The organism is Pseudomonas lundensis, assembly GCF_015377145.2.
Lineage (GTDB): Bacteria > Pseudomonadota > Gammaproteobacteria > Pseudomonadales > Pseudomonadaceae > Aquipseudomonas > Aquipseudomonas lundensis.
The window spans coordinates 626,020-738,403 of sequence record NZ_CP062158.2 but is presented as its reverse complement, the minus strand read 5'-3'; the positions used below and the strand labels follow the sequence as shown (position 1 = coordinate 738,403).

Genomic DNA, 112,384 nt, shown 5'->3' with positions numbered 1-112,384 from the left:
TCCTTCAAGAGAACGGCGACAAGTACAACATCAAGGATCTGCTGCGTCCGGCGACGTTCGTTCCCGAGTCCAAGCGCCTTAACGTGTTGCTGCGTGAGTTCCGTGCCAACCATAACCACATGGCCATCGTCATTGACGAGTACGGCGGCGTGGCCGGTCTGGTGACGATTGAGGACGTGCTCGAACAGATCGTCGGCGACATCGAAGACGAACACGATGTCGAAGAAGACAGCTACATCAAGCCGCTGCCAAGCGGTGACTTCCTGATCAAGGCCCTGACCCCGATCGAAAACTTCAACGAGTTTTTCGACAGCGACTTCTCCGACGACGAGTTCGACACGGTGGGCGGCCTGGTCATGAGTGCGTTCGGGCACTTGCCAAAACGCAATGAAACCACTGAAATCGGCCCGTACCGCTTCCGCATCCTCAATGCAGACAGCCGCCGTATTCACTTGATTCGCCTGACGCCTATCGCCCGCTAAACCTCCAACACCAAGGATTGAAATGCGCTGGATAACCTCCCCCGGCTGGCCCGGTAACTTGCTGGCTGTGGTCGCCGGCGCACTCACCACCCTGGCGTTGGCACCGTACGACATCTGGCCGCTGGCGCTGGTCGCCCTGGCCCTGTTCTACCTCGGCTTACGCGACCTGTCGCCACGTCAGGCGCTGGGCCGGGGCTGGTGCTTCGGTTTCGGCCTGTTTGGCGCGGGCACCAGCTGGATCTACTACAGCATTCACAACTTCGGAGGCGCGTCAGTCCTGCTGGCGGGCCTGCTGATGCTGGCATTCACTGCCGCCATTGCCTGGTTCTTTGCCCTGCCCGCGTGGCTATGGGCGCGCTGGATTCGCCGCAATGAAGCCCCGCTGGCGGACGCCTTGGCCTTTGCGGCCCTGTGGGTCATGCAAGAAGCCTTTCGCGGCTGGTTCCTCACCGGGTTCCCGTGGCTTTATTCCGGTTACAGCCAACTCGACGGTCCACTGGCCGGGCTCGCGCCGCTGGGCGGCATGTGGCTGATTTCCTTCACCTTGGCGCTCACTGCCGCCCTGCTGTGCAACCTCCCCCGGTTGATCCGGGCCAAACGCAAGGCTTTCATCGCCGCCGGAGCCGTGCTGCTGGTCGGCCCGTGGATCATCGGTAGCGCCCTCAAACACCACGCTTGGACCAGTCCTTCGGGCGATCCGCTGAGCGTGGCGGCGATTCAGGGCAATATCGAACAAAGCATGAAATGGGACCCGGCGCAGTTGAATGCGCAACTGGCCCTGTACCGCGACATGACGTTCAGTTCCAAGCGGGTCGACCTGATCGTCTGGCCTGAAACCGCGATCCCGGTACTCAAGGAAAACGCCGAAGGCTACCTGTCAATGATGGGGCGCTTTGCTGCCGACCGGCATTCTGCCCTGATCACCGGTGTGCCGATCCGCCAGGAAGTGCGTCACGAACCGCGCTTCTTCAACGGCATTACGGCCGTGGGCGAGGCGGATGGCACCTACCTGAAACAAAAGCTGGTGCCGTTTGGCGAATACGTGCCGTTACAGGATGTGCTGCGCGGGCTGATTGCGTTCTTCGACCTGCCGATGTCCGACTTCGCTCGCGGGCCTGCGGAACAAGCGCTGCTACAAGCCAAGGGCTATCAGATCGCACCGTTCATTTGCTACGAAGTGGTGTACCCGGAATTCGCTGCCAGCTTGGCGGCCAAGAGCGATGTGCTGCTGACCATCAGCAACGACACCTGGTTCGGCACCTCGATTGGCCCGCTGCAGCATTTGCAGATGGCCCAGATGCGCGCGCTTGAAGCTGGCCGCTGGATGATCCGGGCAACCAACAACGGCGTCACCGGGCTGATTAACCCTTACGGGCAGATCACGGCGCAAATCCCGCAGTTCGAACAGGGGATTCTCTACGGCGAAGTGGTGCCGATGCACAACCTCACGCCGTACCTGCAATGGCGTTCGTGGCCGTTGATTATCCTGTGTGTGGTGCTGATCGGCTGGGCCCTGATAACCAGCCGCATTGCCAAGACCGTGTGAGACGCCGCGTGTCGCAGCCAACGCTTGAGGCTGCGACACGCACAGGGTAGCTACCTTCCAGCGCGTGCTCCGGCTCAGCGGTAAAACAACGGGTAAGCCACTTGCCCCACCGCCTCGTTCAGCAACTGCCCGGACTGCCAGATCGATTTGAATTCTGGCATCCATCCACCCAGAGGCCGGGCGTTGTCTCGGCCCAAAAAGCCCACCGGCGCTGCCACCACTTCAAACCCGGCCTTTTCGAAACTCCAGACGGCACGCGGCATGTGCCACGCTTGCGTGACCACCACCACGCGCTTGATGCCCTGAGGCAGCAAGAGATCGGCCGTCATTTGCGCGTTTTCCCACGTCGTGCGGCTGCGCTCTTCTTTCCAGCGCACTTGCACACCAAAGTCATCGCGCAAGGAGTCTGCCATCAACTGCGCCTCACTCGGCGGCGTGCCGTAATGCAGGCCGCCCGTGGTCACCAGCGGCAGCCCGGAAGCCTTGGCCAGTCGGGCCGAGTAACGCTGACGTTCTAGCCCGGTGCCCGTCGGCTGATCGCTGCCCCACGCCGGATCGCCCCGCTCACGCCCGGACCCCAGCACCACAATCGCATCGGCACGCGTGGCCAAAGTCGCCCAGTCACTTTGCGCCAGTGCCGGTTCACGCTCCAGCGCGCGGGCGCTCCATTCCACCACCACGGGCAGGCTCATCAACCAGAAGCCACCCACCCCCACGACGAACAACGCCCCGGCCAGCCGCGGGCGCGAACGGCGCAGCCACCAGGCGAGCACAAGGATCAGTAAAAGAATGCCGGGCGGCAGAAGCAGTTGTTTAACGAAATATCGAATAGGCATCGAGCATCTCCAAAGATGCCCGAAGCCTAAGGGGGTTGATCCGATGCAACAACAGGCACGTGAGTGACTTGGATATAAACGCCTGCTTTATCAACCCTGGGACACGTAGGTGACGCCACTCGCTGTATCACGGACTCACGACGTAAAAAGTCGCCCTAGCCCTTGGCTTGCTTGACCCGGTCCTTCAGCCAGATGACATTGGCTGCCGACGGGGTTTCCTGCACATGACTGCTGCCATGCGAACGTCTATCCACCTCGCGTTCGCTCCGGTTTAAATACGCGTTAATCAACTCCAGTTCAGCATGACTCAAACCTCGCAATTCCACTTCGGCAGGGTGTTCGTTACGTAATTGCACTGCCGTTTGCGCTGAATCGAGAGCCACGTCCAAACGATTGATCAGACGCTCATACACCTGTGACGTTGTCGCTTTGCGTTGCGTTCTTGCCATCCGCTCACCTCATTGAAGGATATCGATCTCCCCTTTGAGCAAGCTTAGTCGCGTGCACAAAACCGGTGAGGTGCAGCGACCAACGGAAGGACGAGGCAATCAGGGTTTCCCTCGATAGAGTGGGGTCATGTATGCTACGGGGCTTCCTGTAACCCCTACTCCAACTTGACCGGGCAACACAATAGCCGGCCGTATGTTGAAGAGGATTAGGCCACCCTTTATCAGTACAAGTAGCCATGCACGAACAATATCAGCCCCGTGAAATAGAAGCCGCCGCCCAATCATTCTGGGACAACCAAAAGTCCTTCGAAGTCAGCGAAGATCCAGGCAAGGAAACCTACTACTGCCTGTCGATGTTCCCGTACCCGAGCGGCAAGCTACACATGGGGCACGTGCGTAACTACACCATCGGCGACGTGATCTCCCGTTACCAGCGCATGCTCGGCAAGAACGTACTGCAACCTATGGGGTGGGATGCCTTCGGCATGCCGGCTGAAAACGCCGCGATGAAGAACAACGTCGCACCGGCCAAGTGGACGTACGAAAACATCGAATACATGAAGACCCAGTTGCGCAGCCTAGGCCTGGCGGTTGACTGGTCGCGTGAAATCACCACCTGCAAGCCGGACTACTACCGCTGGGAACAATGGCTGTTCACGCGCCTGTTCGAAAAAGGCGTGATCTACCGCAAAAACGGGACCGTGAACTGGGACCCGCTGGACCAGACCGTTCTGGCCAACGAGCAAGTGATCGACGGCCGCGGCTGGCGTTCGGGCGCGCTGATCGAAAAACGCGAAATCCCGATGTACTACTTCAAGATCACGGCCTATGCCGATGAGCTGCTTGAAAGCCTCGACGAGCTGACGGGCTGGCCTGAGCAGGTCAAGACCATGCAGCGCAACTGGATCGGCAAATCCCGCGGCATGGAAGTCCAGTTCCCTTACGACGTCGACTCCATCGGCGAGCAGGGCACCCTCAAGGTCTTCACCACCCGCCCCGACACCCTGATGGGCGCCACCTATGTGGCCGTGGCAGCCGAGCACCCGCTGGCCACCCAGGCGGCACAGTCCAACCCCGAGCTGCAAGCGTTTATCGCTGAATGCAAAGGCGGCAGCGTGGCTGAAGCCGACATGGCTACCCAAGAGAAAAAGGGCCTGCCGACCTCGCTGTTCGTCCTGCACCCGCTGACCGGTGAAAAGCTCCCGGTGTGGGTCGCCAACTATGTGTTGATGCACTACGGCGACGGCGCAGTCATGGCCGTTCCTGCTCACGACGAGCGCGATTTCGAATTCGCCACCAAATACGACCTGCCGATCAAGTCGGTCGTGCGCACCAGTGCGGGCGACGCCTCCCCTGCGCCTTGGCAGGACGCTTACAACGAACACGGCCCACTGATCAATTCCGGCGAATTTGACGGCCTGGATTTCGACGCAGCCTTTGCGGCAATGGAAGCAGCCCTGACCGCCAAAGGTCTGGGCCAGTCGCGCACCCAGTTCCGCCTGCGCGACTGGGGCATCAGCCGTCAGCGCTATTGGGGTTGCCCGATCCCGATCGTTCACTGCGACAGCTGTGGCGACGTTCCGGTGCCAGAAGACCAATTGCCGGTTGTATTGCCTGAAGACGTCGTACCCGATGGCGCCGGCTCGCCATTGGCCCGCATGCCTGAGTTCTACGAATGCAGCTGCCCGAAATGCGGCGCCCCGGCCAAGCGTGAAACCGACACCATGGACACCTTTGTCGAGTCGTCGTGGTACTACGCGCGCTACGCCTCGCCTCACTACGAAGGCGGTCTGGTCGAAAAATCCGCCGCCGATCACTGGCTGCCGGTTGACCAATACATCGGCGGTATCGAACACGCGATCTTGCACCTGCTGTATGCGCGCTTCTTCCACAAACTGATGCGCGATGAAGGCTTGGTCAGCTCCAACGAGCCGTTCAAGAACCTGCTGACCCAGGGCATGGTGATTGCCGAAACGTATTACCGTCGCGAAGCCAACGGCGCCCTGACCTGGTTCAACCCGGCAGACGTCGAGCTGGAGCGTGACAGCAAGGCCAAAATCATTGGCGCCAAGCTGATCAGCGACGGCCTGCCGGTTGAGATTGGCGGCACTGAAAAAATGGCCAAGTCCAAGAACAACGGCGTTGACCCGCAATACATGATCGAGCAATACGGCGCCGATACCTGCCGCCTGTTCATGATGTTCGCGTCGCCACCTGACGCCAGCCTCGAATGGTCGGACTCCGGCGTTGAAGGCTCGCACCGCTTCCTCAAGCGCGTCTGGCGCCTGGCGCATGCGCACGTTAGCCAGGGCCTGCCCGGCGCACTGGACATCGGCACGCTGAATGACGAGCAAAAAGTCATTCGTCGCGCCATTCACCAGGCCATCAAGCAAGCCAGCCAGGACGTGGGCCAGCACCACAAATTCAACACCGCCGTCGCGCAAGTGATGACCGTGATGAACGTGCTGGAAAAAGCGCCGCAGGCCACCGAACAAGACCGCGCCCTGTTGCAAGAAGGTCTGGAAACCGTGGCCTTGTTGCTGGCCCCGATCACCCCGCACATCAGCCACGAGCTGTGGAATCAGCTGGGTCACATCGGCGCCATCATCGACGCACCGTGGCCGACGCTCGACGAAAGCGCGCTGATTCAGGACACGCTGCAACTGGTGATTCAGGTTAACGGTAAACTGCGCGGCCAGATCGAAATGCCTGCCGGCGCCAGCCGTGAAGACATCGAAGCGGCGGCCCGGATCAACGAAAACGTGCTGCGTTTCACCGAAGGCCTGACCATCCGCAAAGTGATCGTCGTGCCGGGCAAACTGGTTAATATCGTCGCCAGCTAAATTGGAACAGGCGCCCGCCTCGTGCGCGGGCGCCCAACAAAACCTTCCGGGCCGCTTCGTCGGTCCATCTGGTTTCAAGGGGAGCAACACATGATCAAACGCAACTTGCTGGTGATGGGCCTCGCAGTCTTGCTGAGCGCCTGCGGCTTTCAGCTGCGCGGCACCGGCACCAATCAGCTGTCGATTACCGAACTCGACGTCACAGCCCGTAATGCTTACGGCGATACCGTGCGTGAGTTGCGACAAGTGCTGGAAAACAGCGGCGTGAAAATCACCGCTGCTGCGCCTTACCACCTGATCCTCACCAACGAGCAAGACAGCCAGCGCGCTGCCAGCTATGCGGGCAATGGCGGTTCGGTCGAATACGAATTGACCAAAGTGCTGAACTACGAGATCCGTGGCGAGCACAACTTGCCGTTGCTCAACAACAAGATCGAAGTGCACAAGGTCTACCTGCAAGACAGCAGCAACATCACCGGTTCTGGCCAGGAAGCGTCCATGATCAGCACCGAGCTGCGCCGTGAACTGGTGCAACAAATGGTGCTGCGCCTGGAGCAGCTGACTCCGGAACAACTGGCCAAGCTGCAACAAGTGGCTGACGAGAAAGCTCGGGCTGAAGCCCAGGCCATCGAAGCTGCGCGTCAGGCACAAGATGCGATTCCTCAGCAGTCGCCCCTCGAAGTTCCTGAGCAATAAGGTATACGGGGCGCTCAGGCGCCCCGTCATCTATCAAGTCCTATGAAACTCGCCCCCGCCCAACTCGCCAAACACCTGCAAGGCAGCCTGTCGCCCGTCTACATCATCAGCGGCGACGACCCGCTGTTGTGTCAGGAAGCCGCAGACGCCATCCGCAGCACCGCTCGCCAACAAGGTTTTGATGAACGCCAAGTGTTCAGTGCTGACGCCAGTTTTGACTGGGGTTCATTGCTGCAGGCTGGCGCAAGCATGTCGTTGTTTGCCGAAAAACGCTTGCTGGAGCTGCGATTGCCCTCCGGCAAACCCGGCGACAAAGGCGCGGCAGCCCTCATCGAATATTGCTCGCGACCCGCAGACGACACCCTGCTGCTGATCAGCCTGCCAAAACTCGATGGCAGTGCGCAGAAAACCAAATGGGGCAAGGCGCTGGTGGAGGGGGCGCACACACAGTTCGTACAGATCTGGCCGGTGGACGCCAATCAATTGCCGCAATGGATTCGCCAGCGGCTGTCGCAAGCGGGGCTGGCGGCGACCCATGATGCTGTGGAATTGATCGCCGCACGGGTAGAAGGCAACTTGCTGGCAGCCGCTCAGGAAATCGAAAAGCTCAAACTGATGGCTGAAGAAGGCCAGATCACGGTCGAGACCGTGCAGGCCGCGGTCGCCGACAGTGCGCGTTTCGATGTGTTCGGGCTGGTGGATGCGGTGCTTAATGGTGAGGCTGCCCATGCATTGCGCATGCTCGAAGGCTTGCGCGGTGAAGGCGTCGAGCCGCCCGTGATCCTCTGGGCGCTGGCTCGCGAGCTGCGGGTCTTGGCCAACATTGCGTTGCAATACAGCCAGGGCATTCCGCTGGACAAGGCGTTCAGCCAGGCACGCCCGCCGGTGTGGGACAAACGCAAACCGCTGATGAGCAAAGCCTTGCAACGTTATTCAGCTCAGCGCTGGGCGCAGCTCTTAATGGACGCGCAACGCATCGACGCACAGATCAAGGGTCAGGCGGCAGGTTCGGCCTGGAGCAGCCTCAGCCGATTGACGCTGCTGATGTGTGGGCAACGTCTGAACTTGCCAGCGGAATAACCAACCAGCCTGAGTGGCCGCTGTAAAAGCACGAAACAGCCAGTCAACGCCTGCACGTAACGACGCTGGACAGATCAAACAATCTGGCCGATGATTTGCGCCTGTTCAACCCAGCGAGAGTCATTGCCATGAGCAAACGCCCCAACAAGGCCAAATCCATCGTCACCCAACCCTTGTTCCGCAGCCGCCAGGAACGCCCCGCCAAAGGCAAAGGCAGCTACCGCCGCGAAGCCTTCCAGTCGAGAGACCGGGAGGCTTTTTACTTTCTGGCTGCCTGACGGCGGGAATGTTAAGGTCTGCATCTGATTCGCATTACCTGGACCTGCGCATGCCCTTAAGTCATAAACGCCGTTGGCCGATGCGCCAACTGATTGCTGCTTCCAGCGTCATCCTTTTAGTCGCCTGCGCAGAGAAACCCACCGCAGCCGATGCTCAACCCCTGCCTGTGACGCCTCCCTCGCCCGCGGTGACCACCAGCGCTCCCGTTGCAGACACCCTTGAAATCCAGCCCGCCCAAAGCTTCAGCGAATGGCAAGCCAACTTCCGTGCGCAAGCCCTGAAGGCCGGGATCAACCCGCTGGTTTTCGATAACGCCTTCAAAGACATCACCCCCGACATGGGCGTCATCAAGGCTGATCGCAGCCAGCCCGAGTTCAGCCGCCCAGTGTGGGAATACCTCGAAGGCGCCCTTTCGCCGCTGCGCGTGCGCAATGGCCAGCGATTGCTTGAGCAAAATGCCGACCTGCTAAGTCGTATCGAAGAGCGCTACGGCGTGGACCGCAAGGCACTGGTGTCGGTGTGGGGCATGGAAAGCAACTTCGGCACTTTTCAAGGCAACAAATCGGTGATCCGCTCCCTGGCCACCCTGGCGTATGAAGGCCGCCGCCCGGAATTCGCCCAGAGCCAACTGATCGCTGCCCTTAAGATCATCCAGGAAGGCGATATTTCGCCCGAGAAAATGCTCGGTTCATGGGCAGGCGCGATGGGCCAGACCCAGTTCATCCCCACCACCTATGAAACCCACGCGGTGGATTTCGACGGCGATGGCCGTCGGGACATCTGGAACAGTTCGGCTGACGCGCTGGCTTCCACGGCTCACTACCTGCAAAGCTCCGGTTGGAAGCAAGGCCAGCCCTGGGGATTTGAAGTGAACCTGCCGAGCGGGTTTGACTACGCGCTGGCTGACGGAACCGTTCGTAAAAGTGTCAGCGAGTGGCAAGCGCTTGGGGTTCGGGTGCCTGAGACCGACAGCGGTTCAGAACAACTGAGCGCCACGTTGTTGCTGCCCGCCGGATACCGGGGACCGGCATTTTTAGTGCTGGATAACTTCAGGGCCATCCTGCGCTACAACAACTCTTCGTCGTATGCGCTGGCGGTGGGCCTGCTGTCTGAGCGCTTCAACGGTGGTGGCATCATCAAAGGGGACTGGCCCAAGGATGACCGCCCGTTGAGTCGCAGCGAACGTGTCGAGCTGCAAACCCTGCTGAGCAACCGCAACTACGACGCGGGCAAGGCTGATGGCATCATCGGGGCAAACACCCGCAAGGCGATTCGCAGCGCGCAGCAAGCGCTCGGCTGGCCCGCGGATGGCTACCCTTCGCATAAGTTGCTGGAAAGTTTGCGCCAACAATAAACGGCCTGCGCCACCCCTCTCCCGCCGGGAGAGGGTCAAGGCGCGAACGAAACGACGTCCTGCTCTAACACCAACTGCTGGTTATCTGCATCCAGACGCACGAGCGCGCCCATTGGCAAGGTCAGGTTGGGGTCGCAATGCCCGCTGCGCCATCCCGCGAGTACAGGCACCCCTAGCGGCCCAAGCTCCTGCCCGATCAGCCGCATCAACGCCTGAGTGTCCACTCCGGCCACATCCCCCACCAACACACCCCGAACCCGCGCCAACTTGCCCGCTAACCGCAGTTGGGTCAGCAGACGGTCAATCCGGTACAGCGGTTCGTTGACGTCTTCAATGAACAAAATGATGCCGTCTGCGTCCAGCTCGAATGCGGTGCCAAGCGTGCCGCAGATCATGGCCAGGTTGCCGCCCAGCAACCGTCCGCTGGCCACGCCCGGCGCCACGGTGGTCAACGCAAACGCGGCGGGATGGGTCAGAACGGCGCCTTGCCGGCCACTGATCATGTCCAGCAGGGAGGATTCAGTGGGCGCCTGCTTATTGCCCAGCAGGTCGGCGTTCAGCATCGGCCCGTGAAAGGTCACGAAGCCTGCATAACGGGTGATGGCCAGATGCAGCGCCGTGATGTCGCTGTAGCCAATAAAAGGTTTGGGATGGCGCTTCAGGAGTTCGAAGTCGATGCCATCGAGCAAACGCGGGCTGCCATAGCCGCCGCGCATGCACAAAATCGCGTCGATGCTGTCGTCGGCAAAGGCGTCGTGCAAATCGTGCAAACGGATAGCATCAGCGCCGGCCAGGTAGCCGTCTTTTTCCCATACCCCCGGAAAAACCCGCAGTTGATAACCGCGTGCCTGTATCCATTGGGTGGCAAGGTGAAGATCGAGTTCGGCGGGGCCAGCCGGGGCGATCAGGCCGATCACCCCGCCAGCACGCAGCGCGGGCACCGCGCCGTGGGCCTTGTCAGACACCTGCGCGGTGAACCGGCTGTTCATGGTTTTACTCACTGACCAGCATGTTCTTGACCAGCTTGGCCTGCTCATCCGCGTGGTACGAGGAACGAACCAACGGCCCGGAAGCAACGTTTTTGAAGCCCATTTTGTAACCTTCCTCGGCGAACCAGGCGAAGGTGTCCGGGTGCACAAAACGCTGAACCGGCAAGTGGCTGCGCGACGGTTGCAGGTACTGGCCAAGGGTCAGCATGTCGATGTCGTGCTCGCGCATGCGCTTCATCACTTCGATGACTTCTTCATCGGTTTCGCCAAGGCCCAGCATCAGGCCGGATTTGGTCGGGATGTGCGGCATCATTTGCTTGAAGCGCTGCAGCAACGTCAACGACCACTGGTAATCGGAACCCGGACGCGCCGCCTTGTACAGACGCGGGACGGTTTCAAGGTTGTGGTTGAACACGTCAGGCGGCTCGGCGGCCGTGATGTCCAGCGCTACGTCCATGCGGCCACGGTAGTCGGGCACCAGGGTTTCAAGCAGCACGTTGGGTGACAGCTTGCGGATCTCGCGGATGCAATCGGCAAAGTGCTGGGCACCGCCGTCACGCAGGTCATCACGGTCCACCGAGGTGATGACCACGTACTTCAAGCCCAGGTCAGCAATGGCGATGGCCAGGCTTTGTGGCTCATTGACGTCCAGAGGCTTGGGTCGACCATGGCCGACGTCGCAGAACGGGCAGCGACGGGTGCAGATGTCGCCCATGATCATGAAGGTGGCAGTACCGCCCGAGAAGCACTCACCCAGGTTCGGGCAGGACGCTTCTTCGCAAACGCTGTGCAGTTTGTGTTTGCGCAGCAGTTGCTTGATACGGTCGACTTCCGGGGAAACCGGGATGCGCACCCGAATCCAGTCAGGTTTTTTCGGCAATTCGGTGGTCGGAATGATTTTGACCGGGATACGCGCCACCTTTTCGGCACCGCGCAGCTTGACGCCGGTCTCAACCTTGGAACGGGCCTCGCTGGCGCGGGCTGCACGTTCAGAGATGTCCAGCGTAGGGATCAGGGTTTCAACAGCGTCTTGCGCAGTAGTCATATCAATCGATTCCGCCCGTCAGGGTCGTCTGCTCAGCATAGTCGAGGTGTTTGACGAGCTGCGCGCGCAGCCGGGCACGCACCTCGGCAAATTCAATCGGGCCTGCATGGTCGCGCAACTGGGTCATCGCCAGCCCCGCGTAGCCACAGGGGTTAATCCGTCGAAACGGTTCCAGGTCCATATCCACATTCAGGGCCAGGCCGTGGAAAGAGCAGCCATTGCGGATCCGCAGGCCCAGTGAGGCGATTTTCGCGCCATTCACATACACGCCGGGCGCATCGGGCTTGGCGTGTGCGCTTACGCCATAGCTGGCGAGCAGCTCGATCAGGCAGCGCTCCATCCGGCTGACCAGTTCGCGAACCCCAAAGCCCAGACGCCGCACATCCAGCATCAGGTAGGCAACCAACTGGCCGGGCCCGTGATACGTCACTTGCCCGCCGCGATCTGATTTGACCACCGGGATATCACCCGGCAGCAGCAGGTGCTCGGCCTTGCCGGCCTGCCCCTGGGTGAATACTGGCGGATGCTCCACCAGCCAGATCTCGTCTTGCGTCTCGGGCCGGTCTTTGCGTTGGTCAGTGAAACGCTGCATGGCCAGCCAGGTGGGCTCGTAATCCAGCAACGCCAACTCGCGAAAACCCAGGGCCCGCGACATCACAACACCATGTGAACGAAGCCAGTGGCCCGCAGTTCGCTGTTGATGTTGTACAGCTGGTCCTGATCCGTGGCCACAATGTGCAGCTGGATGGTGGTGTACTTGCCGTTGGTGCTCTGGCGTTCGTCAATACGCTCGTCGTTGATCGTTGCGTGTTTTCGCACGATCACGAGGATTTTGTCCTTGTTACCCACACCTGTGTCACTGATCACCTTAACCGGGTAATCGGTTTGAGGAAATTCGATCTTTGGCGCCTTTACTTCGTTATCGCTCATGGCGTATTGGCCTCGTAAGCCCGGAACTACAGACATGACCCCGCGCCGGGTAAGCGCAGGGTCACACAGGTGGGTGCAATCAGTTGAACAACCCGTAGAAGAATAGACGGATGCTATCCCACACGCGGCGGAAAATGCCACCTTCCTCAACCGGCTCAAGTGCGATCAAGTCCGCACTGTGAACAACTTTATCGTCGAGTTTGACTTCAACCTTACCGATCACGTCACCTTTGGCGATGGGCGCCATCAGTTGCGGGTTCATGGTCATGCTTGCGGCCAGCTTTTTCAATTGGCCTTTAGGCAGGGTCAGTGTCAGGTCGTTGGCCAGACCGGCTTTGACTTGGCTCGTGGTGCCTTTCCAGACAGGAGCCTGAGCCAGCTCGGTGCCTTTCTGGTAGAAGGTCTGGGTTTCGAAGAAGCGGAAACCGTAGGTCAGCAGTTTTTGCGTTTCGGCCGCACGGGCCGCTTCGCTGTTGGTGCCGAACACCACGGCGATCAAACGCATGCCGTCACGCACTGCCGAAGACACCATGCAGTAGCCGGCTTCATCGGTGTGACCGGTTTTCAGGCCGTCAACGGTCTTGTCGCGCCACAGCAACAGGTTGCGGTTAGGCTGCTTGATGCCGTTCCAGAAGAACTCTTTCTGCGAGTAGATCGCGTAGTGAGTCGGGTCTTCGTGGATGATCGCGCGGGCCAGCAGCGACATGTCATGCGCCGACGAGTAGTGATCAGGGTTTGGCAGACCGGTCGGGTTCATGAAGTGACTATTGGTCATGCCCAGCTCGGCTGCGGTCTTGTTCATCAGATCCGCGAAAGCGTCTTCACTGCCGGCAATGTGCTCAGCCAATGCAACGCTGGCGTCGTTGCCCGACTGAATGATGATCCCGTGCAGCAGATCGCTGACCGACACCTGGGTGCCGACCTTGATGAACATGCGCGAACCACCGGTGCGCCAGGCGTTCTCGCTGACCGTTACCGGATCGTTCTCGCCAATCTGGCCACGACGGATTTCCAGCGTCGCAATGTACGCGGTCATCAGTTTGGTCAGGCTGGCCGGGGGCAGGCGCTGGTCGCCATTGTTTTCAACCAGCACGTTGCCGCTACTGGCATCCATCAGTACGTAGGATTTGGCGGCAAGCTGTGGCGGCGACGGCATCATTTCGGCTGCCCAGGCGGCAGGCGTAATGATCAGCGGGACAAGCAGGCACAGGCGTTTGGCAAAGGTGGTGATGTTCATCCGTCTCTCGAAATTGTTGATGGAAACTTACCCTCGCGGGCAAAACTGTTCTGACAGCCCTTAGAGGGGCTGTCGCGTATTCAGTTGCAGGCACGGCCCTCACAGGGCTTTTGTTCTTTGTCGCTGCAACTGCGTTTGGGCCCCGAACCTTCGGGGCCCAACGCGTTAATCAGTGTTACTGATCCGATGTCACAACGCTTGGCTGGCCCAAATTGGCCAGTCGCACGCTGTTTTGCGCTTGCTGTACTTCGCCGGCCGAGGCAATCGGCCCCAGCCGCACACGGTGCAAGGTCTGCTGATTGCGCACAATCGAGCTAATAAATACGGGGGCACTGACCATGCCACTGAGCTTGGAACGAAGCAACTCTGCGGCATCCGGGTTGGCAAAGGCGCCGACCTGCAAATACGTGCCCTGCCCGTTGGCCATGCGCGGCACCGGCACCACATCCGTGGCGTGTTGCTGCGCAGGCGGCGTCCATTGCTCGACCTTGCCCGTGGCAATGGTTGGTCCGGGGGCATTCTGGGCCATTTTCGGCTCATTGAGCATTAGCGGCGCAGGACGACCGCGCTGCGCCCACCACTGCTGCGGGTCGATGCCTTCGACTTTGACCCGCGCCGTACCGGTTTCGGCGTAGCCGAGCTTTTTGGCCGCCGCGTAGGACAAGTCAATGATGCGGTCCGAATAGAACGGGCCACGGTCATTAACCCGCAGCACCACGGCTTTACCGTTGTCCAGGTTGGTCACTTTGACGTAGCTGGGCAGCGGCAGGGTTTTGTGCGCTGCGCTCATGCCGTACAGGTCATACACCTCGCCATTGGCAGTGTTCTGACCGTGAAACTTGGTGCCGTACCAGGATGCCGTACCTGACGCCACGTACGTCTTGGACTCTTGCATCGGGAAGTAGGTCTTGCCCAGCACGGTATACGGGTTGGCTTTGTACGGCCCGGTGTGCAGGGTGGGCGTCGCATCGGGGATACGCGAGACGTCTACGTCCCACCACGGCGCGCCGTCCTTGTGTGCCCGGTTGATGTCCAGACCGGGCGTGGCGCGGACCACCGGGGCCGACTTTTGCTGCGGCGCGGTGGAACGACTGCTGGAGCAACTCACCACCAGCAACGCGACGGCGGCGCAGGCAGCAACTTTCAACGGTGTACGGATCGCTAGAAACGGCATTACTTGTTGCCCCGTGCTTGAACCAGCAGGTCGGACAGTTGGTGCACTGCCATGGCGTACATCACGCTACGGTTGTAACGCGTAATCGCATAAAAATTCTTCAGGCCCATCCAGTATTCAGGGCCGTTTTCGCCTTCGAGACGGAAGGCGGTGACCGGCATGTCGTCACGCAGCGCATCATGACTCGACCACCCCAGCGCTCGCAACTCCCCGACCGTTTTCACCGGCTCGATGCCTTGGGTCAACCCTTCGTCGGCGCGATCGCCTTGCACATCAGCCCGAATGACCACCGGCTCGCCCGCTACCCAGCCATGGCGCTTGAAGTAGCTGGCAACACTGCCGATGGCGTCGTCCGGGTTGCTCCAGATATTAATGTGGCCGTCGTTATCAAAGTCCACGGCATAGGCGCGAAAGCTGCTCGGCATAAATTGCGGCAAGCCCATCGCACCGGCGTACGAACCTTTAAGGGTCAACGGGTCGACCTGCTCCTCGCGGGCCAGCAGCAGAAATTCGCGCAGTTCTTTGCGGAAGAATTCAGCACGCGGCGGGTAATCGAAGCCCAGGGTCGACAGCGCGTCGATTACCCGGTAGCTCCCTGTGTTACGGCCGTAGAAGGTTTCAACACCAATGATCGAGACAATCACTTGCGCCGGTACGCCATATTCCTGCTCGGCACGGGCCAGCACGGCTTCGTGCTCACGCCAAAAATCGACACCGCGCGCCACGCGGGCATCCGAAATGAAGATCGGGCGGTATTCCTTCCACTGCTTCACGCGCTCGGCCGGACGCGAAATGGCATCAAGGATGCTCTGCTTGCGTTGAGCCTCGCGAAAGACGTCCATCAGCTGTTCACCGGCGAACCCGTAATCGCGGGTCATCTCACCGACAAACTCAGCCACCTGGGGCGAGCCTTCATAGTCGCCGGCCACTGCGCCTTGCGCCGCCCCGAACAGACCTAACAGGCCTACCCAGGACGCGTATCGAGCAGCCCAGCCACGCATTACTTGCATTGAATTCTTCACCTTAATCAAACTTGCGCGATCCACTTGCGATGCGTGTGGATCGACATCAAAACCCCAAACGCTGACAGCAGCGTAACGAGCGAAGTTCCGCCGTAGCTAATGAACGGCAATGGCACGCCCACCACCGGCAACAGGCCACTGACCATACCGATGTTGACGAAAACATAAACAAAAAACGTCATGGTCAGGCTGCCGGCCAGCAATTTGCCGAACAGCGTCTGCGCCTGGGCCGTAATCACCAGGCCACGACCAATCAACAGCAGATAAATCAGCAGCAATGCGCAAATGCCCACCAAGCCGAACTCTTCGCCCATCACCGCAATAATGAAGTCGGTGTGGCTTTCAGGCAGGAAGTCCAGGTGTGACTGGGTGCCCAGCAACCAGCCTTTGCCAAACACACCGCCCGAACCAATGGCGGCCTTGGACTGAATGATGTTCCAGCCGGTGCCCAGCGGATCGCTTTCAGGGTCGAGGAAGGTCAGCACGCGCTGCTTTTGATAGTCGTGCATCACGAAAAACCACATGGCGACGGCCACCGGAACCGTGGCCGCCAGCACGCTGAGAATCCAGCGCCAACGCAGCCCGCCCATGAACAGCACAAACGCGCCGCCCGCCAGTACCAGCAGCGCAGTACCGAGGTCGGGCTGACGCACAATCAACGCAAAGGGCACGCCAATCAGCATGAGGCTGATCGCCACGTGTTTAAGCTGCGGGGGCAAGGTGCGCTTGGAGAGGTACCAGGCGATGGTCGCTGGCATCAGGATCTTCATGAATTCCGAAGGCTGGAAACGGATCACCCCCGGGATGTTGATCCAGCGCGTGGCCCCCATGGCGTTGTGGCCCATGACGTCCACGACCACCAGCAGCAGCACGCCGATCAGGTAACCAATCGGCACCCAGCGCGCCATGAACCGGGGTTCAAGCTGGGCAATGATGAACATTGACACCAGACCGATACCAAACGAGGTGGCCTGCTTGCTCAGCAGGTCCCAGCTCTTGCCGCTGGCCGAGTACAGAACGAACAGACTGCCGGCCGCCAGGGTCAACAGCAGAATCAGCAGCGGGCCATCGATGTGCAAACGCTGCAACAGCGAGGCACGTCGACGCATCACATCCTCACTGGAGAGCATGCGATCAAAATTACTCATCACGGGCCGTAACCTCCGCCTTTGAAGGGCTGGCGTACTCAGGTTTGAGCTTGCCTTGTGCATCCAGCAACCAGGCATCCATGACCTTGCGCACGACCGGCGAAGCCACGCGGCTGCCCGCCTCACCGTTTTCAATCATGACCGAGACCGCAATTTGCGGGTTGTCGGCCGGGGCGAAACCAACGAACAACGCGTGGTCGCGGTGGCGTTCCTGAACCTTGGAACGGTCATATTTTTCGCCCTGCTTGATCGCCACCACCTGCGCCGTACCGCTTTTGCCAGCGATCAGGTATTGCGCCCCCACGCCCGCCACACGGGCAGTCCCGCGGGCGCCATGCACCACTTGCTGCATGCCATGGCTGACCTTGGCCCAGTTGGACGGGTCGCGCAGCACGATGTCCGGCATCGGGTTCGGGTCAACGGGCGGCACGCCCTCGATGGTCTTGGCCAGGTGCGGACGGATCCATTTGCCTTTGCTGGCAATCAGCGCAGTCGCTTGCGCCAGTTGCAACGGCGTGGACTGCATGTAGCCCTGTCCAATCCCCAGAATCAGGGTTTCGCCCGGAAACCAGGCCTGCCGCCGCGTCGCCCGCTTCCACTCGCGGGACGGCATCAAGCCTGCGGACTCTTCGAACATGTCGAGCGAGACTTTCTGGCCGATGCCGAACTGGTTCATGTACGAGGACAGACGATCAATGCCCAGCTTGTGAGCCAGGTCATAAAAGTAAGTGTCGTTGGAACGCATGATCGCCGTGTCCAAATCCACATAGCCATCACCGCTGCGGTTCCAGTTACGGTACTTGTGATCGTAATTGGGCAGCATGTAGTAGCCGGGGTCGTAGACCCGCGACGAACCGGTGATCACGCCGCTGTCGAGCCCGGCAATCGCCACCGCGGGCTTGATGGTCGAGCCCGGCGGGTAAAGGCCGCGCAGGATGCGGTTGAACAGCGGGCGGTCGATCGAGTCGCGCAACTCGGCATACGCCTTGAAGCTGATGCCGGTGACAAACAGGTTGGGGTCGAAGCTCGGCTGACTGACCATCGCCAGTACTTCGCCAGTATTCGGATTCAACGCCACCACTGCACCACGGCGCCCGGCCAGCGCTTCTTCGGCGGCTTCCTGCAATTTGATGTCGAGGCTGAGCACGATGTCCTTGCCGGGGATCGGGTCCGTGCGCTTGAGCACACGCAACACCCGGCCACGGGCGTTGGTCTCGACTTCTTCGTAACCCACCTGACCGTGCAGCTCAGCCTCATAGAAGCGTTCGATGCCGGTTTTACCGATGTGATGGGTGCCGCTGTAATTCACGGGATCGAGGGTTTTAAGCTCTTTCTCGTTGATCCGCCCCATATAGCCCACCGAATGCGCAAAATGCGCGCCCTGCGGGTAGTGGCGCACCAGTTGCGCGACCACTTCAACCCCGGGCAGGCGGAACTGGTTCACGGCAATCCGGGCGATCTGTTCTTCGGTGAGCTCAAACAGAATGGGCACCGGCTCGAATGGCCGACGCCCCTGCCGCATGCGCTTTTCAAACAAGGCACGGTCTTCTGGCGTGAGCTGCAACACTTCGACGATCACATCGAGCACTTGCTGCCAGTCACCGGAACGTTCGCGGGTCATGCTCAGGCTGAAGCTGGGCCGGTTGTCCGCGATCACCACACCGTTGCGGTCGAAAATCAGGCCACGCGTCGGGGGAATGGGCTGCACGTGCACCCGGTTGTTTTCAGACAGGGTCGAGTGGTACTCGTACTGCACAACTTGCAGGTAGTACAGGCGCGCAATCAGCGCACAAATGAGCGCCACCACCACAATTGCGCCGACCACAACGCGGCTGCGCACAAGGCGTGCGTCTTTCTCGTGGTCTTTGAGGCGAATTGGCTGAGACATTCGGGACGCTGACTATTTGTGATAAGGGTGCCCGGACAAAACCGTCCAGGCGCGATACAACTGCTCACCAATCAGAATCCTTACCAACGGGTGCGGCAACGTCAACGGCGACAGCGACCAGCGCTGATCAGCCCGTGCACAGACTTCCGGCGCCAGCCCTTCAGGGCCGCCCACCATGAAGTTCACCGTGCGCGAGTCCAGGCGCCAGCGGTCCAGCTCGACCGCCAGCTGCTCGGTACTCCAGGGTTTGCCATGCACTTCCAGCGTGACAATACGCTCACCCGGACCGACTTTGGCCAGCATGGCCTCGCCTTCCTGACGGATGAAGCGGGCCACGTCGGCATTTTTGCCGCGGGTGTTGAGCGGTATTTCCACCAGTTCAAGGGCCAGCTCGGATGGCAGACGCTTGGCATATTCATGCCAGCCTTCTTCCACCCATTTAGGCATACGCGAACCGACAGCGATCAAACGCAGGCGCACAGCTAACCCTTACTCTTGGTCTTTGTTGAGCTTGAGGAAATGCTCGTGGGTGTTTTCCGGGCTGTGGTGAGCAGCGCTGCCTGCACGGCTTTGCTCAGCACCGGCCCACAGACGCTCCAGGTCGTAGAACTGGCGCGCACTGGCGGTCATCATGTGAACGATCACGTCGTCCATGTCCAGCAGAACCCAGTCGCTGTCGCCCTTGCCTTCTTCGCCCAACGGCTTGACGCCCAGCGCTTTGACCGCTTCGCGGACCTTGTCCAGCATCGCGCCGATTTGACGGTTCGAAGTACCGGTGGCGATGATCATGAAGTCAGTGATGCTGTGCTTTTCGCGCACGTCGATGATTTGAATGTCTTGGGCCTTGACGTCTTCCAGGGCCGTCACCGCCACTTTGACCAGCTCTTCGCCTTTCAGGATTTCGGTCGGTTGGGCTTTTTCCGGCAGAGGGGCGCTCTTGAACGTGCCTTTGCGCTTAACTTTGCTTACATCTTTGTTAGTCATATAAAACTCGTTTTGCTCGTATGTTCGGGTGTTTCAATACACGTTGTTATCGCGCCTTGAAACACGCCTTTTTAGTTCGACGCACGGTACAGTCCGTGCGCATCGATGTAGGCCAGGACCGCGTCGGGCACCAGGAAACGTACCGACTTACCGCTGGCCAGCAGTTGACGGATCTGGGTGGCGGAAACCGCGAGCGGTGTCTGCCAGACGAATGCAATCTGTCCGCTCGACCCTTTCAGGGCCAGCGGGTCGCTTACCGAGCGCGCTGCCAGCAGGTTGCGCAAGGCATCCGGCGGTTCGCTGTCGGCATCCGGGCGCTGTAGCACCAGGATATGGCAATGCTGGAGCAACTCTTCCCAGCGGTGCCATGTAGGCAGGCCGCAAAACGCGTCCCAACCCAGCAATAAAAACAACTGGTCCTGCGCGGCCAGCTCGGCCCGCATCAGTTCCAGGGTGTCGATGGTGTAGGACGGTTTGTCCCGTTGCAGTTCCCGGGCGTCCACCACCAGCGTAGCCACACCTTCGACGGCGCACTCGACCATCGCCAGACGGTCGTGCGCAGACACGTGCGGCGTGTCACGGTGAGGCGGCCTGGCATTGGGTGTCAGACGCAGCTCGTCGAGCCCCATCATCTCTGCCACTTCCAGCCCGCCGCGCAAATGCCCGATGTGCACCGGATCGAAGGTTCCACCCAACACACCTATGCGCCGGGGTAACGCGTCGTTCATCGGTGCCTCCACTGCCGCTTCAAGGTCGATCAAGTCAGACCGGCTCCTGACCGCGCAGCTGTCCGTCACCGACCACAATGTACTTCTCGCAGGTCAGACCTTCGAGCCCCACCGGGCCGCGGGCGTGCAGCTTATCAGTAGAAATGCCAATCTCCGCACCCAATCCGTATTCAAATCCATCAGCGAAGCAGGTCGGGGTGTTGAGCATGACCGAACTGGAGTCCACTTCGGCCATGAAACGCCGGGCGTCGCCCTGATGTTCGGTGACAATCGAGTCGGTGTGATGGGAGCCGTAGTGATTGATGTGCTCAATGGCCGCGTCCAGCCCGTCGACAATACGGATCGACAGAATCGCGTCCAGGTATTCGGTGTGCCAGTCGTCTTCAGTGGCCGGCACCACGTCGATCAGCGCTTGAGTACGTTCACACCCGCGCAGCTCGACACCCTTGGCGCGGAACTCCTCGGCCATGGCAGGCAAAAACTCTGCCGCGACGGCCTGATCCACCAGCAACGTTTCCATCGCCCCGCAAATACCGTAGCGATAGGTCTTGGCGTTGAACGCAATGCGCCGGGCCTTGGGCAGGTCGGCATGAGCACTGACGTACACATGGCAAATGCCGTCCAGGTGCTTGATCACCGGCACCCGCGCATCACGGCTGACACGTTCGATCAAGCCTTTGCCGCCACGGGGGACGATCACGTCCACGTATTCGGGCATGGTAATCAACGCGCCGACAGCCGCGCGGTCGGTCACTTCAACCACTTGCACCACCGCCGGCGGCAGCCCGGCCTCGGCCAGACCTCGCTGGATACAGGCGGCAATCGCCCGATTGGAGTGAATGGCTTCGGAGCCGCCGCGCAAAATGGTGGCATTGCCGGACTTCAGGCACAGGCTCGCGGCGTCGATGGTCACGTTGGGACGCGACTCATAGATGATGCCAACCACGCCCAGCGGCACGCGCATCTTGCCCACCTGGATTCCCGAAGGCCGGTAGCTCATGTCACGAATGGCGCCGACCGGATCCGGCAGGCTGGCCACCTGCCGCAGACCGACGATCATGCCGTCAATGCGCGCCGGGGTCAGGGCCAGACGCTCCAGCATGGCGGGTTCAAGACCATTGGCCCGGCCCGCCGCCAGATCCTGCTCATTGGCGGCGGTGAGTTCCGGTCGCGCAGCGTCCAATGCAGCGGCAGCCGCCAGCAAGGCACGGTTTTTTTGCCCGGTGCTGGCACGGCCAATCACACGGGAAGCTTCACGGGCAGCGCGACCCAAACGGGTCATGTAGTCAAGAACGGACTCAGTCATGGTCTCAATGGTCTTGGCAGAGAGGAAAGCGGCCGATTATAGCGGTCAAGCCGCCTCACGCACAGCGGTGGCAGGCGGATGGTCGAAATGGACTGCAAATACACAGCGTTCAGCGCGGATTAAGCAGGTCTTGCTATGATCTGCGCCCTTTGCGCCACTGATGTGATAGCCCTGAAGATGCCTACGATGCTGCCGGATGCCTTTTTCGACCGTGATGCCCAACGCGTTGCCCGCGAACTTTTGGGCAAAGTCATTCGTCACCGGGTCAACGACCAGTGGCTCAGTGCGCGGATTATCGAAACCGAAGCCTATTACTGCGTCGACAAAGGCAGCCATGCCTCACTGGGTTACACCGAAAAGCGCAGGGCGCTGTTTCTTGATGGCGGGCACATTTATATGTACTACGCTCGCGGCGGCGACTCGTTGAACTTCAGCGCCCACGGCCCGGGCAATGCCGTCCTGATCAAATCGGCCTACCCGTGGGTCGACGAGCTGTGCGGCCCGGACAGCCTGGCGCTCATGCAGCGCAACAATCCTGACACGCAGGGCCGCCCGCGACCCGACCACAAGCTCTGCGCCGGGCAAACATTGCTGTGTAAGGCGCTGGGTCTAAAAGTGCCTGAATGGGATGCAAAATGTTTCGACCCCGAACGTTTACGGGTCGATGACGTCGCACAACAACCCTCGCAGGTGATTCAAACCACACGCCTGGGCATCCCCCACGGGCGGGATGAACACCTGATGTACCGCTTTGTCGACGCTGACTACGCTGCGTATTGCACGCGTAACCCGCTGCGACGCGGCCAGGTTGAAGGCAAGGACTACGTGATCCTGGATCACCCGTGATTGCCACTGCCCGAACGATTTAACCGACGATCAAAAGGAAATTGAAACATGGGCCCATGGCTCGATAGCGTAACTGGCTGGCTGACAGCCAACCCGCAGTGGCTGGGCCTTGCGGTGTTTATTGTGGCGTGCGTTGAATGCCTGGCCATTGCCGGGATTATTGTGCCGGGCACCGTGCTGCTGTTTGCAATCGCCGTCATGGCGGGCAGCGGTGCCTTGTCACTGGGCGAAACCTTGCTGCTGGGGTTTCTCGGCGGACTGCTCGGGGATGTCGTGTCTTATGCGCTGGGCAGACGCTTCCATCAAAACATTCGGCGCTTGCCTTTATTGCGCACCCACCCCGAGTGGATGAACGGCGCTGAAAGTTACTTTCACAAGTACGGCATCGTCAGCCTGCTCGTGGGGCGCTTCATCGGCCCGCTACGGCCCATGCTGCCCATGGTCGCAGGGATGTGCGACATGCCCGTCCCGCGCTTTATCGGGGTCAGCCTGCTGGCCGGCATCGGCTGGTCGGTGGCGTATCTGCTGCCTGGTTGGGCGACCGGCGCCGCGATCCGCTTGCCATTACCTGAAGGCTTCTGGCCCCAAGCGGCGATTGTCGCGGTCGGGCTGGCGGGGTTGCTGGGGCTGAGCATCAACGCCAGCGTTCGGCGCCAATCCAAAGCGACCTTGCTGATCGGCGCCCTGAGCCTGGTGCTGCTGCTGGCGGTGTTCATCGGCTACCCGTACATGACGGCTCTGGATCAGGGCATTTCTGCGCTGGTGCAAGAGCATCGCAGCAGCGCCATGGACATGGCCGCCGTGCTGGTGACGCAGATCGGCAACTTCCGCACCCAGTTTCTGACGGCGGCGCTGGTGTGCATCATCCTGCTGCTGACCCGGCAATGGCGCGCGATGATTTTTTTCGGCGGGGTGACGCTGTTCACTGCGTTGGCCAACACTTTCACCAAGCTGTTCTTCGCCAGGGTGCGCCCTGACGTGTTGGTGGATCCGCTGACCAGTTACAGCATGCCCAGCGGCCATAGCTCCGGCGCGTTTGCGTTCTTTGTCGCGCTGGCAATTCTGGCCGGGCGCGAGCAACCTCAGCGCATGCGCATCACGTGGGTGCTACTGGGCTGCCTGCTGGCGATCACGGTCGCCATGTCGCGGGTGTACCTCGGCGCTCACTGGCCAACTGACATCATGGCGGGCGCGCTACTGGCGATCACGGTCAATGCGTTTGGACTGGCGCTGTGCCAACGCTTCATGCCGCTGAGCCCCGTCCCGCAGAAAGTCTGGTGGCTGATTTTGCCCGCCAGCACGGCGCTGTACGGCTTTTTCATGCTGGCGCACATGTCCAAAGAGCTGCTGCGCTACGCGTACTAACACCCCGCGTGGGGCGAGGATCAATTGAGGGTTTCGCCTTGAGAATCGCCCTGCATTTCGTCCAGCAGCACCTGAATGCCATCCAGACGCTGCTGGGGGTCATCGACTTGCAGCAGTTGTAACTTGTCCTCCTCGGCAAAAGGCAGCAAATAGGCCAGTTGATTGGCCAGCGACTGCTGCCCCTCGACTTCGGTGCTCATGTTCAGGGCCGCCACCATCGGGTGCTCGGCCAGCGCCTTGAGCAGCGCCAGCAAATCCTGATCTTCCTCTTCAAGCGGTTTCTCGGGGATTTCGTCCAGCCACTCAACCTCCGCTACCAGCAACTGGTCACGCTGGCGTTCTGCACTCAGCACCCCAAAGCGTCGCCCGCCTTCGACCCGTATGCCCAACAGGCCATTCTCCTGTTGCTGAAAGTCGCGGATCAGTGCTTCACACCCGATCAGGGCAATGTCGTCGGGGGCGTCGCCCACTTCACTGCCCTCCAGAATGCACACCACCCCAAAACCGGTGCCCTGCTTCATGCAGCGGGCAATCATGTCGAGGTATCGCGCCTCAAAAATTTGCAGATCCAGTACACAACCGGGAAAGAGCACAGTCTTGAGAGGAAACAACGGCAATGTCATGTCTACGTCCTTACACCACAAGGCTGACGGCCAGCGGCAAAAAGACCGCCGTGCCCACACCCATTAAACTCATCGCCAACGCCGCAAAAGCGCCGCACTCTTCGCCTTCCTGCAAGGCCACGGAGGTTCCGACTGCGTGAGCCGTCATGCCCAGCGCCATGCCCCGCGCTTCGGCACTGTGAACCTGCAACAGGCTCAGCAGGCCCGGCCCGACAATCGCACCAATGACCCCGGTAATCAGCACAAACACTGCCGCCAACGCAGCGACACCGCCGATTTGCTCAGCCACCAGCATGGCAATGGGCGAGGTCACCGACTTGGGCGCCAGGGTCATCAGCACCATGTGCTCAGTGCCGAACCACCAACCCAGCAACACCACCAGGCCGGTCGCAAACACGCCCCCAATCACCAGCGTAGTAAAGATGGGCCAGAACAGTTGGCGGATTCTTCGCAAATTCAGGTACAGCGGGACGGCCAGCGCCACCGTGGCGGGGCCCAACAGGATGCTCAGGATGTCGGTGCTTTTGCGGTACTCGTCGTAGCTCAGGCCGCAACTGAGCAGCACGCCGATCACCAGCAGCATTGAGGCCAACACCGGTTGCAGGAAAATCCAGCGGGTTTTTTCGAACGCCGCCAGCACCAGTTGGTAAGCGCCCAGGGTGATGCCAATGCCGAACAGCGGATGGTGGATCACGGCTTGCCAGGCGCCTTGCCATTCCAGGGTCATGGCCGTTCCTCCGCAGACTGATGACGCTTGAGCAAGCGCTGCATCAGCACGCCCACGAACGCCATCGACAACAGCAGTGACAGCACCAGCGCGCCGACAATCGCCCAAAAATCGGCGGCGATGTCACTGGCGTAGACCATCACCCCCACGGCGGGCGGCACCAGCAACAACGGCAGGTAGCGCAACAGACCGCTGGCTGCCTGGCTCAAAGGCTCGCCAACCTGGCCGCGCACGATCAGAAAGGCCAACAGCAGCAACAACCCGATGATCGGGCCGGGCAACACAGGGATGAACAAATGATTGAGGGCAGTGCCGAGCAATTGAAACAGCACCAGCCAGGTCAGGCCGCGTAACAACATCTCTCGTCTCCAGCGATCTTTTTTGCGCCGCATTATAAGCACGCTCACCACGCACTGGCTTGGCTAAAGGCAAGAGCGGCGCGTGAATATCTCAGGATGTTTCATGTCGCCCTATAGAGCGGCTTCCATTGCTGCGGCATACTCGGTGGCCTAACTTTCCGGATCCTGCCATGCGCCCATTTGTACCCCTTGCTCTGACTTTGCTGCTGACGGCCTGCGGCGACGGCGACTCGCTGTTGCCCCCGGACGCTCGCCTGCCCGATGGCGGGCGCTATCGCGGTGAAGTGGTCAACGGACTATTGCAGGGCCAGGGCCGCATCGACTACCCGAACGGCACTTGGTACGCGGGTGAATTCAGCAATGGCGTGTATCAGGGCCAGGGGGAATGGCATGCCAGCAATGGCGACGTGTACCGCGGCAAATTCGAGGGCGGCCTGTGGAACGGGCAAGGCAGCCTGACCACCCACGACAGCGAGTACGTCGGCGGCTTCAAGCAAGGTCGCCGCGAAGGTGAAGGCACCCTCAAACAAGGTGGTATGAGCTACCGCGGCGCTTTCAAGGATGACCAGTTTTCCGGCTTCGGCCACCTCGAACTGGAAGACGGCAGCGAGTATCAGGGCCAGTTCGCCCAGGGCAAACCCCATGGCGAAGGCAAGCGCAGCGATGCCAGCGGCAACGAATTCACGGGCACATTCGTCAATGGTCAGCTCGAAGGCACTGGCATTTTCAACAGCGCCGAAGGGGATCAATACGAAGGCGAGTTCAAAGACAACCAGCTCAACGGCAAGGGCCGCTTCGAAAACGCTGACGGCGACGTGTGGATCGGCGAGTTCAAGGACGGCGCCCTGACGGGCCAAGGCGAGTTCATCGGCGTTGACGGCAGCCACTATCGCGGTCAATTCAATGAGTGGCGCTTCAATGGGCCCGGCCAGCTCAACATGGCCGATGGCAGCCGCTATGTCGGTGACTTTGCCAACGACACGTATCAGGGCTATGGCACCCTGACCCTGAGCGACGGCACGGTAGAGAAAGGCTACTGGATCAACGGGCTGCGCGTGCGCGACGAAAAAGGCGAGCTGTTGCCGGATCCGCTTGAGCTGGGCCTGCTCAATCAGGGCGCGTTGCTCGACCGGGCCCTCAAAGCGGTTCCACACTCCACCCCGGCCGTCGAGCTGTACAGCCTGGTGCTGGGGGGCGACGGCAAGCAAAGCGTCTTTCTGCGTGAAGCTGATTACGTCAGCGACATGCTTACCAGCCGTTTCGGCAGCCGCGGCAACATCAGCCTGGTCAACCATCGCGACCACTTGATGGATCGCCCCATGGCCACCCGCGAAAACCTGCACCGCGCCGCCAAGACCCTGGCCGAGCGCACGGGCCCGGAAGACCTGGTGTTCATCTACCTGACCAGCCACGGCACCCACGACCATGAACTGGTGCTCGACCAGCCGCGCCTTGAACTGGCTGACCTGCCCGCCGACGAATTGGCCGCCGCGCTTGCCCCTTTGAAGCATCGCGACAAGATCATTGTGATTTCTGCCTGCTACTCGGGCGGATTCATCCCGGCGCTCAAGGATGAAAGAACCTTGATCATGACCGCCTCCGAAGCGGACAAGGTGTCGTTTGGCTGCTCGGAAGAAGCCGACTTCACTTACTTCGGCAATGCCCTGTTCGCGCAGGCCCTGAACCAGACCGACGACCTGCAACAGGCGTTCACTCTGGCGAAACAATACGTTGCCGAGCGCGAACAGGCCGACAACTTCGATGCTTCAGCACCTCAACTCTGGGCACCGAAAGGCGTCTTGAACCACTGGCAGCGCCTGCGCGAGCAACAAGCACGGCAAGCGTTGCATTAATCCGATGGAACAGCATGGACGCCGCGAGTGACTAAGCTGAATGTATCAAGGGAGAATTCGCATGTACCTGACGCCTCAGCACATCCTGCTTGCGGGTGCCACCGGCCTGACCGGTGAGCTGTTGCTCGACCGTTTGCTTAACGAACCGACGGTAGAACGCGTACTCGCCCCCTCGCGCAAACCCCTGGCCGACCATCCGCACCTGGAAAACCCGGTCGGCGACCCCGCCGTGTTTCTGCCCCAACTCAGCGGCCCGGTCGATGTCGCGTTCTGCTGCCTGGGCACCACCATCAAACAGGCCGGTTCCGAAGAAGCCTTTCGCGCCGTGGACCACGACATGGTCGTGGCCTTTGCCAAACGCGCGCGTGAAATGGGCGCCAGGCATTTGATCGTCATCAGCGCCATTGGCGCAGACCCGGAGTCATCCATTTTCTACAACCGGGTCAAAGGTGAGATGGAGCAATCCTTGCGAGCGCAGGACTGGCCTCAGTTAACCATCGCCCGCCCATCTCTGCTCATCGGCGAACGCCTGGAAGAACGCCCGGCAGAGAAAATTGCAGGTCTTTTTTCAAAATTGATCCCCGGCAAATACCACGGCATTGAAGCCTGTGAACTGGCCCGGGCACTGTGGCGACTGGCGCTTGAAGATCAGCAAGGCGTGCGGGTGATTGAGTCCGACGAACTGAGAAAACTGGGCAAGTAACCCGTTACAGCCCGCCGTTGGCCTGGACGCCGACCCCCAGCACGGTCAACACCGACAACGGCAACAAAAGCGTATCCAGCAAGGCGCTGGCAGGCAGGTCCAGCCCTGGATAACGCGGGGGCTGGGCGCCAAAGCGGTCTTGCGCACAGCACCCGCCCTGCAACGCATACCAATCGAGCCGCGTACCCGAATACACCACCGGCGCCCCCGGCTTGGCGGCGTCCAGCGTGCGGACGCTGGCGCAACCGCCAATGTGCAGGAGCATCAACACGCCCAGCAGCGCCTTACTCATCGCCGCCCACATGGTGCTCGCCCCAGCGCGGGAGCATGTCCTGCGGGATATTGAGCAGGTTAAGAATGCGCGCGACCATAAAATCAACCAGATCATCGATGGTCTGCGGCTGATGATAGAAACCCGGCGATGCGGGCAAGATGATGGCGCCCATGTTCGACAGCTTGAGCATGTTTTCCAGATGAATACTGGAGTACGGCGCTTCGCGCGGCACCAGAATCAACTGGCGACGCTCTTTGAGCGTCACGTCCGCCGCCCGCTCGACCAGGTTGTTGCACGCGCCCGTGGCAATGGCCGACAGCGTGCCCGTGGAACACGGCACCACCACCATCGCGGCCGGCGCGCCGGAACCCGAGGCCACCGGTGACATCCAGTCTTCCTTGCCGTACACACGGATCTGCCCGGCAGCCGCCCCGGTGTATTCGGTCAGAAACGTCTGCATGGCCTGCGGCTTGGGCGGCAGGTTAACGTCGGTTTCAGTCGCCATGACCAACTGTGCGGCCTTGGAAATCAGGAAGTGAACTTCGCGGTCTTCGCGCACCAAGCAATCGAGCAAACGCAATGCGTAAGGCATGCCCGATGCACCGGTCACGGCCAGGGTGATGCGTTCCGGGCCACTCATTGCAGCGCGTCCGCCAGCTTGCCGTGTAGCCCGCCAAAGCCGCCGTTACTCATGATCACCACGTGGGTGCCAGGCTTAACGCGGGTTTTGACGTCAGCGATGATGGCGTCCAGCGAGTCGCAGACCCGGGTCGACACAGGGCTCGATGCAACCGTTGCCGCCAAATCCCAGCCCAGATTGGCCGGCGCATACCAGACCACGTGATCGGCCTGGACCACGCTCTGCGGCAGGCCATCCCGGTGGGCACCCAGTTTCATGGAGTTGGAACGCGGTTCAATGATCGCCACCAACGGGGCATCGCCGATACGCTTGCGCAACCCGTCCAGCGTGGTGGCAATGGCGGTCGGGTGGTGAGCGAAGTCGTCATAAATCGTGACGCCCTTCACCTCGGCCACTTTTTCCATTCGGCGCTTCACGCTTTTGAAGGCGCTCAGGCCATCAATCGCCATGCTCGGCACCACCCCAACATGGCGGGCAGCCGCCAGCGTGGCCAAGGCATTGGCGACGTTATGCTGGCCGGTCATGTCCCACTCGACAGTGCCCTGAACCACGCCCTCGAACAGCACCTCAAAGCGCGAACCGTCGTCGCTCAACAGGCGGGCTTGCCATTGACCCCCTTCGCCCGTGGTTTGCACGGGGGTCCAGCAGCCCATGTCAATCACCCGCTGCAAGGCAGGTTCAGTGGTCGGGTGAATCACCAGGCCTTCGCTGGGGATCGTGCGCACTAAATGGTGAAATTGCCGCTCGATCGCAGGCAGGTCGGGGAAGATGTCCGCGTGATCGAACTCAAGATTGTTGAGGATCGCGGTACGCGGACGGTAATGCACAAACTTGGAGCGTTTGTCGAAGAAGGCGCTGTCGTACTCATCGGCCTCGACCACGAAAAACGGTGTGTCGCCCAACCGCGCCGACACGGCAAAGTTTTGCGGCACGCCGCCGATCAGGAAGCCCGGCGCCATGCCGGCATGTTCCAGTACCCAGGCCAGCATGCTGCTGGTCGTGGTTTTGCCGTGAGTCCCGGCCACCGCCAGCACCCAGCGGCCTTGCAGCACGTGATCGGCCAGCCATTGCGGCCCGGACACATACGGCAGGCCTTTGTTGAGCACGTATTCGACCGCCGGATTGCCACGCGACAGCGCATTGCCGATCACCACCACATCAGGCGCGGGGTCCAGCTGGGCGGGGTCGTAGCCTTGGGTCAACTCAATGCCTTGAGCTTGCAGCTGGGTGCTCATCGGCGGATAGACGTTCGCGTCGGAGCCTGTCACGTGATGGCCCAGTTCTTTGGCCAAAACCGCCAGCGAACCCATGAATGTGCCGCAAATACCAAGAATATGAATGTGCATAGTCGACCTCGAAAATCATCGGCGAAGGGTAGCGTAGAGCACTGTTTTTCGCACTCACTAGCTGAACGGGCCCTGCAGAAAAAGCGCTTCGACAGTTTTTCAATCCCTCCGCCCCCTCTCGGCGTGATAGACCTATCACTTCTGCTAGTACCGTTAACCTAGTCAACCTTGGACAATCAGAAGGGAAAAACAAGGAGGTGGGCCGCATGAAGAATTCACATAAAGCTGTTGTGTGTCAGTATCGCTATGACCCATTGAATCGATTACTCACCCAATCGTTTCCATCCGAACCCAGCACTACGACATACCTGTATGCCGATAATAGGCTTGCGACGGAAGTTCAAGGCTCTACAAGTTCTACGCTAATGAGAGTAATGGGCGAAAACAGAGTGATAGCACAGCACCGTGCGCACAACGGAATCAAAGACACTGTGCTACTCGCTTGTGACGCCCAAAACTCCCCTCTCGTAGCAAGAGCCGAACTTGACCACTAGCAGCACGCCTACACGGCGTATGGCTTTAGCCCTGACAACATCAATTCAGTTTCTCTACTGGGCTACACCGGGGAACGTCAAGACGTTGTAACCGGCCACTATTTACTGGGTAGGGGGCGCAGGGCATACAACCCTGTATTGATGAGATTTAATTCACCCGATCTTCTAAGCCCATTTGAGAGAGGCGGCATTAACAGGTACACCTACTGCACAGGAGATCCAATAAACCTTATTGACCCCGAAGCAACCAATGCCATCAGTCATTTTTTCCGTTCTTTTTTCAAAGCATTCAAAGGCGCTAGCAAAAAAACCAGCGAACCGGTAGAGCAAGTTTTAGAGGACGGCAGCGTGCTTATTGGTTACCACGGAGCTAGCAACGAGCAAATAAACCAACTGATCAGCCAGGGTTTACATAACAACTATGTACCCACACGCAGCGGCAGAGAAGTATTTGGCCGTGGCTTCTATGTCACTCGCAAACCAGAGGTCGCTAGAGTCTATGCTAATAAACTTGCACTCTCACGGGCCAAAAGAAAAACCGGAAGCGTCGTTGCCGTGTATTTAAAAAACCCAAAAGACAAAATTCATGGCATTGACCAACACTTCACTTTTGCCACCCTCTCCAAGAATCCAACTTACAAAAACCTTATTAAACTCATTGAAAAAAATGATGACATTGTATTAAAGAACAAGATCCACCCCCACATCACATTGATCAAACTACCCTCTGCCAAACACTTGCCAGCTGTTATCAATCGAGAACTTAGAATGAGGTAAAACAACAACCCATTCAATACACCCTAAAAGTGCTCGCTCATGCAAAACGAGCACTTTGGCCTTCAGCGCTCAATCCCATGCTTGCGCAGCTTTCTGTACAGCGTATTGCGGCTGACCCCCAGTTGCAGGGCGGTATGCGTCATGTGCCAGCGATGCAACTCCAGCGCCATCAGCAAGGCCATTTTCTCGGCTTCATCGAGCGGGTGTTCAGACGCCTCAGGTTCTTTGGGTAGCGCCTTGCGCAGATTGGCGGGCAGGTCCTGCAACCTGATACGCCCGTCTTCACATAACGCCGCCAAGGTACGCAACACGTTACGCAATTGGCGGACGTTGCCCGGCCAACTGAAATCAAGCAACGCCCGACGGGCCTGAGGGTCGATCTCCAACCGCTCCGGCCCCGCCTCCTGCGCCAGCAGAAAATCGAGCAACTGCGACTTGTCACTGCGATCACGCAAGGCGGGCAAGGCGATTTCCAGCCCGTTGAGCCGGTAGTACAGGTCTTCGCGAAAGCTGCCCTGCTCCACGCGTTCCAGCAAATTGCGATGGGTGGCGCTGATGATGCGCACGTTGACGGCTTGCGGCTCGCCACCGATCGGCACCACCAGACGGTCTTCCAGCACACGCAGCAAACGAGTCTGCATGGCCAGCGGCATGTCGCCGATCTCATCGAGAAACAACGTTCCGCCATCGGCCTGTTGCAACTTGCCCTGCATGCCTTCCTTGCGGGCACCGGTAAAACTGCCGCCGCGATAGCCGAACAATTCACTTTCAATCAGGCTTTCAGGAATCGCCGCGCAGTTAAGCGCCACAAAGGGCTGGTCGGTGCGCAAGCTGGCCAGATGCACCGCTTTGGCGAAGGCTTCTTTGCCCGAGCCGGTTTCACCATTGACCAACAACGGCACGTCGCGCTCGAAAACCCGCAGCGCCCGGCGAAAATCGGTGTGCAACGCGTCATCGCCCAGGCAGATCCCGCTCAGGCGCGCGGGTGCGGGGTCAGGTTGAACGCTGACTGGCGCGGGTTGAGCGCGCGCCAGGCCCCGCAATGCGGCGAATAAATAGCGACCATCGCGGGTGCAAAGCGGCCAACTGGCGCTGGCCTGCGGGCTGGCGCGGGCGAAGAGTTCGTCGCGCGGGCAATCAAATACCTGATCGATGAGTTGCCCCACCAACCCGCCGCGCACATGACCCAACAGGTTCAAGGCGCTCTGGTTGACCGCAACAATCACGCCCTCGCCATCGAACGCCAGCATGCCTTCGCTGAAAAGCCCTACTGACTGCGCCTGGAGGTGAAAACGCAGCAGCCATTGGTCTTCAAAATGACGCAAGAAGTAACTGCTTTCGATGATTTTCGCTGACAAGTTGACCAGCGCCATGGTGTGGAACTGGCTCTGGCGCGACACGTCGTGACGGGCCGAGGACACGTCCAGCACGGCCAGCAACTCGCCCTGCGGGTCAAACACCGGGCTGGCCGAACAGGTCAGGCCGGTGTGACGGCCGCGAAAGTGCTCGTCCTGATGAATGGTCAGCGCCTGTCGCTCCACCAGGCACGTGCCGATACCGTTGGTGCCTTCACGGGCTTCACTCCAATCAGCCCCCAGCCATAACCCTGCGCGTTCGAACACCGTGCGCTCTGTGGGCGCGGTCACGCAGTTCAGGATCACGCCCCGGGCATCGGTCAGCAGGACAGCATGACCAGCGCCCGATAATTGTTGATGCAGGCTGTTCATTTCGTGAGTGGCAATGTGCAACACCTGCTGCAAACGCTCGCGCCCTTCCAGGATGCGGCCGTGTTCCAGCACCGTCGGGGCGACGGTGTGTGCGGGGTCGAGGTGATAATCCTCCAGGCAGCGTTGCCAGGAGCGAACGATGGACGGGTCGCATCCCTGAGGACGGCCCTGCGTGACATCGATGACTTGTCGGGCGTGCCGACTGATATCTGCACTGTGCATTTTTATTATTCTCCGCTCTGTCTCGGCGGTCTCGGCGTGTACAGGGCAAATGCCCCACGTGCTGCGCCCGAGTACCAGTCCAAACCGAGCCCCCAGCATCCTCTTGCGTCCAAAGCATTGCAATCGCCATCTGACTGACTGGTCATGCGCTGTACCGTTTTTGGCACACAGTGTCACCCCGACTGTACCAGCCGTGTCACAGACAGACGTCCCGTGCCATGACGGGAGCGCCCGAAAGCCCCGTTTTAGAGCACTCAACGGAATCTGGCCCGGCCTTTGCTCCGGCTTAGGGCAGCGCCCGAGCGCGTCCTCCCATAAGCACAAAAAAGCCAGGAGACATTCACCATGCGTTATGCACAACCCGGTACTGAAGGCTCGATCGTCTCGTTCAAGAGCCAATACGGTAACTACATCGGCGGCGAATTCGTGGCTCCCGTCAAAGGTCAATATTTCACTAATACCTCACCGGTAAACGGCAAACCCATTGCCCAGTTCCCGCGCTCGACCGCAGAAGACATCGAAAAAGCCCTCGACGCCGCCCACGCCGCCGCGGATGCGTGGGGCGCGACGTCGGTGCAAGCGCGCTCGCTGGTGTTGCTGAAAATCGCCGACCGTATCGAACAAAACCTTGAACTGCTGGCCGTCACCGAAACCTGGGACAACGGCAAGGCCGTGCGCGAAACCCTGAACGCCGACGTGCCGCTGGCAGCCGACCACTTCCGGTACTACGCCGGGTGCATCCGAGCCCAGGAAGGCAGCGCCGCCGAGATTGACGGCAACACGGTGGCCTACCACATCCACGAACCGCTGGGCGTGGTCGGGCAGATCATCCCGTGGAACTTCCCGCTGCTGATGGCCGCCTGGAAACTCGCCCCGGCGCTGGCAGCCGGTAACTGCATCGTGCTCAAGCCTGCCGAACAAACACCGCTGAGCATCAGCGTGCTGATGGAGCTGATTGGCGACCTGCTGCCGCCGGGCGTGCTGAACGTGGTGCAAGGCTTCGGCAAGGAAGCAGGCGAAGCGCTGGCCACCAGCAAGCGCATTGCCAAAATCGCGTTCACCGGCTCGACCCCCGTGGGCGCGCACATCATGAAATGTGCCGCTGAAAACATCATTCCTTCGACCGTTGAATTGGGCGGCAAATCGCCGAACATCTTCTTCGAAGACATCATGCAGGCCGAACCCTCCTTCATTGAGAAGGCCGCTGAAGGTCTGGTGCTGGCGTTCTTCAACCAGGGCGAAGTCTGCACCTGTCCGTCGCGCGCACTGGTGCAAGAGTCGATCTACGACGAGTTCATGAAAGTCGTGATGAAGAAAGTCGAGGCGATCAAGCGTGGTGACCCGTTGGACACCGACACCATGGTCGGCGCACAAGCGTCCGAGCAGCAATTTGACAAGATCCTGTCCTACCTTGAAATCGCCAAAAACGAAGGCGCGCAATTGCTGACCGGTGGCGCTATGGCCAAACTCGAAGGGGATCTGGCTACTGGCTATTACATCCAGCCGACCCTGCTCAAGGGCACCAACAAAATGCGCGTGTTCCAGGAAGAAATCTTTGGCCCGGTGGTCAGCATCACCACCTTCAAGGACGAAGCCGAAGCGCTGGCCATCGCCAATGACACCGAGTTCGGCCTGGGCGCCGGGCTGTGGACCCGCGACATCAACCGCGCCTACCGCATGGGCCGGGCGATCAAGGCAGGCCGCGTCTGGACCAACTGCTATCACCTCTACCCGGCACACGCCGCGTTCGGTGGCTACAAGAAGTCCGGGGTTGGCCGTGAAACCCACAAGATGATGCTCGACCATTATCAGCAGACCAAAAACCTGCTGGTGAGTTACGACATCAACCCGTTGGGCTTCTTCTAACGGCTCGATCTGCAGGAGCGAGCGAGCCTCGCTCCTGCAGACTTGCAGATTGGCCCTTCTCTTGCTTCACACCCTGTCAAATTTTCCAAACAATAAAGAACAGGTGAATGCACATGCCTAGCGAACCCATCGCCGCCGCAGCGGCCCCCTCTTCGGTCGACTTCGAAAAAGTCGGCTCCGATTACTTTCAACAACGCGAACTGAAAAAAGGCGCCGCCGGCTGGGTCCTGCTGGTAGGACTGGGCGTGGCGTATGTGATCTCCGGCGACTATGCCGGCTGGAACTTCGGTCTGGCCCAAGGCGGCTGGGGCGGTATGTTCCTCGCCACCTTACTGATGGCCACCATGTACTTGTGCATGTGTTTCTCGCTGGCCGAGTTGTCGTCAATGATCCCCACAGCGGGCGGCGGCTACGGCTTTGCCCGCAGTGCATTCGGCCCGTGGGGCGGGTTCCTGACCGGCACGGCAATCCTCATCGAGTACGCCATCGCCCCGGCCGCCATTGCCGTGTTTATCGGCGCTTATTGCGAGTCGCTGTTCGGGATTGGCGGCTGGATGATCTATCTGGCGTTTTACATCATCTTCATCGGCATCCACATTTTTGGGGTCGGTGAAGCGCTCAAGCTGATGTTCATCATTACCGCCGTGGCCGCCATTGCCCTGGGCGTGTTTCTGGTGTCGATGGTGCCGCACTTCAGCGTTGCCAACCTGCTGGACATCCCGGTGACCGAGGCCAAAGGCGCCAGCCCGTTCCTGCCGTTCGGTTATGTGGGCGTGTGGGCCGCCATCCCGTATGCGATCTGGTTTTTCCTCGCCGTCGAAGGCGTGCCGCTGGCCGCCGAAGAAACCAAGAACCCCAAACGCGACCTGCCGCGCGGCCTGATCGGCGCCATGCTGGTGCTGGTGACGTTCGCGCTGATGATCCTGGTCATCGGGCCGGGCGGTGCCGGGGCGCATCATTTGATGGCCTCGGGCAACCCGCTGGTGGAAGCCTTAAGCAAGTCCTATGGCGGTTCCACCTGGATGGGCGGTTTCGTCAATCTGGTCGGGCTGGCCGGTTTGATCGCCAGTTTCTTCTCGATCATTTACGCCTATTCGCGTCAGATCTTCGCCCTGTCCCGTGCAGGCTATCTGCCACGCAAACTGTCCGAAACCAACAAAAGCAAAGCACCGGTAATGGCCCTGATCATCCCCGGCATCATCGGGTTTGGCCTGTCACTCACCGGACAAGGCGATCTGCTGATTCTGGTGGCCGTGTTCGGGGCGACCATTTCCTACGTGTTGATGATGGCCGCGCACATCACCCTGCGCATTCGTCGCCCCAAAATGGAGCGTCCGTACCGCACACCGGGCGGCATTTTCACCTCCGGCGTCGCACTGGTGCTGGCGTGCGTGGCGGTGGTCGCCGGTTTCCTGGTCGATCCGCGCGTGGTGATTGGTGCGGCCGTGATCTATGGCGTATTAATTGCCTACTTTGCGTTCTACAGTCGGCATCACTTGGTCGCCGGTACACCTGAAGAGGAATTCGCGGCCATCCAGAAAGCCGAAGAAACCTTGCACTGATCGCTGAGTAGCCCGCCAGACGCCCCGCGTCTGGCGTCAAGGAGCACCCTGTATGGCAACGTTTTCTCATGCGGTAGGTACGCAGACTTACCGCTTTGACAGCCTCAAAGAGGTGATGGCCAAGGCCAGCCCGGCACGCTCCGGCGATTTCCTGGCGGGCGTGGCCGCGCAAAACGATGGCGAGCGGGTCGCGGCACAAATGGCACTGGCCGACATCCCGCTCACGCATTTCCTGCACGAAGCGCTGATTCCTTACGAGACCGATGAGGTCACGCGGCTGATTATCGACAGCCACGACGCCCAGGCTTTCAGCGGGGTCAGCCACCTGACGGTCGGCGGGTTTCGTGACTGGCTGCTCAGCGACGCCGCCGATGAACACAGCTTGCGCGCCCTTGCGCCGGGGCTGACGCCAGAAATGGCAGCCGCCGTGTCGAAGATCATGCGCGTTCAGGACCTGATTCTGGTGGCGCAGAAGATCCGCGTCATCACCCGCTTTCGCGGCACGCTGGGCCTGCACGGCCGCCTGTCAACACGGCTGCAACCCAACCACCCCACCGATGACCCGGCCGGGATCGCCGCGAGCATTCTCGACGGCCTGCTTTACGGCAATGGCGATGCCATGATTGGCATCAACCCGGCCACCGACAGCATTGCCTCGATCTGCGACCTGCTGAAGATGCTGGACGCGATCATTCAGCGCTACGAGATCCCCACTCAATCCTGCGTGCTGACCCACGTCACCACCTCTATTGAAGCGATCAACCGCGGCGTGCCGCTGGATCTGGTGTTTCAGTCCATTGCGGGCACCGAGGCGGCCAACGCCAGTTTCGGCATCAACCTGAATATCCTGCAAGAAGGCTATGACGCCGGGTTGAGCCTCAATCGCGGCACATTGGGTAACAACCTGATGTATTTCGAGACAGGCCAGGGCAGCGCACTGTCGGCCAACGCGCACGCGGGCGTCGATCAACAAACCTGCGAAACCCGCGCCTATGCGGTGGCGCGGCATTTCAAACCGTTTTTGGTCAACACCGTGGTCGGCTTCATCGGCCCCGAGTACCTGTACAACGGTAAGCAGATTATCCGCGCCGGACTTGAGGACCATTTCTGCGGCAAGCTGCTCGGGGTGCCGATGGGGTGTGACATCTGCTACACCAACCACGCCGAAGCGGATCAGGACGACATGGACACCCTGTTGACCTTACTCGGCGTGGCCGGGATCAACTTCATCATGGGCATTCCGGGCTCGGACGACATCATGCTCAACTACCAGACCACCTCGTTCCATGACGCCCTGTATGCGCGCAAGACGCTGGGCCTCAAACCCGCGCCCGAGTTTGAGCAATGGCTGAGCAAGGTCGGTATTTTCACCCAGCGCGATGGCCGCATCGAATTCGGTCATCAACTGCCACCGGCATTCCGTCAGGCGCTGGCCCATTTGGGAGGTCGTTGAACATGGCCCACACACCCAACGACAGCACAAACCCTTGGCTGGCACTGCGCCACCTGACGCCTGCACGCATTGCGCTGGGCCGCACCGGCACCAGCCTGCCGACCCACGCCCAGCTGGACTTCCAGTTTGCTCACGCGCAAGCGCGCGATGCGGTGCATTTGCCTTTCGATCATGCGAGCTTGAGCGCTCAACTGAGCGAGCGCGGCCGTGACAGTCTGTTGCTGCACAGCGCGGCGGCTGATCGTCACAGTTACCTGCAACGCCCTGACCTCGGGCGCAAGCTTCACGACACCTCAGCGCAGATTTTGCGCGATTACACGCACGCCAACCCCGGCGGCGTCGACGTGGCGGTGGTGGTGGCGGACGGACTTTCCGCGCTGGCAGTCCACCGGCACACCTTGCCTTTTCTGGCACGCATGGAGGAGCACATCGCCAGCGATGGCTGGTCGATGTCGCCGGTGGTGCTGGTGGAACAAGGGCGGGTGGCGGTGGCGGATGAAATCGGCGAGCTGCTCGGCGCCAAAATGGTGGTGATGCTGATTGGCGAACGGCCGGGGCTCAGCTCGCCGGACAGCCTGGGCCTGTATTTCACCTACGCGCCCAAGGTCGGGCTGACCGACGCCTACCGCAACTGTATTTCCAACGTGCGGCTCGAAGGGCTCAGCTACGGCATGGCCGCTCATCGGCTGGCGTATCTGATGCGTGAAGCCTGCCGTCGACAGCTGTCAGGCGTGAACTTGAAGGACGAAGCGCAGGTTCAGACAGTGGAAACGGACACGCCCCGCCAAAATTTCCTACTCAGCGATCAATAAATCCGGCGATTTGTCGCTACCCTGTTGACCTGTAGTCACTGTCGAGCCGCGCAAAGCGGGCATCGACAGTCGCTACGGGGCCTCAAAAAAATCTGTCCCCAATACACGCTTCGCTACAAACTCTAGAAGCAGAAGTTGCTTCAATCCGTATAATCCGTCCGGTTCAAAATGTACGAAAAAACTACACCCTCTGTAGTTCATTACCTTTTTCCCCGCACAGACCTGCTGAGCCGGGTCATCAACACAGGTGCTTTACATGGATATCAACCCGGTCGAGATTATTTTGCACCTCGATGTGTATTTAAATCAGCTGGTGAATAATTACGGAGTGTGGATCTACGCCATCCTGTTCTTGGTTATTTTTTGCGAAACCGGCTTAGTCGTAATGCCTTTTTTACCTGGAGACTCACTGCTCTTCATCGCGGGCGCTCTATCGGCGGCACCTGCAACCGCGGCAGGTGTAGGACTTGACCCCGTATTGTTGGGAGGTCTTTTGATGTTGGCAGCCATTTTGGGTGACAGTACCAACTACGTCATAGGACGAACGGCAGGAGAAAGGCTGTTCAGCAATCCGAACTCGAAAATTTTCCGCCGCGACTACCTGCAAAAAACCCACGACTTCTATGACCGCCACGGCGGAAAAACAGTCACTATGGCGCGTTTCTTACCAATTTTCCGAACCTTCGCTCCGTTTGTTGCCGGTGTGGCACGCATGCCCTACCCGCGCTTTTTCGGCTTTAGCGTATTCGGTACCATCCTGTGGGTTGGCGGCCTGGTGACCCTGGGTTACTTCTTCGGCAATGTACCGTTCATCAAGAAAAACCTGTCGCTGCTGGTGGTGGGCATCATCCTGCTGTCACTGGTGCCGATGATTGTCGGTGTGGTGCGCAGCCGTCTGGGGCGCACGCCTTCCAAAGCCTGATCGAGACAAGCCCATGTGGTCACTGAGCGAATGGAGACGCCAGAGGATACTTGCCCAGCACCCGGTCGCCCCGGATGCCTGGCATGAGGTGCGCCAACACCTGAGCATCCTCGATGGTCTGGATGACAAACAAGACACCTGGCTGCGAGAGCACAGCGTGCTGTTCTTGCAGGACAAACACCTGACGCCGATGCCCGGGGTTGAACTCACCGAGGTCGGCCGGCTGCTGCTGGCCGCGCAAGCGCAATTGCCGCTGCTGAACCTGGGTGAGCTGGACTGGTATCAGGGCTTTCACGAAATCGTGCTCTACCCCGACGATTTCGTCAGCCCGCAGCGTCACCGCGACGCCAGTGGTGTGGAGCACGAATGGGAAGGGCATCACAGCGGCGAAGCCTGGGAGCATGGCCCGGTGGTGCTGGCCTGGCCGGGCGTGCTGTCGAGCGGTGGCTGGGAAGGTTACAACCTGGTGATTCATGAGCTGGCACACAAACTCGACATGCTCAACGGCGCCGCCAATGGCATGCCGCCCCTGCACAGCAGCATGAACGTCAGCGACTGGTCCCACGCCATGCAAGCGGCCTACGACCACCTCAACCATTACCTCGATCACCACAACCCCGATCACGCGCCCATCGACCCGTATGCGGCCGAAAACCCGGCGGAGTTCTTTGCTGTCATCAGCGAGTATTTCTTCAGCGCACCCGATCTGCTGCATCAGGCCTACCCGCGGGTTTACCAGCAACTGAGCCTGTTTTATCGTCAGGATCCATTGACCCGCTTACAAATGCTTCAGCGTGAACATGTCGGATACCGCGCACAGCACTGATCGCCCAAGCGTGACGTCGTTGCAGGAATACGCCTATAATCGCCGCCACTTTTTGGCCAAATCGGCCAAGCAAACTGGCCTACTAACGGGGGCACCGCCCAATGAGCTACAGCAAGATTCCGGCTGGCAAAGACCTGCCGAATGACATCTACGTCGCTATCGAGATTCCGGCTAACCACGCGCCGATCAAATATGAAATCGACAAAGACAGCGATTGCCTGTTCGTTGACCGCTTCATGGCCACCCCGATGTTCTACCCGGCCAACTACGGCTTTATCCCGAACACCCTGGCCGACGACGGTGACCCGCTCGACGTGCTGGTCGTGACCCCTTACCCGGTTGCACCCGGTTCGGTTATCCGTGCTCGCCCGGTCGGCATCCTGCACATGACTGACGACGGCGGCGGCGATGCCAAAGTGGTTGCAGTGCCTCACGACAAGCTGTCCCAGCTGTACGTGGACGTTAAAGAGTACACCGACCTGCCACCTCTGCTGATCCAGCAGATCCAGCACTTCTTCGAGAACTACAAAGACCTCGAAAAAGGCAAATGGGTGAAAATCGAAGGCTGGGGCGACGCTGAAGCCGCTCGCGCCGAGATCACCAAATCGGTTGCTGCCTACAAAGGCTAAGTGTTGAATCACTGGCTTCGGCAAGTGCCTACACTTGAAAACCCCGGTCTTCCGGGGTTTTTTATGCCCGCTTAAACACGTTAAAACAGCGTGTTCACCCCGTACAAATGAGTCGCACATTAAACGTAGGAAAAGCCTCTAGAAATGGGCGATCCGTCTGATTCTTACGTGCTTTTTTGAACGTTTAGTTTATTTAAACGGCGACTTCTTCTCCGTAAACTCCGCCAGCATGAATACATCCGGTGATCGTCTAAGACTCCTCTTAAGGGAGTGCCATTTATCCGCTTCGGACTTCGCTGCCAATCGCCGCGTTACGCCGCAGCACGTCAACAACTGGTTCAAGCGCGGCATCCCCATGGCTCGGCTTGACGAAATCGCTGAGCTTTTGTGTGTGAACAGTCGCTGGCTGCGTACGGGTGAAGGTTTAAAACACCCCAAAGGCCCAAGCGCGCCTGAACCGCGTGCATCAGCAGAAGCGCAACCCATGCCCCTCAAATCCGCCGTGTCACCCGACACCAGCGATGTCTGCATCGCGTTCTATAACGAAGTGTTAGCGCCCGATGGGGCCGGAACACGCGTCATGGAAATTCCCAACCACCACGTGCGCCTTGACCACTCGATCTTGCAGGCTGCGGAGGTGAGTCCGGAACACGCCATTTGCGTCCCCATGATTGGCAACAGCATGACGCACAAAATACAGAGCGGTTCTACCCTGGCCATCGACACCAGCCTCACGCACATCGTCGACGGCGAAATTTACGCCCTCGAACAGGACGGCATGTTGCGCATCAAATACGCGTACCGCCTGCCGGGTGAAGGGCTGCGCCTGCGCAGCCACAACCTCAGTGAATACCCGGACGAAAGCTACTCGGCCGAACAGATCCAGGCTTTGAATATCCGCATATTGGGCTGGGTATTTTGGTGGTCGACCCTCAACACCCGCAGGCCCGCCGTGCCACACACGCTTGAAGACAACTGAAGGACCGCCCGCACTGCCGGAAAACCCGGACCGGTTTTAGCTGGGAAACCTTCGCGAAGTTGAGTATGCTGCGCCGCACACTTTGCAACCGCTGCGAGCGGTTCGCACGACCAGACGGCCACACGCCTCTGCGTCCACATCCACATGCCTTTGCGCTGGATGTCCACATTGAAGGTGGGTACGGTTTACCAAAAATAAACCACATCCTCCCCCGAGAAGCCGGCCACAAGCCGGCTTTTTAATGCCCGCCGATTACGTCCCGCGCTTAAAGCACCAGCGCTTTTTCGCGGGTTTCAGCGCCTCACTCAGTTGCTCAATGCTCACCGTTCGCTGCTTAGGGTCCTGCTTGATCGCCGTTTGCAGCGCCGACCAGAATTGACTTGGCAGGTGCCGGGGCTTTTTGTGCGGCGAGCGCTGGGGCGGATACTCCGACAGTGTGGGGATGCGCGGATTGAAGGGCGGTTTGCCCGTGGCCAGTTCATGCAGTAAGCAACCCACGCTGTAGAGTTCAGCCTGGCGCGTTAACGGGCCGCCGTGTCGCAGTTCGGGCGCCGCATAACCGGGCGTCCAGGCGTTGAATCGGGTACGGCTCAGCGACGCCAGCCCTTGCAGTTGCCCCGCTTCGCTTTGTCCAAGCCCGAAGTCAAACAGGCGCACGCCCTGCTCGCTCAGCAGTACGTTGCCGGGTTTGATGTCGCCATGCAGCACGCCGTGTTGATGGGCGTGCGCCAGCACCGAGAGCAAGGGCAAACCGATTTCCTGCAACTCGTGCAGGGGCAAGCCCAAGGGGCGCTCGCACAAAACGCGGTCGAGGGTCGGGCCGCGCAGCAGCTCCATCACGATAAATCCCCGATCATGCTCGGGGTCGATGCCAAAGCTATACAGGTGCACGAGGTTGGGATGGCGAACCTGACGCATCAGCGCAAATTCGTTGAACAGCAGGGCATTGGCGTCGGGCGCATGGGCGAGTTCGTCATTGAGGATTTTCAGGGCCACATCGGCGTACGGATCACCCAACTGCTCTTGCAACAGGTCGCGCGCGCAGTAGACCGCGCCCATGCCACCGGCGCCCAGCAAACGCTCCAACCGGTAGCGGCCACCCCATAAGCGTGGCACCTCCCACGTGCCCGTCAGAAGCGGTTGAGTCATTGAGCGATCACCACGGCACTCAAGTTATCCCGCGCCTCGCCCGCCAGCACGGCGTCGAATAGACGCGCCAGGCCGGTGTGCGGGGCGTCTTCATTCATCGCCTGCCCCAACATTTTCGGGCTCAAGTCTTGATAAAGGCCGTCGCTGCACAACAGGAACACATCCCCCGGCTGAACAGCAAACGCCAGAATATCCAGCGTCAACCGCTCCCCGGCCCCCACCGCACGGGTCAAGGCCCGTGCATCGGGATGCGCCATGGCCTGCCCGGGGCTCATGTGTTCTTGCTCCATCAGTTGCCGTGCAAAGGAGTGATCACGAGAGAGTTGGTACAGCCGCTGTTCGCGCCACAAATAACAACGACTGTCCCCGGCCCAGATACACGCCCCCTGCTGCCCTTCGAGGATCAAGACCACCACGGTGCTGCCGCTGACAGTGCCCGCCGAGTCAGTAATCAGGCGGTGATGGGTGTCGTGCAGGGACTCGCGCACGGCCTGCAGCCGTGACTCAAAATCCGTTTGCGCAGGCAGCGCGCCCAAACAGCTGACCAGCCTCAGGCTGGCAAGATCACCGTGCGAGTGGCCTCCCATGCCGTCCGCCACCGCCCAGAGCCCCTGCTGCGGACGGTCGAGAACGGCGTCTTCGTTACGTGTGCGCACCTTGCCCATGTCCGTGCGCGCAGCGCTTCGCCAAGTCATCCCGGTGGGCTTCACAATTGCGCCGGCAAGCGAAAACTGCGCAGCACTTGCAGGTCAAAGGGGTTGGGCGTGCGCTGGCTCGTCAGCAGGTAGTTGGCCCGCAGACCGCCCACCTCCGCTTGCAGCAACATGACGTCGCGACCGCTCAGGTAATCCACCTGCATCAAGTCCAGCACCCTGAAAAACGACCACGGGCCGGTGCTTTTTTCGATGCCCAGCGGACGCCCCGCCGCTTTCTCCAACACCAGGCTGGTGCGCCCGTTGTTGATCGACGTCGGCCATTGCAGGGTGGTGGTCACAATAGGGCCATGCCGGTATTCAATGACTTGATCACCGAAACGCAACTGCGCGCGGCTCACGCTGGAGTCCAGGCTGTAGGGTTCCAGGGTGAACTGCACTTGCGGCTGCGACGGGTCCTGCGCGAAGAAGCCCTGTCGAATGATCTGCGCTGTGGCGATTTGTTCAAAGAAGGCGGCCGACATCGGCAAGTGCTGGCCGTCCATGCTGCGCAAACGGTAGTTGCCCGCTTCGCCAGCGACGAACGGTTTGAGCCAGTTATCGAAGAACTGCTCAACCAGCCCCTGGCCTTTGAAAAACTCCCGAAAGTCGTTGAGCGCCACATCACTGCTGCTGTGGGCACTGAAGGGGTAACGTCGGTCGATGGCGCGCGTATAAAACCTGTACAGCTCGTATTTGTAGCGCTTATCCACGAATTGATAGGCATCGTTGAGCACCAGCCTCCAGGTGTTTTCAGCCACACCGTTGAACCAGCGATCCAGCGGACGCGGCAGACGTTGAGCGCTCTGGCGCAGGTGGCTCAAGGCATCTCGCTGGCCGCTCATGCGCTGGCGGGCGATTTCATAGGCCGCGTTATCCGGCGCACTGGCGCTGGCCAGTCCGGCCATTTGCGACTGCAGATCGGTCAGCCCGGCCAACAGAGGCAAGAGGCTGCCAGCGGGGCCGTTGTTGTCATCCAATAACTGATGAAGCGGCTCGAACTGTCGCTGCAAGGCTTTTTTGGCGGTGTCCGGCACGTGATCCGACACCGCCTCAGCCCCCTTGGCCGCCACGTCTGCGGCAACCGTAACCGCTCCTGCCAGCGGCCCGGCAGCGGGGGCGGAGGGCAATGCCGGTAACGCGTCGGCCAACGTGCTGAAGCGTGTGTTTTCCCGCACCGCCAGCAGCATGCGCACCACCGGCGAGTTGGCAGAGGTCATCCCGGCCAGTTGCTCGGCACTGTCCCGTGCGTCATCGAACGGCTCCAGCCCCAGATGCCCGACTGCCGCCGTCCACTGTTCGGCGTAATCGTGGAAGTAGAGTTGTTCCAGTTCAACCATGAGCTTGCGCATGTCCATCGCGCTGATGCTGCTGCCCTCACCCAGTACCCAGTTATCGCGCAGAATGCCGCTCACCAGGCTTACGCCCTGGATCGAAAAATACTGTTGATAACCTTGGCGCGTGTAAAACCCCGGAATCTCATAATCGGCGCCGCTGAACAGATGACCTTGTGGCCCCAGGTGCTGAGCAAGGCTGTAAGGCGGCAAGGATCGTGACTGCTCGCGCAGCGTGCGATAGACCACGGTTGCCAACGACTCACTGCGCAGCACCTGACGCGCTTGAGCAATCAGGGCCGTATCCAGCACAGGCTTTATCGGGGTTTTCAGTAACCGTTCGAAGTGCTGATTCAGGCCGTTCTGCACCTGTGTCAGGCCGCGATAGCGCATCGACCAGTCGTTGGCCACCCACCCCTTGAGCCAGGCGGGGTCGCGTTTGTCACTGACGTCGAACATCAGGTAGGCGCGCAGGCTGTTGAGCAAGGAGTCGCGGTTGCTCAAGTTGGCGCGAATCTGTTGTTCGAGCTGTTGGATAACCCGTGGCATCAACTCGGTTTGCAAGGTGTGTTGATAAGCACGTTCGACCCGCTCGCGCACCTCTGCGCCTTGATACAGCCCCGTGCGTTCATACAGGGCCGTGTCCAGTGGCGAGGCAAAGACCTGGGTGGCGGCGTAGTGCGTGTCCAGGGTCTGAAGAACTGCCTTGGCATCATCACGGGGGCTCAACTGCCCCTGTTGTTGACCCCATTGCTGGGCCAGCTGTCGCAATTGTTCAAGACGCCCGTGGTTGGATGAAAAGCTGGCGGCCCACAACATGCCCAAAGCAGCCAGCACGCCCATGGCCGCCATGTAGTGGAAACGCTGCCCCCAATGCAGGCGTCGGCGCTCGCGCTTGTCCAGTTCGGCCAGTTGCGCCTCGGGGAACATCACGCGGCTGAGCAGATGATGGATGAAGTAAGCATGGCCCGAGAGCATCGCGGGCATCGCGGGCATCGCCCGGGTGTGCTCCACGCCAGCCCCGGTTTCATCAGGCTGCGGGACATGAGGCGCGCTGGTCAGATAAAAACCCCGCAGCGGGCTGGCCCGTTGATAGCGGTTGCCGGTGAACGTCATGTCGGCAAACACACACAACTGCGTCGCGACGTCACTCAATTGCCGAGGGAAGTCCAGCATTCGCCCGCGCCGCCGGGTATCGCGTTCTTGATGCATCCGCGCGATGACCTGGCTGTTGAGCCGCACCAACAACGCCTCGCACTCGCTACGCATGAGCGCTGCACCGCCCTGCCCCGACTCAAAGGTGGCACCGAATACCTGAGCGCGCTCTTCACGGGTCAGAGCCTCGAAAAACTCGGTAAAGCCGGGTATCAGGTCGGTCTTGGTCAGCACCAGGTACACCGGCAACTCGATGCGTAATACCTGATGAACGTCTTGCAGCCGTGCCCGGATCTGATCCGACAGCCCGGAGAGCCTGTCGTGACTGGCCTGCATCAGGCTGTCCACCGGGACAGTCACCAGCACCCCGTTCAACGGTCGCTCGCGTTTGCGTTTGCGCAGCAGGCCCAGCAAGGTCTTCCAGCCGCTGGCATTAACCGGTTCATTGCCCTGGGTCAGATAGCCCCCGGCGGTGTCGATCAGCACCCCGTGTTCGGCAAAGTACCACTCACAGTCCCGCGTACCGCGCAGGTCGCGGGTGAGGCTGCGATCAAGTTTATTCAGTGGAAACTCCAGCCCGGAAAAATCGAGCAGGCTGGTCTTGCCGGCGCCTTGCGGCCCGAGCACCACGTACCAGGGCAGTTCGTCGCGCCAGCGCTCGCTACGCCCTTTGTACACGCTGGTGTTTTTCAGGGTGTGCAGCGCTTGCTTGAAACGCTTGCGCAGGGTTTTGCGTGCGGCCTCGGCGTCGAGTGCCTCACGCGCTTGAACCTGACCTTCTTCGCTGTCTGCCATGGCTTTTTTATGCTGGCCTGCACGCCAGCTGACAAACACCATGGCCAGCCTCCACACGAGGATCAAGACACTGATGCTCAACAACCGCGCCACGGGGTCGGCCCAAAACTTGTGATCGTTTACGGCCAGCAACGGCCCGCCCCACCACACCAGCAGCGCAACGGACAGCACCAGCAAGAGGCTCCAGAGCCATGTTTGCGTCAGTAACGCTGCGGATTTTTTCAACACACTTTTCATCATGACTTCCTGTTCGCAACTGCAGGCTGGTCCGCTGCAACGTGCTGTTCGTAAGGTTGCATCACGGCTTCACGCTGTTGGCTCAGCACCCAGGCGAACCCGGTGTACATCACCGTCAGGCAGCTCAGGGTGAACGTGACCCATAACCAGCGCGGCACGAGGCGTACCGCACTGCTGCGCGGTGCGTTCAGGCCTTGCCAGTGAGGCGAGACTTCGCGGATGACATCGCCGCGCAAATGACGGATCTGGCGATAGAGGTTGTCGCGTATCGACTCCAGTTCGAGGGTCCCGCGCGTCTCCACGCGAAAGCGCCCCTCGAACCCCAGCGACAGGCAGACATACAGCAACTCAAGCAAATACAGGTTCTTCGCGGGCTCGCGGGAAAACCGCTCAATCAGTTGAAACACCTTCTCGCCGCCAAAGGTTTCATTGTGAAAACTGCCCAACAGACTTTTTTGCGACCAGTCCAGCTCATTGCCCCACACCGTGGTGCAGATGGCTTCGTCCAGCACCGTGCACAGGACGTACCGGGCGTTGATGACCTGCCCGCTTTCACACCCCGCATGCAGGGCGTTGGTTTCGAAGGCCTTTATTTCTGTGCTGAGCCGGGCATGCAGGACCAGCAGGTCGTTTTGCGCCCTGTGGTCGTCGATCCCCACCACAAATGACAGCACATCGCTGGCTGCCGCGATCAGGGGATTAAGGCCGACACTGATGTGCTCAGTCGGTTTGAGCTGTGCGTTGTAGACGATGCGTTCATCGATGTTTTCAATGCGCGGCACTGGCTCGCTGTCGGTCAGGGCAACGTGTCGCGGCGCTCTGCCGTAACGGTCCAGCAACAGGGTTTTGGCATCGTGCGAATAAGGCGTCTGCGTGTTCATGGGAGTCAGTTCCTGATGGCCCAAAAAGTCAGTTCAAGCTGGGCAAACTCGCCCGACGCATGAAACGCAAAACCGCCCGAGCGCTCCATTTGCGCCAGGTCATCGGCTGTCAGTTCGAGCACGAAATAGGTTTGGTCGGCGTGATACGGCAATTGCCGGGGCGCGACCGCCAGCGGCTTGAGCTTGAAACCCGGCAGGTGCAGGTTGACCAAATGGCGGATGTTTTCCACCGGGCCAATCTTCAAGTGCGCAGGCAACCGATGGCGCAAGGCTTCGTTGTCACACGCGGCCCTGGCCACCACCACGAACGTCGTCGTGCCCAGTTGCGAAAGGTCATCAAACTGCGCGACACGCACGCCGTATTGACGCGGCTGCAGCACCAGTTCAATCGCGTGTTGTTCGAGCACCATCGACAGCGCCTCGCGCAACGCTTGCATCAGCGCGCGGAAGCTTTCGCCCTGATTGCTGTGCTGGTAGTGGCTGTGCAAACGGGGACGCTTGGTCTCGCTGGCAAAGGTCGACAGGTCACCCAGCAACGCCAGCAGCACGCAATACAACTCCTCGGGGTGCACTTGTTCGAGCTGCAAGTAGTGCAGCAACACCAGTTCGCTGCGGTTAATCAGTTGCAGCATCAAGAAGTCACCGACTTCAGCGCCTCCCACTTTGCCGTTCGAGCGAATCCGCTCGGCCAGCTTCTCGGCCCGGTGGCCGAGCATGCTGATGACTTCCTTGAGACACGACTGCACGTATCCCGAGCAGTGCGTGTGGAGGTAGGTGGGCACACACTGCGTATTGAGCCTGATGACGCCGTCGGGCGTGGTGTCCTGGATCTCGCACACTTGCAATTTGACCCAGGCCTGATCGCTCTGCTGCGCGCCCAGCAGCAAGCGAAAGTCCGGCCGCCCGCAACTGATCGGGCTGATGGCGTTCTCACCCGCGTTGGAGTCTGCAACCTGTGCTTCATAGCGGGTGTAGCGCGACAACACATCGGCGTGGTCGGTGCGACGCGCCTCGATGTGGTTGCCTGTGACCAGTGGCAAGGCCAAGTACACAGGGGTTTGCCCGGTATTGGGCGGGATATCGAGCGCGAGAGGCTGGTTATCGCCGCCCAGCTCGAACAGGCTGCCATCCGGCAGCACGCCGGACGCATGGCTGATGACCAGCTTGCTCATGTTGAGAAACTGCACATCGATCTCCAGCCTGAAAAATCCCCAGAGGTAACGACCCAGCATTTGGGTGCGGGTTTTCAGCTGGTGATCGTAATAACGGTCGCTGTGCTGGAAGTGTTGCGGGCGCAGCAGCAGGCCTTCCTCCCAGATCACTTTATGCACATTCATGCGTCATCACCTGCATCAGGGCTCACGTCATCGGCGCGACGGATGCCTGTTTGATCGAGCACCAGGTGTGCTTGCGTGATCTGCTCGGGGCTCAAGGTGATCACATAGCGCCATCGGGTTTGCGGCAAGTCGCGGTACGCGGCCAGCACACCGACATAGCGGCTGACGGGGGCAACACTGAGCTTGTGCGAAACCGTCTCGCCGGGACGCAATTCGAGTTCTTCGCTGATGAGCAGGTCTTGAGCCAAGACGCTGTCGGCGCGTTCATACACGCTAAAAAAATCAGCGTTCTCAAACGCCACGGGATGCTTGAGTTCGAGCAGCCGAATGACAACCGGTGAAGCGCGCCCGTGCACGTCCGGGTTGACCTGATCACTGGCGCTCAGGGTCAGGTCCAGTTTGGTGACGTTCGAATACGGCGACAGCGCGCTGCAACCCGCCAACAGCAGCGTGAGCAGCACCATCGGTGCCTTGAAATGAATAGCAGTACAACGCGGCATCGGCCTCATCCTTGCGGGGTCTGGTGAAGGGTGGAAATCAAACGCACTTGCTCTTCGTAGGCCTTGGCAAAATCCCGGGCCAGCAACCGCTCGGTCCAGTCATCGTCCTGTTGCAGCGCCTGGTGGTAGCGCCCAAACGCACGCCATCGACTGCCTGCGGTGGCCAGCAGCGGCGGGCGGCCATCACGCTCGAAACGCAAGGTCAGTTGGCGTGGGGAAAAGTGCTCAAGACAGCCCCGCATCGCCGCACGGCTGGCGCTGAGCAAGGCCACTTGATGGGCCTGCACATCACGAAATGCGCCCGTAACCGATTGCTCTGGCGTCGGCTGATGAGGCGCGCGAGGTCCCAGCAACTGCCTCAAGGCATGCTGCGCATCGTGGGACGATTTGAGCGGGTTTCGCGCCGCTCCCGGCGCAACGGTGTGCGCCAGACGCAACTCATTTTTCAATTCGCCACGCGTCCACATGCACTGTTGCAACCCGGCGACGCACTGCTTGAGCAACCCGGCGACATTCAGTGCCAGCGACTCTCTGCCCGCCTGATCAAGGGCGCGCGCGTCCACGCCCAGCGCCTGGCCAAACGCCTCCCAAAACGAATCAGCCGGGGATGCTCCCGGGCCTTGCGCTGAAACCTCGTCGGGCTGCGTGGGCGCAACCAGCCGCGGGACGATCAGGTGTTCAAGGTCAACAGGGGTGAAACCAACGTGATGGTCGTGCTGCCCCCCCGGCTCTTCCCCGAACGGTGAGGCAAACGCGTTTTCCCGAAGCACTTGCAACACGTCTGGCTCGATAAACGCATCATCCGGGATCAGGCTGCCTGCGGGTTGCGGCACGCCGACCTGTTCCAGACGCACCTCCAGCGGCGGTTCCAGCCGGGCCCGAATAGACAGGCCGGCAAGGCCGAACACATCGCCGTGATTAATCAGCTGCAACTGGCCGGGAGGCAGATAGGCCTGTCCGCCACTGATCGAAATGCCATTGGTACTCACGTCCTGAATGAAGTACGCACCGCGTTCATGGCTGATCCGCGCATGCTGGCCGGAGACCGTCCCGGTTGCGTCCGCGAGCACCCAGTCGCATTGATGACTGCGGCCAATGACGCCGCCCGCCGGGGTGAATCTGTACTGACTGGGTTGGCCCGTCGCCATCGGCGACGTGGCCAGCAAGTCAAAAACCAGTTCCATCATGATGCTGCTCCTGAGGGTCATTTACCGCGATTGATGGCGTGCGGATCACCCAGCGGGCGATAGTCGCTGTCAGTGAAGGTGTAATTGCCCTTGCAGCCGCCCAGCGCGCACAACAAGGCCAGCGTCAGCACCACGTGCAGTTGGTGGCGAACCGTCATCAACTCATCTCCATTTAGTGGCCGGGCCTCGAACCCATGGCCCGCGCGGGGATCACGAGGCATAGGCGCGAATCTCATCGGAATTGATATTCAAACGCCCCAGCCGGTACAGCAGCGTGCGCCGTGCAAGGCCCAGTTCCTGGGCGGCCAACGTCTGGTTGCCGGCGTTGCGGCGTAAACAGTCGAGCAGCAAACCGCGCTCCATGGCGTCCATGCGCTTACGAAAATTCAGGCGCCCTGACTCATCGTTCAGCTCGCTGGGCAGGGCAAAATGCTCGGCCAACAGCTCATGCCCGTCACACAGCAAGACCGCACGCTCAACCAGCCCCTTGAGCTCGCGCACATTGCCCGGAAAGGCGTAACAGGCCAGTTGCGCCATGGCGCTGTCTGCCAGCACCACCGGGCGGCGCTGTAGAAATGCGCAGGTTTGGGCCGCGAAATGAGTGGCCAGATCGTAGATGTCCCGGCCGCGCTCACGCAGGGCAGGCAGGACCACCGGAAACTGGGCGAGGCGGTAATAAAGGTCTTCACGAAAACGCCCCTGACTCACCCGTTGCTTCAAGTCACAGTGGGTGGCCGCAATAATGCGAACGTCGATGGTGTGGCTTTCATTGCAGCCCAAAGGCCGGATTTCACCTTCTTGCAGCACACGCAATAACTTGGCTTGCAGCGCCAGGGGCATGTCACCGATTTCGTCCAGCAACAGGGTGCCGCCGTGGGCGGCATCGAACAGCCCTTTGCGGTCACGGTCCGCCCCGGTAAAGGCCCCTTTGCGATACCCGAACAACTCGCTTTCGAGCAGGTCCTCAGGGAACGCGGCGCAGTTCTGCACGATGAAGGGCTGCGCACGCCGTGGGCCACTGTCGTGAATGGCCCGTGCGACGACTTCCTTGCCCGTGCCGGTCTCTCCCAGCAGGAGCACGGTGTACGGGCTGTGCACCACGCGATTGATCAATTGATAGGTTTTGCGCATCACCGGGCTGGAGCCGATCAGGGTCCCGGCACTCACACAGCGGCCCAACGGTTTGCCCTGTTGCGGGCGGCGCTCCAACAGGCTCATCTGCATCAAGGCGGCGCTGCCCAAGGCGCCTAATGACGGGGCATACCCGTGCAGCGGCGTGTGCGTGCAACTGGCCAGCATCAATACACCGGCCACGGTCTGACGTGAATCGCGCATTGGCACGGCCAACAGCGAACGCCAAGGGTCGCCAGCACGGGGCAGGAAATCGATATTGTGCAGACGGCTGTCGAGGTTGCTCAGGTCCACGACCCGGTTTTGGCTAATCGCGTATTGCAGCAAAGGCTCTTGGCAATGGTCGGCAGAGCGTCCGGAGCCCAACGCCGGGTGCAGCGTTCCTTCCAGCCACTGAGCCTTGAGTTCCAGCCGTTCGCGAGAGGCATCGAGCAGGTAAAGCTGACTCAACTGGCACCCGGTGAGTTGTGCCATGGCCTGGGCACTCTGACTCAGCAGCGTGCTGCTGTCGGTGCTCTGTGACAGGCGGGAGAAGTGGGCCAGCAGGGCTTCGGCATACTCCAGCGGCTGCGGGATTTGACTAAACATCACGCGCCCCTCACTCACAGTCACATAACACGCGGGACTGGGCGTCCAGCGTGATATGCACTGAGGTAAGGGTTTGCCCGCAGGCGAGAGCGTCCAGTATCCGATCCGCGACCAGCGGCAGGACATGAGCGTCCAGCAGGTCATCGATCAATCGGGCGCCGCTATCACTTCGCGTGCAGCGTTCGACCAAATGGTCCACCAGACGCTGGCAATGGCTGAACCGCAGATGACGCCGCGACAGGCGTTCGCCTAGCCGCACCAGCTTGAGCTCAACCAGTTCGCGTAACACCGCCCCACTCACCGGGTAATACGGCACCACCCGCATCCGCGCCAGCAGGGCCGGTTTGAAGTGCTGGCTGAGCAGCGGGCGGATGTGCGCTTCAAGCTCCTCGGCGTCAGGGTGCGCACCGTTTGCGCACAGCGCTTGAATACGCTCACTGCCCAGGTTGGAGGTCATCAGAATCAACGTATTGCGAAAGTTGATCTCACGTCCTTCGCCGTCGTTGACCACCCCTTTGTCGAAGATTTGATAGAACAGATTCAGGACGTCGGGGTCCGCCTTTTCAACCTCGTCCAGCAACACAACGGAATACGGTTTTTGCCGCACGGCTTCAGTGAGCATGCCGCCCTCGCCATAGCCGACATAACCGGGCGGCGCGCCAATCAAGCGCGAAACGGTGTGCTTCTCCTGGAACTCCGACATGTTGATGGTGGTGACAAAGCGCTCGGCGCCATACAGCAGATCGGCAAGCGCCAGCGCGGTTTCGGTCTTGCCCACACCGCTGGGGCCCACCAGCAGGAAAACCCCGACAGGCGCATCGGGTTTGTTGACCCCCGCCGCTACAGCCCGCATGGCGCGGTCCAACTGACCAATCGCCTGTTCCTGACCGAGAATGCGGGCGCGTAAATCTTGTGCGAAATGTGCGACCTTGACGCTGTGCTCTCGGGCCAATTGCGTCAGCGGCACGCCCGTCCACGCACTGACCACTTCGGCCACCAGGCGTGGGCAAACCTCAAAACTGACCAGCCGCTCACGCAGATGGGCCTGACTCAAGGCGTGCTGGGTCGCCTGAAGTTCCGCTTCCAGTACCGGCACCTGTTCGAGCGCCTGCGGCTCATCTTCCTCACGGGCCTTGGCCAGACGCTGACGCAGTTCCAGCAAGCGCTCGGCCAACGCGCGCTGCGCAAGCCAGGCGTCATTGAGCGCGACCTGTTCAGCGTCGACCTGTATCAGCCGTTGCTCCAGCGCCTCCAGTGCAGCGCTATCCACCACCAGTCCCGCTTCGGCATCCCGTCGCAAGGCATGAACCTGACGCTCACCCTCTGCGAACTCGGCCCGCAGGCGTTCCAGTTGTTCCGGTGCCGCCGCCAGACTGATGCGCACGCGGGCACAGGCGGTGTCGAGCACATCCACGGCTTTGTCAGGCAGTTGGCGTCCGGCCAGATAACGCGCCGACAAGTGGGCAGCCGCCACCACCGCATCGTCGCGCAGGTAAATTCCGTGGCTTTTTTCATACACGTGCGCCAGGCCGCGCAGAATGGTCACGGCCTCGCTGACAGTCGGTTCGTGCAGCTGCACCGGCTGAAAGCGCCGGGCCAGTGCGGGGTCTTTTTCGAAGTATTTTTTGTATTCGCTCCACGTGGTGGCCGCGATGGTGCGCAGTTCGCCACGGGCCAATGCAGGCTTGAGCAAGTTGGCAGCGTCCGAGCCCCCGGCATTGCCCCCCGCGCCAATCAGGGTATGGGCTTCGTCGATAAACACAATGATCGGCACGGGGGAGGCTTTGACCTCGTCGATGACGCCCTTGAGACGACGTTCGAATTCTCCTTTCACGCTGGCGCCCGCTTGCAGCAAGCCCATGTCCAGCGACAGCAATTGAACGCCCTGCAACACCGGCGGCACTTCGTTGGCCGCGATGCGCAACGCCAGCCCTTCCACGATCGCGGTTTTGCCCACGCCCGCTTCCCCCACCACAATCGGGTTGTTCTTACGACGCCGCGCCAGGATGTCGATCATTTGCCGGATGGCGTCGTCACGGCACAACACCGGATCGAGCTGCCCGGCCCGGGCCTGGGCCGTGAGGTCATGGGTAAAGCGTTGCAACAGGGATTCACCGCCTACCACCGCAGACGCCGGGCTGCCTGACACCTGTTGTGACAAGGCAAAGGACTTCAATCGTTCGGTATTGAGCGCGGACAGCAACGCGTAATACCGGCTGCCCGCATAACGCAAAGGGTTACCCAGCAGCGCCAGCAGCAAGGCCGCCTGATCGACGTGCGCTTGCTTGAGTTCAAGGTGGGCGACCAGCAAGGCATCTTGCAGCCACTGAATCAGTTCGGGAGCAAACACCGGATTGCGCGATGCGCCCTGTTCAGTGCGAGGCTGTAAGGCTGCATTTAACTGCCCGGCGTCGATATCGGCGTCGAGCAAGGCACGCATCAGTAAACTGTCGGGCCGCTCCAGCAGGCCCAGCAGCAGATCCTCCACCACCACCAGGTGTGCACCCCGCCCCACGCAGCGCTCGGCGCACGCTTCCAGGTCACGGCGGGTTGCCGGGTCCAGCGCTTGAATCAGGTCTTGCAGGTCAACGTTGATCATGTCATCCGTCCTTAATGAAGTGTGCTGTTCAGGGTCACGACGCCGTCCGCCCGCTCGCGCCCCAGCCAGCTGGTCCAGCCGAGACGGCAGGTGTTGTGCGCGCCAATACGCAGTTCGCGCACTTCTTCGTGGCGCAGTTGCAGCCGGATGTCGTAGTCCAGCGGGTCACGCAAGGTGAATCGCACCAGCGCGCACAGCGGCTGATAGCCCTCGCCAATCGGCAGAAATTCGTGGAAGCGTTGCCAGTCCAGGTCGCGGATGTGAATGCGGAATTTGCCGCTGCGGTCGCGAACCCTTTCCCCCAGCACCAGGCTGTCACCGAGTTGGTGATTGCCCAGGCCCAAGGCATTGCGTTGCTCAGGCGCGATAACGACTCGGCGCTCGATGCATTGCTCGATCGTCAGCGCCGCGTGCTTGAAGTAGTAACGCAGCACTGACTCAATCAGGGCCGCCGAATGTGCCCGCAAACTCAGGAGCCCGAGATAGGGCAGCAAGCGCCGCCAATTCAGCCCTTGCGCCTGACGAATCTGTTCGCCACCCAACCCGATCAGGGCGAATAACTGGCTGGAAAACGGGTCTGTCGCGCCTCGTTGAAAGCGGGCGCCGTAGCGGTATTTGCGCCAGATCGGCAGCATCAAACGCTGTAAGCGATCATGAAAGAGATCCAGAAACCCGCGCGTGACATTGGCCTCGTCGCCCTCCTCCAGCGCTTGCTCGGCGTAAAACGCGGGCAGCGGAGAAGACGAGCCCACCAACCCCATGAGGTTGAAACACAAACGCGCGCGAAGCTGGCCGTGTTCGGTAAAAAACGTCACGTGCTCAACATCACAGCCCGGAAACCCCAGGCTGGGGTTGGCAACGAATTCAAGACGCTCGTACAGCGCGTCATCGCTGATGTCCGGATTGCCGTCACGCAATCGGTCCATGACCAGCAACACCGCCTGATACAGCGAGTACTCTCGTATGCGTGTGGACAGCCCGCTCAAAGCAGGGGCTGCAAGCCCATGCGCGGTGTCCATTGGTAGCGATCTCCCTGGGTACTGGTGACGCGCAGCTCGTGGTAAGAGTTGAGGCTGGCGTAAAGGGCAAAAAACTCGTTGAGCACAGAGGCGAAAACAAACACGTCGCCCTCACCGATATAGCCTTGGGGGTCTATCGTCAGTTCGGTACGCACGCCCCGTAGCGGCAAACCACGGTGCAGTCGGTCCACGTGTTCGTGGCGGATGGACGTGAGGCCGTTCAGCAGGTTCTTGCTGACACGCTCGGCCTGCTCGTCGTAGTAGCGCGGCAGGTCGTAGGTTTCGAGGATCACCTTCAAGGCGTCCACATTGGCCAGCGACAAATAGTTGAGCGACATGTTGCTGATCAACTTCCAGAGAAAGTCGCGGTTGATCGGCGGCGCATAACTGGAGGTCACGCGGGTGATGTTGCGAAACGCCAGCCCCTCGGGCATGTCTTCGCCCGGCAGGCAAATCGCGCCGGGCGCCAGCCCTCGCGCCAGGTTCTGGTTGGTGCAGGTCATCTCCACCGACAGCGTTTCGCTGTGCTCGGGCTGACGTACGCCCACGCTCAGAAAGGTGTCGAGCCCGTCATGCACCTGCGAGGAACGCTGGCGGATGCTGTAATGGGCATGGGCTTGCGACACATCGAAACTGGGATCGTGTTCAAACGATTCGAACGGCACATAGCTCTGTTCACCCGCACCGCCAGACCGCCAGCCACTGACATGGTCGACAGAAAACACGGCGCAATGCGCGCTATCGAGCCTGGACGGCATCAACAGATACTCGTCCTGCTTGCCGTCCAGCCGAATCGGCATTGCATCGTGGGTAAACAAATTGACCACAGGCGTGCAATACAACTTCACGTTGTCACGGGTCGGCCGCAGGCGTTGAGCGCTGTGCTGGCGAATCAGAAAACGCAGTTCGAGGCGGCGGGTTTGTTTCAGGGTCTCGGGCGCCAGGCTGTGGATAACGTCCAGCCCGCTCAGGTCGACGAACAAAAACTTGTCCTGAAACGCAAAGTATTCCTGCAAGTAGCGATACCCGCGGAATGTGTTCAGCGGATAGGGAATCAGCGCTTGATCCTCCGCAAAGCCCACGGGCTGCAAGCAGTCGGGGGGCAATGTGAATACGCCCAATTGCTCCCCGAGATCATCTTTGGCCAGCACGGTGACGTGATCCACGTGACGCAGCAGACCGAGGTAAAGCGTTTGGCTGATATAGCGCTCGCCCGCCAGGTGCAGGCGCAATTGGCTCACGTCCAGTTCACCCAGATGCCCCGGGCACGTCATGTCCAGTTGCAGGCTCAACAACGCACCGTCGCCCGTCACTGAATGCGTCAGCCCGGTCAGTTGCAAAGGCAACAGGTCGGTGGCGTAGCAGGTGCGAAACTGACAGCTCACGCCTTTGATCGGCAGGCTGGCCACTCCCGTATCGCGAGGCACCCGCAGGGCAGGCCCGGCCTGCTTCAACGGGTCAAATTGCAACAGGCTAAAAGCCGGCAGCGGCCGCATGTAGTTGGGCCACAGCAAATGCATCAGCGAGTGACTGAGCTCGGGCAGTTCATCATCGAGCTTCTGGCGCAGGCGCCCGGTCAGAAACGCGAACCCTTCGAGCAACCGCTCCACATCCGGATCACGCCCCGCCTGCCCCAAAAAGGGGGCCAGTGCCGGATTGCGCTCAGCGAAGCGACTGCCCAACTGGCGTAATGCCGTGAGCTCGCGTTGGTAATACTGGTTAAAAGACACGCGGGTTACCTGATCATTGGCGACATCAAAAAGTGAAAACGCTGATTCAAAGCAGTGACTCGACCCGAACCTGCCCGCTGCCATCGAGCTGAGCCGAGAAGCTGACTTGGCGACGTAATCCCTCAACCTCCAGCAACGCCTCAATGGCGAAACTCAAGCGCAGGGGGTGCCGGTCGCGTGGCAACGAGACGACCCGCACCTGAGTCAGGCGCGGCTCGTACTGTTCGATGAAGGTTTCAATGGACTGACGGGCCTGCGACAACGCCGTGTGCAGGCTGACGCTCATGTCGTTGAGATCGGGCAGGCCGTAGTCGGGCAACGTTTGCACGCTGCCCGCTCGGGTACTGAGCATCCGGGTCAACTGCGCAGCCACCGAGGCCATGACAGCCCTCTCGCGGCTCAGCCCCGCACGCCTCTGTGCATCGCCTTTCAAGCGCTCGAAAAGGCTGCCGTATCCCGTCATGCCCGCCCCTGCGTCACTCTTTGTCCAGCTTGCCGACCAGCGACAGGGTGAAATCAGCGCCCATGTACTTGAAGTGCGGGCGCACGTTCAGGTTGATGCGATACCAGCCCGGCTCGCCGTCAACATCACTGACGATGATTTGCGCCGCCCGCAGCGGCCGACGACCACGCACTTCAGCACCGGGGTTTTCCTGGTCCGCGACGTACTGACGGATCCATTTGTTGAGTTCGATCTCAAGGTCGGTGCGCTCTTTCCAGGAACCCAGTTGCTCGCGCTGCAACACCTTGAGGTAATGCGCCAGCCGGTTAACGATCATCATGTAAGGCAGTTGGGTGCCCAGTTTGTAGTTCAGCTCTGCTCGCCTGCCTTCTTCGCTGGCGCCAAACAACTTGGCTTTCTGCACTGAACTGGCGGAGAAGAAAGCCGCGTTGTCACTGCCCTTGCGCATGGTCAGGGAGATGAAGCCTTCTTCCGCCAATTCGTATTCACGGCGGTCGGAGACCAGCACTTCGGTCGGGATCTTGGTTTCAATCTCGCCCATGCTTTCAAAGTGATGCAGTGGCAAATCTTCGACAGCCCCACCGCTCTGCGGGCCGATGATGTTCGGGCACCAACGGAACTTGGCAAAACTGTCTGCCAACCGGGAGGCAAAGGCATACGCGGTGTTGCCCCACAAGTAATGCTCGTGGCTGTTGGCGACGGTCTCTTTATAGACAAACGTTTTGACCGGGTTTTCCAGCGGGTCATACGGGGTGCGCAGCAAAAAGCGCGGCACGGTCAACGCCATGTATCGCGCGTCTTCAGACTCCCGAAAACTCTGCCATTTGGCGAATTGCGGCCCGCCGAAGTGGTCTTTCAGGTCTTTGAGGTTGGGCATCCCGGTAAAGCTTTCCAGCCCGAAAAACTGCGGCCCAGCCGAGGCAATAAACGGCGCGTGGGCCATACAGGCGACGCTGGACACGTATTGCATCAGCTTGATGTCTGGCGAGCTTGGGGACAGGTAGTAGTTGGCAATGATTGCCCCGACCGGCTCACCGCCGAACTGACCGTATTCAGCGGTGTAAATGTGCTTGTACAAACCCGATTGCATCACTTCGGGGGAATCTTCGAAGTCGTCCAGCAGGTCGGCTCTGGACACGTTGAGGATTTCGATCTTGATGTTTTCGCGGAAGTTGGTGCGCTCCACCAATACCTGCAAGCCGCGCCACGCAGATTCCAGCGACTGGAAGTCCGGGTGGTGGACAATTTCATCCATCTGCTGGCTGAGCCGGGCATCAATCTCGGCAATCATGCGGTCAACCAGGGCTTTCTTGACCGGCTCGCCCTGGTTCTGTGGCTTGAGCAGCTCTTCAATAAATGCCGCCACCCCGCGCCTGGCAACGCTGTAGCCGTCGTCCTGGGGGGTCAGTCGGGTCTGGGCGATGATGCCATCAAGGATGCTGGCATTCGGTTGCTGATCGTGTTGCTGCGATGCGGCTTGCGTACTCATGACGTGGTATTCCTTTGCTGATGGGGGGCTCAAATGTCCGAGGCGGGGGAACCGGACAGGTCCAGCTCGCTCAACACCCGCGCACGGGATTCGTCATCGGCCAGTACCCCTTCAATTGCCTTGCGGAAACTGGGCGCATTGCCCAGCGGGCCTTTGAGCGCAACCAGGGCTTCGCGCAACTCCATCAGTTTTTTCAGCTCGGGCACTTGCTCAACGAGGCTTGCAGGGTTGAAGTCCTTCATCGCATTGACCCGCAGCGCAATCCCCAGCTCATCAGGGCCACCGTCGTCCTGCAGACGATTGGGCACACTCAGGTTCAAGGTCAGGCCTTGTTTGGCCAGCACTTCATCGAACGTCATTTTGTCGATGGCGATGGGTTTGCGGTCTTCCAGCTTGCGCTCGTCGAACCGCTGAACGTAGTCGCCCAGCACCAGTAATTTAAGGGGCAGTTCAATTTCTTCCTGAGCCCCGCCCGTCGCGGGTTTGAACGTGATGTTGATACGTTCTTTAGGTGCAACCGAGCCTTCTTTGGCCATGATGTTTTCCCTTATGCGTATGGCCCAAAGGCCTATTCAAGTACCACTTCAAGGTCGAGGTGGCACAACCTGCGGTACAACTCATCCTTGCGTTCGCGCACGTCATGACTCTGTGGCAACAGCTCGCAACAACGGCGCCAAAGGCTGAGCACCTCCAACACAAGATCGGGCTCCCAAGCCTGCAAGCCGGAGCGCTGAAGCAGTTGGTCGAGCATGTCGAGCTGGGTCTGAGCGATTTCGTATTTGCGGTTTGCTAAGCACAACCGTGCCAACGCCAGCTGCCAGAAAAAACGCACGCGCCCACCCTGGGCTTGGGCCAGGCCACTTTTGAGTGATTGAACGGCGGGTTTGAAGCCCTGGGAAAGCGCCACCTCTTGCGCGTGCTCAAGGGCCAGCTCCCACGCGGGCTGTTCCGCGCCGGGGGCCTCGCTTTGCGGGACGTCGTCTTGCACATGCGGCATGACGTGCGTGACGAACCAGGCCCGTGTCTGCTCATCGGCAAACGGTTGGCCATCGCTGAAGCGCAGGGTTTCCAGCCCGGGCAAGCGCTGCAGCAACAGCGCCATGTGCAGCTCGACTTCACGCATCGCACGTTCGGCATTCAATGCTTCAAGGCACCTCCAGACCAGACGTTGGCCGTCAAACCAGAACGGTGCCTTGCTCAGGCTGGACTCCAGCTCCACCAACACGTCAGCGAATTGCCCGCGTTCAAAGCGCTCGTTGAAGGTGTTCAGTCGATCTTTTGCCAACCCTCGCACCGGCGTGATCTGTTCCCCGTTGCGTTCGGGCACGGCGTCAATGGCCATCCAGGTCAGGGTTCGATTCAGGCGCAATGCGCGCACGTCCGTCGCGTTTTGCTTGAGCCACCAGGCACACAGCACTCGGGCGCTGTCCTGTTGGGCACGCAGTGCTTTGTGGGCGTCTATTTCATTTTCGATCGGGGTTTGGCTGTCAACCAATTGGGCAGCCATCTGCTTGACGTGGGCCACCGCCGCCGCGATGGGCCCGGGATCAGGCGAATGGATCCCCGCCCGCTCGACCATGCGGCTTAAACGTCTGCAGAGCGGGAGCAACAAGGGCACCTCGTCGCCCAAGTGCGACGCCAGACTGCATTCGAGCGCCATCAGCAAGTCGAGCAAACGCTGAAACAACGGCAATTGCTCTTTGACCGGGATGTTTTCGTTCAAGGCATCATTGAGGCGCGACACCAGCCAACTGACGGCCGCTGCCCGGGTCCGTAATTTGCGCGGGTGGATCTGTGCCCAATGCTGCACACACAAGTGATGCAGCAACCCGACACCAGCGAGCAGCCCGGCAAAGGATTCACGTTGATATAAAGCCCACGTCAGCCATGCCGCCACCCGCAGGTCCCTGGACTGATCGCGCAACAGGACTTCGCTCTGTTGCTGCACCATCGACCAGTCAACCGGCGTGTGTTCGTGCAAGGAGTGGGCCTTGGCCAGCTCCCGCTCCAACGCCTCGAACTCAGGGGAAAAACGAACGTCGTTACCCGCAAAGTTGTCAGTCGCCACGGGGTCCTTGACCAGTCCGACAATGCGCGCCAGAGACTTGCTGGTATACGTCACGCCCCCACTCTCCTCACCCATGGTGAAAAACGTAGCGTTGCCTGAGCTTCCATGAAGATTGCCATTGGCCACTATCCGAGTCCGTTCAAGGGACGCGACGATAGGTGAATGACTGACGAAAAAAAGTAGGAAATTTCGGCATTTCTATAGGAAACGTCTTAGTAATTTAAAAAAACTCACAAACCCTCGATTGGTTAAAAAGCCGTCAACGCCAAGTGTCTTTTTCCTACAAAAAATCTGGACGTTTTCACCGTCAGCCTAAGCTCTGAAAGTCAGCTCCTGTAGTTCCACACAAACGTTGTGAAACCTGCGGGCAGGCCCGACGCTACGGCAGGCCACCTACCGTCGGATTTGCCCCAAAACCCGCCGTCTGCTAGTGTCAGCCGGTTTTAACGCCTACCGAGAATGCCGCCATGGCCCGCAAAAAAGCTTCCCTGGATTTCGAGCAGTCCCTCGCTGACCTGCAAACACTGGTCGAGCGTCTGGAAAACGGCGAGTTGTCGCTGGAAGACTCCCTGACAGCATTCGAGCAAGGCATCCGCCTGACCCGCGAATGCCAGGGCGCACTGGCCCAGGCCGAACAGAAAGTGCAAATCCTGCTCGAACGTGATGGTGAATTGGCCCAAGAGCCATTTGATGCGGAACAACCCGAATGATTGATGCTTATCAAGCCAGCAGCCAGGCCCGTGTCAACGCGGCCCTCGAACGCTTGTTTGTCGCTCCGGCACCGGAGCTGGCCCGCCTGTACGAGGCGATGCGCTACAGCGTCATGAATGGCGGCAAACGGGTGCGGCCGCTGTTGGCCTACGCCGCTTGCCAAGCCTTGGGCGCTGCCCCTGAGCAGGCCAACGGTGCAGCGTGCGCAGTGGAGCTGATCCACGCCTATTCGCTGGTACACGATGATTTGCCGGCCATGGACGACGACGATTTGCGCCGCGGCCAGCCCACTACCCACAAAGCCTTTGACGAAGCCTGCGCGATTCTGGCCGGTGACGGCTTGCAGAGCCTGGCATTTACCGCCCTGCTCGACCCGCACATGAGCACGCTGGACGCTGACACCCGACTGCGCATGGTCTCTGACCTGGCGATGGCCGCAGGCCCGGCGGGCATGGTCGGCGGGCAAGCCATTGACCTGGGTTCGGTCGGGGTCAAGCTCGACCGGACCGCCCTTGAATACATGCACCGCCACAAGACCGGCGCCCTGATCGAAGCCAGCGTCCAGCTGGGCGCGCTGGCCAGTGGTCGCGCCCGCCCTGAAGACCTGCACGCTTTGAACATCTACGCGCGGGCCATTGGTCTGGCATTCCAGGTTCAGGACGACATCCTGGATGTTGAGGGAGATACGGCTACGCTTGGCAAACAGTCAGGCGCCGATGCGGCCCGCGACAAGCCGACCTATCCGTCCTTGATGGGGCTGGCAGCGGCCAAAACCTATGCGCTCGAATTACGCGATCAGGCCATTAACGCCCTGCGACCATTTGATGCAGCTGCCGAGCCTTTGCGTGAGCTTGCACGTTACATCGTGGAGCGCCGCCACTAAAAAGCGGCGCAACACCTCTTTTTCCGACCGGCTCTACGGCCAAGGTCTGACTAACGAGCTCCAGACTCCGTGGGCAGCTTCCGTTGCATAAGGTAAACTGCCGCCTCTTCTTATACCTATAACGATTCGCCTGATGCCAACGACGTTTCATGAGATTCCCCGCATACGCCCGACCACGCCCCTGCTCGACCGAGCCGGCACGCCTGCGGGCCTGCGCCGGTTAGCCGAAGCCGAGCTGGAACCTTTGGCCGATGAATTGCGCCAGGAACTGCTCTACACCGTCGGTCAGACGGGTGGGCATTTCGGTGCCGGCCTGGGCGTCATTGAACTGACCATCGCGTTGCACTACGTGTTCGACACCCCGGACGACCGTCTGGTGTGGGACGTGGGTCATCAGGCGTATCCGCATAAAATCCTGACCGGACGCCGTGAACAAATGGCGACCTTGCGTCAGAAGGACGGCGTGGCCGCGTTCCCGCGTCGCTCCGAGAGCGAGTACGACACCTTTGGCGTCGGCCACTCCAGCACCTCAATCAGTGCGGCTTTAGGCATGGCCATAGCCGCCCGCCTGCAAAACAGTGATCGCAAGGCAATTGCCGTGATCGGTGATGGCGCCCTTACCGCCGGCATGGCGTTTGAAGCCTTGAACCATGCGCCCGAGGTCGACGCCAACATGTTGGTGATCCTCAACGACAACGACATGTCGATCTCGCGCAATGTCGGGGGGTTGTCCAACTACCTGGCCAAAATCCTGTCCAGCCGGACGTACGCCAGCATGCGCGAAGGCAGCAAGAAAGTGCTGTCGCGCTTGCCGGGCGCGTGGGAAATCGCGCGCCGTACCGAGGAATATGCCAAAGGCATGCTGGTGCCCGGTACGTTGTTCGAAGAGCTCGGCTGGAACTACATCGGCCCGATTGACGGCCATGATTTGCCGACGCTGATCGCCACGCTGCGCAACATGCGTGACCTCAAAGGCCCGCAGTTCCTGCACGTTGTCACCAAAAAAGGCAAAGGCTTCGCCCCGGCGGAAGCAGACCCGATTGGCTACCACGCCATCACCAAGCTCGAACCTCTGGACGCACCGGTTGCAGCGCCCAAAGTGGCCAGCGGGCCAAAATACTCCGCGGTCTTTGGCGACTGGTTGTGCGACATGGCCGCTGCGGACCAGCGCCTGGTGGGGATTACCCCGGCGATGAAAGAAGGCTCGGACCTGATCAAGTTCAGCGAGCGCTTCCCGCTGCGTTATTTCGACGTGGCCATCGCTGAACAGCACGCGGTCACTCTCGCGGCTGGCATGGCCTGCGAAGGCGCCAAGCCGGTCGTGGCGATTTACTCGACATTCCTGCAACGCGGCTATGACCAACTGGTGCATGACGTCGCGGTGCAAAATCTGGATGTGCTGTTTGCCATTGACCGTGCCGGTCTGGTGGGTGAAGACGGCCCGACCCACGCGGGCAGTTTCGACCTGTCGTACCTGCGTTGCATCCCGGGCATGGTGATCATGACCCCGAGCGATGAAAACGAATTGCGCAAAATGCTCACCACCGGCCACCTGTACAACGGCCCGGCAGCAGTGCGCTACCCGCGGGGCACGGGGCCGAATGCGCCCATCGAAAAAACCCTGGAGCCACTGGAAATCGGCAAAGGCGTGATTCGTCGCCACGGCTCAAAAGTCGCGATGCTAGTATTTGGCGTGCAACTGGCGCAAGCCCTGCAAGTGGCCGAAACCCTCGACGCGACCGTGGTCGACATGCGCTTCGTCAAGCCGATGGATGAAGCTCTGGTGCGCGAGATGGCCAACAGCCACGAACTGCTGGTGACGATCGAAGAAAACGCCATCATGGGCGGTGCGGGGGCGGGTGTCAGCGAGTTCATGGCCCGCGAAAACCTGCTCAAGCCGATCCTGCACCTGGGCTTGCCCGACGTGTACGTGGAACACGCCAAGCCAAGCCAGATGCTGGCCGAGTGCGGCCTGAACGCGGCCGGGATCGAAGCATCGGTGCGTCAACGCATGGAACTGCTGGGGCTGTAAACCCGCTCAGTCGTTAGCCAAACGAGGTGATCGGGTTCCCCCCGATCACCCCTTCGTCCCTTGTGAACCACGACGGGGACCACAGAATTCGGAACTCATGAAATCGCTTCGCCTAGCGGCCCTGATTCTCGGCAGCATCCCGGCCAGCCCCTTGCTGGCAGACACCGCGGATCGCGAAAACGCCCTCAAACTCCCGCAAACACTGATCACCGGTAACCGCCAGGTGCAAGCGCGTTCGGACAGCACCAGCGCCAACAGCGTGTTTACCCGTGAGGATATCGACCGCCTGCAACCCACAAGCCTGACCGACCTGCTAGGCCGAGTTCCGGGCGTGCAAGTGGCGCGCAGTGGCGGACGCGGTGCATTGCCGGGTATCTACATTCGCGGCACCAAATCGGCGCAGAGCCTGGTGCTGGTTGACGGCCAGCGCATGGCCAATGCCACCTCGGCCGACAGCAACCTGCAATACCTGAACATCGACCAGATCGAGCGCGTCGAAGTGCTGCGCGGCTCGCGCTCAGTGGTGTATGGCAGCGATGCGATTGGCGGGGTGATTCAGATCTTTACCCGACGCGGCGCCGAACAGCCCCCGCAACTGCGCTTGCACAGCGCCATGGGCAGTTATGGCAGCTCACAAAACAGTGTGGGCATTTCAGGCGGTGACGCTCAGACCCGCTTCAACCTCAGCGGTGCGCTGGAAAACACGGCCGGCATCGACCGCACGACCGTGTCCTACCCGGTCGACAATGACCACGATGCCTATCGCAACAAATCGGTCAGTTTGAACCTGAGTCATCACCTGAGCGACCGCCTTGAGATCGGCCTCAGTGGGGTCAAGAGCGAGGGTAAAACTGAACTTGATGCGATGTTTGGGCAAAAGGCCTATAGCGATTTCGACATCAGCAGCGTAGGCAGTTTCGTTGACGCACAGTTCTCCGAACGCTGGAATTCGCGCCTCGAACTCGGCCACAGCGAGAACCGTGAAACGACGCGCGACAAACTAAGCCCCGACCTCTATAGCTTCAACACCTATCGCGATTCCCTGAACTGGCAAAACAGCCTCGCGCTGGACGATCAAAACAGCCTGATGCTGGGCCTCGACGCGTATCAGGATCGGGTTCGCAGCAACACCGACTTCGACAAAGACAGCCGCTGGAACCGCGCGGTATTTATTCAGCACCGTTTTCAGGGCGAGGGGTTTTCAACGGAGCTGGGGCTGCGACATGACAAAAACCAGCAATTTGGCAGCAACAACACCTGGAGCGCGAGCCTGACGGTGCCGCTCAATGCCGATAACGATGTGCTGATGTCCTACAGCGAAGGCTTCAGGGCGCCTACGTTTAACGATCTGTATTACACGGGCTTCGGCAACCCAACGCTCAAACCTGAACACTCAAAAAGTTATGAGTTTCAATGGCGTAGCCAACTGAGTGATACCAGCCGGCTGGAGACGTCCCTGTATCGCACCGATATTCGCGATGCGATTGAGTATTTAAAAAAAGGGGAACAGTCCTTCCCTCATAACATAGGGGCTGCACGCATCACCGGTTTAGAAAGCGCGCTGCACCAGGAGTGGTTCGGCTGGCAGAGCAGCCTCGGTGTCGCCATCATCGACCCGCGCGACCGCGACACCGGTAAAACCCTGAGCCGCCGGGCGCGTCGTACGTTGAACCTTGATCTGGATCGACAGTTTGACCGCATCGGCGTAGGTGCCAGCTGGCAAGCGGTCAGCAGCAGCTATAACGATGAGCAAAACCAGCAGCCGCTTGGCGGGTACGCCCTGTTGGGCGTGCGTGCCAATTGGCTCGCCAGCTCAGAGGTCAGGCTGGACCTGAAAGTCGATAACCTGCTGGACAAGACTTTCACGCGCGCGTTGTACAGCTATGAAGGTGACTATTACGGCTATCGCGAAGAGCGGCGCAGCGTGCAGCTGGCCGTCACCTGGACACCCCGCCTGTAAACGCCGTGCCGGGTCACGCTCGCACGGTGCCTCAGTGGCTACGGTCTAGGTTCGGCCAGTTGTTCGCATAAACGGGCCGTGGCTTCGATCATTTGTCCGCTCGGGCGCTCCAGACCTTTGTCAGCCAGTAACAGCAAGCGCCCTTGCTTCACCGCTTCGAGCTGCGGCCAGGCTTTCCAGGCATCCAGCTGCGCCTGAGTGCCTGCAATGATCACGTCGGGATTGCGTTGCAACACCGACTCCACGCTGACCTGCGGCGCGGGCAATGACACGTCCGCAAACACATTGCGCGCCCCGCACAGGGCCAGTGCATCGCTGATGATTTGACCGCCGCCCACGGTGTACAGGGGCCGATCCCACACTTGATAAAACACGCGCAACGGTTGTTCGCGGGCGTATTGCTGGCGTAGCTGCTCCAGACGTGCCCGCAACCGGGCGGCCAACTCACGACCGCGTTCGGCGCGATTGAGCGCAGTCGCCACCCCTTCGACCTGATCGACCAACTGCGTCAGGTTTTTCGGTTCGGCGGTAAAGGTGGGAATGTTCAAGCGTTTCAACTGGTCGCGCTGCGCCACGCCAACGCTGCCGGGCCAGAGCAGAATCAAGTCCGGGCGCAGGCTGAGCAAGCGTTCCATATCCAATTGGCCATAGCCACCGACCGAGGGCACATTCACCAGCTCAGGCAAGGTCTCGCCCGCCTCCAGCCGCCCGACGAGCAGATCGGTTGCGCCCAGTTCCACGACGATTTCAGAGAGCGAGGGCGCCAGGCTGACCACCCGCGTGGCCGCCATGGCCTGAGTGCCCACGGCCAGCAGCAGAACCGCCAGCCACAGGCGCATCAGCCGACCTGACGGGGGATGCGATAGAGGTAAAACAGCACCAGCGTTGACAACGCCAGCAGCAACAGCGGCACGCCTTCAAGACCGACAAACACGCCCAGCGCGGCGATCCAGGCGGGCAACCCGGCGGCCAGCAATGCACGACGCCGCACGTGCGCCAATGCATCCCAGGCGGCAGGTTCCTGGTCTGTGTCGAGGGACTTTTGCAGGTCAATCAGGCCATGTTTATACGGCCCGAACGTGCGCAGGGTCACGAACATCGACAACACGCCCGCAATAAACAGGGGCATGGCCAATTCAGGCCACAGCGGTTCGGCGCTGCCGAAAAAAATGTTGACCAGTACCAGCGGCAAGCAAGTCAGCACCAGCTGTTGCCACCAACTGAAACTCAGGCGCCGACGACGCTGGCCCCGCGTCACGCCGGGTCTGCCTCGTTCTGGTGCTGATTGCCCATCATGTGCCCGAGCTTGTTGGCTTTGGTCGCCAGGTACAGTTTGTTGTGCGGGTTTTGCCCGGTGTGCAAAGGCACGCGCTCGGCCACGGTAATGCCCATGTCGGTCAAGGCTTTGACCTTGCGCGGGTTGTTGGTCATCAAGCGCAGCGACGTCACGCCCAAGTGTTCCAGCATCGGCAGGCAGATGGCGTAGTCACGCTGGTCAGCGGCAAAGCCCAGACGTTCGTTGGCTTCTACGGTATCGGCACCACCGTCCTGCAATTGGTAGGCACGCACCTTGTTCAGCAGGCCAATCCCACGGCCCTCCTGACGCAAGTACAGCAACACGCCACGGCCTTCACGGGCGATGGCCTGCAAGGCGGCTTCGAGTTGAGAGCCGCAATCGCAGCGCTGGCTGAACAGGGCATCGCCGGTCAGGCACTCGGAATGCACGCGGCCCAGAACCGGCGCACCGTCCGCCACGTCGCCCAGACTGAGCACAACGTGTTCACGACCCGTGGCCTTCTCAAGGAAGCCATGCATGGTGAATTCGGCAAAGGGGGTAGGGAGTTTGCAAGCGGCAACAAAAGCGACGGGCACCGTGTGCTCCTGATCAATTTGAGGACTGGAAATTCGCAGAGGCGGCATTGTAACAGGACGTTCCTACAGACGCTTAGGCTGAATTATCGAGGATAAATATCTAAATGTTTGATGGGACACGCGGCATGGCGGCGGCAGTGACAGACGCTCGCCTTAAAAATGCTGATAGCCACGGGTTGTCGGGGTGATGTCCTGCCCGTGTGCATCCAGCACGCCAACGCCCTGCCCTTCAACCACCCGGCCGATCACATGCACCGGCCAGCCATCGGCCAGCAATGTGGGCAATTCAACAGCCGGTAGCGTAAACGCCAGCACATAGTCATCGCCGCCGCTTAACGCCGCTTGCTGTGCGGCCGCGTCGCCCAGAAACTCCTGCAGCGCCAGCGAGATGGGCAGGCGGTCGTGCTCAATCAGCAGCCGGACGCGCGACGCCTGCGCAATGTGCCCGCAGTCAGCCAGCAAACCGTCCGAGATATCCAGCGCCGAGGTCGCCTTGCCACGCAGCGCCTGGCCCAACGCCAGTTGCGGCTGCGGTGACCAGTAGTGTGCCAGCAGCGGCTCGGCGATAAAGGATTCGGCGCTGCGCTGGCCCAGCACCAGAGGCAAGGCCCCGGCGGCATTGCCCAGCTCACCGCCCACGCACAGCAGATCACCCGGCCGGGCGCCGCTGCGGGTCAGGGCCTGGCCCGCCGGGACGCGACCGAACACGGTCAACGTCAGGCACAACGGGCCACGGGTGGTGTCGCCACCGATCAGGCGCACGTTGCAGCGTTGCGCCATCTGGTTCAAACCCCGGGCAAACGCGTGCAGCCAATCCGCGGCAACCGACGGCAGGGTCAGGGCAAGGGTAAACGCGAGGGGAGTTGCGCCCATGGCCGCCAGATCACTGGCCGCCACCGCCAGCGAACGCTGACCGAGCAAAAAAGGGTCGCAGGGGTCTGCGAAATGCACGCCAGCCACCAGCGTGTCAGTGGAGATTGCCAGCTGTTCCCCGAAGGGAACCTCCAGCAGGGCGCAGTCGTCGCCAATGCCCAACGCAACGCCCTCGCCGCCCTGCGCACAAGGCGCGGCAGCGAAAACGGTGCGGATCAGCTCGAACTCGCCCATGGCCGACAGCGCTGTTTAGCGCTTGAACGCCTTGACTTCAGCTTCACGCAGGCGCGGTGCCAATTTGTCCAGTACGCCGTTGACGAACTTGTGCCCGTCAGTGGAACCGTACACTTTGGCCAGCTCGATGCCTTCGTTGATGACCACACGGTAAGGCACGTCCACACGCTTGATCAGCTCCCAGGTGGACAGGCGCAGGACGGCCAGTTCAACCGGGTCCAGCTCTTCGATGGTGATGTCCAGGCACGGGGCCAGGGCAGCATCGATATCGGCTTTGTGCGCAGGCACGCCGTGCAGGATTTCGCGGAAATAGGCGGCATCCACGTCGGTGAAGTCGTTATCAACGCGAAACTGCGCTTCGATCTCGTTCAGCGAGTGCTTGGCCATGTGCCACTGGTACAGCGCTTGGGTCGCGAGCTGACGTGCTTCACGACGTTTAGCGCTTTTGGAGGGCTTGCCAGCGTCCGCAGGTTTTGGATCGCGCGGGTTGAAACGATCGCTTTCGTCGGAAATCACTTGGCCTCCAACTGCGCCAACAGGCTGACCATTTCGAGGGCGGACAAGGCGGCTTCAGCGCCTTTGTTACCGGCTTTGGTGCCGGAACGCTCGATGGCTTGTTCGATGGAGTCAACGGTCAGCACGCCGAATGCAACCGGTACGCCGAACTGCATGGACACCTGAGCCAAACCTTTGGTGCACTCGCCGGCCACGTATTCGAAGTGCGGAGTACCGCCACGAATCACAGCGCCCAGGGCGACAATGGCCGCGAACTCATTGCGCTGGGCAACTTTTTGCGCAACCAGCGGGATTTCAAACGCGCCAGGCGCACGAATGATGGTGATGTCGTTTTCGTTCACACCGTGGCGAACCAGGGCATCAACGGCACCACTCACCAGGCTTTCGACGACGAAGCTGTTGAAACGGCCAACCACGAGTGCGTAGCGGCCTTTGGGGGCAATGAAGGTACCTTCGATGGTCTTCAGGGTCATTCGGTATGTCTCGTATTAAAGAGCCAGAACGCACTCGCGTGCGTTCTTTAATGAGTTTGGGCCACGAATTTCAGGCGGGAAACACCCGGTCTTTATTCGGAGGGCACGTATTCTACAACTTCCAGATCGAAACCGGATATGGCGTTGAACTTCATAGGTGAACTCATCAGGCGCATTTTGCGCACGCCGAGGTCACGCAGGATCTGCGAACCGGCCCCCACAATGCTGTAGGTCGTCGGTTTTTTGGCCGGCAAAGCGTCGGCTGTTTCGCGAATGTGCGCCAGCAACACGTCGCCATCCAGCGGGTGCCCCAACAGCAGCACCACACCGCTGCCAGCCTCTGCGACGGCGCTCATGGCAGCACGCAGGCTCCAGCGGCCGGGCTGTTTGACCATCAGCAGGTCACGCAGCGGGTCCATGTTATGCACCCGCACCAGCGTCGGTTCATCCGCGCAGATCTTGCCCAGGGTCAGTGCCATGTGCACGTCGCCTTCGACTGAATCACGATAGGTCACCAGGTTGAATTGGCCCAGTTCGCTGTCCAGCGGCTGCTCGGCTATCCGCTGAACGGTACGTTCGTGGATCATCCGGTAGTGGATCAGGTCGGCGATGGTGCCGATTTTGATGTTGTGTTCAGCCGCGAATTTTTCCAGCTCGGCGCGACGCGACATGGTGCCATCGTCGTTCATCACTTCGCAGATCACGCCGCTTGGCTCAAAACCGGCCATGCGCGCCAGGTCACAGGCCGCTTCGGTGTGACCGGCACGCGCCAGCGTGCCGCCAGCCTGTGCCATCAGCGGGAAGATATGCCCCGGGCTGACTATGTCTTCAGCCTTGGCGTCCTTGGCGGCGGCAGCTTGCACGGTGCGGGCGCGATCAGCGGCGGAGATGCCGGTGGTGACGCCGGTGGCGGCTTCGATGGAAACGGTGAACTTGGTGCCGAACCCCGAGCCGTTGCGCGGTGCCATCAACGGCAGCTTGAGCAGTTCGCAACGCTCGCGGGTCATCGGCATGCAAATCAGGCCACGGGCGAAACGCGCCATGAAGTTGATGTGCTCGGCCTTGCAGCACTCGGCGGCCATGATCAGGTCGCCTTCGTTCTCGCGGTCTTCGTCATCCATGAGGATGACCATCTTGCCTTGGCGGATGTCTTCAACCAGTTCTTCGATGCTGTTGAGCGCCACGCGGCACCCCCTTAAGTCAGGATTTGAGGTAGCCGTTGGCGGCCAGAAAACTTTCGCTGATGGTGCTGCCCTTGGTCGGCTCGGCGGCCTTGTCGCCCAGCAGCAAGCGCTCCAGATAACGCGCCAGCAGATCGACCTCAAGGTTCACCCGGCGGCCCGGACGGTAGTCGTCCATGATGGTTTCGCTCAGGGTGTGCGGGATGATGGTCAACGAGAATTCGGCGCCATTGACCGCGTTCACGGTCAGGCTGGTGCCGTCGACCGTGATCGAGCCTTTATGGGCGATGTACTTGGCCAGCTCTTTCGGCGCGCGGATGCGGAATTCGATGGCGCGGGCGTTCTCTTCGCGGGAGATCACCTCGCCGACGCCGTCCACGTGACCGCTCACCAGATGACCGCCCAGACGCGTGGTCGGCGTCAGGGCTTTTTCGAGGTTGACCCGGCTGCCCGATTTCAAGTCATTGAAAGCCGTGCAGTCCAGCGTCTCGCGACTGACGTCGGCCATAAAGCCGTTGCCCGGCAGCTCAACGGCTGTCAGGCAAACGCCGTTGATGGCAATGCTGTCACCGAGTTTAACGTCGCTCAGGTCGAGCTTGCCGGTCTCTACATAAACCCGTACATCGCCACCTTTTGGGGTCAGTGCACGGATGTTGCCGATGGATTCGATGATGCCGGTAAACATGGCGTTCCCCTTGAGAACCAAGCCTGCGTAAAACGGAGGCTGAGAATTATACGCTGGCTGATGGCACAGGTATGGCAGTGACTCGCCAGTCATCCCCAACTGCGCGCATATCAATGATCTTGAGCTCGGTTGCCTCGCTCATGCGGGTCAAGGGCAATTCCAGCAACGGACGTGCCGTTGAACCCAAAAACTTGGCCGCGATGAAAATCTGATATTCGTCCACCAGCCCTTGCTCGGCAAATGCGCCCGCCAGACGTGGACCGGCTTCAACCAAAACCTCGTTGACGCCCCGCGCCGCCAGCGCCACCAGCAATTGACGCAGATCGACCTGACCGTTCTCGCCAGGGATCACCAGGCACTCGGGCCCCGTGCGGTATTGCTCGGCAGGCGGTATGCAGGTGGCCACAAGCGCCGGGCCAGCCTTGAAAAACGGCGCATCGAGCGGCACGCGCAGGCGGCCATCGATCAACACGCGCAGCGGCGGGCGGCTCATGACCAGCGAGGTCTGCTCGGCATCCAGCCCCAGCTCGTCGGCACGTACGGTCAGGCGCGCACCGTCGGCCAGCACGGTGTCGGCACCCGTGATCACGACGCTGGCCTCGGCGCGTAGACGCTGCACGGCCGAACGCGCTGCGGGGCCGGTGATCCATTGGCTCTCGCCACTGGCCATCGCCGTGCGCCCGTCCAGGCTCATTGCCAATTTGACCCGCACAAACGGCAAGCCGTGTTCCATGCGCTTGAGAAACCCCTGGTTCAGGGCCCGCGCCTGGGTTTCAAGCACGCCGCAGCGCACGTCGATCCCGGCATCCGTCAAACGCTTGAGGCCACGCCCGGCGACTTCCGGGTTCGGGTCTTGCATGGCGGCCACCACGCGGGCGACCCCGGCCGTGACCAGCCCTTCGGCGCACGGCGGGGTGCGGCCATGGTGGCTGCACGGCTCAAGGGTGACATAGGCGGTCGCCCCGCGAGCCAGCTCGCCAGCGGCACGCAATGCGTGAACCTCGGCATGGGGTTCACCGGCCCGCACATGCCAGCCCTCGCCCACGACCTGACCGTCACGCACAATCACGCAGCCGACACGCGGGTTGGGATGGGTGGTATACAGGCCCTTTCGGGCCAGTTCGATGGCACGCGCCATGTAATGGGCGTCCAGTACGGATTGCTCAGTGGACACAATCACTCCTTTGAAGGCTCACGGGCAAGGCGGTCGATCTCTTCGCGGAACTCGTTGAGGTCCTGGAAGCGTCGATACACAGAAGCAAAACGGATGTAGGCCACTTCGTCGAGTTTTTGCAGCTCGGTCATGACCAGTTCACCGACCACCAGCGATTTGACTTCGCGTTCGCCGGTGGCGCGCAGCCTGCTTTTGATATGCGCCAGCGCCGCTTCAAGACGCTCGACACTGACCGGGCGTTTTTCCAGCGCACGCTGCATACCGGCGCGCAGTTTTTCTTCGTCGAACGGCTGACGGCTGCCGTCCTGCTTGATGAGGCGAGGTAAGACCAACTCAGCTGTTTCAAAGGTGGTGAAGCGTTCACCACAGGCCAGGCATTCGCGCCGGCGACGCACCTGATCGCCCTCGGCGACCAGACGCGAGTCGATGACTTTAGTGTCGTTGGCACCGCAGAAGGGACAGTGCATGGTGGCAGGCAACAAAAAATGGGGAGCGCCATGGTAGCGCATCCCACTGGCAAGACAAGCCATAGGCTTTACGGTATACAGTCCGCCTACTACGTTTTACACAATCCGATACGTCGACTGACCTGCCGCTGGAGCCCTCTATGTCGCTACGAACGCTTGTTTTGCTGTGCCTCGCCAGTGTGCTGGTCGCCTGTAGCAGCGAGCCGCCCAAGTCGGCGCAACCTCAAGTGCTGACCCAGCCTAAAACCGATGCGCCTGCCGATCTGGGGCCCTTGCCTGCCTATCAACGTGAACTGAGCGGCGTATTGACGGGCGCGCCCGCAGGCGCCGAAGTTGAATTGGCGATGTTGATCGTGGATGAACGCGGTCGCCCTCAAGGGCTGATGGCCAGCAGCAAGATTGTCGGCAACAACCAGCCACTGCCATTCAAGCTGCGCTTTAACCCGCAGGCATTTCCGGCCGGTGCACGGGTCGAACTGCGCGGGCGCGCCAGCCAGTCCGGGCAACTGATCCTGCACTTGCCGTCGCGCATCATCCAGCAGCCGACCACGCAAGCCTTGGGCACCCTGGCCTTTGTCAAAGCACCATGAACCCGCCGTTGGCCCTGCAACAGTCGCTGAGTGAACTGCTGGGGGATGCGCAACTGGTGGTCACCGACCTGCCCGACACGTCGCTCAAGCTGTGGCTGATCGACGCGCAGAACATGGACCGCGCCTTCACCCCGGACGAGACCCGGCGCATTTTGCATGAGCCGCCGTACTGGGCGTTTTGCTGGGCCAGCGGTTTGGCCCTGGCGCGCTACCTGGCCGAGCAGCCGCATTGGGTCCAAGGCAAGCGCGTGCTGGACTTCGGTGCTGGCTCAGGCGTGGCCGCGATTGCAGCAGCCAAGGCTGGCGCGCTGGAAGTGCTGGCGTGCGATCTCGACCCGCTGGCGCTGGCCGCCTGCCAGGCCAATGCCGCGCTCAATCACGTGCAGTTGGGCTACTCCGACGATTTCTTCGCCGAGGCAGATCGCTTTGATCTGATCCTGGTCGCTGATGTGCTGTACGACCGCGAAAACCTGCCCCTGCTTGACCAGTTCCTAACCCGCGGGCAGCAAACGCTGGTGGCCGATTCACGGGTGCGCGACTTCAGGCATCCACTGTACCGCCAGTTGGAAAGCCTCAAGGCGCTCACCTTGCCGGATCTGGCCGAGCCCCATGAGTTCCGTCACGTGAGCCTGTATCACGCGCAGCGCGGACACGCGACTTTCAGCGTGCCCGCGCAGCCTTTATAGTTGCCTTCATTTACCTGTTTCGAGACCCACAATGACTCAACCTACGACTGCATATAGCTTTGACGTGACGTCGGCAGACTTCGACAAACAGGTTGTTGAAGCCTCTTTTGAACAACCCGTCCTGGTGGATTTCTGGGCAGAGTGGTGCGCCCCGTGCAAGGTGATGCTGCCGATTCTGGAGCAGATAGCCGAGGACTATCAGGGCGAGCTGCTGCTGGCCAAGGTCAACTGCGATGTGGAACAGGACATCGTGGGCCGCATCGGCATCCGCACCCTGCCGACGGTGGTGTTGTTCAAGGACGGCAAGGTGGTTGATGGCTTTCAGGAGGCGCAACCCGAATCCGCGATTCGCGCCATGCTTAAGCCTCATGTCGAAATGCCCGCTCCGCCAGCTGAAGACCCGATGGTGCAAGCGCAGGCCCTGTTTGCCGAAAGCCGCTTTGCCGACGCAGAAGCGTTGCTCAAGCAGGTACTGACCGAAGACAACACTAATGCCAGGGCATTGATTCTGTATGGCCGTTGCCTGGCCGAGCGAGGTGAGCTGACTGAGGCCCAAGCCGTGCTGGACGCGGTCAAGAGCGACGAACATAAAGCCGAGCTGGCGGGCGCCAAGGCGCAGTTGACCTTCTTGAGCCAGGCCAAAGACCTGCCGGATGTGGCAGACCTCAAAACCCGTGTGGCGCAGAACCCGCAGGACGACGAAGCTGCCTACCAACTGGCCGTGCAGCAGTTGGCGCGCCAGCAATACGAAGGCGCACTGGAAGGTTTGCTGAAATTGTTTATCCGCAACCGCAGCTACAACGAAGGCATCACCCACAAAACCCTGCTGCAAGTGTTTGACCTGCTGGGCAACGATCACCCGCTGGTCACCACCTATCGCCGCAAACTGTTTGCCGCGCTGTACTGATCTCGCTGCGGCGACAACGCGCCCTCACCGGTTTATTCGACCCAGCTGTAAACCGGTGAGTCCGCGCCGCTCGCCACTTGCACTTGCGGGCTATGACGCAAGCGCACCAACAGCCGCTTGCCCGCTCCCGTGCTGCCGGTCAAGGCCTCTAATTGCGCCAGCAACTGCGGCCCGGTCATGTGTCCGGCCTTGCGCAGTAACGCCTTGGTCATCTCCCACACCGCGTCGTCCTGACTGACCGGCGTGCTGGCAACCGCCACGCTGGCGGGCGCCGCTGTTTTTAACGTCCCGCCCAACTGCGCCCACTCCGTTTCGTCCAGCTCAACCGTCAGATCGACGGGCCAATCGCCAATTGTTCCGCGAATCCGCACCATTGCAGGGCTCCTCAAGTTTCATGTGCACATGCTCCCATGCGTCTTGCGTAACGCCAAGCACACGGGCAAACTCTCGCAAATTCGTTATAAGATTACATAACAAAACATTCATCCCATTGTTGCTGGAGTTATGCTATGCGTCGTTTGCTGCTCGCTTTGCCGTTCGCTTTATTACCGCTGGCCGTGGCGCATGCGGCTCAAGCGCATGATCACGAACATGGCAGCCTTGCTCCCCATGAGCACGGCGTAGGCACCTTGAATGTGGCACTCGACGACAAAACACTGGAACTGGACCTCGACGGCCCGGCGATGAACCTGGTGGGGTTTGAACACGCGGCCACCACCGATGCCGACAAAGCCACCGTGGCGGCCGCCAAGGCTCGACTGGAAAACCCGCTGGCCCTGTTCAACCTGCCGCCAGCGGCAAAGTGTGTGGTTGAGGCGCAGGAGCTGAGCAGCCCGTTGTTCGATCCGGCTCCCGAAGAAGGCGCCAGCAATGCCAAGGCCGAGCATCACCACAGCGACATCGAAGCTCACTACGCGTTTACCTGTGCCGATACGGCCTCGTTAAAAACCCTCGACCTCAGCAGGTTTTTCAAGACATTCCCCGGCACCCACTCATTCAAGGTACAACTGATCGGCCCGAACGGTCAGCAAGCGGTTAACGTGTCAGCGAAAGCCCCGACGCTGACGTTCTAACCACGGCCAGTGGCTGGCGCCGCCCTTTACGCAGACGGCGCCACTGACATCCTCGTTTTCCCGACATTGCAGGCGACCCTGATTTCCCATGACCCAAGCACTCATCGAACTGAGCGACCTGCGTTTTAGTTGGCCGGGCCATCCCGTGCTGCTGGACATCCCCCACTTCAGCCTGCAGGCCGGCGAAACCCTGTTTCTCAAAGGGCCCAGTGGCAGCGGTAAAACCACCCTGCTGGGCTTGCTCGGGGGGGTGCAAAAGGCGGACTGCGGGTCGATCCGCCTGCTGGGCCAGGAGTTGAGTGAGTTGGGCTCCGGTGCGCGCGACCGTTTTCGCGTCGACCACACGGGGTACATCTTCCAGCAATTTAACTTGCTGCCTTTTTTGTCCGTGCGTGAAAACGTCGAGCTGCCTTGCCATTTTTCCAAACGGCGGGCCAGCCGCGCCGCTCAACGTCATGGCAGTGTCGACACAGCCGCGCGCACCTTGCTCGCGCACTTGGGCCTTAAAGACCCTGCTTTGCTGGAGCGACGGGCCGACTCGTTGTCCATCGGCCAGCAACAACGGGTCGCGGCGGCCCGCGCCCTGATCGGCCAACCGGCGCTGGTGATCGCTGACGAGCCCACCTCGGCCCTGGACGCCGACGCACGCGAAGCCTTCATCAAATTATTGTTCGCCGAATGCCGCGAAGCAGGCGCCAGCCTGTTATTCGTCAGCCACGATCAAAGCCTGGCCCCGCTGTTTGACCGCAACTTGTCGTTGTCTGAACTCAATCGTGCCGCCACTCCGGCAGAGGTCTGAGATGTATTTGTTCCGTCTTGCGCTGGCCAGCCTGGCCAACCGCCGCTTCACCGCGCTGCTGACCGCGTTCGCGATTGCCTTGTCCGTGTGTTTGTTGCTGGCCGTGGAGCGGGTGCGTACCGAGGCCCGCGCCAGCTTTGCCAGCACCATCAGCGGCACTGACCTGATCGTCGGCGCCCGTTCGGGTTCGGTGAATTTGCTGCTGTATTCGGTGTTTCGTATCGGCAATGCCACCAATAACATTCGCTGGGACAGCTTTGAGCACTTCGCCACGAACCCCAAGGTGAAATGGGCGATCCCCATGTCCCTGGGTGATTCCCATCGCGGCTACCGGGTGATGGGCACCAGCGAAGCCTATTTCGAGCACTATCAGTATGGTCATCGGCAAAACCTGCAGTTGGCCGATGGCCGCGCCTTTGCTAGCGACCCATTTGAAGTGGTGCTAGGCGCCGAGGTCGCACAGGCGCTGCACTACAAACTGGGGGACAAACTGGTGCTGGCCCACGGCGTAGCCGCCGTGAGTCTGGTCAAGCACGACGACAAACCCTTCACCGTGGTCGGCATTCTCAAGCGTACGGGCACGCCCGTGGACCGCACGCTGCACATCAGCCTGGGCGGCATGGAGGCCATTCACATCGACTGGCACAACGGCGTGCCAGCGCGCGGCGCAGGCCGTGTGACAGCCGATCAGGCCCGCAACATGGACCTCACACCCCAAGCCATTACCGCGTTCATGCTGGGGCTGAACAGCAAGATTTCGACCTTCGCCTTGCAACGTGAAATCAACGACTTCCGGGGCGAACCGATGATGGCCATTTTGCCCGGCGTCGCCTTGCAGGAACTGTGGAGCTTGATGAGCACCGCTGAAAAAGCCTTGTTTGTGGTCTCGCTGTTTGTGGTGCTGACCGGTTTGATCGGCATGCTGACGGCGATTTTGACCAGCCTCAATGAGCGACGGCGCGAAATGGCGATCCTGCGATCAGTCGGCGCCCGGCCGTGGCACATCGCTACTTTGCTGGTGTTCGAAGCGTTGGCATTGGCGCTGATCGGTGTAGTGGCGGGGGTTGCCCTGTTGTATGTGGGTATCGCGCTGGCACAAGGTTATGTGCAATCGAACTACGGCCTGTACTTGCCGCTGGCCTGGCCCAGTGAATATGAATGGACGCTGCTGGCAGGTATTCTGGCCGCCGCCCTGTTGATGGGCTGCGTGCCCGCCTGGCGCGCTTACCGCCAATCGCTGGCCGATGGCCTTTCCATTCGCTTATGAGCCTGTGTATGAAAATGTCCGTCTTGCCACGCGCACTGCTGGCCCTGTTACTGATGGTTTCAACCCCTGTATGGGCTGCCGAACCCAAGGAGTTGACGTGGTCGGAGATGATTCCGCCGGACGCCGCGCCCGAAGTGCCGGACACGGCGCCGATGCACGACCTGTCACAGTTGGGCAATCTTGACCCCGAGGCGGCCCCCGCTGCGCAGCAGAGCATGCCCAATGCGCCGGTTGTGCCTGCGCTGGACGGGCAAAACATTCGCTTGCCGGGCTACATCGTGCCCCTTGAAGTCAATGAGGAAGGCCGTACCACGGAGTTTTTGCTGGTGCCGTATTTCGGCGCCTGCATCCATGTCCCGCCACCGCCCTCGAACCAGATCGTGCACGTGACCAGTCACGTCGGGGTCAAACTGGACGAGCTGTACCAGCCGTACTGGATCGAAGGCGCATTGCAGGTCAAGCCAAGCAGCAGTGAGCTGGCCGATGCGGGGTATCAGATGGACGCGCAGAAGATCTACGTTTACGAGTTACCGGAGTAACCGCCGGGGGCCACGCTGCCCCGGCGTCGGAGCCGCCTGATGGCAGGCCACGACCGCGAGTAAAGAGTCCGTGTTTGCGGGTTAGTTCACGAAATTTTCACAATTTTTCAGCGCATCGTCGTTTCATTGAGCTGGGTCAACAGAGTGGCTCGGAGCGCTCATTACCATTGGTTATATAAATTTTAAATATCCAATTGGAGCTCCCATGCACAAGTCTTTGCTCAGCGCAGCGGCACTTGCCCTTGCCGTCGTTGCCCCGCTTGCCCACGCGCACACTGAAGGCGACATTATCGTCCGTGCCGGTGCCATCACGGTTAACCCGAAAGCCGACAGCTCCAGCGTAAAAGTGGACCAGGGTCCGCTGGCGGGTGCTGATCTGGGCGGCAAGGCAACCATGAGCAGCGACACCCAATTGGGTCTCAACTTTGCCTACATGGTCACCAACAACATCGGTATCGAGTTGCTGGCCGCCACTCCGTTCGAACACGACGTGAAAATCAAAGGCACCGGCCTTGATGCCGCCAACGGCAAACTGGGTTCCCTCAAGCACTTGCCGCCAACCCTGAGCGTTGTGTACTACCCGCTGGACTCCAAGTCCGCGTTCCAACCGTACGTGGGTGCCGGTATCAACTACACCTGGATTTACGACGAGCACGTGGGCAGCCGCGCCAACGCTGCGGGCTTCGATAACTTCAAAGCGAAAAACTCGTGGGGCATGGCCTGGCAGATCGGTGCTGACTACATGCTGACCGACAACATCATGATCAACGCCCAGGCGCGCTACATCGACATTGATACCCGCGCGACCGTGGAAAACAACAGCGTTGCGCCAGGCACCCGCGCCAAGGTCAACGTTGACGTCGATCCATGGGTTTACATGGTTGGCTTGGGTTACAAGTTCTAAGCAATAGCCGAACCTAAAAAGGCGCCTTTCGAGGCGCCTTTTTCATGTGCAGCGTTTATTAGCGACCCAACAAACGCGCCAAGCCTTCACTCATGGGCGTGGTCTGGCCCAGTGTGAAACGGTCTAACAGGCGGCTGTTATCGGCACGCGAATGCCGAATGTCACCTGAGCGCGCCGGGCCATAGCTGATCGGTGGCAACTCACCGACCACTTCACTTAGGGCAGCCAGCATTTGCTTGAGGGTCGTGGCTTGGTTCAGGCCCACGTTGACCGCGCCTTCTTCCACGTGTTCGGCTTCGACTGCCTGCACCAGAATCTTCACCAAATCGCCCACATACACGAAGTCGCGGGTTTGTTCGCCATCGCCAAAGATAGTGATGGGCAGGCCTTTTTCAGCGCGCTCACTGAAAATGCTGATCACGCCCGAGTACGGCGAGGACGGGTCCTGACGCGGCCCGAAAATGTTGAAGAAGCGGAAAATCACGGGCTCCAGATCGTGCTGGCGGCGGTAGAAGTCCAGGTAGTATTCGCTCGACAGTTTGTCCGAGGCATACGGGGTGAGCGGCGCTTTGGCGGTGTCTTCGACAATCGACTCACCTTCGCCGTTGTTGCCGTAGACCGCTGCGCTGGAGGCAAAGACCACGCGCTTGACGCCCGCTTCGCGCATGGCTTCGCAGACGTTCAAGGTGCCGACAAAATTGCTCTGGTGGGTGCGTACGGGGTCATCCACCGAGGCCTGCACCGACGCCACTGCCGCCAGGTGCACCACGGCACTGCAGCCGGCCATGGTTGAGGCGACGAGCGCGGCATCGGCCACATCCCCTTCGATCAGTTCGACCTTGGGATTATCCAGCGGCAGGTTGCTGCGCTTACCGGTGGACAGGTCATCCAGGATGCGCACTGCGTAGCCCTTAGCCAGCAATGCATCGACCAGATTGGAACCAATAAACCCGGCACCGCCGGTTACGAGAATGGGGGCATCAGCCATGACGATAAAACCTGTCCAGTAGGATCGGGAGGCCAGCGCGCCAGGCGCGGGGCTTGATCCCGAAGGTGTGTAGAATTTTTTTGCACGCCAGCACCGCATGCTGCGGTTCTTCAGCGGCATCGGGGCGTGCGGCGTGCGCTTGGGGGGTCGGGGCTTCGATGGCCAGCGGGTGCAGGTTGCGCGCCTCGGTCAGGATGGCCTGGCCCAGCGCCAGCGGCGTGGTGGCCTCGTGCCCTGCATAGTGGTAGGTGCCCCACAGCGGCGCCGCGCAATCGAGTTGTTTGAGCACCGAAATGATCACCCGGGCCGCATCATCGACCGGCGTAGGGTTACCGCGACGGTCATCGGCCATCAGCAACTCGCCCGGTTTTTCAGCCTGTGCCAAAAAGCGTCCCAACGTGCCGTCCGGGCTGTCATCGAGCAGCCAGCCAAAACGCAGCAACACGTGTTGCGGGCAAATGGCACGCACGGTTTGTTCGATCCGCCACAAGGCCTGCCCGCGCAAACCCAGCGGCACAGGTTCATCTTTCTCGCTGTAGGCCGTGGCTCGGGAGCCATCGAAGACGCGGTAACTGGAAGGCTGGATCAGCGTGATGCTGTGGTGCTGGCACAGTTCGGCCAGGCGCTCGACAGCTCGTTCCTGGGCAGCCAGGCGAGCCTCGCTGACAGACTGCGCCTGAAACCAGTCGAAGTAGTACGCAAGGTTGATGACGGCGTCCGGTCGGGTGTCATCGAGCAGTAGGGTCAGACTCGCAGCATCCCAGCCGTCTTGCGGCGGACGCGGGGCCAGGAAGTTGATGTCTTCCTCGGCACCCAGACGAATCAGCGCCTGCCCGAGAGCATTTCCGCCGCCCAATAACATAAGGCGCATTCGCATAGAGTGTGCAGGCTCAGTCTATTCAGAACGGTGATGTATACCAGAAAACCAACCATACAAGCCGTTGGCCATGATCAAGACCCCCGCATTTTGCGGGTTTCTGTGCGTGTCGTCACTGACAAACTGCATCAGTTTCCTACACCGATTATTGCGATGACGGTGGTGCATCGGTCAGTACCAGCGTGGATCGATGGGCCGCCGCCTCCGCTGGCTGTGGCGGCGTGAACCCGCTGATTGGCGCCAGCAACGCCTGTGGATAGGTTTGGGCGAAGTGAACGTCTTCTGACTTATCCACAAGCTTTTTCAAGCGATCGTTGAATGCCCGTGTGATCGTGCTCTGCGCACCGGACATGGTTCGAAATTGCGCGGTAACCGTTACGCCATCGAGGTTCATGCTGTCCACCCCGAACACCGTCAACGAACCTTGCAAGCTCAGGCTCAGCAGCGGGTCATCGCTGATCTGGCGCCCGGCTTCGCGAATAAGATCAGTGGCTTTGTCGATGTCCGTGGCATAGGTGAACTGCACGGAAAAGAACGCATAGGCGAACTGACGGGAATGGTTGACCACGGCCTTGATCTGGCCGAACGGCACCGAGTGGACGAAGCCGCGACTGTCGCGCAGGCGCAGGGTGCGGATTGTCAGGCCTTCGACGGTACCCGCGTGATTGGCGTCCACCACCACCCAGTCACCCACCGAAATGGTGTCTTCAATAATGATGAACAACCCGGTGATGACATCCTGAACCAATTGCTGTGAGCCAAAACCGATCGCCAGACCGATCACCCCGGCCCCGGCCAGAAACGGCGCAACGTTCACGCCCAGATTGGCCATGGTGGTGATGGTGCACACCACCACCAGAATCACTTTGATGGCATTGCGCAGCAACGGCAGGATGGTTTTGATCCGGGTACTCGGTTCTCGCGTGCCACGCCGGTTGGTAGTGGGTTGCAAGGCTTGTTGAATCGAGGTGTCCAGCACCACCCACGTCAGCCAGGTCACCAACAGGATCAAGAGGATATGCCCGAGGGAATCGCTGATGACCTTGCCGGTGCTGCTATCGGACGCAAACGCCAGCAGCGAAAAGCCCCAGATTTGCGCCAGCAGTTCTATAAACGTAACGGCCAGCGCTATGCGCAACAGCGCGTACACCACCGTCATCAAACGCTCTCTGTAAGCGCCGTTGCGGTTGGCGTGGGTGCTGAACCAGTGATGCAGGATTGTGCTCAGGAACACGGTGCCGATTAACAGCCCGGAGGTCAGTAACGCGTTGCGTAACGCCCGTTCACTGCCCTCACCCACGCCAATCAGATTCAGCATCGAGACCAGCAGCATCAGCAGGATTGGCCAGTACCAGAGCGCGGAGAAAATGCGCAGCGACTCTTGCAGCGCCGGTTGTCCCAGGCGCTGGGCCAGTGCGCGGTTACGAATCAGGTGCGCCACCGGACGCCGCAACTTGATGGCCAAAAAAGCGAACACACTGCACGCGATCAGGCCGGTCAGTACCGACAGGCAACTGGCGATGTTGCCGCCCAATTGGCGAGCGATTTGCGGGCTGTTCATGGCATCGCTGAACGCTGCAAAAAAACCGATGATGAACAAAGGCCGCAGCGAATAGCGACGAATAATCTCCACTGCCCGTCGCTTGTGGCCGACATAAAACATCGAACTCAGCGACAACACCAACGCCGTGCAAAATACGCCAGCGCTGCTGGCATAGGAAAGACTCAGCGCCAGCGAGCGGCCCATGGAATCATGCAGAAAACGACTCGCGTAGAGGGTCAACGGCAAGGCGATCAAGGCCGGGGCTAAATACGAAGCGCAGTACTGCGTCAACGTCTGCAAGCGCGGGCGATTTCGCAGGGGGCGGGTTGTGCTCGCATACCGCGCCACCAGACGGCCGCCGAACCACGCAGCGGCAAAAATGCCGATCCATACCACGGATAACCACACGAAATCGGCGACACCACTCCAGGAAGGATGAGTCGCAGCCTGCTCCACCAAAACGCCGACTTCATCGGCGGCCTGCTCGGAGCGCAGTCGCCAGCTGTCCAGTAAGTGCATGCTCAGACCGAGCTGACCTTGCATCTCGTCCATGCCGGCACCCAGCGCGCCCAGCAAGCCACCGTCTACCAAAACCGGCGGCTTGCCGTCGGTTTCCTCAGCTTTGATGACGGATGACAGCGTGGGCGCAGCCTGCAAGATTCCATTGCCTGTCAGCAACAGGATAAGCAGCAGAAAAACCGTTTTGAAATGGGACAAAACCGGGGTGACCTCCTGGGCGTCTGTAGTCAACTGATCGATAGAGCTGAGCGAAGTTCGATTTCAGTCGCCTCGCTGTTTTCTGGTTACAGCGTAGTCAATCACTAGGAAGACTTCGCACCTTCGCCAGAAAACCTTCTTACAGAGCACTCAGACAAACCTTTCGAGGTACTTTTAGGCCGTCAACGCGGTACCTAAGGCCTCCAGCACGACGCTGACCCTGGCCTGGGATTGGCGACGCTTGAGCCACAGCAAGTGGATGGGCGATCCGTCCGTCGCCAGATGCGCCAGCACTTGCACCAGTTTTCCCTGGTCCAGCGACGCTTGCACCAGCCAGGTCGGCAACTGGGCAATGCCGTGCCCGGCCAGCACCGCAGCGGCCTGCCCTTCGCCGTCACCTATCGCGATGTGCGCCGGCAATAACCGCCGCTCCCGCCCTCCGTGCGGCCCGGCGAACCACCACGGGTTAACGCTCCCGTCCGCGCGGCCATACATCACGCAATGGTGGTGCTCCAAATCCTGTTCCGTCCGGGGTACACCGTGCCGGTGCAAATAGTCGGGCGAGGCGCAAAACACCAGGCGCTCGGCCCCCAGATAACGTCGACCCAACGCCTATGACAGCAGATCCGGCCCACCTATGCGCACGACAATGTCGATGTCTTCTTCGACCGGGTCCACATAACGGTCCGAGAACGAGATATGCGGCTGCAACAAACCATGCTCGCGCGCGCAAGCCAAAATAGCCCCCAACGCATGCAGGCGACCGTAGGCAGCAGGCAGGTCAATGCGCACCTGCCCGACGGGCTCGGTACTGTGCGCGTGCAGCGACAACTCAGCCTCTTCCAGCTCACCCAGCACGTTGGTACAGGTTCGGTAAAACCTCACCCCCGCCTCCGTCAGTGACAACGTGCGGGTGGTTCGATTGAACAGTCGGGTATCCAGCCGCGCTTCCAGCCGGGCGATGGCTTTGCTGATGGCCGAGCGCGTGAGGTTTAAACGCTCAGCGGCACCGGTAAAACTGCCGGTTTGTGCAACAGACACAAAAACATCCAGCCCTTTCAACCGCTCTGAAGAAAACATCGCGCCTCGCCATTAGGGAATTCAATTCATCGGACTGCGTAGTTTATAGCCGCAATCAGAATTTACTTCTCCAATAAGCTGACTCCCTGTTTTTTTTGAGCTTCTGACCATGCCCTCTACCTCTCAGGCCCCATCCACGGCCGCAGCCACAACGCATTCACACACGGCAGTTCAAATCGCCATCATGGCCATTGCCGCCTTTGTGATTGTGACCACTGAGTTTCTGATCATCGGCCTCTTACCTGCGCTGGCACGCGACTTGAATGTCTCGGTGACGCTCGCTGGCCAGTTGGTGACGTTATTTGCTTTCACGGTGATGCTGTTCGGCCCGATCCTGACGGCACGGCTGGCGCACATTGATCGCAGGAAGTTGTTCACTTGTATTTTGCTGGTGTTCGCTGCGTCGAATGCGCTGGCAGCGATGTCCGCCAACATCTGGATTTTGGCGATTGCACGGTTTATTCCCGCACTGCTTTTACCGGTTTTCTGGGGCACGGCGAGCGAAACAGCCGGACAACTGGCCGGGCCGGCGAATGCCGGGAAAGCGGTGGCCAACGTGTACATGGGTATTTCAGCGGCACTGGTTTTCGGTATCCCGCTGGGCACGCTGGCGGCGGACGCCATTGGCTGGCGTGGCACCTTCTGGATGCTGGCCGCGCTGTGCCTGTTAATCGCCGCACTGATGCGCAGCTCTATGCCGACCTTACCCGCCGCGCCCCAGCGCAAACAGGGTGAAAAACAAACGCTGATCTTCAAGGACCCGCGCTTTATCGCCCATGTCGCGCTGTCTGTCCTGACCTTCACGGCCATGTTCACGGCCTACACCTACCTCGCAGATACCCTCGAAAGCCTCGCGGGCATCTCGCCCGGTCATGTGGGTTGGTGGCTGATGGGCTTTGGGGCCGTCGGCATGCTCGGCAATCACATCGGCGGGCGCCTGGTCGATCGCAGCCCATTGGGTTCGAGTGTGGTATTTCTCGCGTTACTCGCTGCCGGCATGCTGGCCGCCACGCCACTGGCGACACAGCACACAGGCTTGATGGTCGCGTTGGCTGTGTGGGGCATTGCGTATACGGCACTGTTCCCCATTTGCCAGGTCCGGGTCATGCGAGCAGGCGCCCAGGCTCAGGCATTGGCCGCGACGATGAATATTTCGGCCGCTAACGCGGGTATCGGGTTAGGTGCGATCTTCGGCGGCCTGGGGATTCGCCACTATGGGCTGGAGTCTTTGGGGGTTATTTCAACGGCTATTGCTGGCGTAGCCATTGTGCTTGCTGTGCTGTTGATGCGTCGTCGGTAGTGCGATTAACACGCTCCCCCCTGAACGGCGGTGAGCGTGTTCACAACTGACGTGTCTTGCCTGACCTGAGCGAGCCCTCGGGCTTACCACAGCGCGATATCGTAAGTCAGGTAAAGACGATTACTGTCCCTGCCCCGCGCCCCATCGGAGCGGTAAACATAATTACGCATTTTTAAGCCCACGCCTTTAAGCGCCCCGCTTTGCACAACATAAGCCAGCTCTGCGTCGCGCTCATGTTCGTGCAATTGCGCGGACCCAGTCTTGCCATTTCTCCCACTCAAGTAGCGGCCAGATAGCGTCAAGCCAGGTAAACCCACCCTTGAAAAGTCATAGCCGTAACTGAGCATCCAGGTCTTTTCGTCTTCATGAATGAACTTGCCTATTCCGGCGTTGCTAAAGGAGTACACGCTCGCACCCGTGATGTACGGTAAACCGGCTTGGCCATTGAGCACTTGATAACCGGCGCCGACCCGGTGGCCTGCGATCGAATAGCTCAGCAGGCCACTGAGCAAGGTATTGTCAATTGCACCGGCCTTCTGCATTCCGGCGTCAACACTACGAAAATAACGAACATCGGTCGTTAACAGGCCTGTTCCCCATTGCTGATCGTGCTGTACCGAAGCGAAATGCTGTCTGTAAAAGTTGTCCAGCTGCGCGTAGAAATACCCTAACCGGGTACGTTCACCCAGTGTGTATTCGCCGCCTATAAATGAGAAGGGCGCCCCTTGTCCCGTAAAACCGTTGGGTGTTATCGAGCGGCTATCCGAGGAGTCCCTTAACTTGAATTGATTCAGGCGCCCGCCCGAAAGTGTCAAGTTATCGATGTCGGTACTGGTGAACAGTGTTCCCTGATAAGTCTGAGGTAAAAGGCGCGCATCGTTGTAGATCAAGACCGGCGTTTTGGGCAATACAGATCCGTGTTGAACGGTGGTGTGTGCAAACCGGACTTTACCGGCGATGCCCAGACTGGCGAACTCATCGGCGGCTTGTCCATCTGAGCCTACAGCAAGCAAACCAGTGCCACTGCGCCCTTTGCCAGAGTCCAGCTTAAAGCCTGTCAGCCCCATTGCATCTACACCAAAACCAACCGTGCCCGGTGTAAACCCGGACTTGAAGTCCAGTAGAAAACCTTGAGCCCACTCTGTTCGCTCACTCTTCGCGTTTTTAGCCGCGCGGGGGCTCAGTCCGTTCTCATCCCGAAAATTCTCATTGAAGTAAACGTTTCGCAACTGAAGTTTCAAATGACTGCCGTCAATAAACTCCGTCGCGTTGGAATTGATGAACGGTGAAGCACTCAGGGACGTAACAAGGACACCCCGCAGTAGAAGTTCTTTCATGACACGACTCTTTTTATTATTGGAACTGCATGGGCCTGTCACCCGAAGCAGGTGTTATGCAAAAAACATCAGATCCACAGTGTCAAAGCCCCTGTTAATAGCGCGATGGCGGTCACCACGAGCGAGGTGAGCACCGCCCACTTGCAAGCCGCTTTCTGAAAATCCCCGATATTGCAGTCGATCATGCCCATCAGCAGTAACGTAGAGGCGACCAGAGGGCTCATCAAATGAACGGGCTGCCCTAAAATAGAGGCCCGTGCAATTTCCAGGGGGCTAATGCCGTAGATAGCTGCCGCATTGGCAAGGATGGGGACAACGCCGAAGTAATACGCGTCATTGGACAGTACAAAGGTCAGTGGCATGCTGGTGAGGGCCACAATAAGAGGAAACAGATGGCCCCAGTCTGGCGGGATCCACTCCACTAATGTGTGTGCCAGGGCATCTACCATCTTGGTGCCTGAGAATATCCCTGCAAAGATGCCGGCACCAAATACCAGTACCACCACGGTCATGGCATTGCCGGAATGGGCGAGCAGGCGCTCTTTTTGTATGTCCAGTTGTGGGTAATTGATCATCAATGCGCACACAAACCCGATCAAAAACAAGATCGCGGAGTGCATCAATCCCATGACCAAAGCTGTCATCACCGCGATAACCAGCATCAAGTTGATGTAGGCCAGCCGGGGGCGCTTATGCGGGGTATCGTTCAGAATGGCTTTGATGTAGCAATCGCTGCCACCGCTGGACAAAAGCACATTGCCAATACGTTTGCGCTCTCTGCGTCCCAATAGAAAGGCGGTGAAAACAACCCAGAGCGCACCACCGATCATGGTGGGCAATAACGGGATGAAGTACTCCCCGGCATCCAGCCCCAGCGCCGCTATGGCTCGCGTGGCCGGCCCGCCCCACGGGGTCATACCGCTCATGATGCTCAGTGACAACATTGCAATGATGCCCAGGATCATCGGGTTCATGCCAATACGCTTGTATAAGGGCAACATTGCAGCGCAGGTGATCATGTACGTGGTCGTGCCGTCCCCATCCAGCGCAACGGTCAATGACAACAGTGCAGTACCTATAGCAATCTTCATCGGGTCCCCATTAACCCGCTTCAGGATTTTGCGGATCAACGGATCGAACAGGCCCGCATCAATCATCAAGCCAAAGAAAAGAATGGCAAATAACAACAATGCTGCCGAAGGCGCGACCATTTTCAGCCCATCCAACATCATTTTTCCGGTTGTACCGCCGAACCCCCCGATCAGCGCAAATGCAATCGGTACAAGTGTCAAGGCAACTATCGGTGAAAGGCGCTTGGTCATGATCAGCAACGTGAACACGACCACCATGGCCAACCCCAGTAAGGCGAGCATAGATTATTCTCTTATTGTTATAGATGAAGTAATCGACAACCACGTATTAAGCGGCATTTAACCGTTACAGAGACTCGGTACAACTTACATCCCTACAATGAACCTTATAGGTACTGCGCAGCGGTACATAATTACAGCACACGTCAAAAAGCGAATTAATAACTTTCATGCCATCACCTTTTTTAGAATTATTTTGAGGTAACTGTTTAAAGCGGACGTTAATTAAAGTCACTCACTCGTTCGTTTTCGTGAGGGAAAGGCATATACGTATCCGGAAAACAATCGACGTGCTGTTCGTACAACAGAAGCGCAAATAATTTCGCCGCTCACGCCGGTGTAAGACAACATGACATCGATACCGCCGCCTGGGTGTTCAATGCGCACGTGTTGCTGACGTGGCTTGCAAGCCGTACCCAGCATCTGTGCTGCGACGCTTCCTTGGCTAACACAGGCGGTCGCCAGGCCAATCGAACCGGTGATGGCCAAGGCACGATGACAGGCATGAGGCATGAAATACCTGACTAGAAGCGTTCCACCTGCTTTGGCGGGTGCTATCAACACAGGTTTGGGGATGACCCGGTCACTCACATCGCCCAACCCCATTGCCGCACCAGCACGCAGGCGCAGGGCTTCCAGACGGTGCAGAAATGGCGTATCGGCATCGAGCTCTCCAGGCGATTCATCACCTTGCTTACCCAGGTGCCGAGCCTCGACGATCATCATCGGCATGGCCATGTCGATGCAGGTCACGGGAATGCCGTCAAATTCGTCTTGAACATTGCCCGTCGGAAACAGCGCGCCTGTCTTGCTACCGGCAGCATCCAGAAAGGTAAGGTGAACAGCCGCCGCGCTACCCGGCACGCCATCAATGGTTGTCTGCCCTTCATAAGTCACCTTGCCTTGTGGCGTCTGTACTTGAGCGGTGACAAATGTATGGGTGTTCAGGTTACGGATACGCACCCGGGTTGTAAGACCGTCGGGTTTTACCAAGCCTTGTTCAATAGCAAACGGGCCAACTGCACAGAGCATGTTGCCGCAGTTAGGCGTCGTATCCACACGGCGCGTTGAGACCATCACCTGGACAAAAAGATAATCGACATCTGCATCAGGGTGGCGCGAAGGACTGACGATGGCTACTTTACTTGTTTGAGGACTACCACCCCCGATCCCGTCAATCTCCAACTCGTGACCCGACCCCATCAACGCAAGCAGTAACTCATCTCGTTCCGTCATTGACTCGGGTAGATCATGCGCGAGAAAAAACGCCCCTTTTGAAGTACCGCCGCGCATTAGAACGCATGGAACACGCTGCATAATTAGTAACTCTTTTTAAATTAACTTATTGAATTATTTCCTTGCGAAGAGAGTGACAGGGAAGCAATAGTGTTTCCAATGCAAAGATTTCAACCATTATTGCGTTTCGCAAAATAATAATCCCAAGCCACTTCCGGTGAAGCTGACCTTTCTGGCGAGAACACACTATGGAATACGAACTTCAAGACATTCGCTCTTTCGTTAAAATCGCCGAACTCGGCAGTTTTCACGAAGCGGCTGATGCACTTCATCTTTCTCAGCCAGCGCTAAGTCGCCGCATAAAAAAACTTGAAGAGGGGTTGGGGACTGCTCTGCTTGATCGAACAACGCGCAAAGTGAGCGTGACAAGCGTAGGCCGCGATTTTTTACCCAAAGCGCGCAGACTGCTCGACGACTTTGATGACTCGATTCTTAATATTAGGGAGTTGGCTGAACGACGAAGCGGTCGTGTCACGCTGGCTTGTATCCCCACGGCAGCCTTCTATTTTTTGCCTTCAGTGATCCGGCTCTACAACGAGCGTTATCCTAAAATCCATATTCGATTGTTAGACCTGAGCGCAAACGACGGCCTGGAAGCAGTACTGCGTGGCGAAGCCGATTTTGGTATCAACATGATGAGTGGCCAACACCCGGATATCGAGTTTGTAACCTTGGTCAATGAGCCTTTTGTGTTGGCCTGCAGACGAGACCATGAGCTGGCCAATTGTGCGTCTGTAAAGTGGTCGCAACTCAGTGAGTATCGGTTGATTGGCGTGGGCCGTTTAAGCGGAAACCGCATGCTTTTAGACCATGCCTTGTCGAGTTTAAGCTGGCGACCGAAGTGGTTTTATGAGGTCCAGCACCTTTCAACCTCATTGGGTTTAGTCGAAGCAGGACTTGGCGTATCGGTGATGCCCAGTCTGGCAATGCCGACGGGCGATCATCCCACACTGGTCAGCGTCCCCTTGATTGAGCCCGTGGTGAATCGCTCATTGGGTCTGGTGTATCGCAGAGGTGCGTCTCTGTCTCCGGCGGCAGAAAAGTTTGCCTCGATCTTGCTTGAGCAGTGGCCTCAATAAGTGTCTGCCGTTCTACAAGTGCAAACCTTAGGCAAAACCAAAGCTTCAAAACGCCGTATTGCTCTGCAACCCCTTGGTTTGCCCTACACGGGCGACATGCCTGTAAGGCATTGCGCACCAATGAAAAAGCCCCAAAAACAGCGTTTTCGGGGCTTTGGTCTAAACCTTACAAAATTGTCTTAGGTAAGTCCTAGAACGGGATATCGTCATCAAAGCTGTCGAAATCAGGGGCTGGCTGTTGAGCCTGCTGTTGCGGTGCCGGACGCGACTCGCGCTGTGGCTGCTGCTGCGGTGCCGGGCGTTGAGCCTGCTGACGCGGCGCGGATTGCTGGTAGTTGTTACCGCCACCCTGGTTTTGCTGGTCGCCTTGTGGGCGGCCGCCGAGCAGTTGCATGGTGCCTTGCATGTCGACCACGATTTCAGTGGTGTAACGCTTGATACCGTCTTTTTCCCACTCGCGGGTTTGCAGCTTGCCTTCGATGTACACCTGCGAACCCTTACGCAGGTATTCGCCAGCAATTTCGGCTACTTTGCCGAACATCGATACACGGTGCCATTCAGTCTTTTCAACTTTCTGGCCGGTTTGCTTGTCAGTCCACTGTTCGCTGGTTGCCAGACTCAGGTTGGTCACGGCATTACCGTTAGGCAAGTAGCGAACTTCGGGATCCTGGCCGCATGTGCCGACCAATATAACTTTGTTAACCCCACGGGCCATAACGTTCTCCTAGGCTTCGCACGTCGGCGCCGGGTTGACCAGCTGCTCGAGTGTCGCGCGATCCAATAGTTCGGTGTCCAATTTGATATAAATGGCAGCCTCTTCGGCTACCACCACTGCATCCGTTACGCCTGCAACGGCCTTTAAACGCTCGGTCAAACCTGCTTCGCGAAGCGCCTCAGGCGACAGCGGCAAGCGCAGGCTGGTTACATACGGCGGTTCGCGCATGGTAACAGCAAAGGCTAGCCAGAGTGCAGCCAGACCTGCGCATCCCAGGAACACAACCGACAGACCGCCATGCTGGAACATCCAGCCGCCGAGTATGCCGCCCAATGCCGACCCCAGGAACTGGCTGGTGGAGTAGACCCCCATCGCCGTACCCTTGCCGCCCGCCGGTGACACCTTGCTGATCAGAGAAGGCAACGAAGCCTCCAGCAGATTGAACGCAGTGAAGAACACCACCGTGCCGATCACCAACGCACGCAAGCTGTCGCCGAACTGCCAGAAGAATAGCTCAGTGAGCATTAACGTCGCGACGGCACCGAGTAAAACTCGTTTCATTTTGCGTTTCTTTTCGCCGTAGATGATGAACGGGATCATGGCGAAGAAAGAAATCAACAACGCGGTCAGGTAGACCCACCAATGCTGCTCCTTGGGTAAACCGGCTTTTTCAACCAGCGCCAGCGGCAAGGCAATGAAGCTGGACATCAACATGGCGTGCAACACAAAAATGCCGAGGTCCAGACGCAGCAGGTCGGGATGGCGCAAGGTCGGCAGCAACGCCTGCCTGGCCACGCCTGACTCCCGGTGCTGCAGCGTGCCGGTTGAGCGCGGCACCATGAACATGACGATGACAATCCCCACCAATGCCATGGCCCCGGTAGCCAGAAATAGCCCGGACAAACCAAAGGCGCGGGTCAGCAGTGGGCCCACCACCATCGCAACTGCGAACGACAAGCCGATGGTCATGCCAATCATGGCCATGGCCTTGGTGCGGTGCTGCTCGCGGGTCAGGTCTGAAAGCAAGGCCATCACCGCCGCAGAAATCGCGCCCGCCCCTTGCAGGATGCGCCCGGCAATCACGCCCCAGATTGAGTCAGAACAGGCAGCCACTACGCTGCCCACTGCGAACACCACCAGCCCCAGGTAGATAACGGGGCGACGGCCAATGCGGTCGGAAATGACCCCAAAAGGGATCTGGAAGATGGCCTGGGTCAAGCCATAAGCGCCAATCGCCAGACCAATCAAGGCCGGCGTTGCACCTGCAAGGTCCATCCCATAGGTCGCCAGTACCGGCAACACCATGAACATACCAAGCATGCGGAAGGCAAACACAAGGGCCAGACCGCTTGCTGCGCGGATCTCGCTACCACTCATGCGTTCGCTGTGGGGATCGTGCATGGAAAAACCTCGTGTGAACCGGCGGCGATTCTACCAGTCCCATCGAGTAACAGCACACACACGAGCGATGCGCGACGCTTTGTCACGTAAAAGTTATAAAGACCCTTAATGACAACGTGCCATTAAGGACCTGCACAGCTTTCACACAGATCCGTATACTCATTCGTTTATGTTATGCCCGCCAAGCGAGGCCGCAGTGGACAAGATCCTGATACGTGGGGCACGAACCCACAACCTGAAGAACATCGACCTGACCCTGCCACGGGACAAACTGATCGTCATCACCGGACTGTCTGGCTCCGGCAAATCATCCCTGGCGTTTGACACGTTGTATGCCGAAGGCCAGCGTCGGTATGTCGAGTCGCTGTCGGCCTATGCGCGGCAGTTCCTTTCGATGATGGAAAAGCCTGACGTCGACACCATTGAAGGTTTGTCGCCAGCCATCTCCATCGAGCAAAAATCGACGTCGCACAACCCGCGTTCCACCGTCGGCACCATCACTGAAATCTACGATTACTTGCGTTTGCTTTATGCCCGCGTCGGCATTCCGCGCTGCCCGGATCACGATATTCCACTGGAAGCACAGACCGTCAGCCAGATGGTCGACCTGGTGCTGGCGCAACCCGAAGGCAGCAAGTTGATGCTGCTGGCGCCGGTGATTCGTGAGCGCAAAGGCGAGCACCTGTCGGTATTCGAAGAGCTACGGGCTCAAGGCTTCGTTCGTGCCCGTGTAGACGGCAAGCTGTGCGAACTGGATGAGTTGCCAAAGCTCGACAAGCAGAAGAAACACTCGATTGACGTGGTCGTTGACCGTTTCAAGGTCCGAGCGGATCTGCAACAGCGCCTGGCCGAATCGTTTGAGACCGCGCTCAAGCTGGCTGACGGTATCGCGCTGGTGGCGCCGATGGACGACGAGCCCGGCGAAGAGATAATTTTTTCGGCACGCTTCGCTTGCCCCATTTGCGGGCACGCTATCAGCGAGCTGGAACCCAAACTGTTTTCCTTCAACAACCCGGCCGGTGCATGCCCGACCTGCGACGGGCTCGGGGTTAAGCAGTTTTTCGACATCAAGCGACTGGTCAATGGTGATTTGACCTTGGCTGAAGGCGCCATTCGCGGCTGGGACAGGCGTAACGTCTATTACTTCCAGATGCTGGGTGCACTGGCCAAGCATTACGATTTCAGCCTTGAAGTGCCGTTCAGCGAACTGCCCGCCGACAAACAGAAAGTCATTCTGTACGGCAGCGGCACGCAGAACGTTGATTTCCGCTATCTCAATGATCGGGGTGACATCGTCAAGCGGGCGCACCCGTTTGAAGGGATCGTGCCTAACCTTGAGCGCCGCTATCGCGAAACCGAGTCGGCGACCGTTCGTGAGGAGTTGGCCAAGTTTCTCAGCACCCAGGCTTGCCCGGACTGCCGCGGCACACGCCTGCGTCGTGAAGCGCGTCACGTGTGGGTCGGGGAGAAAAACCTGCCGGCCGTGACCAACATGCCCATCGGCGATGCCACTGAATATTTCAGCGCGCTGAGCCTGACCGGGCGTCGTGGCGAGATTGCAGACAAAATCCTGAAAGAAATTCGCGAACGCCTGCAGTTTTTGGTGAATGTGGGCCTCGATTATCTGTCCCTGGATCGCAGTGCTGACACGCTGTCCGGCGGCGAGGCGCAGCGTATCCGTCTGGCCAGCCAGATCGGCGCGGGCCTGGTGGGTGTTCTTTACATCCTTGATGAGCCGTCTATCGGCCTGCATCAGCGCGATAACGATCGTTTGCTGGGCACCCTCAAACACCTTCGCGACATCGGCAATACCGTGATAGTGGTCGAGCACGATGAAGATGCAATTCGTCTGGCGGACTATGTCGTGGATATCGGCCCGGGGGCAGGCGTGCATGGCGGACACATCGTGGCCGAAGGCACACCGGCCGAGGTGATGGCGCACCCTGATTCGCTGACCGGCAAATACCTGTCGGGGCGGGTGAAGATCGAAGTTCCGGCCAAACGCACCCCGCGCAACAAAAAGCTGACGCTGTCGCTCAAAGGTGCGCGCGGCAACAACTTGCGTAATGTTGACCTCGAAATCCCCATTGGCTTGCTGACCTGCGTGACCGGGGTTTCAGGTTCGGGCAAGTCCACACTGATCAACAACACGCTCTACCCGCTCAGCGCGACAGCCTTGAACGGCGCGAGCACGCTGGAGGCGGCGGCTCACGACAGCATTAAAGGGCTTGAGCATCTGGACAAGGTCGTCGACATCGATCAAAGCCCGATCGGCCGCACCCCGCGTTCTAACCCGGCGACCTATACCGGGCTATTTACGCCTATTCGCGAGCTGTTCTCCGGCGTACCGGAATCCCGCTCCCGAGGCTATGGTCCGGGACGTTTCTCCTTCAACGTGAAGGGTGGACGTTGCGAGGCGTGTCAGGGTGACGGCCTGATCAAGGTAGAAATGCACTTTCTGCCCGACATCTACGTGCCTTGCGACGTGTGCAAGAGCAAGCGCTATAACCGCGAAACCCTTGAGATCAAGTACAAGGGCAAGAGCATCCATGAAGTGCTGGAGATGACCATTGAAGAAGCCCGCGAGTTCTTCGATGCCGTCCCTGCGCTGGCGCGTAAGCTACAGACGCTGATGGACGTAGGTTTGTCGTATATCAAGCTGGGGCAATCCGCCACGACCCTGTCAGGCGGCGAGGCTCAGCGGGTCAAGTTGTCCCGCGAGCTGTCCAAGCGCGATACCGGCAAAACGCTGTACATCCTCGACGAACCGACAACAGGCCTGCACTTCGCCGATATCCAGCAATTGCTGGATGTATTGCATCGATTACGCGACCACGGCAATACCGTGGTGGTCATCGAGCACAACCTCGACGTCATCAAGACCGCGGATTGGCTGGTGGACTTGGGCCCTGAAGGCGGTTCCAAAGGTGGGCAGATAATCGCAACCGGTACGCCGGAAGACGTGGCAAACATGAAGCAATCTCACACCGGTTTCTACCTGAAGCCGCTGTTGATTCGCGACAAAGCTTAAATCAGCGTATGAAAAAGGCCCTGTCATCGTGAGATGGCAGGGCCTTTTAGTCTGCGTCATCGCTGCCTGAAGCAGCGACAGGTAAGTACGCTAATCAGAACTGCGACTGAAGGTAGTTCTGCAAGCCAATCGACTTAATCAGACCGAGCTGTTTCTCCAGCCAATAGGTGTGGTCTTCCTCAGTGTCTGCGAGCTGAATGCGCAGCATGTCGCGGCTGACGTAGTCCTTGTGCAACTCGCACAGCTCAATACCTTTGCACAGCGCTGCCCGGACTTTGTATTCCAGACGCAAGTCTGCGGCGAACATCTCCGGGACGGTGGTCCCCACATCCAGGTCGTCGGGCCGCATGCGGGGGGTGCCTTCGAGCATCAGAATCCGGCGCATCAACGCATCGGCGTGCTGCGCCTCTTCTTCCATCTCGTGATTGATACGCTCGTAGAGCTTGGTGAAACCCCAGTCTTCGTACATGCGGGAATGGACAAAATATTGATCACGTGCAGCCAGCTCACCGGTGAGCAACGTGTTGAGATAATCGATTACTTCCGGGTGCCCTAGCATTGGCCCACATCTCCCTGCTTGAAAGGCTGTAGTTTGAACCAAGCTGACCAAGAGGTCACGGCTCAATCGCAATAAATGTGCTGTTTATCTGAGAAAACGAGCCTAAATAACGCAAAAACCGCCCAATTGAGGGCGGTTCTGCTTCTCACTTAGAGTTAGTTACGCTGTACACCCAACGCTTTTGCCACCCCTTCTCCGTACGCCGGATCAGCGTTATAGAAGTGAGGCAATTGACGCTGCACCACGTCGTCAGACACCCCGGCCATTGCCCCGGCAATGTTGTTAATCAACAGGGCTTTCTGTTCCGGGCTCATCAAACGGAACAGAGCACCTGCGTGGCTGTAGTAATCAGTATCTTCGCGATGATCGTAACGATCTGCCGCGCCACTCAACGCCAATGGCGGCTCAGCATACTGTGGCGCCTGCTTAGGGGCGTCAGAGTAACTGTTGGGCTCGTAGTTCGGTGTCGCGCCGCCGTTGTTGCCATAAGCCATGGAGCCATCACGCTGGTAGTTGTGCACAGGCACACGTGGCGAGTTGATCGGCAAATGTTGGTGGTTGGTGCCTACACGATAGCGATGGGCATCCGCATACGCGAATACACGGCCCTGTAGCATGCGATCAGGCGAGAGACCTACACCCGGAATCATATTGCTGGGGCCAAAGGCCGCCTGCTCAACTTCGGCGAAATAATTAAGCGGGTTGCGGTTGAGCTCCAGTTCGCCAATCTCAATCAATGGAAACTCTTTCTGCGACCAGGTTTTGGTGACATCAAACGGGTTCTCGTGATGCGCAGCCGCCTGTGCTTCGGTCATCACTTGCATGCAAACGCGCCATTTAGGGAAATCTCCCCGTTCAATCGCACCAAACAAATCGCGTTGCGCATAGTCAGGGTCTGTACCCGCCAAACGCGCCGCCTCGGCAGGCGCCAAGTTTTTAATTCCCTGCTTGGTTTTGTAATGCCACTTGACCCAATGGCGCTCGCCGGCGGCGTTGATCAGGCTGTACGTGTGGCTGCCGAAGCCATGCATATGACGATAGCCATCCGGGATACCGCGGTCAGAAAACAGGATGGTCACCTGATGTAAAGATTCAGGTGAATGTGACCAGAAATCCCACATCATTTGCGCGCTTTTCAAGTTGCTTTGCGGAAGACGCTTTTGGGTGTGGATAAAGTCCGGAAACTTAAGTGGGTCCCGGATAAAGAACACGGGGGTGTTATTACCCACGATGTCCCAATTGCCTTCTTCGGTATAGAACTTGATGGCAAAACCGCGAGGGTCGCGCTCGGTGTCGGCAGAACCGCGTTCACCGCCGACCGTCGAGAAGCGCATAAAGATGGGTGTTTGCTTGCCGATCGTATCGAACAGCTTCGCGCTGCTGTATTGCGACATGTCACGCGTCACAGTGAACGTACCGTGAGCCCCCGAACCTTTGGCATGTACACGACGTTCAGGAATGTTTTCGCGGTTGAAGTGGGCGAGCTTCTCGATCAAATGAAAGTCATCAAGCAGCAAGGGGCCACGAGGACCGGCAGAACGAGAATTCTGGTTGTCAGCCACTGGGGCGCCGCTGGCGGTGGTAAGCGTTTTGGTCTGGCTCATGCGTTTACTTCCTCAGTCAGTCTTGATGCTGCCGTGTAATCGGCTGACGAGGAGTATTGACCATGCACTTCACATGGGCAAATTCATTAAATGATGGAGATCAATAGAAAACCACAATACAACGCGCACAAAAAACCGGGCACTAGGCCCGGTTTTTTGTAGAGACTGACGTCTTACTCAGCGGATACAGCTTCACCGCCAACTGGACGATCAACCAACTCGACGTACGCCATAGGCGCGTTGTCGCCAGCGCGGAAACCGCACTTGAGGATGCGCAGGTAGCCACCCTCACGAGTTGCATAACGCTTGCCCAGATCGTTGAACAGCTTACCAACGATTGCTTTCGAACGAGTACGGTCGAAAGCCAGACGGCGGTTAGCAACAGAATCGTTCTTGGCCAGAGTAATCAGCGGCTCAGCAACGCGACGCAGTTCTTTGGCTTTCGGCAGAGTCGTTTTGATCAGCTCGTGCTCGAACAGCGACACTGCCATGTTTTGAAACATAGCCTTGCGGTGCGAGCTAGTGCGGCTCAGGTGACGACCACTTTTACGATGACGCATGGTTCATTCCTTACCAAACACAACGTTCGGTGATTACGACGATCAGGCAGTCGCCTTGTCGTCCTTCTTAAGACTTGCAGGCGGCCAGTTGTCGAGGCGCATGCCGAGGGACAGACCACGGGAGGCCAGAACGTCCTTGATTTCAGTCAAGGATTTCTTGCCCAGGTTCGGAGTCTTCAACAGTTCTACTTCGGTGCGCTGAATCAGGTCACCAATGTAGTAAATGTTCTCCGCCTTAAGGCAGTTGGCCGAACGCACGGTCAGTTCCAGATCGTCAACCGGACGAAGCAGGATCGGATCGATCTCGTCTTCCTGTTCGATAACCACTGGCTCGCTGTCACCTTTGAGGTCGACGAATGCAGCCAACTGCTGTTGCAGGATGGTTGCAGCACGACGAATGGCCTCTTCAGGATCCAGGGTACCGTTGGTCTCCAGATCAATAACCAGTTTGTCCAGGTTAGTACGCTGCTCGACACGGGCGTTTTCCACCACGTATGCGATACGGCGGACCGGGCTGAACGAAGAGTCAAGCTGCAAGCGACCAATGCTGCGGCTTTCATCTTCATCGCTCTGACGCGAGTCTGCTGGTTCATAACCACGACCACGAGCTACGGTGAGCTTCATGTTCAAGGCGCCGTTAGACGCCAGGTTGGCGATTACGTGATCGGGATTAACGATCTCGACATCATGATCCAGCTGAATATCGGCAGCGGTAACCACCCCCGAACCCTTCTTCGACAAGGTCAGCGTAACTTCGTCACGGCCGTGCAGCTTGATAGCCAGACCTTTAAGGTTCAACAGGATTTCAATTACGTCTTCCTGTACACCTTCGATGGCGCTGTACTCGTGGAGCACACCATCAATCTCGGCCTCGACTACTGCACAGCCTGGCATTGAGGACAACAGGATGCGGCGCAGCGCGTTGCCCAGGGTGTGGCCAAAACCACGCTCGAGAGGCTCGAGAGTGATTTTAGCGCGGGTTGGACTGACAACTTGCACATCAATATGGCGAGGTGTCAGGAACTCATTTACCGAAATCTGCATGGATGCACCTATTTTCTAGCCCTTACTTGGAGTAGAGCTCGACAATCAGGCTTTCGTTGATGTCGGCGGACAGATCACTGCGAGCTGGAACGTTCTTGAAAACGCCCGACTTCTTCTCAGTGTCTACTTCTACCCATTCTACGCGGCCACGTTGGGCACACAGATCGAGAGCTTGGACAATGCGAAGCTGGTTCTTTGCTTTCTCGCGGATAGCGACCACGTCACCAGCACGAACCTGGTAGGACGGAACGTTTACGGTCTGACCGTTAACGCTGATCGACTTGTGCGATACCAACTGACGAGATTCGGCACGAGTAGAACCGAAACCCATACGGTATACGACGTTATCCAGACGGCATTCGAGCAGTTGCAGCAGGTTTTCACCGGTTGCACCTTTCTTGCCAGCAGCTTGTTTGTAGTAGCCGCTGAACTGACGCTCGAGAACGCCGTAGATACGACGGACCTTCTGCTTTTCACGCAGCTGGGTGCCGTAGTCGGATTGGCGACCGCGGCGCTGGCCGTGGATGCCTGGAGCAGCTTCAATATTGCACTTCGATTCGATAGCGCGCACACCACTCTTCAGGAAGAGATCGGTGCCTTCACGACGTGCCAGTTTGCATTTTGGACCAATGTAACGAGCCATTCTTTACAGTCTCCTGGATTACACGCGGCGCTTCTTCGGCGGACGGCACCCGTTGTGCGGGATTGGCGTCACGTCGGTGATGCTGGCGATCTTATAGCCACAGCCGTTCAAAGCACGGACAGCGGACTCACGACCTGGACCTGGGCCCTTAACGTTAACGTCAAGGTTTTTCAGGCCATATTCCAGCGCAGCTTGACCAGCACGTTCAGCAGCTACTTGAGCAGCGAACGGGGTGGACTTGCGAGAACCGCGGAAACCCGAACCACCGGAGGTTGCCCAAGAAAGCGCATTACCCTGACGGTCGGTGATGGTCACGATGGTGTTGTTGAAAGACGCGTGGATGTGGGCGATGCCATCAACCACTGTCTTTTTAATTTTTTTACGAGGACGAGCAGCAGGTTTTGCCATGACTAAATTCCTGTCGATTCGCTGGTGCGATTACTTGCGGATCGGCTTACGCGGACCTTTGCGAGTACGCGCGTTGGTCTTGGTACGCTGACCGCGCACTGGAAGACCACGACGATGGCGCAGACCGCGGTAGCAGCCCAAGTCCATCAAGCGTTTGATTTTCATGTTGACTTCACGACGCAGGTCACCTTCAGTGGTGAACTTTGCCACTTCGCCACGCAGCTGTTCAATCTGCTCGTCGCTCAGATCCTTGATCTTAGCGGCTGGGTTTACACCAGCATCTACACAGATTTTCTGTGCAGTAGTGCGACCAACACCATAGATGTAGGTCAGCGAGATAACAGTGTGCTTGTTATCTGGAATGTTAACGCCTGCAATACGGGCCATTCAGTGGGACTCCAATTGACAGCTACCTACGCCCCGGAAGCCAAGAAATAGGGCGCGAGATAATATCGCTGTAATAACAAATAATCAACCCAGCAGCGCACTAGCTGCTGGGCTTCAAACAGATCACACTCAGCCTTGGCGCTGTTTGTGACGTGGTTCCGCGCTGCAAATTACCCGAACAACACCTTCGCGGCGAATAATCTTGCAGTTACGGCACAGCTTTTTCACCGATGCACGAACTTTCATCACCAACTCCTCTAACCTTATGGGTACTTCAGCGAAGCATTCCGCTGCCGTAGCCCTTCAGGTTGGCTTTCTTCATCAGGGATTCGTACTGGTGCGAAACGAGGTGCGATTGTACTTGCGACATGAAGTCCATAACAACCACGACAACGATCAGCAACGAGGTCCCGCCAAGGTAGAACGGAACGTTGGCTGCAACCACCAGGAATTGGGGCAGCAGACACACGGCCGTCATATAAAGAGCACCGAACAGAGTCAAACGAGTCAAAACGCCATCAATATAGCGCGCCGACTGCTCGCCTGGACGGATACCCGGAATAAAGGCACCGGACTTCTTCAGGTTTTCCGCTACGTCTTTCGGATTGAACATCAACGCCGTATAGAAGAAGCAGAAGAAAATAATCCCTGCACTAAACAGCAGAATATTCAACGGCTGACCAGGAGCGATCGACTGTGAGATGTCCTGCAACCAGCCCATACCTTCAGACTGACCAAACCAGGCACCCAGCGAAGCCGGGAACAGCAAAATGCTGCTCGCGAAAATAGCCGGGATTACGCCGGCCATATTCACTTTCAGCGGCAGGTGGCTCGTTTGAGCAGCAAACACCTTACGGCCCTGCTGACGCTTAGCGTAGTGAACAGCAATACGACGCTGGCCACGCTCAATGAACACCACAAAACCGATAATCGCTACTGCCAGCAAACCGATAGCAACCAGGGCGAAAATATTGATATCACCCTGACGCGCAGACTCGAACGACTGCCCAATTGCTCTCGGAAGACCGGCGACGATACCCGAAAAAATCAACATCGAGATACCGTTGCCAACTCCACGTTCAGTAATCTGCTCACCCAGCCACATCATGAACATTGCACCAGCCACAAATGTGGTCACTGCAACGAAATGAAAGCCCAGGTCACCAGTGAACGCTACGCCCTGCCCCGCCAGACCAATGGACATGCCAATAGCCTGGACGAGAGCAAGAGCGACAGTGAGGTAGCGGGTGTACTGGCTAATCTTGCGACGGCCAGCTTCACCTTCCTTCTTCAACTGCTCCAGCTGCGGGCTAACAGCGGACATAAGCTGCATGATGATCGATGCCGAAATGTACGGCATGATCCCCAGCGCAAAAATACTCATCCGCTCCAGCGCGCCGCCGGAAAACATGTTGAACAAGCTAAGAATGGTCCCCTCATTCTGTCGAAACAGGTCCGCCAGCCGGTCCGGGTTAATACCAGGAACTGGGATGTGTGCGCCTATCCGGTAGACGATGATCGCCAGGAATAGAAAACGCAGACGAGCCCAGAGCTCGGACAACCCGCCTTTGCTGAGCGCTGAGAGAGCACCTTGCTTAGCCATTTATTCCTCGAACTTGCCGCCAGCTGCTTCGATAGCCGCACGCGCACCTTTGGTGGCTGCGATACCTTTGATGGTGACAGCGCGAGTCACTTCACCGGACAACATGATTTTCACACGTTGTACGTTGACGTTGATCACGTTGGCATCCTTCAGAGTCTGCACAGTTACGATGTCGCCTTCCACTTTAGCCAGCTCGGACAAACGCACTTCTGCGCGATCCATAGCTTTCAGGGAAACGAAACCGAACTTAGGCAGACGGCGATGCAACGGCTGTTGGCCGCCTTCAAAGCCTGGAGCAATGGTGCCACCGGAGCGGGAAGTCTGACCTTTGTGACCACGGCCACCAGTCTTACCCAAACCACTACCGATACCACGGCCCGGACGATGCTTTTCGCGACGGGAACCCGGCGCTGGACTCAGATCATTGAGCTTCATCGATTAACCCTCTACACGCAGCATGTAGTAAGCCTTGTTGATCATCCCGCGATTCTCGGGAGTATCAAGTACTTCTACAGTGTGACCGATGCGACGCAGACCCAAACCCTTAACGCACAGTTTGTGGTTAGGGATACGGCCGGTCATGCTTTTGATCAACGTTACTTTAACGGTAGCCATGATCAGAAGATCTCCTTAACGCTTTTGCCACGCTTAGCGGCAATAGATTCAGGAGACTGCATAGCTTTCAAACCTTTAAATGTGGCGTGAACCACGTTTACAGGGTTAGTCGAGCCGTAGCACTTAGCCAGTACGTTCTGAACGCCAGCAACTTCGAGGACAGCACGCATAGCGCCGCCAGCGATGATACCGGTACCTTCAGAAGCAGGCTGCATGTACACCTTCGAAGCGCCATGGGCAGACTTCATTGCGTACTGCAGAGTGGTGCCGTTCAGATCAACCTGGATCATGTTGCGGCGAGCAGCTTCCATTGCCTTCTGGATCGCAGCAGGCACTTCACGTGACTTGCCACGGCCGAAGCCAACACGCCCTTTACCATCACCAACCACGGTCAACGCGGTGAAAGTGAAGATACGGCCGCCTTTAACGGTTTTGGCTACGCGGTTAACTTGAACCAGCTTCTCAATGTAGCCTTCGTCGCGCTTTTGGTCGTTATTTGACATAACTTAGAACTCCAGCCCAGCTTCACGAGCAGCCTCAGCCAGCGCTTTAACGCGGCCGTGGTACTTGAAGCCAGAGCGGTCGAAAGCCACCTGCGAGACGCCAGCGGCTTTTGCACGCGTAGCGACCAGCTGGCCAACCTTTGTGGCCGCGTCGATGTTGCCAGTGGCAGCATCACGCAGTTCTTTGTCCAAAGTCGAGGCGCTTGCCAGGACTTTGCTGCCGTCGGCCGAGATGACCTGGGCATAGATGTGCTGCGAAGAGCGGAACACGCAGAGACGCACGACTTCTAGTTCGTGCATTTTCAGACGTGCTTTGCGAGCGCGACGCAGTCGAGTAACTTTTTTGTCGGTCATTTGCTAGGCCCTACTTCTTCTTGGCTTCTTTACGGCGGACGACTTCGTCCGCGTAACGCACACCTTTACCTTTGTAAGGTTCTGGCGGACGGAAGTCGCGGATCTCAGCGGCCACTTGACCTACTAGCTGCTTATCGATGCCCTTGATCAGGATATCGGTCTGGCTAGGAGTCTCAGCGGTGATGCCTTCCGGCAGTTCGTAATCCACTGGGTGCGAGAAGCCAAGAGCCAGGTTCAGCACTGTGCCTTTTGCTTGCGCTTTGTAACCAACACCGACCAGCTGGAGCTTGCGCTCGAAGCCTTGGCTTACGCCTTGGACCATGTTGTTTACCAACGCACGAGTGGTACCAGCCATTGCGCGAGTTTGTTGATCGCCATTGCGAGCAGCGAAACGCAGCTCACCAGCTTCTTCAACGATCTCAACGGACGAATGGATGTTCAGTTCTAGAGTGCCCTTGGCACCCTTCACCGAAAGCTGTTGGCCGGCGAATTTTACTTCAACACCAGCTGGCAGCTTAACGGGGTTCTTAGCGACGCGTGACATGCTTATCCCCCCTTAGAACACAGTGCAAAGAACTTCGCCGCCGACACCGGCAGCGCGCGCAGCACGATCCGTCATCACACCTTTGTTGGTGGAGACGATAGACACACCCAGACCGCCACGAACTTTTGGCAGATCTTCGGAGGACTTGTACTGACGCAGGCCTGGACGGCTAACGCGCTTAACTTCTTCGATAACCGGACGGCCTTCGAAGTACTTCAGCTCGATAGACAGCAGTGGCTTGATTTCGCTGCTGATCTGATAATCCGCGATGTAACCTTCGTCCTTCAGAACTTTGGCTACAGCTACCTTCAACGTGGAAGATGGCATGCTTACGACGGACTTTTCAGCCATCTGGGCATTACGGATTCGAGTTAGCATGTCCGCTAACGGGTCCTGCATACTCATGGGCTAGACGCTCCTGATACAAAAAGAATTAGCCTTGCGGCTACAACTGTCGCCGAGTAACTCAATGCTTAAAAAGCACGGGCTCAGGCGAGCCGGTCATTCTAGACACACACCAGAAATGAATCAAGCCCCAATAGGGGCTTGATTCATGTTCAGGGTCACCGGTTGTCAGGATCTTACGAACCTGACAACGATAACTTTGCCTGTACAGCTTACCAGCTGGCTTTAACCAGACCTGGTACGTCACCGCGCATTGCTGCTTCACGCAATTTGTTACGGCCAAGGCCGAACTTGCGGTAAACACCATGCGGACGACCAGTCAGGCGGCAGCGGTTACGCATGCGCGAAGCGCTTGCGTCACGTGGCTGCTTCTGCAGAGCTACTGTAGCTTCCCAACGCGCTTCTGGACTTGCGTTCAGATCAACGATGATCGCTTTCAGCTCGGCACGCTTCTTGGCGTACTTGGCAACCGTGAGCTGACGCTTCAGCTCGCGGTTTTTCATGCTCATCTTAGCCATGGTCCTACTCCAATCAGTTGCGGAACGGGAATTTGAATGCACGCAGCAATGCGCGACCTTCATCATCCGTCCGAGCAGTGGTGGTCAGGGTAATATCCAGACCGCGGAGTGCATCGATCTTGTCGTAGTCGATTTCCGGGAAGATGATCTGCTCTTTAACGCCCATGCTGTAGTTACCACGACCATCGAAGGACTTGGCATTCAGGCCGCGGAAGTCGCGAACCCGAGGCAGGGAGATCGACAGCAGACGATCCAGGAATTCATACATACGCTCACGGCGCAGAGTTACTTTGACGCCGATCGGCCAGCCTTCGCGAACTTTAAAGCCTGCGATGGACTTGCGAGCGTAAGTCACAACAACTTTTTGACCCGTGATTTTTTCCAAATCAGCTACAGCGTGCTCGATGACTTTTTTGTCGCCGATCGCTTCGCCCAGACCCATGTTCAGGGTGATTTTGGTAACGCGCGGAACTTCCATCACGTTCGAAAGCTTAAGTTCTTCCTTAAGTTTCGGAGCGATTTCCTTCCGGTAAATCTCTTTTAGTCGTGCCATGGTCTTATCTACCTAGCAGTGTTCAAGCATCAACCGCTTTTTGGGTCGACTTGAAGACACGAATTTTTTTGCCTTCTTCTACTTTGAAACCAACGCGGTCAGCCTTGTTGGTTTCGCCGTTGAAAATGGCGACGTTAGAAGCGTGCAATGGCGCTTCTTTTTCGACGATACCGCCTTGTACGCCCGACATCGGGTTAGGCTTGGTATGACGCTTTACCAGGTTCAGACCACCAACAACCAGACGGTTGTCAGCGAGAACCTTAAGCACCTTACCGCGCTTACCTTTGTCTTTGCCGGCGATCACGATGATCTCGTCGTCACGACGAATCTTTTGCATGTCGGATCTCCTTACAGCACTTCTGGGGCGAGCGAGACGATCTTCATGAACTTCTCAGTACGAAGTTCACGGGTCACTGGCCCAAAGATACGGGTGCCGATAGGCTCTTGCTTGTTGTTCAGAAGAACAGCAGCGTTGCCATCAAAGCGGATAATGGAGCCATCAGCACGGCGTACGCCGTGACGAGTGCGGACTACTACTGCAGTCATCACTTGGCCTTTTTTCACTTTACCGCGCGGAATTGCTTCCTTGACGGTTACTTTGATGATGTCACCGATACCAGCGTAACGACGATGGGAGCCACCCAGCACCTTGATGCACATAACGCGGCGTGCGCCGCTGTTATCGGCCACATCGAGCATGGATTGAGTCTGAATCATATAATTTCTCCGACCCCTAGTCCTTAGACTTCCACAGCGCGTTCGAGAACATCAACCAGCGCCCAAGACTTGGTCTTGGCCATCGGACGAGTTTCACGAATAGTGACTTTGTCGCCGATGTGGCACTGATTGGTTTCGTCGTGCGCGTGCAGCTTAGTCGAACGCTTAACGTATTTACCGTAGATCGGGTGCTTAACGCGACGCTCAATCAGAACGGTGATGGTTTTGTCCATCTTGTCGCTGACAACACGGCCAGTCAGCGTACGGACAGTTTTTTCGGCTTCAGCCATGATTACTTACCTGCCTGCTGTTTGAGCACAGTCTTCACGCGAGCGATGTCACGCTTAACTTGCGAGAGCAGATGCGACTGCCCCAACTGGCCAGTTGCTTTCTGCATACGCAGATTGAACTGGTCGCGCAGCAAGCCGAGCAGTTGCTCGTTCAGCTGCTGTGCGGATTTTTCACGAAGTTCATTCGCTTTCATCACATCACCGTCCGTTTAACAAAGGAGGTGGCGAGCGGCAGCTTTGCAGCAGCCAGGGCGAAAGCCTCACGCGCCAGCTCTTCAGAAACACCCTCGATTTCATACAGGACTTTGCCTGGCTGAATCTGGGCAACCCAATACTCCACGTTACCCTTACCTTTACCCATACGAACTTCGAGGGGCTTTTTGGTTACAGGCTTGTCCGGGAATACACGGATCCAGATCTTGCCACCACGTTTCACGTGACGGGTCAGTGCACGACGCGCTGACTCAATCTGACGAGCGGTGAGACGACCACGAGCAACAGACTTCAGCGCGAACTCGCCGAAGCTGACTTTGCTACCGCGCAATGCCAAGCCACGGTTGTGGCCAGTCATTTGCTTGCGGAACTTCGTACGCTTAGGTTGTAACATTTGGCGTACCCCTTACTTAGCAGCTTTTTTACGAGGCGCTGGTGCTTGTGGTTTCAGTTCTTCTTGGCGACCACCAATTACTTCGCCTTTGAAGATCCAAACCTTTACACCGATCACACCGTAAGTGGTGTGAGCTTCGTAGTTGGCATAGTCGATGTCGGCACGCAGGGTGTGCAATGGCACACGACCTTCGCGATACCATTCAGTACGTGCAATTTCAGCACCGCCGAGACGACCGCTCACTTGGATTTTGATGCCCTTGGCACCAATGCGCATAGCGTTCTGTACAGCGCGCTTCATAGCGCGACGGAACATTACACGACGCTCCAGCTGCTGAGCTACGCTCTGCGCAACCAGCATACCGTCGAGCTCCGGCTTACGGATCTCTTCGATATTGATGTGCACAGGCACACCCATTTGCTTGGTCAGGTCCTGACGCAGTTTCTCAACATCTTCACCTTTCTTCCCGATAACAATACCTGGACGAGCGGTGTGGATGGTGATGCGTGCAGTTTGGGCCGGACGATGGATATCG

Annotated in this window: 115 protein-coding genes and 2 pseudogenes (2 of these 117 running past the window's edge); 36 read left to right on the top strand and 81 right to left on the bottom strand. The window is 59.1% G+C overall.

Annotated features, from left to right (window positions below; translation table 11 throughout):
• Together IF654_RS03810 and lnt are read left to right on the top strand one after the other, a co-directional pair.
• Nucleotides 1-482: the 3' portion of an HlyC/CorC family transporter gene (locus IF654_RS03810; protein ID WP_047273514.1), read on the top strand. 358 nt of this gene lie to the left of the window's left edge; 482 of the gene's 840 nt are visible here — the last part of the coding sequence; its start codon lies off the left edge, out of view; its stop codon occupies nucleotides 480-482.
• A 22-nt stretch (nucleotides 483-504) separates the two neighbouring features.
• Entirely contained in the window at nucleotides 505-2,028 is a 1,524-nt protein-coding gene (lnt, locus tag IF654_RS03805; protein WP_047273513.1) for an apolipoprotein N-acyltransferase, read from the top strand.
• 74 nt (nucleotides 2,029-2,102) lie between these two features.
• Here the strand turns inward: lnt and IF654_RS03800 are convergent, their stop codons facing one another.
• Both IF654_RS03800 and IF654_RS03795 read right to left on the bottom strand, forming a co-directional pair.
• Complete coding sequence (locus IF654_RS03800) at nucleotides 2,103-2,864, bottom strand: YdcF family protein (protein ID WP_047273512.1); 762 nt, start codon at nucleotides 2,862-2,864, stop codon at nucleotides 2,103-2,105.
• Between the two features lie 155 nt (nucleotides 2,865-3,019).
• Nucleotides 3,020-3,313 (bottom strand): hypothetical protein, encoded by a 294-nt coding sequence (locus IF654_RS03795; protein ID WP_047279117.1) that lies wholly within the window; start codon nucleotides 3,311-3,313, stop codon nucleotides 3,020-3,022.
• A 236-nt stretch (nucleotides 3,314-3,549) separates the two neighbouring features.
• Here IF654_RS03795 and leuS point away from each other — a divergent pair, with 236 nt between their 5' ends.
• The 5 genes from leuS (at nucleotide 3,550) to IF654_RS03770 (ending at nucleotide 9,565) form a co-directional block, all read left to right on the top strand.
• Nucleotides 3,550-6,156, top strand: coding sequence for a leucine--tRNA ligase (gene leuS, locus IF654_RS03790; RefSeq protein WP_083334248.1), 2,607 nt, complete (start codon nucleotides 3,550-3,552; stop codon nucleotides 6,154-6,156).
• A gap of 90 nt (nucleotides 6,157-6,246) precedes the next feature.
• A complete protein-coding gene (locus tag IF654_RS03785) occupies nucleotides 6,247-6,852 on the top strand; it encodes an LPS-assembly lipoprotein LptE (RefSeq protein WP_047273509.1) in 606 nt (201 codons plus the stop codon).
• A 42-nt stretch (nucleotides 6,853-6,894) separates the two neighbouring features.
• Nucleotides 6,895-7,932 carry a DNA polymerase III subunit delta gene (holA, locus tag IF654_RS03780; protein ID WP_047273508.1) on the top strand — a complete coding sequence of 346 codons (1,038 nt, stop codon included), beginning with the start codon at nucleotides 6,895-6,897 and terminating at the stop codon, nucleotides 7,930-7,932.
• Nucleotides 7,933-8,060: 128 nt separating this feature from the next.
• Nucleotides 8,061-8,210: an alternative ribosome rescue factor ArfA gene (arfA, locus tag IF654_RS03775; protein WP_047273507.1), complete on the top strand. Its 150-nt coding sequence runs from the start codon at nucleotides 8,061-8,063 to the stop codon at nucleotides 8,208-8,210.
• Between the two features lie 50 nt (nucleotides 8,211-8,260).
• The gene (locus IF654_RS03770; protein ID WP_194862757.1) at nucleotides 8,261-9,565 is read left to right on the top strand and encodes a lytic murein transglycosylase; all 1,305 of its coding nucleotides are present in this window, start codon (nucleotides 8,261-8,263) and stop codon (nucleotides 9,563-9,565) included.
• A 35-nt stretch (nucleotides 9,566-9,600) separates the two neighbouring features.
• Here IF654_RS03770 and IF654_RS03765 read toward each other — a convergent pair whose 3' ends face one another.
• The 13 genes from IF654_RS03765 to IF654_RS03705 form a co-directional block, all read right to left on the bottom strand.
• Nucleotides 9,601-10,554 carry a S66 peptidase family protein gene (locus IF654_RS03765; RefSeq protein ID WP_194862758.1) on the bottom strand — a complete coding sequence of 318 codons (954 nt, stop codon included), beginning with the start codon at nucleotides 10,552-10,554 and terminating at the stop codon, nucleotides 9,601-9,603.
• Nucleotides 10,555-10,558: 4 nt separating this feature from the next.
• Nucleotides 10,559-11,599 carry a lipoyl synthase gene (gene lipA, locus IF654_RS03760; RefSeq protein WP_047279119.1) on the bottom strand — a complete coding sequence of 347 codons (1,041 nt, stop codon included), beginning with the start codon at nucleotides 11,597-11,599 and terminating at the stop codon, nucleotides 10,559-10,561.
• A gap of 1 nt (nucleotide 11,600) precedes the next feature.
• Nucleotides 11,601-12,254, bottom strand: a complete 654-nt coding sequence (gene lipB / locus IF654_RS03755) for a lipoyl(octanoyl) transferase LipB (RefSeq protein WP_047273503.1) — start codon at nucleotides 12,252-12,254, stop codon at nucleotides 11,601-11,603.
• Nucleotides 12,254-12,529 carry a DUF493 domain-containing protein gene (locus IF654_RS03750; protein ID WP_047273502.1) on the bottom strand — a complete coding sequence of 92 codons (276 nt, stop codon included), beginning with the start codon at nucleotides 12,527-12,529 and terminating at the stop codon, nucleotides 12,254-12,256. Before IF654_RS03750 ends, lipB begins: the two co-directional genes overlap by 1 nt.
• 79 nt (nucleotides 12,530-12,608) lie before the next feature.
• On the bottom strand, nucleotides 12,609-13,766 hold the full coding sequence (locus IF654_RS03745; protein WP_047273501.1) for a D-alanyl-D-alanine carboxypeptidase family protein: 1,158 nt from the start codon (nucleotides 13,764-13,766) through the stop codon (nucleotides 12,609-12,611).
• 175 nt (nucleotides 13,767-13,941) lie between these two features.
• Nucleotides 13,942-14,940, bottom strand: a complete 999-nt coding sequence (locus tag IF654_RS03740) for a septal ring lytic transglycosylase RlpA family protein (RefSeq protein ID WP_047273500.1) — start codon at nucleotides 14,938-14,940, stop codon at nucleotides 13,942-13,944.
• Nucleotides 14,940-15,962: a lytic murein transglycosylase B gene (mltB, locus tag IF654_RS03735; protein ID WP_371058246.1), complete on the bottom strand. Its 1,023-nt coding sequence runs from the start codon at nucleotides 15,960-15,962 to the stop codon at nucleotides 14,940-14,942. The genes IF654_RS03740 and mltB overlap by 1 nt, the downstream gene beginning before the upstream one ends.
• Nucleotides 15,963-15,967: 5 nt before the next feature.
• Nucleotides 15,968-17,071, bottom strand: a complete 1,104-nt coding sequence (rodA, locus tag IF654_RS03730; protein WP_047274257.1) for a rod shape-determining protein RodA — start codon at nucleotides 17,069-17,071, stop codon at nucleotides 15,968-15,970.
• A gap of 31 nt (nucleotides 17,072-17,102) precedes the next feature.
• The gene (mrdA, locus tag IF654_RS03725) at nucleotides 17,103-18,998 is read right to left on the bottom strand and encodes a penicillin-binding protein 2 (RefSeq protein ID WP_047273498.1); all 1,896 of its coding nucleotides are present in this window, start codon (nucleotides 18,996-18,998) and stop codon (nucleotides 17,103-17,105) included.
• A gap of 12 nt (nucleotides 18,999-19,010) precedes the next feature.
• Nucleotides 19,011-19,478, bottom strand: coding sequence for a 23S rRNA (pseudouridine(1915)-N(3))-methyltransferase RlmH (gene rlmH, locus IF654_RS03720; protein WP_003444191.1), 468 nt, complete (start codon nucleotides 19,476-19,478; stop codon nucleotides 19,011-19,013).
• 9 nt (nucleotides 19,479-19,487) lie between these two features.
• Nucleotides 19,488-19,982, bottom strand: a complete 495-nt coding sequence (gene rsfS, locus IF654_RS03715; protein ID WP_047273497.1) for a ribosome silencing factor — start codon at nucleotides 19,980-19,982, stop codon at nucleotides 19,488-19,490.
• Between the two features lie 71 nt (nucleotides 19,983-20,053).
• Entirely contained in the window at nucleotides 20,054-20,710 is a 657-nt protein-coding gene (nadD, locus tag IF654_RS03710; protein ID WP_047274255.1) for a nicotinate-nucleotide adenylyltransferase, read from the bottom strand.
• A 34-nt stretch (nucleotides 20,711-20,744) separates the two neighbouring features.
• The gene (locus tag IF654_RS03705) at nucleotides 20,745-22,016 is read right to left on the bottom strand and encodes a glutamate-5-semialdehyde dehydrogenase (RefSeq protein ID WP_094987851.1); all 1,272 of its coding nucleotides are present in this window, start codon (nucleotides 22,014-22,016) and stop codon (nucleotides 20,745-20,747) included.
• Nucleotides 22,017-22,193: 177 nt separating this feature from the next.
• Between IF654_RS03705 and IF654_RS03700 the strand changes: the two genes are divergently transcribed.
• Both IF654_RS03700 and IF654_RS03695 read left to right on the top strand, forming a co-directional pair.
• Nucleotides 22,194-22,862, top strand: coding sequence for a DNA-3-methyladenine glycosylase (locus IF654_RS03700; RefSeq protein ID WP_094987860.1), 669 nt, complete (start codon nucleotides 22,194-22,196; stop codon nucleotides 22,860-22,862).
• Between the two features lie 48 nt (nucleotides 22,863-22,910).
• Nucleotides 22,911-24,227, top strand: a complete 1,317-nt coding sequence (locus IF654_RS03695) for a bifunctional DedA family/phosphatase PAP2 family protein (RefSeq protein WP_194862759.1) — start codon at nucleotides 22,911-22,913, stop codon at nucleotides 24,225-24,227.
• Nucleotides 24,228-24,247: 20 nt separating this feature from the next.
• On the opposite strand, the gene IF654_RS03690 is transcribed toward IF654_RS03695, so the two are convergent.
• The 3 genes from IF654_RS03690 to IF654_RS03680 are packed head-to-tail and all read right to left on the bottom strand — an operon-like array spanning nucleotide 24,248 to nucleotide 25,936.
• Nucleotides 24,248-24,850, bottom strand: coding sequence for an LON peptidase substrate-binding domain-containing protein (locus IF654_RS03690; RefSeq protein ID WP_094987850.1), 603 nt, complete (start codon nucleotides 24,848-24,850; stop codon nucleotides 24,248-24,250).
• Between the two features lie 10 nt (nucleotides 24,851-24,860).
• Nucleotides 24,861-25,577: an LrgB family protein gene (locus tag IF654_RS03685; RefSeq protein WP_047273492.1), complete on the bottom strand. Its 717-nt coding sequence runs from the start codon at nucleotides 25,575-25,577 to the stop codon at nucleotides 24,861-24,863.
• A complete protein-coding gene (locus tag IF654_RS03680; protein ID WP_047273491.1) occupies nucleotides 25,574-25,936 on the bottom strand; it encodes a CidA/LrgA family protein in 363 nt (120 codons plus the stop codon). Before IF654_RS03680 ends, IF654_RS03685 begins: the two co-directional genes overlap by 4 nt.
• A 170-nt stretch (nucleotides 25,937-26,106) precedes the next feature.
• Between IF654_RS03680 and IF654_RS03675 the strand changes: the two genes are divergently transcribed.
• Together IF654_RS03675 and IF654_RS03670 are read left to right on the top strand one after the other, a co-directional pair.
• The gene (locus IF654_RS03675) at nucleotides 26,107-27,789 is read left to right on the top strand and encodes a C13 family peptidase (RefSeq protein ID WP_194862760.1); all 1,683 of its coding nucleotides are present in this window, start codon (nucleotides 26,107-26,109) and stop codon (nucleotides 27,787-27,789) included.
• Nucleotides 27,790-27,850: 61 nt separating this feature from the next.
• On the top strand, nucleotides 27,851-28,492 hold the full coding sequence (locus tag IF654_RS03670) for an oxidoreductase (protein WP_047273489.1): 642 nt from the start codon (nucleotides 27,851-27,853) through the stop codon (nucleotides 28,490-28,492).
• 4 nt (nucleotides 28,493-28,496) lie between these two features.
• On the opposite strand, the gene IF654_RS03665 is transcribed toward IF654_RS03670, so the two are convergent.
• From IF654_RS03665 to mpl, 3 genes are read right to left on the bottom strand one after another with little or no spacing between them, the layout of a single operon-like run.
• Nucleotides 28,497-28,784 (bottom strand): YceK/YidQ family lipoprotein, encoded by a 288-nt coding sequence (locus tag IF654_RS03665; protein ID WP_047279138.1) that lies wholly within the window; start codon nucleotides 28,782-28,784, stop codon nucleotides 28,497-28,499.
• The gene (gene ubiX / locus IF654_RS03660) at nucleotides 28,777-29,406 is read right to left on the bottom strand and encodes a flavin prenyltransferase UbiX (RefSeq protein WP_047273487.1); all 630 of its coding nucleotides are present in this window, start codon (nucleotides 29,404-29,406) and stop codon (nucleotides 28,777-28,779) included. The genes IF654_RS03665 and ubiX overlap by 8 nt, the downstream gene beginning before the upstream one ends.
• A complete protein-coding gene (gene mpl / locus IF654_RS03655; RefSeq protein WP_095007577.1) occupies nucleotides 29,403-30,752 on the bottom strand; it encodes a UDP-N-acetylmuramate:L-alanyl-gamma-D-glutamyl-meso-diaminopimelate ligase in 1,350 nt (449 codons plus the stop codon). The genes ubiX and mpl overlap by 4 nt, the downstream gene beginning before the upstream one ends.
• A gap of 515 nt (nucleotides 30,753-31,267) precedes the next feature.
• Here mpl and IF654_RS23085 point away from each other — a divergent pair.
• Together IF654_RS23085 and IF654_RS03650 are read left to right on the top strand one after the other, a co-directional pair.
• Nucleotides 31,268-31,477 (top strand): annotated as a pseudogene (locus IF654_RS23085) (RHS repeat-associated core domain-containing protein); the annotation flags it as partial.
• Complete coding sequence (locus tag IF654_RS03650) at nucleotides 31,469-32,023, top strand: poly(ADP-ribose) polymerase family protein (RefSeq protein ID WP_269059471.1); 555 nt, start codon at nucleotides 31,469-31,471, stop codon at nucleotides 32,021-32,023. The pseudogene IF654_RS23085 and the gene IF654_RS03650, both read left to right, overlap by 9 nt.
• A gap of 62 nt (nucleotides 32,024-32,085) precedes the next feature.
• On the opposite strand, the gene IF654_RS03645 is transcribed toward IF654_RS03650, so the two are convergent.
• The gene (locus tag IF654_RS03645) at nucleotides 32,086-33,972 is read right to left on the bottom strand and encodes a sigma-54-dependent Fis family transcriptional regulator (RefSeq protein WP_047281368.1); all 1,887 of its coding nucleotides are present in this window, start codon (nucleotides 33,970-33,972) and stop codon (nucleotides 32,086-32,088) included.
• 345 nt (nucleotides 33,973-34,317) lie between these two features.
• Between IF654_RS03645 and exaC the strand changes: the two genes are divergently transcribed.
• The 8 genes from exaC (at nucleotide 34,318) to IF654_RS03605 (ending at nucleotide 43,021) form a co-directional block, all read left to right on the top strand.
• On the top strand, nucleotides 34,318-35,838 hold the full coding sequence (gene exaC, locus IF654_RS03640; RefSeq protein WP_047273484.1) for an acetaldehyde dehydrogenase ExaC: 1,521 nt from the start codon (nucleotides 34,318-34,320) through the stop codon (nucleotides 35,836-35,838).
• 113 nt (nucleotides 35,839-35,951) lie between these two features.
• Nucleotides 35,952-37,400, top strand: a complete 1,449-nt coding sequence (gene eat / locus IF654_RS03635) for an ethanolamine permease (protein WP_194862762.1) — start codon at nucleotides 35,952-35,954, stop codon at nucleotides 37,398-37,400.
• A 52-nt stretch (nucleotides 37,401-37,452) separates the two neighbouring features.
• The gene (locus IF654_RS03630) at nucleotides 37,453-38,853 is read left to right on the top strand and encodes an ethanolamine ammonia-lyase subunit EutB (RefSeq protein WP_047279143.1); all 1,401 of its coding nucleotides are present in this window, start codon (nucleotides 37,453-37,455) and stop codon (nucleotides 38,851-38,853) included.
• Entirely contained in the window at nucleotides 38,850-39,665 is an 816-nt protein-coding gene (eutC, locus tag IF654_RS03625) for an ethanolamine ammonia-lyase subunit EutC (protein WP_162199725.1), read from the top strand. The genes IF654_RS03630 and eutC overlap by 4 nt, the downstream gene beginning before the upstream one ends.
• 256 nt (nucleotides 39,666-39,921) lie before the next feature.
• Nucleotides 39,922-40,587, top strand: coding sequence for a DedA family protein (locus IF654_RS03620; RefSeq protein WP_047283119.1), 666 nt, complete (start codon nucleotides 39,922-39,924; stop codon nucleotides 40,585-40,587).
• Nucleotides 40,588-40,600: 13 nt separating this feature from the next.
• Complete coding sequence (locus IF654_RS03615; RefSeq protein ID WP_047273480.1) at nucleotides 40,601-41,413, top strand: M90 family metallopeptidase; 813 nt, start codon at nucleotides 40,601-40,603, stop codon at nucleotides 41,411-41,413.
• Between the two features lie 101 nt (nucleotides 41,414-41,514).
• Nucleotides 41,515-42,042 (top strand): inorganic diphosphatase, encoded by a 528-nt coding sequence (ppa, locus tag IF654_RS03610; RefSeq protein WP_016779241.1) that lies wholly within the window; start codon nucleotides 41,515-41,517, stop codon nucleotides 42,040-42,042.
• Nucleotides 42,043-42,271: 229 nt separating this feature from the next.
• Nucleotides 42,272-43,021, top strand: coding sequence for a LexA family transcriptional regulator (locus tag IF654_RS03605; RefSeq protein ID WP_047281371.1), 750 nt, complete (start codon nucleotides 42,272-42,274; stop codon nucleotides 43,019-43,021).
• Nucleotides 43,022-43,273: 252 nt separating this feature from the next.
• On the opposite strand, the gene IF654_RS03600 is transcribed toward IF654_RS03605, so the two are convergent.
• The 16 genes from IF654_RS03600 to tssA are packed head-to-tail and all read right to left on the bottom strand — an operon-like array spanning nucleotide 43,274 to nucleotide 63,429.
• Entirely contained in the window at nucleotides 43,274-44,170 is an 897-nt protein-coding gene (locus IF654_RS03600; protein WP_230683753.1) for a serine/threonine-protein kinase, read from the bottom strand.
• Complete coding sequence (locus tag IF654_RS03595) at nucleotides 44,167-44,865, bottom strand: PP2C family protein-serine/threonine phosphatase (RefSeq protein ID WP_047277928.1); 699 nt, start codon at nucleotides 44,863-44,865, stop codon at nucleotides 44,167-44,169. Before IF654_RS03595 ends, IF654_RS03600 begins: the two co-directional genes overlap by 4 nt.
• A gap of 11 nt (nucleotides 44,866-44,876) precedes the next feature.
• Complete coding sequence (gene tssM / locus IF654_RS03590; protein WP_194862763.1) at nucleotides 44,877-48,383, bottom strand: type VI secretion system membrane subunit TssM; 3,507 nt, start codon at nucleotides 48,381-48,383, stop codon at nucleotides 44,877-44,879.
• Nucleotides 48,383-49,264 (bottom strand): type IVB secretion system protein IcmH/DotU, encoded by an 882-nt coding sequence (icmH, locus tag IF654_RS03585; protein ID WP_047277773.1) that lies wholly within the window; start codon nucleotides 49,262-49,264, stop codon nucleotides 48,383-48,385. Before icmH ends, tssM begins: the two co-directional genes overlap by 1 nt.
• A 5-nt stretch (nucleotides 49,265-49,269) precedes the next feature.
• Nucleotides 49,270-50,601 (bottom strand): type VI secretion system baseplate subunit TssK, encoded by a 1,332-nt coding sequence (tssK, locus tag IF654_RS03580; RefSeq protein WP_083334278.1) that lies wholly within the window; start codon nucleotides 50,599-50,601, stop codon nucleotides 49,270-49,272.
• Nucleotides 50,598-51,101 carry a type VI secretion system lipoprotein TssJ gene (gene tssJ, locus IF654_RS03575; protein ID WP_083334279.1) on the bottom strand — a complete coding sequence of 168 codons (504 nt, stop codon included), beginning with the start codon at nucleotides 51,099-51,101 and terminating at the stop codon, nucleotides 50,598-50,600. Before tssJ ends, tssK begins: the two co-directional genes overlap by 4 nt.
• 5 nt (nucleotides 51,102-51,106) lie before the next feature.
• Entirely contained in the window at nucleotides 51,107-52,285 is a 1,179-nt protein-coding gene (gene tagH, locus IF654_RS03570; protein ID WP_047277930.1) for a type VI secretion system-associated FHA domain protein TagH, read from the bottom strand.
• A 20-nt stretch (nucleotides 52,286-52,305) separates the two neighbouring features.
• Nucleotides 52,306-52,446: a hypothetical protein gene (locus IF654_RS03565; RefSeq protein WP_047281375.1), complete on the bottom strand. Its 141-nt coding sequence runs from the start codon at nucleotides 52,444-52,446 to the stop codon at nucleotides 52,306-52,308.
• Between the two features lie 52 nt (nucleotides 52,447-52,498).
• A complete protein-coding gene (locus tag IF654_RS03560) occupies nucleotides 52,499-54,007 on the bottom strand; it encodes a sigma-54-dependent Fis family transcriptional regulator (RefSeq protein ID WP_047281376.1) in 1,509 nt (502 codons plus the stop codon).
• A 10-nt stretch (nucleotides 54,008-54,017) separates the two neighbouring features.
• On the bottom strand, nucleotides 54,018-56,606 hold the full coding sequence (gene tssH, locus IF654_RS03555) for a type VI secretion system ATPase TssH (RefSeq protein ID WP_094987808.1): 2,589 nt from the start codon (nucleotides 56,604-56,606) through the stop codon (nucleotides 54,018-54,020).
• 11 nt (nucleotides 56,607-56,617) lie between these two features.
• Nucleotides 56,618-57,625 (bottom strand): type VI secretion system baseplate subunit TssG, encoded by a 1,008-nt coding sequence (gene tssG / locus IF654_RS03550; protein WP_048377130.1) that lies wholly within the window; start codon nucleotides 57,623-57,625, stop codon nucleotides 56,618-56,620.
• Entirely contained in the window at nucleotides 57,589-59,355 is a 1,767-nt protein-coding gene (tssF, locus tag IF654_RS03545) for a type VI secretion system baseplate subunit TssF (protein WP_094987807.1), read from the bottom strand. The genes tssG and tssF overlap by 37 nt, the downstream gene beginning before the upstream one ends.
• Nucleotides 59,356-59,401: 46 nt before the next feature.
• Entirely contained in the window at nucleotides 59,402-59,818 is a 417-nt protein-coding gene (tssE, locus tag IF654_RS03540) for a type VI secretion system baseplate subunit TssE (RefSeq protein ID WP_047277793.1), read from the bottom strand.
• 13 nt (nucleotides 59,819-59,831) lie between these two features.
• Entirely contained in the window at nucleotides 59,832-61,307 is a 1,476-nt protein-coding gene (gene tssC, locus IF654_RS03535) for a type VI secretion system contractile sheath large subunit (RefSeq protein WP_047277795.1), read from the bottom strand.
• Between the two features lie 29 nt (nucleotides 61,308-61,336).
• The gene (gene tssB, locus IF654_RS03530; RefSeq protein ID WP_047277797.1) at nucleotides 61,337-61,843 is read right to left on the bottom strand and encodes a type VI secretion system contractile sheath small subunit; all 507 of its coding nucleotides are present in this window, start codon (nucleotides 61,841-61,843) and stop codon (nucleotides 61,337-61,339) included.
• Nucleotides 61,844-61,875: 32 nt separating this feature from the next.
• Nucleotides 61,876-63,429, bottom strand: a complete 1,554-nt coding sequence (gene tssA / locus IF654_RS03525; protein ID WP_194862764.1) for a type VI secretion system protein TssA — start codon at nucleotides 63,427-63,429, stop codon at nucleotides 61,876-61,878.
• 413 nt (nucleotides 63,430-63,842) lie between these two features.
• Between tssA and IF654_RS03520 the strand changes: the two genes are divergently transcribed.
• The 4 genes from IF654_RS03520 (at nucleotide 63,843) to IF654_RS03505 (ending at nucleotide 68,961) form a co-directional block, all read left to right on the top strand.
• Nucleotides 63,843-64,085 (top strand): exodeoxyribonuclease VII small subunit, encoded by a 243-nt coding sequence (locus IF654_RS03520; RefSeq protein ID WP_047277800.1) that lies wholly within the window; start codon nucleotides 63,843-63,845, stop codon nucleotides 64,083-64,085.
• Nucleotides 64,082-64,969, top strand: coding sequence for a (2E,6E)-farnesyl diphosphate synthase (gene ispA / locus IF654_RS03515; RefSeq protein ID WP_094987806.1), 888 nt, complete (start codon nucleotides 64,082-64,084; stop codon nucleotides 64,967-64,969). Before IF654_RS03520 ends, ispA begins: the two co-directional genes overlap by 4 nt.
• A gap of 133 nt (nucleotides 64,970-65,102) precedes the next feature.
• Nucleotides 65,103-67,001, top strand: coding sequence for a 1-deoxy-D-xylulose-5-phosphate synthase (gene dxs, locus IF654_RS03510; protein ID WP_047279176.1), 1,899 nt, complete (start codon nucleotides 65,103-65,105; stop codon nucleotides 66,999-67,001).
• Nucleotides 67,002-67,098: 97 nt separating this feature from the next.
• The gene (locus IF654_RS03505; RefSeq protein WP_094987805.1) at nucleotides 67,099-68,961 is read left to right on the top strand and encodes a TonB-dependent receptor plug domain-containing protein; all 1,863 of its coding nucleotides are present in this window, start codon (nucleotides 67,099-67,101) and stop codon (nucleotides 68,959-68,961) included.
• A gap of 38 nt (nucleotides 68,962-68,999) precedes the next feature.
• Here IF654_RS03505 and IF654_RS03500 read toward each other — a convergent pair whose 3' ends face one another.
• The 10 genes from IF654_RS03500 to nrdR form a co-directional block, all read right to left on the bottom strand.
• Nucleotides 69,000-69,800: a cobalamin-binding protein gene (locus IF654_RS03500; RefSeq protein WP_094987804.1), complete on the bottom strand. Its 801-nt coding sequence runs from the start codon at nucleotides 69,798-69,800 to the stop codon at nucleotides 69,000-69,002.
• The gene (locus IF654_RS03495; RefSeq protein WP_094987803.1) at nucleotides 69,800-70,219 is read right to left on the bottom strand and encodes an MFS transporter; all 420 of its coding nucleotides are present in this window, start codon (nucleotides 70,217-70,219) and stop codon (nucleotides 69,800-69,802) included. The genes IF654_RS03500 and IF654_RS03495 overlap by 1 nt, the downstream gene beginning before the upstream one ends.
• A complete protein-coding gene (gene ribA / locus IF654_RS03490; protein ID WP_047277934.1) occupies nucleotides 70,216-70,833 on the bottom strand; it encodes a GTP cyclohydrolase II in 618 nt (205 codons plus the stop codon). Before ribA ends, IF654_RS03495 begins: the two co-directional genes overlap by 4 nt.
• Nucleotides 70,834-70,986: 153 nt before the next feature.
• Nucleotides 70,987-71,940: a thiamine-phosphate kinase gene (thiL, locus tag IF654_RS03485; protein WP_047279181.1), complete on the bottom strand. Its 954-nt coding sequence runs from the start codon at nucleotides 71,938-71,940 to the stop codon at nucleotides 70,987-70,989.
• A 15-nt stretch (nucleotides 71,941-71,955) separates the two neighbouring features.
• A complete protein-coding gene (gene nusB / locus IF654_RS03480; RefSeq protein WP_047277816.1) occupies nucleotides 71,956-72,456 on the bottom strand; it encodes a transcription antitermination factor NusB in 501 nt (166 codons plus the stop codon).
• Nucleotides 72,453-72,929 (bottom strand): 6,7-dimethyl-8-ribityllumazine synthase, encoded by a 477-nt coding sequence (gene ribH / locus IF654_RS03475; RefSeq protein WP_047277819.1) that lies wholly within the window; start codon nucleotides 72,927-72,929, stop codon nucleotides 72,453-72,455. Before ribH ends, nusB begins: the two co-directional genes overlap by 4 nt.
• Nucleotides 72,930-73,021: 92 nt before the next feature.
• Entirely contained in the window at nucleotides 73,022-74,113 is a 1,092-nt protein-coding gene (ribBA, locus tag IF654_RS03470) for a bifunctional 3,4-dihydroxy-2-butanone-4-phosphate synthase/GTP cyclohydrolase II (RefSeq protein ID WP_047279183.1), read from the bottom strand.
• A gap of 16 nt (nucleotides 74,114-74,129) precedes the next feature.
• Entirely contained in the window at nucleotides 74,130-74,795 is a 666-nt protein-coding gene (locus IF654_RS03465) for a riboflavin synthase (RefSeq protein WP_047277823.1), read from the bottom strand.
• 46 nt (nucleotides 74,796-74,841) lie between these two features.
• The gene (ribD, locus tag IF654_RS03460) at nucleotides 74,842-75,933 is read right to left on the bottom strand and encodes a bifunctional diaminohydroxyphosphoribosylaminopyrimidine deaminase/5-amino-6-(5-phosphoribosylamino)uracil reductase RibD (protein WP_194862884.1); all 1,092 of its coding nucleotides are present in this window, start codon (nucleotides 75,931-75,933) and stop codon (nucleotides 74,842-74,844) included.
• A 38-nt stretch (nucleotides 75,934-75,971) separates the two neighbouring features.
• Nucleotides 75,972-76,436 (bottom strand): transcriptional regulator NrdR, encoded by a 465-nt coding sequence (nrdR, locus tag IF654_RS03455; RefSeq protein WP_162199719.1) that lies wholly within the window; start codon nucleotides 76,434-76,436, stop codon nucleotides 75,972-75,974.
• Between the two features lie 140 nt (nucleotides 76,437-76,576).
• On the opposite strand from nrdR, the gene IF654_RS03450 reads away from it, so the two are divergent.
• Genes IF654_RS03450 through trxA form a run of 3 tightly spaced genes read left to right on the top strand, consistent with a single transcriptional unit; the run spans nucleotide 76,577 to nucleotide 78,619 of the window.
• Nucleotides 76,577-77,026 (top strand): YbaY family lipoprotein, encoded by a 450-nt coding sequence (locus tag IF654_RS03450; RefSeq protein WP_047277826.1) that lies wholly within the window; start codon nucleotides 76,577-76,579, stop codon nucleotides 77,024-77,026.
• Complete coding sequence (locus tag IF654_RS03445) at nucleotides 77,023-77,712, top strand: class I SAM-dependent methyltransferase (protein ID WP_083334284.1); 690 nt, start codon at nucleotides 77,023-77,025, stop codon at nucleotides 77,710-77,712. The genes IF654_RS03450 and IF654_RS03445 overlap by 4 nt, the downstream gene beginning before the upstream one ends.
• Before the next feature lie 31 nt (nucleotides 77,713-77,743).
• On the top strand, nucleotides 77,744-78,619 hold the full coding sequence (trxA, locus tag IF654_RS03440) for a thioredoxin (protein ID WP_047277830.1): 876 nt from the start codon (nucleotides 77,744-77,746) through the stop codon (nucleotides 78,617-78,619).
• A gap of 32 nt (nucleotides 78,620-78,651) precedes the next feature.
• On the opposite strand, the gene IF654_RS03435 is transcribed toward trxA, so the two are convergent.
• Nucleotides 78,652-78,993 carry a hypothetical protein gene (locus tag IF654_RS03435; RefSeq protein WP_047279189.1) on the bottom strand — a complete coding sequence of 114 codons (342 nt, stop codon included), beginning with the start codon at nucleotides 78,991-78,993 and terminating at the stop codon, nucleotides 78,652-78,654.
• Nucleotides 78,994-79,128: 135 nt separating this feature from the next.
• Between IF654_RS03435 and IF654_RS03430 the strand changes: the two genes are divergently transcribed.
• From IF654_RS03430 to IF654_RS03410, 5 genes are all read left to right on the top strand, one after another.
• On the top strand, nucleotides 79,129-79,692 hold the full coding sequence (locus IF654_RS03430) for a DUF2796 domain-containing protein (RefSeq protein WP_047281383.1): 564 nt from the start codon (nucleotides 79,129-79,131) through the stop codon (nucleotides 79,690-79,692).
• Nucleotides 79,693-79,780: 88 nt separating this feature from the next.
• Nucleotides 79,781-80,491, top strand: a complete 711-nt coding sequence (locus tag IF654_RS03425; RefSeq protein WP_083334285.1) for an ABC transporter ATP-binding protein — start codon at nucleotides 79,781-79,783, stop codon at nucleotides 80,489-80,491.
• 1 nt (nucleotide 80,492) lies between these two features.
• Nucleotides 80,493-81,758 (top strand): ABC transporter permease, encoded by a 1,266-nt coding sequence (locus IF654_RS03420; protein ID WP_047279194.1) that lies wholly within the window; start codon nucleotides 80,493-80,495, stop codon nucleotides 81,756-81,758.
• Nucleotides 81,759-81,781: 23 nt separating this feature from the next.
• Nucleotides 81,782-82,297 (top strand): DUF3299 domain-containing protein, encoded by a 516-nt coding sequence (locus IF654_RS03415; protein WP_169838008.1) that lies wholly within the window; start codon nucleotides 81,782-81,784, stop codon nucleotides 82,295-82,297.
• A gap of 205 nt (nucleotides 82,298-82,502) precedes the next feature.
• The gene (locus IF654_RS03410) at nucleotides 82,503-83,201 is read left to right on the top strand and encodes an OmpW/AlkL family protein (RefSeq protein WP_047277839.1); all 699 of its coding nucleotides are present in this window, start codon (nucleotides 82,503-82,505) and stop codon (nucleotides 83,199-83,201) included.
• 58 nt (nucleotides 83,202-83,259) lie between these two features.
• Here IF654_RS03410 and IF654_RS03405 read toward each other — a convergent pair whose 3' ends face one another.
• The 4 genes and pseudogenes from IF654_RS03405 to IF654_RS03390 all read right to left on the bottom strand — a co-directional run bounded on the left by IF654_RS03405 (nucleotide 83,260) and on the right by IF654_RS03390 (nucleotide 88,406).
• The gene (locus tag IF654_RS03405) at nucleotides 83,260-84,189 is read right to left on the bottom strand and encodes an NAD-dependent epimerase/dehydratase family protein (RefSeq protein ID WP_047277841.1); all 930 of its coding nucleotides are present in this window, start codon (nucleotides 84,187-84,189) and stop codon (nucleotides 83,260-83,262) included.
• Complete coding sequence (locus tag IF654_RS03400; RefSeq protein WP_162493711.1) at nucleotides 84,182-85,066, bottom strand: sugar nucleotide-binding protein; 885 nt, start codon at nucleotides 85,064-85,066, stop codon at nucleotides 84,182-84,184. The genes IF654_RS03405 and IF654_RS03400 overlap by 8 nt, the downstream gene beginning before the upstream one ends.
• Before the next feature lie 145 nt (nucleotides 85,067-85,211).
• A complete protein-coding gene (locus IF654_RS03395; RefSeq protein ID WP_194862765.1) occupies nucleotides 85,212-87,326 on the bottom strand; it encodes a mechanosensitive ion channel family protein in 2,115 nt (704 codons plus the stop codon).
• Between the two features lie 174 nt (nucleotides 87,327-87,500).
• A pseudogene (locus tag IF654_RS03390) lies at nucleotides 87,501-88,406 on the bottom strand (LysR family transcriptional regulator).
• 109 nt (nucleotides 88,407-88,515) lie between these two features.
• Here IF654_RS03390 and IF654_RS03385 point away from each other — a divergent pair.
• The gene (locus tag IF654_RS03385; RefSeq protein ID WP_047283154.1) at nucleotides 88,516-89,706 is read left to right on the top strand and encodes an MFS transporter; all 1,191 of its coding nucleotides are present in this window, start codon (nucleotides 88,516-88,518) and stop codon (nucleotides 89,704-89,706) included.
• A gap of 83 nt (nucleotides 89,707-89,789) precedes the next feature.
• Here IF654_RS03385 and IF654_RS03380 read toward each other — a convergent pair whose 3' ends face one another.
• From IF654_RS03380 to IF654_RS03370, 3 genes are all read right to left on the bottom strand, one after another.
• Nucleotides 89,790-91,043, bottom strand: a complete 1,254-nt coding sequence (locus IF654_RS03380) for an OprD family porin (protein ID WP_047277851.1) — start codon at nucleotides 91,041-91,043, stop codon at nucleotides 89,790-89,792.
• A 68-nt stretch (nucleotides 91,044-91,111) separates the two neighbouring features.
• Nucleotides 91,112-92,416, bottom strand: a complete 1,305-nt coding sequence (locus tag IF654_RS03375) for a CitMHS family transporter (RefSeq protein WP_047277853.1) — start codon at nucleotides 92,414-92,416, stop codon at nucleotides 91,112-91,114.
• Nucleotides 92,417-92,644: 228 nt separating this feature from the next.
• Nucleotides 92,645-93,730, bottom strand: a complete 1,086-nt coding sequence (locus IF654_RS03370) for a 4-oxalomesaconate tautomerase (RefSeq protein WP_169895237.1) — start codon at nucleotides 93,728-93,730, stop codon at nucleotides 92,645-92,647.
• Between the two features lie 167 nt (nucleotides 93,731-93,897).
• Here IF654_RS03370 and IF654_RS03365 point away from each other — a divergent pair, with 167 nt between their 5' ends.
• The gene (locus tag IF654_RS03365) at nucleotides 93,898-94,788 is read left to right on the top strand and encodes a LysR family transcriptional regulator (protein WP_047277858.1); all 891 of its coding nucleotides are present in this window, start codon (nucleotides 93,898-93,900) and stop codon (nucleotides 94,786-94,788) included.
• A gap of 190 nt (nucleotides 94,789-94,978) precedes the next feature.
• Here IF654_RS03365 and IF654_RS03360 read toward each other — a convergent pair whose 3' ends face one another.
• Entirely contained in the window at nucleotides 94,979-95,503 is a 525-nt protein-coding gene (locus IF654_RS03360; RefSeq protein WP_047277860.1) for a single-stranded DNA-binding protein, read from the bottom strand.
• Nucleotides 95,504-95,512: 9 nt separating this feature from the next.
• Nucleotides 95,513-96,904 carry an MFS transporter gene (locus tag IF654_RS03355; protein WP_194862766.1) on the bottom strand — a complete coding sequence of 464 codons (1,392 nt, stop codon included), beginning with the start codon at nucleotides 96,902-96,904 and terminating at the stop codon, nucleotides 95,513-95,515.
• 196 nt (nucleotides 96,905-97,100) lie between these two features.
• On the opposite strand from IF654_RS03355, the gene uvrA reads away from it, so the two are divergent.
• Nucleotides 97,101-99,935 carry an excinuclease ABC subunit UvrA gene (gene uvrA / locus IF654_RS03350; protein WP_047277864.1) on the top strand — a complete coding sequence of 945 codons (2,835 nt, stop codon included), beginning with the start codon at nucleotides 97,101-97,103 and terminating at the stop codon, nucleotides 99,933-99,935.
• Between the two features lie 94 nt (nucleotides 99,936-100,029).
• Here uvrA and bfr read toward each other — a convergent pair whose 3' ends face one another.
• The 23 genes from bfr to rpsC all read right to left on the bottom strand — a co-directional run.
• Nucleotides 100,030-100,494: a bacterioferritin gene (gene bfr, locus IF654_RS03345; RefSeq protein WP_047277866.1), complete on the bottom strand. Its 465-nt coding sequence runs from the start codon at nucleotides 100,492-100,494 to the stop codon at nucleotides 100,030-100,032.
• Between the two features lie 155 nt (nucleotides 100,495-100,649).
• Nucleotides 100,650-102,098, bottom strand: coding sequence for a catalase (locus IF654_RS03340; protein WP_094987799.1), 1,449 nt, complete (start codon nucleotides 102,096-102,098; stop codon nucleotides 100,650-100,652).
• A gap of 173 nt (nucleotides 102,099-102,271) precedes the next feature.
• Complete coding sequence (gene rplQ / locus IF654_RS03335; RefSeq protein WP_047277870.1) at nucleotides 102,272-102,658, bottom strand: 50S ribosomal protein L17; 387 nt, start codon at nucleotides 102,656-102,658, stop codon at nucleotides 102,272-102,274.
• Between the two features lie 42 nt (nucleotides 102,659-102,700).
• Nucleotides 102,701-103,702, bottom strand: a complete 1,002-nt coding sequence (locus IF654_RS03330; RefSeq protein WP_003176403.1) for a DNA-directed RNA polymerase subunit alpha — start codon at nucleotides 103,700-103,702, stop codon at nucleotides 102,701-102,703.
• A gap of 22 nt (nucleotides 103,703-103,724) precedes the next feature.
• Entirely contained in the window at nucleotides 103,725-104,345 is a 621-nt protein-coding gene (gene rpsD / locus IF654_RS03325) for a 30S ribosomal protein S4 (RefSeq protein ID WP_003444359.1), read from the bottom strand.
• 18 nt (nucleotides 104,346-104,363) lie between these two features.
• Nucleotides 104,364-104,753 carry a 30S ribosomal protein S11 gene (gene rpsK, locus IF654_RS03320; RefSeq protein ID WP_007924177.1) on the bottom strand — a complete coding sequence of 130 codons (390 nt, stop codon included), beginning with the start codon at nucleotides 104,751-104,753 and terminating at the stop codon, nucleotides 104,364-104,366.
• Nucleotides 104,754-104,783: 30 nt separating this feature from the next.
• On the bottom strand, nucleotides 104,784-105,140 hold the full coding sequence (gene rpsM / locus IF654_RS03315; protein WP_047277874.1) for a 30S ribosomal protein S13: 357 nt from the start codon (nucleotides 105,138-105,140) through the stop codon (nucleotides 104,784-104,786).
• A gap of 129 nt (nucleotides 105,141-105,269) precedes the next feature.
• Nucleotides 105,270-105,386 (bottom strand): 50S ribosomal protein L36, encoded by a 117-nt coding sequence (gene rpmJ, locus IF654_RS03310; protein ID WP_002555468.1) that lies wholly within the window; start codon nucleotides 105,384-105,386, stop codon nucleotides 105,270-105,272.
• 28 nt (nucleotides 105,387-105,414) lie between these two features.
• Nucleotides 105,415-106,743, bottom strand: coding sequence for a preprotein translocase subunit SecY (secY, locus tag IF654_RS03305; RefSeq protein ID WP_003444361.1), 1,329 nt, complete (start codon nucleotides 106,741-106,743; stop codon nucleotides 105,415-105,417).
• Entirely contained in the window at nucleotides 106,744-107,178 is a 435-nt protein-coding gene (rplO, locus tag IF654_RS03300) for a 50S ribosomal protein L15 (protein WP_047277881.1), read from the bottom strand. It lies immediately after the preceding gene.
• A gap of 3 nt (nucleotides 107,179-107,181) precedes the next feature.
• A complete protein-coding gene (gene rpmD, locus IF654_RS03295) occupies nucleotides 107,182-107,358 on the bottom strand; it encodes a 50S ribosomal protein L30 (protein ID WP_003186033.1) in 177 nt (58 codons plus the stop codon).
• Between the two features lie 2 nt (nucleotides 107,359-107,360).
• Nucleotides 107,361-107,861, bottom strand: a complete 501-nt coding sequence (gene rpsE / locus IF654_RS03290; RefSeq protein WP_003186035.1) for a 30S ribosomal protein S5 — start codon at nucleotides 107,859-107,861, stop codon at nucleotides 107,361-107,363.
• A gap of 3 nt (nucleotides 107,862-107,864) precedes the next feature.
• Nucleotides 107,865-108,215, bottom strand: coding sequence for a 50S ribosomal protein L18 (rplR, locus tag IF654_RS03285; RefSeq protein ID WP_003444364.1), 351 nt, complete (start codon nucleotides 108,213-108,215; stop codon nucleotides 107,865-107,867).
• A 10-nt stretch (nucleotides 108,216-108,225) separates the two neighbouring features.
• Complete coding sequence (rplF, locus tag IF654_RS03280) at nucleotides 108,226-108,759, bottom strand: 50S ribosomal protein L6 (RefSeq protein WP_003176412.1); 534 nt, start codon at nucleotides 108,757-108,759, stop codon at nucleotides 108,226-108,228.
• Between the two features lie 12 nt (nucleotides 108,760-108,771).
• Nucleotides 108,772-109,164 (bottom strand): 30S ribosomal protein S8, encoded by a 393-nt coding sequence (gene rpsH / locus IF654_RS03275; RefSeq protein ID WP_047277884.1) that lies wholly within the window; start codon nucleotides 109,162-109,164, stop codon nucleotides 108,772-108,774.
• 212 nt (nucleotides 109,165-109,376) lie between these two features.
• Nucleotides 109,377-109,682, bottom strand: coding sequence for a 30S ribosomal protein S14 (rpsN, locus tag IF654_RS03270; protein WP_047277885.1), 306 nt, complete (start codon nucleotides 109,680-109,682; stop codon nucleotides 109,377-109,379).
• Between the two features lie 13 nt (nucleotides 109,683-109,695).
• Nucleotides 109,696-110,235, bottom strand: a complete 540-nt coding sequence (gene rplE / locus IF654_RS03265) for a 50S ribosomal protein L5 (protein ID WP_003186044.1) — start codon at nucleotides 110,233-110,235, stop codon at nucleotides 109,696-109,698.
• Between the two features lie 22 nt (nucleotides 110,236-110,257).
• On the bottom strand, nucleotides 110,258-110,572 hold the full coding sequence (gene rplX / locus IF654_RS03260) for a 50S ribosomal protein L24 (protein WP_042561341.1): 315 nt from the start codon (nucleotides 110,570-110,572) through the stop codon (nucleotides 110,258-110,260).
• 11 nt (nucleotides 110,573-110,583) lie between these two features.
• A complete protein-coding gene (gene rplN / locus IF654_RS03255; protein WP_002555479.1) occupies nucleotides 110,584-110,952 on the bottom strand; it encodes a 50S ribosomal protein L14 in 369 nt (122 codons plus the stop codon).
• 23 nt (nucleotides 110,953-110,975) lie between these two features.
• Nucleotides 110,976-111,242, bottom strand: a complete 267-nt coding sequence (gene rpsQ / locus IF654_RS03250) for a 30S ribosomal protein S17 (protein WP_003194644.1) — start codon at nucleotides 111,240-111,242, stop codon at nucleotides 110,976-110,978.
• A gap of 2 nt (nucleotides 111,243-111,244) precedes the next feature.
• Complete coding sequence (gene rpmC / locus IF654_RS03245; protein ID WP_003444371.1) at nucleotides 111,245-111,436, bottom strand: 50S ribosomal protein L29; 192 nt, start codon at nucleotides 111,434-111,436, stop codon at nucleotides 111,245-111,247.
• Nucleotides 111,436-111,849: a 50S ribosomal protein L16 gene (gene rplP, locus IF654_RS03240; RefSeq protein ID WP_003186052.1), complete on the bottom strand. Its 414-nt coding sequence runs from the start codon at nucleotides 111,847-111,849 to the stop codon at nucleotides 111,436-111,438. Before rplP ends, rpmC begins: the two co-directional genes overlap by 1 nt.
• Nucleotides 111,850-111,861: 12 nt before the next feature.
• Nucleotides 111,862-112,384, bottom strand: partial view of a 30S ribosomal protein S3 gene (gene rpsC / locus IF654_RS03235; protein ID WP_003176422.1) — the 3' portion only. 164 nt of this gene lie beyond the right edge of the window; the window shows 523 of its 687 coding nt (coding positions 165-687); the start codon falls outside the window, past its right edge — the gene reads right to left on this strand; the stop codon is at nucleotides 111,862-111,864.

Coding starts and splice junctions, on each gene's coding strand:
- lnt (WP_047273513.1), top strand. CDS start 505: ATGCGCTGGATAACCTCCCCCGGCTGGCCCGGTAACTTGCTGGCTGTG.
- IF654_RS03800 (WP_047273512.1), bottom strand. CDS start 2,864: ATGCCTATTCGATATTTCGTTAAACAACTGCTTCTGCCGCCCGGCATT.
- IF654_RS03795 (WP_047279117.1), bottom strand. CDS start 3,313: ATGGCAAGAACGCAACGCAAAGCGACAACGTCACAGGTGTATGAGCGT.
- leuS (WP_083334248.1), top strand. CDS start 3,550: ATGCACGAACAATATCAGCCCCGTGAAATAGAAGCCGCCGCCCAATCA.
- IF654_RS03785 (WP_047273509.1), top strand. CDS start 6,247: ATGATCAAACGCAACTTGCTGGTGATGGGCCTCGCAGTCTTGCTGAGC.
- holA (WP_047273508.1), top strand. CDS start 6,895: ATGAAACTCGCCCCCGCCCAACTCGCCAAACACCTGCAAGGCAGCCTG.
- arfA (WP_047273507.1), top strand. CDS start 8,061: ATGAGCAAACGCCCCAACAAGGCCAAATCCATCGTCACCCAACCCTTG.
- IF654_RS03770 (WP_194862757.1), top strand. CDS start 8,261: ATGCCCTTAAGTCATAAACGCCGTTGGCCGATGCGCCAACTGATTGCT.
- IF654_RS03765 (WP_194862758.1), bottom strand. CDS start 10,554: ATGAACAGCCGGTTCACCGCGCAGGTGTCTGACAAGGCCCACGGCGCG.
- lipA (WP_047279119.1), bottom strand. CDS start 11,599: ATGACTACTGCGCAAGACGCTGTTGAAACCCTGATCCCTACGCTGGAC.
- lipB (WP_047273503.1), bottom strand. CDS start 12,254: ATGTCGCGGGCCCTGGGTTTTCGCGAGTTGGCGTTGCTGGATTACGAG.
- IF654_RS03750 (WP_047273502.1), bottom strand. CDS start 12,529: ATGAGCGATAACGAAGTAAAGGCGCCAAAGATCGAATTTCCTCAAACC.
- IF654_RS03745 (WP_047273501.1), bottom strand. CDS start 13,766: ATGAACATCACCACCTTTGCCAAACGCCTGTGCCTGCTTGTCCCGCTG.
- IF654_RS03740 (WP_047273500.1), bottom strand. CDS start 14,940: ATGCCGTTTCTAGCGATCCGTACACCGTTGAAAGTTGCTGCCTGCGCC.
- rodA (WP_047274257.1), bottom strand. CDS start 17,071: ATGCGTCGACGTGCCTCGCTGTTGCAGCGTTTGCACATCGATGGCCCG.
- mrdA (WP_047273498.1), bottom strand. CDS start 18,998: ATGTCTCAGCCAATTCGCCTCAAAGACCACGAGAAAGACGCACGCCTT.
- rsfS (WP_047273497.1), bottom strand. CDS start 19,982: ATGACTAACAAAGATGTAAGCAAAGTTAAGCGCAAAGGCACGTTCAAG.
- nadD (WP_047274255.1), bottom strand. CDS start 20,710: ATGAACGACGCGTTACCCCGGCGCATAGGTGTGTTGGGTGGAACCTTC.
- IF654_RS03705 (WP_094987851.1), bottom strand. CDS start 22,016: ATGACTGAGTCCGTTCTTGACTACATGACCCGTTTGGGTCGCGCTGCC.
- IF654_RS03700 (WP_094987860.1), top strand. CDS start 22,194: ATGCCTACGATGCTGCCGGATGCCTTTTTCGACCGTGATGCCCAACGC.
- IF654_RS03695 (WP_194862759.1), top strand. CDS start 22,911: ATGGGCCCATGGCTCGATAGCGTAACTGGCTGGCTGACAGCCAACCCG.
- IF654_RS03690 (WP_094987850.1), bottom strand. CDS start 24,850: ATGACATTGCCGTTGTTTCCTCTCAAGACTGTGCTCTTTCCCGGTTGT.
- IF654_RS03685 (WP_047273492.1), bottom strand. CDS start 25,577: ATGACCCTGGAATGGCAAGGCGCCTGGCAAGCCGTGATCCACCATCCG.
- IF654_RS03680 (WP_047273491.1), bottom strand. CDS start 25,936: ATGTTGTTACGCGGCCTGACCTGGCTGGTGCTGTTTCAATTGCTCGGC.
- IF654_RS03675 (WP_194862760.1), top strand. CDS start 26,107: ATGCGCCCATTTGTACCCCTTGCTCTGACTTTGCTGCTGACGGCCTGC.
- IF654_RS03670 (WP_047273489.1), top strand. CDS start 27,851: ATGTACCTGACGCCTCAGCACATCCTGCTTGCGGGTGCCACCGGCCTG.
- IF654_RS03665 (WP_047279138.1), bottom strand. CDS start 28,784: ATGAGTAAGGCGCTGCTGGGCGTGTTGATGCTCCTGCACATTGGCGGT.
- ubiX (WP_047273487.1), bottom strand. CDS start 29,406: ATGAGTGGCCCGGAACGCATCACCCTGGCCGTGACCGGTGCATCGGGC.
- mpl (WP_095007577.1), bottom strand. CDS start 30,752: ATGCACATTCATATTCTTGGTATTTGCGGCACATTCATGGGTTCGCTG.
- IF654_RS03645 (WP_047281368.1), bottom strand. CDS start 33,972: ATGCACAGTGCAGATATCAGTCGGCACGCCCGACAAGTCATCGATGTC.
- exaC (WP_047273484.1), top strand. CDS start 34,318: ATGCGTTATGCACAACCCGGTACTGAAGGCTCGATCGTCTCGTTCAAG.
- eat (WP_194862762.1), top strand. CDS start 35,952: ATGCCTAGCGAACCCATCGCCGCCGCAGCGGCCCCCTCTTCGGTCGAC.
- IF654_RS03630 (WP_047279143.1), top strand. CDS start 37,453: ATGGCAACGTTTTCTCATGCGGTAGGTACGCAGACTTACCGCTTTGAC.
- IF654_RS03620 (WP_047283119.1), top strand. CDS start 39,922: ATGGATATCAACCCGGTCGAGATTATTTTGCACCTCGATGTGTATTTA.
- IF654_RS03615 (WP_047273480.1), top strand. CDS start 40,601: ATGTGGTCACTGAGCGAATGGAGACGCCAGAGGATACTTGCCCAGCAC.
- ppa (WP_016779241.1), top strand. CDS start 41,515: ATGAGCTACAGCAAGATTCCGGCTGGCAAAGACCTGCCGAATGACATC.
- IF654_RS03605 (WP_047281371.1), top strand. CDS start 42,272: ATGAATACATCCGGTGATCGTCTAAGACTCCTCTTAAGGGAGTGCCAT.
- IF654_RS03600 (WP_230683753.1), bottom strand. CDS start 44,170: ATGACTCAACCGCTTCTGACGGGCACGTGGGAGGTGCCACGCTTATGG.
- IF654_RS03595 (WP_047277928.1), bottom strand. CDS start 44,865: ATGACTTGGCGAAGCGCTGCGCGCACGGACATGGGCAAGGTGCGCACA.
- tssM (WP_194862763.1), bottom strand. CDS start 48,383: ATGAAAAGTGTGTTGAAAAAATCCGCAGCGTTACTGACGCAAACATGG.
- icmH (WP_047277773.1), bottom strand. CDS start 49,264: ATGAACACGCAGACGCCTTATTCGCACGATGCCAAAACCCTGTTGCTG.
- tssK (WP_083334278.1), bottom strand. CDS start 50,601: ATGAATGTGCATAAAGTGATCTGGGAGGAAGGCCTGCTGCTGCGCCCG.
- tssJ (WP_083334279.1), bottom strand. CDS start 51,101: ATGCCGCGTTGTACTGCTATTCATTTCAAGGCACCGATGGTGCTGCTC.
- tagH (WP_047277930.1), bottom strand. CDS start 52,285: ATGGAACTGGTTTTTGACTTGCTGGCCACGTCGCCGATGGCGACGGGC.
- IF654_RS03565 (WP_047281375.1), bottom strand. CDS start 52,446: ATGACGGTTCGCCACCAACTGCACGTGGTGCTGACGCTGGCCTTGTTG.
- IF654_RS03560 (WP_047281376.1), bottom strand. CDS start 54,007: ATGTTTAGTCAAATCCCGCAGCCGCTGGAGTATGCCGAAGCCCTGCTG.
- tssH (WP_094987808.1), bottom strand. CDS start 56,606: ATGATCAACGTTGACCTGCAAGACCTGATTCAAGCGCTGGACCCGGCA.
- tssG (WP_048377130.1), bottom strand. CDS start 57,625: ATGGACACCGCGCATGGGCTTGCAGCCCCTGCTTTGAGCGGGCTGTCC.
- tssE (WP_047277793.1), bottom strand. CDS start 59,818: ATGACGGGATACGGCAGCCTTTTCGAGCGCTTGAAAGGCGATGCACAG.
- tssC (WP_047277795.1), bottom strand. CDS start 61,307: ATGAGTACGCAAGCCGCATCGCAGCAACACGATCAGCAACCGAATGCC.
- tssB (WP_047277797.1), bottom strand. CDS start 61,843: ATGGCCAAAGAAGGCTCGGTTGCACCTAAAGAACGTATCAACATCACG.
- IF654_RS03520 (WP_047277800.1), top strand. CDS start 63,843: ATGGCCCGCAAAAAAGCTTCCCTGGATTTCGAGCAGTCCCTCGCTGAC.
- ispA (WP_094987806.1), top strand. CDS start 64,082: ATGATTGATGCTTATCAAGCCAGCAGCCAGGCCCGTGTCAACGCGGCC.
- dxs (WP_047279176.1), top strand. CDS start 65,103: ATGCCAACGACGTTTCATGAGATTCCCCGCATACGCCCGACCACGCCC.
- IF654_RS03505 (WP_094987805.1), top strand. CDS start 67,099: ATGAAATCGCTTCGCCTAGCGGCCCTGATTCTCGGCAGCATCCCGGCC.
- IF654_RS03500 (WP_094987804.1), bottom strand. CDS start 69,800: ATGCGCCTGTGGCTGGCGGTTCTGCTGCTGGCCGTGGGCACTCAGGCC.
- thiL (WP_047279181.1), bottom strand. CDS start 71,940: ATGGGCGAGTTCGAGCTGATCCGCACCGTTTTCGCTGCCGCGCCTTGT.
- ribH (WP_047277819.1), bottom strand. CDS start 72,929: ATGACCCTGAAGACCATCGAAGGTACCTTCATTGCCCCCAAAGGCCGC.
- IF654_RS03465 (WP_047277823.1), bottom strand. CDS start 74,795: ATGTTTACCGGCATCATCGAATCCATCGGCAACATCCGTGCACTGACC.
- ribD (WP_194862884.1), bottom strand. CDS start 75,933: ATGGCGCGTGCCATCGAACTGGCCCGAAAGGGCCTGTATACCACCCAT.
- nrdR (WP_162199719.1), bottom strand. CDS start 76,436: ATGCACTGTCCCTTCTGCGGTGCCAACGACACTAAAGTCATCGACTCG.
- IF654_RS03450 (WP_047277826.1), top strand. CDS start 76,577: ATGTCGCTACGAACGCTTGTTTTGCTGTGCCTCGCCAGTGTGCTGGTC.
- IF654_RS03445 (WP_083334284.1), top strand. CDS start 77,023: ATGAACCCGCCGTTGGCCCTGCAACAGTCGCTGAGTGAACTGCTGGGG.
- trxA (WP_047277830.1), top strand. CDS start 77,744: ATGACTCAACCTACGACTGCATATAGCTTTGACGTGACGTCGGCAGAC.
- IF654_RS03435 (WP_047279189.1), bottom strand. CDS start 78,993: ATGGTGCGGATTCGCGGAACAATTGGCGATTGGCCCGTCGATCTGACG.
- IF654_RS03430 (WP_047281383.1), top strand. CDS start 79,129: ATGCGTCGTTTGCTGCTCGCTTTGCCGTTCGCTTTATTACCGCTGGCC.
- IF654_RS03425 (WP_083334285.1), top strand. CDS start 79,781: ATGACCCAAGCACTCATCGAACTGAGCGACCTGCGTTTTAGTTGGCCG.
- IF654_RS03420 (WP_047279194.1), top strand. CDS start 80,493: ATGTATTTGTTCCGTCTTGCGCTGGCCAGCCTGGCCAACCGCCGCTTC.
- IF654_RS03410 (WP_047277839.1), top strand. CDS start 82,503: ATGCACAAGTCTTTGCTCAGCGCAGCGGCACTTGCCCTTGCCGTCGTT.
- IF654_RS03405 (WP_047277841.1), bottom strand. CDS start 84,189: ATGGCTGATGCCCCCATTCTCGTAACCGGCGGTGCCGGGTTTATTGGT.
- IF654_RS03400 (WP_162493711.1), bottom strand. CDS start 85,066: ATGCGAATGCGCCTTATGTTATTGGGCGGCGGAAATGCTCTCGGGCAG.
- IF654_RS03385 (WP_047283154.1), top strand. CDS start 88,516: ATGCCCTCTACCTCTCAGGCCCCATCCACGGCCGCAGCCACAACGCAT.
- IF654_RS03380 (WP_047277851.1), bottom strand. CDS start 91,043: ATGAAAGAACTTCTACTGCGGGGTGTCCTTGTTACGTCCCTGAGTGCT.
- IF654_RS03375 (WP_047277853.1), bottom strand. CDS start 92,416: ATGCTCGCCTTACTGGGGTTGGCCATGGTGGTCGTGTTCACGTTGCTG.
- IF654_RS03370 (WP_169895237.1), bottom strand. CDS start 93,730: ATGCAGCGTGTTCCATGCGTTCTAATGCGCGGCGGTACTTCAAAAGGG.
- IF654_RS03365 (WP_047277858.1), top strand. CDS start 93,898: ATGGAATACGAACTTCAAGACATTCGCTCTTTCGTTAAAATCGCCGAA.
- IF654_RS03360 (WP_047277860.1), bottom strand. CDS start 95,503: ATGGCCCGTGGGGTTAACAAAGTTATATTGGTCGGCACATGCGGCCAG.
- IF654_RS03355 (WP_194862766.1), bottom strand. CDS start 96,904: ATGCACGATCCCCACAGCGAACGCATGAGTGGTAGCGAGATCCGCGCA.
- bfr (WP_047277866.1), bottom strand. CDS start 100,494: ATGCTAGGGCACCCGGAAGTAATCGATTATCTCAACACGTTGCTCACC.
- IF654_RS03340 (WP_094987799.1), bottom strand. CDS start 102,098: ATGAGCCAGACCAAAACGCTTACCACCGCCAGCGGCGCCCCAGTGGCT.
- rplQ (WP_047277870.1), bottom strand. CDS start 102,658: ATGCGTCATCGTAAAAGTGGTCGTCACCTGAGCCGCACTAGCTCGCAC.
- IF654_RS03330 (WP_003176403.1), bottom strand. CDS start 103,702: ATGCAGATTTCGGTAAATGAGTTCCTGACACCTCGCCATATTGATGTG.
- rpsD (WP_003444359.1), bottom strand. CDS start 104,345: ATGGCTCGTTACATTGGTCCAAAATGCAAACTGGCACGTCGTGAAGGC.
- rpsK (WP_007924177.1), bottom strand. CDS start 104,753: ATGGCAAAACCTGCTGCTCGTCCTCGTAAAAAAATTAAAAAGACAGTG.
- rpsM (WP_047277874.1), bottom strand. CDS start 105,140: ATGGCCCGTATTGCAGGCGTTAACATTCCAGATAACAAGCACACTGTT.
- rpmJ (WP_002555468.1), bottom strand. CDS start 105,386: ATGAAAGTTCGTGCATCGGTGAAAAAGCTGTGCCGTAACTGCAAGATT.
- secY (WP_003444361.1), bottom strand. CDS start 106,743: ATGGCTAAGCAAGGTGCTCTCTCAGCGCTCAGCAAAGGCGGGTTGTCC.
- rplO (WP_047277881.1), bottom strand. CDS start 107,178: ATGAAGCTCAATGATCTGAGTCCAGCGCCGGGTTCCCGTCGCGAAAAG.
- rpmD (WP_003186033.1), bottom strand. CDS start 107,358: ATGGCTACCGTTAAAGTAACGTTGATCAAAAGCATGACCGGCCGTATC.
- rpsE (WP_003186035.1), bottom strand. CDS start 107,861: ATGTCAAATAACGACCAAAAGCGCGACGAAGGCTACATTGAGAAGCTG.
- rplR (WP_003444364.1), bottom strand. CDS start 108,215: ATGACCGACAAAAAAGTTACTCGACTGCGTCGCGCTCGCAAAGCACGT.
- rplF (WP_003176412.1), bottom strand. CDS start 108,759: ATGTCACGCGTCGCTAAGAACCCCGTTAAGCTGCCAGCTGGTGTTGAA.
- rpsH (WP_047277884.1), bottom strand. CDS start 109,164: ATGAGTATGCAGGACCCGTTAGCGGACATGCTAACTCGAATCCGTAAT.
- rpsN (WP_047277885.1), bottom strand. CDS start 109,682: ATGGCTAAGATGAGCATGAAAAACCGCGAGCTGAAGCGTCAGCTCACG.
- rplE (WP_003186044.1), bottom strand. CDS start 110,235: ATGGCACGACTAAAAGAGATTTACCGGAAGGAAATCGCTCCGAAACTT.
- rplX (WP_042561341.1), bottom strand. CDS start 110,572: ATGCAAAAGATTCGTCGTGACGACGAGATCATCGTGATCGCCGGCAAA.
- rplN (WP_002555479.1), bottom strand. CDS start 110,952: ATGATTCAGACTCAATCCATGCTCGATGTGGCCGATAACAGCGGCGCA.
- rpsQ (WP_003194644.1), bottom strand. CDS start 111,242: ATGGCTGAAGCCGAAAAAACTGTCCGTACGCTGACTGGCCGTGTTGTC.
- rpmC (WP_003444371.1), bottom strand. CDS start 111,436: ATGAAAGCGAATGAACTTCGTGAAAAATCCGCACAGCAGCTGAACGAG.
- rplP (WP_003186052.1), bottom strand. CDS start 111,849: ATGTTACAACCTAAGCGTACGAAGTTCCGCAAGCAAATGACTGGCCAC.